Genomic DNA, 115,343 nt, shown 5'->3' with positions numbered 1-115,343 from the left:
ACGCACCTTCGAAGATCTGCCCGTATCTGTCGACCAGCACGTTGTAGCCGATGTCGCACCAGTTGAGCGATTGTGCGTGGTAGGCGTAGATGCCGCGCACGATCTCGGCCGACTGCTGGGGGGAGTAGTCGTTGGATCCGGCGGTGTGGTGCACCACCGCCCCCTTGATCCGCGGGATGTAGTGCGGCTGCGAGCAGCGGATGCCTTCGTCGGCACCCCATTGCGCCCGCGATATCACCTGTGGACCGCCCGACAGCGATGTCAGTATCGACGATCCGAGCGACAGCAGGCTCTGCGGCGAGATCACGGTGGCCTGCATCGTCGACAGTGCCGTGCGCAGCAGCGTCGAGACGATCGAATCGGATGATCCGATACCCAGCTGGGTGAGCAGCCCGTTCTGGGTTACGGCGGCGGGGATGGCCTTGCCGCCCTGGGTCAGCAGGATCTCGGCCGCCGTCGCCGCACCCACCCAGATCGGTTCGGTGCCGCTCACATATCTGCGACGGTCCCCATCGCCCGGCCCAGGGATGCCGGCCGTGTCGACGGTGTCCAGCGCCGTCCACGCGCCCCAGCCGCCGTCCTCGTCCCGCACGCGCAGGTAGGCAGTGGCCTCGACGGGTTTGTTCCAGGTCAGGGCCACCATCTTGAGGGCTTTGCCCTTGTTGGTGATGCGCTGCACGGCGGGGCCGACGAGCCTGCCGTCGGCCATCCGCGGTGACACCGCAGGCTTCTTCTTCGGTGTCGTCTTCTTCGGTGTCGTCGGCTCGCGCGGGCTGGGCTTGTCCGTGGTCGCGTGTTCGTGGATGCCCGTTCGCGGCGTGCTCGTGGTGGATGTGCCGGGGACCGTGGCCTTGGTGCGTACGGTGCCGGGCGTTCGGGTGCCGGACGTTCGGGTGCCGGGGGTGTGGGCCTCGCGCAGCGCCGGGGCGGTGTGCCCGATGTCGGGATCGGGGAACAGTGCCGGGTCGATCGTCGGGAGGGTGATGCCGATGTCCGAGAGCCGCGCCGTCGCCATGTCGAGGGCATAGGTGGGGAGCTTGTCCAGGGAGAGCTGTTCGATCGTCGTCTTGGCGTGGGTCTTCGTGCGGTCGACCGGCACGGGGTCGGCACCGAAGAGAATGGCCGCGAAGGGGCTCGTGACGGCGAGCGCTGCGACGACCGCGAGCACGATCGGCGGCTTGGTTCTGGGGTATCGCATGGTGGTGTCTCTCCTGGGTTGTCTTCCCCGGACGGATCGCGGCGGCAGCTGCCATCGTGTGCGCTGAATATGCGCTGCGGTGTGACCGACGCACACTGTCGATACAACTCGTGATGCTGTTGTTATCTAGTGAGATTGGTGTTGTCGCTACGAATTCACTATGGTCACTAGAGTCCCATTCGCAACACTAACCACATGAGTCACGGTTGGCTACCCACTGCAACGGCTTCGCAGCTGGGCGTTCACCCGTGTACACATCCACTGCACACGGCCGACGCGGGGGACACCGAGGGGAGTCCGACGGTTATGCCACGTCTGAGAATGTTCACGACCGGCGCCCGGTCACGGGATGCGCGCAAGCGAAAACTGTCGTTGACGGCGCTGGGCCTGACACCCGCGCTGATCGCCGGCGGTCTGGTCCTCGGCACCACGCTCAACGGCGCCGACGACGTCGACCTGGCGGTCTCCGGTTCGGTGACCATGCACGGTCACGGTCACGGTCACGGTCGTGGCCTGGGGCAGTGGGGTGCCTACGGCTATGCGAAGAAGGGCTGGTCTGCCGGCAGGATCCTGCGTCATTACTATGGCGGCACCACCGCGGGGAAGGCGGACAGGTCCGAGGTCGACGTCACACTGACGAATCAGAGCTCGGTTTCTGTGCGCGCGGTCGCCGGGATGCGGGTAGGCGGGCAGGTCGTCGCCCCCGGGCAAGCGGTCAGTTTGTCCGGGGGAACAGCAAACATCACCAACGGCTGCGGCGGATCGGTCGTGCGCTCGGTGCCCGCGACCTTCGTCGAACCACTGACCGCGGGCCCGACCAGACCCGCCGGTGAGCTGCTCACCTTCTGCGGGTCGGGCGCCACGTATCGCGGCGCGCTCGGCTACTCCGGCGGACGCGTCGTCAACCGGGTCCACATCGATGACTACGTCAAGGGTGTCCTGCCCAAGGAGATCTCGCCCGGCTGGGCCGACGGCGGTGGAGCCGAGGCCATCAAGGCGCAGGCCGTGGCCGCGCGCACCTACGCACTGGCCGCGCTCGCCGGCGGCAAACAGATCGACGATACCCAGAACTCGCAGGTCTACGGCGGTGCGTCCGTAGAGGACCCACGCACGAACTCCGCCGCCGACGCCACCGCCGGACAGGTCCGCCTGGTGAACGGGAAACCGGCGTTCACCGAGTTCTCGGCATCGACCGGCGGTTTCACCGCGGGCGGGCCGTTCCCCGCCGTCGAGGACGAGGGCGACACCATTTCGCCGTCACACAACTGGACGATGACGCTGAGCCCGGACACCGTGGGCAGCGCCTTCGGCGTCGGCGCGCTGCGCGACTTCGAGGTGATCGAGGCCAACGGTCTCGGCCCGCAGTGGGGCCGCGCCGTCAAGGTCCGCGTGGTCGGAACCGGTGGCACCGTCGAGGTGAGCGGCGAGGACGCCCGCACCACCCTCGGGCTCAAATCCTCCTACTTCGCCATCAAGGGCCAGACGAACAAGCCCGCGATCGTCGCCCCGGCACGCGGCACCGGTCCGGCCGGTGGCATCCTGGAGACGATCTTCGACGAGGTGATGCCGGGTGCGTCACAGTTGCTCGAGGTGGGCACCCAGGTGCTCAACGGCAAGTTCGACGATCTCGGCGGTATCACCGGCGTCCTCGGTCAGGCGATCGGCATTCCCGCACTCACCCCCGACGGCAAGGGCGTCGTGCAGCTGTTCCAGCGTGGCATGATGTTCTTCTCCGCCGACACCGGTGCGCACGCTCTCGCCGGGCGGTCCCTCGCCGACTACCTCAGCAAGGGCGGACAGCCGGTCGTCGGCTTCCCGAAGCGGGATGCGCTGAAATAGCGGGTGTGAGGTGATCGGACTGTGAGTTTGTCGGGCCACGGAGGTCGTGCTCGGCTGATCCTCAGGTTCGGTCCGATAGGCTGAGCACTCGTGGCATCGAGTAATGAGTACGACCTGTTCGTGGTGGGATCCGGGTTTTTCGGGCTGACGATCGCGGAACGGGCGGCAACCCAGCTCGGTAAGCGGGTCCTCGTCGTCGAACGTCGGCACCACCTCGGCGGCAATGCCTACTCCGAGGCCGAACCGGAAACCGGAATCGAGATCCACAAGTACGGTGCACACCTGTTTCACACCTCCAACAAGCGGGTGTGGGACTACGTGCGGCAGTTCACCGACTTCACCGGCTACCAGCATCGGGTGTTCGGGCTCTACCAGGGGCAGGCGTATCCGCTGCCGGTGGGTCTGGGCCTGATCAGCCAGTTCTTCGACAAGTACTACAGCCCCGACGAGGCGCGTGCGCTGATCGCCGAACAGGCCGGTGAGATCGATTCGAAGGACGCCCAGAACTTCGAGGAGAAGGCGATCAGCCTGATCGGGCGTCCGCTGTACGAGGCGTTCTTCAAGCACTACACTGCCAAGCAGTGGCAGACCGACCCCACCGAGCTGCCCGCGGGCAACATCACCCGGCTGCCGGTGCGCTACAACTTCGACAACCGCTACTTCAACGACACCTACGAGGGGTTACCCGTCGACGGGTACACCGCGTGGCTGGAGAAGATGGCCGCCGACGAGCGCATCGAGGTGCGCACCGACACCGACTGGTTCGACGTGCGTGACGGGCTGCGCGCCGCCAATCCGGACGCCCCCGTGGTCTACACCGGTCCGCTGGACCGCTACTTCGACTACTCAGCCGGCCGACTAGGGTGGCGCACACTCGATTTCGAGACCGAGGTGCTGCCCACCGGCGATTTCCAGGGCACTCCGGTGATGAACTACAACGACGCCGACGTTCCGTACACCCGCATCCACGAGTTCCGGCATTTTCATCCCGAACGCACCGGCTATCCATCGGACAAGACGGTGATCATGCGTGAGTACAGCCGCTTCGCCGGCGAGTCCGACGAGCCGTACTATCCGATCAACACCCCCGACGACCGCGCGATGGTGGCCGCGTACCGAGAGCTGGCCAAGGCCGAAACCCGCGACGGCAAGGTGCTTTTCGGTGGCCGCCTGGGCACCTACCAGTATCTCGACATGCATATGGCGATCGCCAGTGCGCTCACCATGTTCGACAACACGCTCGCACCGCACCTACGCGACGGTGCGGCGCTGACCGGGGGAGAAGAATGAGCAAAGCCACCAGCCTTCTGCAGCGGGTCATCTTCCCGCGTCCGGGTGAGCCCGTCGACGTGCGGTCGCTGTACCTCGTCGAGGATGAGCGGAACTCGCGCCGCGCGCATTCACCGAGCCGCACTTCGGTTGTGCTGAGCCCGGATTCGCAGGTCAGCTTCGAGTCGTACTTCAACGCCTTCGCCGCCGCGTACTGGCGGCGGTGGTCGATCCTGACCTCGGTGGTACTGCGGGTCGAGGTGATCGGCACCTGCCGGATCGACTTGTACCGCTCCAAGTTCGACGGCGCGCGTATCGGCATTGGCGGCGAACTGATCCCCGTCGACGAGTCCGGTCGCGGCAGTATCGAACTGGAGGTGGATCTGGGCCCGTTCGAGGACGGTGGCTGGATCTGGTTCGACCTCACCACCGATACCGACACCGAGATCGTCTCCGCCGGTTGGTATTCAGCGGTGGACTCGCCCACGCCCGACGAGGAGACCAAGCGGGTCACCGTCGGTATCCCCACATTCAACCGGCCCACCGACGCCGTCGCCGCGCTCGCCGCGCTCACCTCCGACCCGCTTGTCGACGCCGTCGTCGATGCGGTGTTGATGCCCGACCAGGGCACCCGCAAGGTGGTTGACGAACCCGGCTACACCGAGGCCGCCGCGGCACTCGGTGACCGGCTGCACATCTTCGACCAGGGAAACCTCGGCGGCTCGGGCGGATACGCGCGCATCATGTACGAGGCGCTGCGGCTGACCGACAGCCCGTATGTGCTGTACATGGACGACGACATCGCGATCGAACCCGACTCGATCCTGCGGGCGCTCGCGTTGTCCCGGTTCGCCAAGTCGCCCATGCTGGTCGGCGGTCAGATGCTCAATCTGCAGGACCGCAGCCACCTGCACTGCATGGGTGAGGCCATCAACCGGCACACCTTCATGTGGACGGCGGCACCGTTCGTCGAGTACGACCATGACTTCGCGAAGTATCCACTGCGCGACCGGGACAACTCGAAGAACCTGCACCGGCGCATCGACGTCGAGGGCAACGGCTGGTGGATGTGCATGATCCCGCGCGAATGCGCGGAGAAGATCGGCCTGCCGATGCCGCTGTTCATCAAGTGGGACGACTGGGAATTCGCTTTGCGCGCAGCGAAAGCGGGCTACCCGACGGCGACGGTGCCGGGTATCGCGATCTGGCACATGGCGTGGAGCGACAAGGACGACGCCATCGACTGGCAGGCCTACTTTCATCTGCGCAACCGGCTGGTCGTCGCCTCGATCCATCACGACGGCCCGATCGGTGGCATTGTGCAGTCGATGGCCAAGGCCACCGCGAAACATCTGCTGTGCCTGGAGTATTCGACGGTTGCCATCCAGAACGAGGCGATCCGTGACTTTCTCGCCGGTCCCGACCACATCCGCAGCCTGCTGCCCACCGCGCTGCCGAAGGTGGCGGCGATGCGCAAGGAGTTCCCCGATGCTGTCGTGTTGCCGTCGGCGCAGGCACTGCCGCGCACCAGCGGTGAGGCCACGCACCTCGGCGTCAACGAGCCGAAGAACCCGATCACCAAGGTGCGCGCGCTCGCCGGGGCGGTGCGCAACAATCTTCGACCGGCCGACCCGCGGCACCACGAGGTGCCCCAGGCCAACTATCCGCCGATCGAGGCCCGCTGGTTCAGTCTCGGCCGTGTCGACGGGGTGACCGTGACCACCGCCGACGGCCGTGGCGTGGTCTACCGGCAGCGTGACCGTGACAAGATGATCGCGCTGGCGCGCGAGTCGGCCGCGCTGGTGAAAGAGGTCTACGATCGCTTCCCCGAGATGCGCGAGGCCTACCGCGGCGCGCATGCGGACCTGACGAGCAAGGAGAGCTGGGCTGATGTCTTCGGAATCGACTGAACAGGACACGACGCCGGCGACGGGGGAGGCCGGGGCGAGCGCAGCGACGGGGGAGGCCGGGGCGAGCGCAGCGACGGGGGAGGCCGGGGCGAGCGCAGCGACGGGGGAGGCCGGGGCGAGCGCAGCGACGGGGGAGGCAGCAGCACTGGTCGCGATCCAGGCGGCGATCGGGCGTCGGCCGGGTGTCCGGGAGGCCGCGCGCGGGCTGTCACACTTCGGTGAGCATTCGCTCGGCTGGCTGGCGATCGCCGGGGCCGGTGCGGCCGTCGCACAGGTGAGAGGTGACCGGGCCGCCCGCCGTCGCTGGATCGAGGCGGGTGTGGGTGCCTTCGGCGCGCATGCGGCGTCGGTGATCATCAAGCGGGTGGTGCGCAGGCCCCGCCCCCACCATCCGGACATCGAGATCGGTGTGAGCACCCCGTCGAAGCTGAGCTTCCCGTCCTCGCATGCCACCTCGACCACGGCCGCGGCGATTCTGATCGGCCGTGCGGCGGGCCTGCCGCCCGCCGCGGTGCCGGCGGTGCTGGTGCCGCCGATGTTGCTGTCGCGGCTGGTGCTGGGCGTGCACTATCCGACGGATGTGCTGGCCGGAGCCGGAATCGGTGCGGTCGGTGCCGCGGCCGTGGTCGCGGGTGACAGACTGTTTCCCGACCGTCGCGTTCGTGACCGTTCCGGCGCCGCCGACAGCTGACCGCGGCCGGGGACGACCCGAGACAGCCCGCGCGAGGACAGACCAAGCAGTGAATCGCCCGCACAGCCGCGGGCAAGAGTGAGATGAGCCGAGGATCCAGATGAGTGAGGAACCGATCGAGCACGGCCCCCAGCTCGGTCCGCCGAAGAATCTGGCGACCGGACTGGTGAAGGCATTGCGGCCCCGGCAGTGGGTGAAGAACGTCCTGGTCCTGGCCGCGCCGATGGCGGCGGGCACCGACGTGCTCACCGACGGCGCGACCATGTTGCGGGTGCTGGTGGCGTTCGTCGCGTTCTGCCTGATCGCGTCGGCCACCTACCTGATCAACGACGCCCTCGACGTCGAGGCCGACCGCAACCATCCCACCAAGCGTTTCCGGCCGATCGCGGCCGGTGTGGTGCCGCAGAGCCTGGCGTTCGTACTGGCCACCGTACTGGCGATCGCGGCGATCGGTATCTCGTTCCTGGCGAACTGGCAGACGGCGGTCACCATCGCGGTGTACTTCGCCATCCAGCTCGGCTACTGTTTCGGCCTCAAACACCAGGCCGTCATCGACATCTGCATCGTGTCGTCGGGCTTCCTGATCCGGGCTATCGCCGGTGGTGTGGCCGCCCAATTGCCCGACGGGCTGTCGCGGTGGTTCCTGCTGGTCATGGCGTTCGGTTCGCTGTTCATGGCGGCCGGCAAACGCTACGCCGAACTGGTGTACGCCGAACGGACCGGCGCCAAGATCCGCAAGTCGTTGCAGTACTACACCGCCACCTACCTGAGATTCGTGTGGACGTTGTCGGCGACATCGGTGGTGCTCTGCTATGGCCTGTGGGCGCTGGATACCGGTCCCGGCGGCAGCCACGGCGACAATGTCTTCTACTCGATCTCGATCGTCCCGTTCACCGTCGCGATTCTGCGGTACGCCGTAGACGTCGACGGCGGCGCCGCGGGCGAACCGGAAGAGATCGCCCTGGGCGACCGCATCCTGCAGTTCTTGGCGGTCGCCTGGATCATCTGCGTGGGTGTGGCCGTCTATGCCTTCTGACAAACACCCGGGGCCCGCCGAGACACAACCCGGTTCGGGTACGAGCCTGGCCGACCTGTTCGGCGCCGACGACGAATCGGGCGCGGCGGGCCGAACCAGGCGCTCCCGCGGCGACGGTACCGGGATCGGGGGTGCCCGGATCGCACGTCTGGGCGCACGGGGCTGGGTCACCTACGGCAGCTTCGCCGTCGGCGCGATCCTGGTCACCACATTCTTCGCCATCGGCGCCTGGCAGCGGCGGTGGATCGCCGACGACGGCCTGATCGTCCTGCGCACCCTGCGCAACCTGTTCGCCGGCAATGGACCTGTGTTCAACGCGGGGGAGCGCGTGGAGGCCAACACCTCCACCGCCTGGACTTACCTGCTGTGGTTCTGGGCCTGGGTCACCGACGGCCGACTCGAGTACGTCGCGCTGTGGGTGGCGCTGGTGCTGTCGGTGGCGGCGATCCCGCTGGCCATGTACGGCACCGCCCGGCTCTACGCCGACCGGATCGGGCGCACCTCCCTGTCCACCACCACCCTGTCTGCCGGATCGGGCTGGACGCTGCTGCTGCCGCTCGGCGCGATCGTCTACATCGCGTTGCCACCCGCCCGTGACTTCGCCACCAGCGGCCTGGAGAACGGGCTGTGCATCTTCTGGATCGCCGCGCTGTGGTGTCAGTTCGTCGCCTGGGGCAGGCGGGGCCGGGTGATCGGGCCTGTGGGGTCGGGCACCGCGACGGGGCACACCCCCGGCCGGATCAACAACCCGGCCACGCTGGCGCTGGCGTTCACCGCGGGTCTGGCGCCGCTGATCCGTCCGGAACTGACCGTGCTCGGTGGCCTGATCCTGCTGGTGATGGTGGCCGCGCCCGCGTCGTGGAAGATGCGCGCCGGGATCGCCGTGGTAGCCGGTGTGCTTCCGGTGAGCTATCAGATCTTCCGGATGGGCTACTACGCCCTGCTGGTGCCCAACCCGGCCGTCGCCAAGGACGCCAGCGGTTCCAAGTGGGCGCAGGGCTTCGACTACGTGGGCAATCTGTTCTCGCCGTACCTGCTGGTGTTGCCGCTGATCCTGCTGATCGTGGTCGCGGTGATCCTGGGGGTGGACGGATGGCTGTCCCGTTCCACCGGTGAGACGTCTACCGGGCAAACTTCTCCGGGGCAGGCCGTCGCGAACGGGGATGTCACCGACCCGGGCGAGTCCGGTCTCCGCGACCGACGCCCCACCCTGCGGGAGCGGATGGCCGGCTGGTCGGCCCGGCTGCAATCGACGACCGGGGTCACCGTCACCGTCGCGGTGGCGGGCGCGATCGGTGCTGTCTACTGGATGCGTCAGGGCGGCGACTTCATGCACGGCCGGGTGCTGCTGAACCCGCTGTTCACGCTGCTGCTGCCGCTGATGACCATCCCGGTGGCGATTCCGGCGGGCCGGGCGCAACTGCGCGGCGCAACCGGTGTCGTCCCGGCGCGCCGGGCGCGGGTCCGGCTCGGCGGTGCGGTGGCACTGGTGGCGATCTGGATCACCATGCTGGTGTGGGGCAGTACCTACCAGTCGACCGTCTTGCCGAACGCGGGCACCAGCATCGGCCGCAGCGGCATTGTCGATGAACGCCGCTTCTACGTCACCAACATGGGCAACCAGAATCCGGTGACGGCCGAGGACTACCTGGACTATCCGCGGATGCGCGCGATGGCCCAGCGGATCGAGGAGTACCGCGGCCGGGGCGGCGTCATCCTGCCGTCCGCCGACTATGACGAGTGGTACGTCGCGCCGCTGCCCGAATCGACGCCGCAGGACAAGCGCAAGGTCACCGTCTACTTCCTGAACCTGGGTATGACGAGCATGAACGCGCCGCTCGACGTGCGTGTCGTCGACCAGATGGGGCTGGCCTACCCGCTCGCCGCACACACCGAACGGCTCGTCGACGGCCGGATCGGCCACGACAAGAACCTGCGGTCGGAGTGGGTGGTCGCCGAGGCCAGGGCGGTCTCGAGTAAGCCGGACCTGCCCAGCTACCTCGACGAGGACACGGTTGCCGAGGCCAAGGTCGCGTTGACCTGCCCGGAGACGCGGGAGCGCTACCGCTCCTACGAGGGTGTGTGGTCGTGGCATCGGTTTGTCGACAACCTGAAGAACGCGGCCCGGTTCAACAGCTACCGGATCGAGCGTGAGCCGAAGTACGAAATCCTGCGGTGCGGTCTGACGCCACCGGACGAGCGCGGCAACTAGGGCATTCGGGTACCCGCCGGTCGAAGTTCGTGGACGTGGACGGATCTTTTGCCACAGTAACGGTTGTGCATTCGTATCTCGAATCGGTAACGTTCGCGATGAAATCGACGACAGGGTTACTGAGAGTCGGCTGATCGACATATGTGATCTCGATTGGATAGCGATACAGATCACACCGTTTGTCAGCCTGCCCGGCTTGCAATAGGCTCGCCACACGAAACGCGTGCGGATGTGCTGCGTCCGGACGGTCCGCGTCCACACCGGTGGCGGGGCCCGCGTGTAGGTGAGACTGCGGGTGCGGTCGGGCCACTGTCGCCAGAAGCACAGTGGCAGATGAGCGGTGCGAATCGCTCATCCGCCACACAACGAGGAGTTAGGTAGTCGATGCGCGAAGGTGCCAAACAGCACAGGGGGTGCCGTAAAGGCCGGTCCCGTTTTCTTGCAGGCATGCTGTCGCTGGCCACAGCGATAGGCATGGTAGGCGTCACTGCAGGTGAGGCGAGTGCCAGGGTCAACGACACAGCCCTGTTCAAGGAATACCGCATCGACAGCTGCGGAATGCCCAACTACACCAGCGGCCCATGGAAGAACAAGTCGGCCAACGAAGCCAACGGCGTCAAGGTGCGGACCTGGAAGAAGGCGGGCAACTACAAGACCGTCATCCTCCTCGACGGCATGCGCGCCGAATACGGCTACAGCGGCTGGGAGATCAACACCAACGTCCAGAAGCTGGTGAACTCGGGCGTCAACGTCGTCCAGCCCATCGGTGGGCCGGCCAGCTTCTACGCCGACTGGGACTCGCCCTCCAACTTCAACGGACAGCCGTTCACTTACAAGTGGCGCTGCGTCATCACCAAGAGTCTCATCCGCACCCTGGACGCCAACGGCTTCCGCGTCGGTAACGGCAAGTACGCCATCATGGGTCTGTCCTCCGGTGGCGGTGCCGCGCTCACCATCGCGGCCCAGAACCGCCAGAACTTCGACCGCGCGGCCTCGCTGTCGGGCTACAACTGGATGACCGCGCCCGGAATGCGCACCGCCATCCGCCTGTCGATGCTCGACATCGCGCCCGCGCCGTTCAACGTCGACTCCATGTACGGGCCGCCGTGGAGCCCGCGCTGGCGCACCAACGACGCCGCCTGGAACATCCAGGGTCTCAAGGGCATGAAGGTCTACGTCGGGTCCGGCAACGGCATCGTCGGCCAGCACAGCTTCGACAACGGCAGCAGTGCGGTCAGCCTGTTCAACGACTTCTTCAAGGGCTCCCCGCTCGAACTGCTCTCCTTCACCCAGACCAAGGCGTTCGAGCTCTTCGCCGCGATCAACGGTGTGCCGGTGATGAGCAGCTACTCCATGGGCACCCACTCGTGGGGCTACTGGCAGGATATGGTCTGGGACGCCAAGAACCGAGGATTCTTTAGGTGATGCGGCGGGGCTGAGTTTGTGAGCCCTTAGCCCTCTGTCTTCCTCCCTTGAATCCCCCGATCCGCTGTGTGCGGGTCGGGGGATTTTCTGTGGGCTGGACAACTTCGTCCGATATGGGGTCTGGCTCGGACATATGTCCGAGCTGGGTTCCATATCGGACGAAGTTGGCGGGCCGTGGGCGTGGCGATGATGCGGCCGGGACTTCTGTGGTGTATGAAACTCCTGAGACATTTGTGGTTTGTGGTGCGAATGTGGCAGTTGCGTTCGTATCCGACGGAGGAGTTCAGCGATGTGGCCTACAACGCGAGGTGCCGGCAACGACAGTGCTCCCAGCGATGGCAACCGGGCGATTCGGCGTAGTGCCGGGCGAACCAGGGCTGCCGCATCGACGGCCGTCGGCGCGGGTGCGATGGTGCTGAGCTTGGTCGTCGGCGGTGTGCCCGCGGGCGCCGAACCCGCACCGGCGACGCCGACGACGCACAAGCCCGCACCGGCGACCACCGGCAAACCCGCGCCGGAGACGACGAACAAGCCGACACCCAAGCCCGCGCCGGAGACGACCCGCAAACCGGCGCCGGCGGCGGACCAGGCCAAGGTCACCAATATCTACTGGTACACCAGCCGCCGGGTGGCGCTGTGGGTGTACTCGCCGGCGATGAAGACCAACATCCAGGTGCAACTGCTGCTGGCCCGCGACTGGTACGCCAAGCCGAAGGACAGGTTCCCCCAACTCACGATGCTCGATGGGCTCCGCGCCCAGGAGAACCAGAGCGGCTGGATCCTGAACACCAACATCATCGATTTCTACAAGGACAAGAACGTCAATGTGGTCCTGCCGATCGGCGGCGAGTCCAGCTTCTACACCGACTGGAAGGAGCCGGACCGCGGCAAACACTACATGTGGGAGACCTTCCTGATTAAGGAACTGCCACCGATCCTGGAGTCGGACGACTGGCGCTCGACCGACGTTCGCGGTGTCGAAGGTCTGTCGATGGGTGGTTCGGCGGCGATGATGCTCGCCGCGCGCAACCCCGGCTTCTACAAGTTCGTGGCGTCGTTCTCGGGCATCCTGCAACTCAGCTCGCCGGGCATGGCGCAGGCCATCCAATTCGCCCAGCGCGACGGCGGCGCCTACGACTCGGAGAAGATGTTCGGCAAGCCGAGCGACCCCGCGTGGCGGGAACACGATCCGTACGTGCTCGCCGACAAACTGCAGGGAACCAGCATCTACATCTCCTCCGGCAACGGCGTGATCGGTCCGCACGACCAGGCCTCGGACATTCCGCTGCTGGCCACCAACTACTCCGGCGTCGGCCTCGAGGTGCTCTCGCGCGTCACCACCCAGCAGTTCGCCGTCAAACTCAACGAGGTGGGTGTGCCCGCCCGTTCGGCCTACCGGCCGTCGGGCACGCACACCTGGCCGTACTGGCAGTTCGAGATGGCCCAGGCGTGGCCGCAGGCGGCGTCGGCGCTGGGACTGAGCGGCGACAAGGTCAATTGCGGCGTCTACTCCAAGTTCAAGAAGGTTGCCGCGAAGAACAAGAAGGTGCTCGGCGAGTGCCTCACGCCCGACTACACGGTTCCGGGAGGCCGCGCCCAGGACTTCGCGGGCGGCCGGATCATCACCGGGCCGAAGGGTCCGAAGGTGGTCACCGGTGCCATCGGCGGCGCGTACAGCGGGACCGGAGGACCCGGGGGCAAGCTCGGCCTGCCCATCAGTGACGAGTTGTCCACCCGCGACGGCAAGGGCCGCTTCAACAGGTTCGAACACGGCAGGATCACCTGGGATTCGAAGAACGGCACCAAGGTTCTGATGTAGGTTCTCGCGGAAGCCGATGCAGTGGCGCGGGCCGTAGTCTGGGTGCCCGACATCCAAAACCCTAAATCTTCGCTGAGGAATTGCGGTGTTTTGGCTGGTGAAGTCCCACCACGGCCAGATGTGCCGCCGCGCGGTTGTAGCCTTGCCTCTGGCGGGGTGCAAGCGTGTGATGCAGAGGAAGTGACGATGACGACGATGAGGACGATCATCCGGTCGGCGATGCTGGCGACGGGTCTGGCACTGGTGGCCGCGGGAATGACCGCCTGTTCGGATGACTCGACGGCATCGGCGCCACTGACCAGCAACCAGATCACCACCACCTCGATGAAATCGAGTGCGAACGCCGAAAGCACCGCCACCGAGGTCTCACCGTCCGAGTCGGTCGAGGCGTTGGCATCCGAGAGTCCGGACGCCTCCCGGGGTGCCCGGGACACGGAGGTGTCCGCGACCACGTCGAGCGCTTCGACCACCACGACCACCACGACCACCACGACCACCGCGCCCCGCAGCGACACCGTCGAGGAGAGCGTTGTCGCCCCGCAGAACGTCAAGCTGACGGAGAAGCAGGAAGACTACCTGCGTGCTCTCAAACGCCAGAACGTGACCTTCATGGGTGACACCGACAACAACGTGGCGCTGACCATGGGTGCCTACATCTGCAGTGAGAAGAAGAAGGGCACCGATCCGGTGACCGTCAAGGCCTATGTGACCGCGTCCGTGGGTCCGGGCACAGATTCGGTCGCGGAGGCGAGCGCCAAGGCCGACAAGGTTATCCGGGCCGCGCACGCCGAATTCTGCTGAGCGGACGGTCGATGGCCCGCTCGCGTCCGGGGCGCAGCCCGAAACGGCGTGTTCCCAAGTTCCTGCTGTTCCTGGGATTCCTCGCGGTCCTGGCGTTGGCGCTGGTGATCGTTCTGGTCGTCGTACTGTTGCAACCGGGTCCGGGGCGGGTCCCCAAGGGCCCGACCACCTCGCCGCCCACGTCGCGGCCGATGGCACAACCTGCCGACTGCCCCGATGTCCTGACCCTCGTGGTGCCGGGCACCTGGGAGTCCTCGGCCGACGACGACCCGCTCAATCCGACGGCCAACCCCAAGTCGTTGATGCTCAAGGTGTCCGGGCCCTTGCGCGAGAGGTTCTCCGGCGCGCGCACCGAGGTCTACACGGTTCCCTATACCGCGCAGTTCCGGAATCCGACCAATCTCACCGATCGGCAGATGGATTACAACGCCTCCCGCAAGCAGGGCTACCAGCGGGCGGCGGCCAAGATGGCCAAGACCAACCGCGCCTGCCCGCTGACCGGCTACATGCTCATGGGCTTCTCGCAGGGCGCGGTCATCGTCGGTGATCTCGCGCAGAGCATCGCCGACGGCCGCGGGCCGATCGCAGACACCGATCAGGACCTGATCCTCGGGGTGGGTCTCATCGCCGACGGCCGGCGTCAGTCCGGTAAGCAGCACGATGTGGGGCCGAGCCCGAGTGGTGTCGGCGCGGAGGTGTCGCTCGGTGGCTTCGGCAGCATGGTCCCCGGTATCACGATGACCGGTGGCCGCGGTGGGTTCGGTGCGCTCGAGGACCGGGTGTATTCGATCTGCGCGTCGGGCGACTTGATCTGTGACGCACCGACGGTCACCAATCCGGTCAAGGCGATCTCGCAGTTGTCGGGGGCGTTGAACAGTCCGGTGCACGCGATGTACGGGACCACCCGGTACTGGTCGGCGGGCGGTGTGAGCGCCACTCGCTGGATGTACGGCTGGGCCGTCACGCGTATCGACGGGGCGCCGTCGCCGGAGCACTACTGAGCATTCGGCCACACCCTCCCGTACTGGTGAGTAGGGTCACGTGTGACAATGATTGCGAGATGCGACACCGGATGCGTGTAGCCGTCCAGACCGACGCCCGTCCAGTCCCGAATCGGGTGACTCCCGGGATGGGCGGCCGAGGCGCGTGCGAAGATTACCAACGTCGCGCCCGGCCGGGGTCTGCGGCGATTCCGGGTCGCACGCCCGGCACACATTTCTAAGGAGTCTTCTTGAGCGAGGTCACCACGCCTGACGGCCTGCGCAAATTCCGCTTCGGCGCGGGTGGCGAGGGCAATAAAGAGGAGGGTGGCGCGCGCAAGTTCGTCCAGCTCGCCCAAGCTGCCGAGGAGTACGGGTACGACACTTTCGCGGTGCCCGACCACCTGGGCAATCAGGTTGGCCCGCTGGCCGCCCTCGGCGCGTTGTCACAGGCCACCGAGCGGATCCGTCTCGGTACCTCGGTGCTGGCCAACGGCTGGCGCCATCCGGCGCTGCTGGCCAAGGAGGCCAACACCATCGATGTCCTGTCCAAGGGACGTCTGGAGCTGGGCATCGGCGCGGGCTGGATGAAAGAGGAATTCGACAAGGCCGGAATCGAGTTCGAGAAGCCGGGTGTGCGCATCCGCCGGCTCGACGAGGCGCTGACCATCCTCGACGGCCTGATGCGGGGCCAGACGGTCGATTTCGAGGGCGAGTTCTACACCATCAGTTCATTGCAGGGCACCCCGCGGCCGCGGCAGGGTCCGCGTCCGCCGATCGCGGTGGGTGGCGGCGGTCCCCGGATGCTGGCGCTGGCGGCCAAACACGCCGACATCATCTCGGTGGCCACCGGCACCACCGCCGAGGGCAAGCTGCGCCTGTCGGACATGACGATGGAGAAGACGATCGAACGGGTCGACCGGATCCGCGAGGCCGCCGGCGACCGGTTCAGCGAGATCGAGCTGAACTGGACTATCGCGACCATCGTGATCACCGACGACCGTGAGGCGACCGCGGAGATGGCCCTGCAGGCGATCGACCAGGGCTATCCGCCCAACATCGCCAAGGACGTCGACCTGACCGTCGAGGATGTGTTGCGCTCGCCATATCTGGCGTTCGGCACGTTCGAGGAGATCGCCGACCAGATTCGTGAGGTTCGTCGATGTACGACGATGTCGTACGTCGGTGTGTTTCCCACGCAGATGGATGCATTCGCGCCGGTTCTGGCCTTGTTGAAGGGCGAGTGAGAGTTCTCGGATATCGGGCGGACTCCAGTACGATGGCCGACTGTCGCGAGTAACCTCTGGGGCAGCTCCGACGAAATAGGGCCTGGTCAGAACGAAAACCTCAGTTCAGGCTGCTGAAATGGCAATTGATGGTAGGGAGTTCGTTTCCACGGAGATAACGGTTGCGCTACGGTTGCGTCACTACCCGGCCACGATTGCTGGGGGCGCAGAGAAGCAGGGTTTGTGCCGACGCCGGTGGGGGCCGACAGGCACAGCAGACGGGTGGAGACAACAGGTCCACCAGGACCACAGGAGAAGTGATGTTGAACACCGAACTCGCGGAGTTCGTCGACGAGGATGGGCACCTCAGGCTGCAAGAGAATGTCACGCTCGTCGACTATGTCGAACGTAACGTGCACGAGCAGGCGGACACGCTCGCGTACCGGTTCATCGACTACAGCAGAGAACGCGACGGAGAACCCCAGGATCTGACCTGGGCCCAGTTCGGCAAACGTCTACGGGCCGTGGCCACCCGCCTCCAGCAGGTCACCTCGCGTGGAGACCGGGTCGCGATCCTCGCGCCGCAGGGGCTCGAGTACGTCATCGGTTTCTTCGCCGCCCTGTACGCGAGCAACGTCGCCGTCCCGCTGTTCTCCCCCGACGAACCCGGCCACACCGACCGGCTCGACGCGGTCCTGACCGACTGCCAACCCGCCGCGATCCTCACCTCGACCAAGGCGGCCGGGGCGGTGCGCGACTACTTCGCCCATCTGCCGGCCAAGCAGCGCCCGCGCGTCATCGCGGTCGACGCGGTGCCAGACTCGGTCGGTTCGGGCTGGACTCCGCCGGTCATCGGCCCCGACCACAACCTCGACACCATCGCCTACCTGCAGTACACCTCCGGCTCGACCCGGACCCCGGCGGGCGTGGAGATCACCCACCGTGCCGTGGCCACCAACGTGCTGCAGATCTGCGACACCATCGAGATCAACAAGACCGCACGCGGTGTCACCTGGCTGCCGCTGTTCCACGACATGGGCCTGCTCACCGTCATCCTCCCGGCGCTCGGCGGCAGCTACATCACCATCATGAGCCCGCAGGCGTTCGTGCGCCGCCCGGGCCGGTGGATCAAGGAACTCGCCGCCTCCGACGGCGCCGAGACCTACGCCGCCGCCCCCAACTTCGCCTTCGAACATGCCGCGCTGCGCGGACTGCCGCGGCCGGGCGAGGATCTCGACCTGTCGAACGTGATCGGTCTGATCAACGGTTCCGAACCCGTCACCGTCAGCTCGATGAAGAAGTTCAACGACGCATTCGGCCCGTACGGACTGTCCAAGACCGCCATCAAACCGTGCTACGGCATGGCCGAGGCCACCCTGTTCGTGTCGGCGACCAAGCGTGACAACGAGGCCAGGATCGTGCACGTCGACCGCGACCGGCTCAACGCCGGCCACTTCACCTTCGTCGACGCCGACGCGCCCAACGCTGTCACCCAGGTCTCGTGCGGTCAGGTCGCCCGGGATCAGTGGGCCACGATCGTCGACGTCGACACCGCGAGCGAACTGCCCGACGCCCAGATCGGCGAGATCTGGCTGCACGGGGCCAACATCGGCGCCGGTTACTGGGAGAAGGACGGTGAAACCCGGGAAACCTTCGACAACCGTCTGGTCACCCGGCTGCCGCAGGACAGCCACGCCGACGGCGTCGCCGACGACGCCAAGTGGATGCGCACCGGCGACTACGGCGTGTGGGTCGATGGCGAGCTGTACATAACCGGTCGCGTCAAGGACCTGGTCATCGTCGACGGCCGCAACCATTACCCGCAGGACCTCGAATACACCGCGCAAGAGGCCGGCCCCGCACTGCGACCCGGGTTCGTCGCGGCGTTCGCCGTGCCCGCCAACCAGTTGCCGGCCGAGGTGTTCGAGTTCGCCGGCAGCGGCCTCACCTTCGATCCCGACGATGCCTCCGAACAGTTGGTGATCGTCGCCGAACGCGGCCCCGGCAAACGGACCGACCCGCAGGACGTGGCGGACACGGTCCGTGCCGCCGTCGCCTCCCGGCACGGTGTGATGGTCCGTGACGTGCTGATGGTCCCGGCGGGTTCCATTCCGCGCACCTCCAGCGGAAAGATCGCACGCCGGGCGGCCCGCGCCGCCTACATCGACGGCACGCTGCGCGGCGGGTACCAGCAGACCGCCTTTCCCGACGCCCGAGATTGACACCCGCGAGTGCGTGCGACCACGTCGACCGATCGGCATGCCCCCGGCCACCGGTGGGATCCCGACCGTCCCGGTACGGGCCGCACGCGCCCGCCGATCACCTTCTGTCCTCCACCCGCTTCCGGACCATCGTCACCCGACGTGCCGGTACGTGAGGCGATCGCGCCTTACAGGCCATCGCGGGGGCCTCGAACAGTAATCTGGAAGCGATGTCTGAACTGAATACCGACCAGCCGGTAACCCCCACCGACGACGACCGCATCGAGCAGGTCGGCGACGCACCCGCGTCGGACACCGGAGACGCGGGCACCCATGACACCGAGACCGCCGGCGGGATGACCGTCGCCGAACTGCGCGACTGGTTGCGCGGCTGGGTCTCGGGGGTCACCGGCCTGCCCGTCGACCAGATCGCCGACGACCGGCCGATGGAGGAGTTCGGGCTCGCCTCCCGCGACGCGGTGACCCTGGCCGCCGACATCGAGGACCGCACCGGTGTGGTGCTCACCGCGACCGTCGCGTACAACCATCCGACCATCGCGATGCTGGCCAAGCGCATCATCGAAGGCGACCCCGACGAGGGCAGGGCCGACGACGACCGCTTCTGGGATCGTGACCGCGCCGACGCCGACGACATCGCGATCGTCGGTTTCGCCACCCGGTTCCCGGGTGCCGGTCACACCCCCGAATCCACGTGGGAGGGGCTGATCGCGGGCACGTCGGGCATCACCGATCTGCCCGAGGACCGGTGGACCGAGTTCAGGCAGGACCCCGCGTTGGCAGAGGCCATCGCCGGGGCCAATGTGCAGGGCGGCTACCTCGACGACGTGAAGGCGTTCGACGCCGACTTCTTCCAGATGAGCCCGCGCGAGGTCGAGATGGTCGACCCGCAGCAGCGGCTGGCGCTCGAACTGAGCTGGGAGGCGCTCGAGCACGCGCACATCCCGCCGAGTGACCTCAAGGGCGCCGACGTGGGCGTGTTCCTGGGAACCTCCACCAACGACTACCAGATGCTCGCCACGATGGGGCTCGGTGACGGCGCCTCCGACACGGCGGCGTACGCGCTGACCGGTACGTCCACGTCGATCGTGGCCAACCGTGTCTCGTACTACTTCGACTTCCGTGGGCCGTCGGTCGCGCTCGACACCGCGTGCTCGTCGTCGCTGGTGGCGGTGCATCAGGCGGTGCGCAGCCTGCGTACCGGTGAGTCGTCGGTCGCGCTCGCCGGTGGCGTCAACATGATCCTCACCCCGGCTGCCAGCCTCGGCTTCGACAGCATCGGAATGATCGCCGCCGACGGTAAGATCAAGACCTTCTCCGCCGACGCCGACGGTATCGGCCGCGCCGAGGGCGGCGGTGTGTTCGTCCTCAAGCGGGTCGCCGATGCCCGCCGCGACGGCGACGCGATCCTCGCGGTGATCGCCGGTTCGGCGGTCAACTCCGACGGCCGCTCCAACGGTCTGCCCGCCCCCAACCCGGAGGCGCAGGTCGACGTGTTGCGGTCGGCGTACGCCGACGCGGCGCTCGACCCGTCGACGGTGGACTACGTGGAGGCGCACGGCACCGGCACGGTGCTCGGTGACCCGATCGAGGCCGACGCACTCGGCCGGGTCGTGGGCCGAGGCCGCCTGCCCGGCAAGCCGCTGCTGATGGGTTCGGTCAAGACCAACTACGGCCACATGGAATCGGCCGCCGGTGCCGGTGCGCTTGCCAAGGTGGTGCTGTCGTTGCAGCACAATCGGATTCCGGCGTCGCTGAACTTCACCGAACCCAATCCGTACATCCAGTTCGCCGCCAACAGCCTCGCGGTCACCTCGGAGGCCACCGACTGGCCCCGCTACAGCGGGCACGCCATCGCCGGAGTCTCCGGCTTCGGGTTCGGCGGCACGAACGCACACATCGTGGTCCGCGAAACCCTCCCCACCGACCTGGCCCCCTTGCCCATTTCGCCGGTTGAGGTGCCCCTCTCGTCGGTTGAGGTGCCCCCCTCGTCGGTTGAGGTGCGAGGAGCGCAAGCGACGAGCCTCGAAACCTCCCCCGCCGACGATGTCAGCGACGACGATGACGAGTACCTGACCGAGGCCGAGCGCGCGATCCTCGCCGCCGAGGCACGCAAGGCCGACACCGCCGCCGAGACAACCGACACCGACCCCGCCGACGGCTTCGCCCCGTGCGCGGCCGAGGGCGCCGTGGTACCGCTGGTGGTCTCGGGCTTCCTGCCCTCGCGCCGGCGCAAGTCGGCCGCCGACATCGCGGATTGGCTGGAAACCGAAGCGGGACAGTCGGCGTCGCTGGTGAGCGTGGGCCGTACCCTGGCCTCGCGCAACCACGGCCGCTCGCGCGCGGTGGTGATGGCCCGCTCGCACGAGGACGCGATCAAGGGGCTGCGCGCCATCGCCGACGGCAAGTCCAACCCGATCGTGTACTCGGCCGACGCACCCGATGCGGCGTCGGCGGTGTGGCTGCTGTCCGGTTACGGATCGCAGCACCGCAAGATGGCCAAGCAGCTGTACACCGAGAATCCGGTGTTCGCCAGGTATCTCGACCGTGTGGACGAGTTCATCGACAACGAGCTCGGCTACAAGATCGCCGATCTGGTGCTCGACGACGAGGAAACCTACAACAGCGAATCGGCGCAGGTCGGCATCTACGCCATCCAGGTCTCGCTCGCCGATACGTTGCGCCACTTCGGTGCCGAACCAGGTGTCCTGGTGCCGCATTCGATGGGTGAGGCCTCGGCCGCATACATTTCGGGCGGTCTGTCGCTGGAGGACGCCACCCGGGTGATCTGTCAGCGCTCGCGGCTGATGGCCGAGGGTGAGGCGTCGCTGTCCGAGGACGAGGTGCGCAACATGGCGCTCGTCGAGTACTCGGCCGACGACATCCGGAACGTGCTGGTGGACTTCCCGGATCTGGAGATCTGCGTGTACGCCGCCCCGACCCACACTGTGATCGGTGGGCCACCGGCACAGGTGGATGCGATCGTCGCACGGTGCGAGGCCGAGGGCAAACTCGGCCGCAAGCTGCTCACGAAGGGTGCCAGCCACACCTCGCAGGTCGAGCCGATTCTCGGTGAACTGGCCTACGAGATCGCCGGAATCACCCCGCTGCCACTGGAATACGGTATCTACAGCTCCATCGACCGGGAGGAGTTCTACCGTCCCGGCGGCAAGGCGATTCACGAGGTCGAGTACTTCCTCAAGGGTCTGCGGTATTCGGTGTGGTTCGCCCAGGCCGTCGCCAAGACCGTCGAGTCGGGCCACCGTACGTTCCTGGAGCTCTCACCCAACCCGGCCGTGCTCATCTCGGTGGCCGGTACCACCTTCGGCGCCGGCGTGCACAACGCCGAACTCATCGAGACCTTGCGCCGCAAGGAGGACGAAAGCCTCGGCTTGATCAACGCGTTGATGAAGCTGTATGTGCACGGTCACCCGGTCGACGTGTCGTCGCTGTTCGGTGTCGATGCCGCCGACCGTTCGGCGGGCTACGCCGATGTGCCGCGCACCCGATTCGAACGTAAGCAGTTCTGGCTCACCGCAAGCTATTCGGCGAGCGGTACCGGCTCGGTGCCGGGTGCGCACGTGGCCCTGCCCGACGGCAGGCACGCCTGGGAGGTCAGCGCCTCGGTGGTGACCGATCCGCGGGCGCTCGTGGCCGCCGCGGCCGGGCAGGTTCTCACCGGAGTCGCCGTGGGCGCCGTCGAGACGCATGCGCCGATCCCGGCGTCGGGCACCGTCACCACCACGCTCAGCCCGCATCCGGGCGGGGCTTCGGTGGCGCTGTACGCCAAGGACGGCAAGAACTTCCGGCTGCTGTTCGAGGCCGCCGTCACCGCCGCCGCCCCGGAGGGATCTTCGGCCGACGCGGCCGAGACCTCGCCCGCCGCGGTGTTCGCTGATAACACACTGGTCGTCGAGGAGGAGGTCGTCGAGAACGCGGGCGACCGGTGGACCGCCGAATCCGGTGAGTCCGTACATGATCGGCTGGCCACCATCGTCGGTGAGTCGATGGGCTACGACCCGCAGGATCTGCCGTTCGAGGTGCCGTTGATCGACCTGGGCCTGGATTCGCTGATGGCGGTGCGCATCAAGAACCGCGTCGAGTACGAATTCGACATCCCGCAGCTCCAATTGCAGGCGATGCGTTCGGCGTGCCTGGCCGACGTCGAGAAGTTCACCGCGTTCGCCGTCACTCATCGCGACCAGCTCGACAACCTCGCCGAAGATGCCGCCGCCGGAGGCGAACTCAACACCGAGGCGATCAACGCCTACATCGACGAGCAACTCGCCAGGGACGCCGCCGGCATCCCCACACCGGCCGAGGTCACCCCTTCCCCGGCCGAAGCGACCCCTTCCCCGGTCGAGGCCACCCCCTCGCCGGTTGAGGTGCGAGGAGCGCAGGCGACGAGCCTCGAAACCCCGCAACCCGAGAGTGTTCCCGGCGGCGACGCAACCCCCGCCGCCGACTCCCTCTCCTCCCGGGAGGCAGCGGCGGCCGCGGCAGGCTCCGATGTCCCGCCCCGCGACGCCGCCGAACGGCTGACCTTCGGCGTCTACGCGGTGGTCACCAAGAAGTCGGCCGGCGGCATCTTCAACAAGTTGCCCGTCCTGAACGAGGATGCGGCACAGGCACTCACCGACCGGCTCAACGAGCGCACCGGCGGCGACATCGACATCGAGGACATCCTCGATTCCGAGTCCATCGAGGAGATGGCGAATTACGTCCGCGAATACCTCGATGCGGCAGCTGATGTCGACGGATTCGTGCGTTACCTGCGCCTGGTGCCGGACGGGAAGAAGTCCTACGACACCACCGCGGGAGATCCGGTGCCGGTGCTGCTGTTCCATCCGGCCGGTGGCAACACCTCCGCCTACGAGCCCCTGCTCAAGCGCCTGCCCGCCGACCGGCCCGTCATCGGCTTCGACCGCGTCGAAGGGACGATGGAAGAGCGGGTGCGTCAGTACCTTCCGCGGATCCGCGAGGTGCAGCCGCACGGGCCGTACGTGTTCGTCGGCTGGTCGCTCGGCGGTGGCCTGGCCTACGGCGCGGCACAACTGATGCGTGAGCAGGGCGAGGAGGTCGCGTTCGTCGGTCTCATCGACACCGTGATGCCGGCCGAACGCGAGATCGAGACCGCCGACACGAAACGGGCCCGTCTGGAACGGTGGCGGGACTTCGCGGTCAAGACCTATGACCTCGACCCCGACGTCCCCATCCCCATGGACCGGCTCGTCGAGGCCGACGACGAAGGTCAGTTCCGGATCATCATGGAGATGGTGTCGATGTCGGGGGCCAAGATCCCCGGCGGCATCATCGAGCACCAGCGCACCTCGTTCATCGACAACCGCGCCCTGACCAACATCGAGCCGTCCCCGTTCGACGGCAAGGTGGTGCTGTACCGGGCCGACCGTATGCATGACGGCGCCATCGAACTCGACCCGCAATGGGCCACAATCGACCCCGACGGCGGCTGGGGGCCGATAGTGTCCGACCTCGAAGTGGTGCATATCGGCGGCGACCACCTGTCGATGGTCGACGAACCGTACATCTCGTCGATCGGGGCGGACCTGACCGCACGGCTGCACGGTCTTGGTAACTCCTGAGCGGGTTGGTAAGAACAATGCAGAGATCGGGGGACGCTTACCGGCGTCCCCCTGCCACAAAGCCCCGATGACGATGTCGGTGGGCTGAAGGGAAGTGAAGCGCGAATGAACACGACAGCCGAGAAGCTGGCCGACCTGCGGGCCAAGCTAGAGGCGTCACGGGAGCCCGGCGGCGCGAAGGCCGTCGCCAAACGTGCCAAGAAGGGCATTCCGTCACCGCGTGAACGGCTCGACATGCTTTTCGACCCGGGCACCTTCGTCGAGTTCGGAGCGCTCGTCAAAACCCCCGGCGCCGCCGAGTCCGGCTACGGTGACGGCGTCGTCACCGGCCACGGACTCGTCCACGGCCGGCCGGTGGCCGCGTTCTCCCACGATCAGACCGTGTACGGCGGTTCCGTCGGCGAGATGTTCGGCCGCAAGGTCTGCTACCTGATGGAATGGGCCGGAAAGCTCGGCTGCCCCATCGTCGGCATCAACGACTCCGGCGGCGCCCGCATCCAGGACGCCGTCGTGTCGCTCGCCTGGTACGGCGAAATGGCCAAACACGGAGAACTACTGTCCGGCCTGACCCCGCAGGTCTCGGTGATCCTCGGCAAATGCGCCGGTGGCGCCGTGTACTGCCCCGCCAACACCGACGTCCTGGTGGGTGTCGAGAACAACAGCTACATGTTCCTCACCGGCCCCGACGTCATCAAACAGGTCTCCGGCGAAGACGTGTCACCCGAGGATCTCGGCAGCGCCCACAACCAGGCCCGCTGGGGCAACCTGCACCATGTCGCGCCCGATGAGAAATCGGTGTTCGAATGGGTCCGCGAGTACCTGGAGTACATGCCGTCGAGCTGTCACGAACAGGCGCCGATCATCAACCCCGGTCTCGAACCGGAGATCACCGATTCGGATCTGTCGCTGAACCACTACATGCCCGACAGCGACAACGCGCCGTACGACATGCACGAGATCATCATGCGGGTGTTCGACGACGGTGCGTTCCACGAGATCGGTGAACTGTACGCGCCCAGCATCATCACCGGCTTCGCCCGTGTCGACGGCCGTTCCGTCGGCGTCGTCGCCAACCAGCCGGCCGTCATGGGCGGCGTGCTCGACACCGACAGTTCCGAGAAGGCGACCCGCTTCATCCGGTTGTGCGATGCCTACAACATCCCGCTGGTCTTCCTCGTCGACACCCCCGGTGTCCTGCCCGGCCTTGCCGAGGAACAGAAGGGCACCATCCGCCGCTCCGGCCGTCTGGGCTTCGCCTACGTCGAGGCCTGTGTCCCCAAGGTGACGGTGGTCCTGCGCAAGGCATACGGCGGCGCCTACGCCGTCATGGGCTCCAAGCACCTCGGCGCCGACGTCAACTTCGCCTGGCCCACCGCCAAGATCGCCGTCATGGGTGCCGAATCGGCCGCCGCCATCCTCACCCGCAGGCAAACCGAGAACATGTCCGCCGCCGACGCCGACCGCGTCCGCCGGGACTTCATCGAGTTCTACAACATGACCATGGCCACCCCCTTCCAGGCGGCCGAACGCGGCTACATCGACGCCGTCATCGAACCCGCTCAGACCCGTCTCGAAATCCGCAAGGCGCTGGCCCAGATCCGCGACAAGCGGCACCACATCATCGAACGTAAACACCTGCTGATGCCGATTTGATGCGGAGCTGAATGCGGCGGGCCTGAGTGCGTGAGCCTTGGACCCCCGTTCTTCCTCCCTCCTTCGCGCGGGCTCGTACCTCGCCCGGCTCAGTCGGTCGTCCGGAACGGGGCGGTCTCACACACTCAACCCGCCTGGGCGGGTTGATAATCCGGTCGTCTTGGTATCGGCCCGTTGCGGTATTCATGCGGTGAGTTGGTCTTTGGCCACTCGCCTCGACGCCGCCCGTCACCTTGATCCGCCCGTCACCTTGATCCCTGGGGCCGGAGCGGCGAAGGAGCGACGGTCTCGAAGGGCCCGGTGAGGTGAACACATGACGACACCACCCCAATGCCCTTGGGTATTGTCTCCGTGGGCGGTAGCGTCGAGCGGGTGCAGAACAGCGACGCCGTAACTGCTTCACCGGGGGATGAGACGGCGGCCCGCGCGTACCGCAGAATGCGCATGGTGGTCTCCCTGGTGGAGGTCCCGTTCGGAGCTGCGTACGGATTCAAGGGTACGACGCTCGGTGAGTATCTCGCCGACGGCTACACCATCACCACCGACGACCCGTTCGGTGGCTACCACGAGGTGTCCCTCGAAGCGTTCGCCGACGCCGACCGCAACCTCTTCCTCGACTTCCGGTTCGAGGAGGAGAAAACCCCGGGCGAACAGTGGCCCGAACTCGGCGACAACGAGGTAGCCCTCAAGGTATGGGAACTCGTCGATCAACCGGCAGAGGCGCCCGACTACGCGTCCGGGGGCGACGTGACTCCGCTGCTGCCGGAACCATCGGCAGGGCCCGCTATCGGCGAGAAGCGGCGATTCGCCGACCATGCCGACATCGCAACCCCACCGAACCCCGGCGGTTCGGCACCCCAGTAGCCGGCAAAAAGGGAACTCACAGGCTGGCAGTTCCTACCTTCAAGGGGTGGCAAAAAGGGAAATCAGGTACGGCCCGGTCCTTCTCCTGGAGGGGCCACGCACGGTGGGCAAGTCAACGCTGCTGCGAGCACTGACAGACCGGCTCGGCGGTGACATCCTGGACCTCGATGACCTCGATGACCTCGATGACCTCGATGACCTCGATGACCTCGATGACCTCGGTACCTGTGCGGCCGTAGCGCGTGACCCGGCGATGATGATTGACGTGCCGGGCCCGGTTCTTAGCCTCGATCCACCGATCGGTTTGTGGGCTGCTGTGAAAGGTGTTGAGCGTGTGCGGGGCGCTGGTGGGCGTGGATGAGTTGCCGATCTCTGATTTCGGCTTGTTTCACTGGGTTTTCGGTTCAGGGCTGGTGGGCCGGTCGGGTTAGGGTTCAGGATGCGTGTTTTCGCCTGATTGTGTTGTTGAACAACATGTCCCACTCCTGCTCCCAGGGCCATCGGGTGGGTAGGTGCAGTGTGGTGCGGCGGGCTGAGGAGGCGATACAGGCGGGTATGCAGATCAGGGTGCGCCGGATCGTGGGAGTGGTTGCTTTCGCCAAGCGTGGCCCGCCCAGGGTCGCCGCGGCGCGGGCGAGGTTGAATGCGATGACCGCACACACCAGCCACGCGGCATTCGCGCAGAACTTCCCCGACGGCAGATGCGCCAACGCCGAGGATTTCTGGTCGGCGTGAACCTGCTCGATGATCGCGTGGTCGCGGTGGGTTTTGTCGGCGGTGACGGTGTCGAGGTCGCTGGTGGTGAAGAACGCGTGAAAGCGCCACACATCAAACAGTCCACCGCGCCGCCGGTCGCGCAGATTCGAGTAGTCGACTACCCGTTGCATCGGCACCGACTCGCAGTAGCGTTTCCGAACACGAGTCCCACAATATTCAAGGAGTGCAGATCAGATGGGCGGACGATACATCACCACAGTTCTGTTGCTGTTCGGTGGTCTAAGCATATTCGGGGTGCCTGCCGCGAATGCCACAAATTTTGAATTCACCGAGCCGTTCGGGAACGGCAAGGTGTTCATGAGCGTTGGCGCCAACGCTGACCGGACAGTGTCCTATTACATAGTCAATCAAAGCGTCACGGGCACCGATCACTTTACATGCAATATGTATGTGACAAGCGTCGGTGCAAACAAGACAACGCGTATAGTGGCAGCACGCGAGATCGGAAACTATCCGAGTCCCCCTGTGGGAGGACGGAGTGCGATCGCTTTCAGTCCAGGTGAATACACCGCCAGTGGCGATTGCTATGGGTACAAAAATCCGGGTAAAATATTCATCGGAGATACGAGTTTGATATCCATCAAAAAGCAGCACTCATCAAAGTTTTGGATCGGGAGTTCCACCACTTCTAATCCACCGAAAAAGGAGCCCGAGAACAACACACAGAAGCTCATCGATCTCAAGGTCAAACCGATTAAGCCCGGCATTCGGATACCCAAGGATGTCATTGACGGTAAACCGAAGGGCACACCCAAGGAAGCGCCGAAGGAGCAGCCGAAGGCAGACGCCTGGGGCAGTCTCGAGGGCATCTTCGGCAGTTGATGTCACGCCCCACGAACCCGTTACAGGATGGTGCAATCGAGAAGGCGTCCGGGTGTCCCACGAACACTCGGACGTCTTGTCGGGAGTAGGAAGCGAAACCCCTCGGCGCGCCACCGGGCTCTCCCGGATTCGAGTAGTCGACTACTGGTGCCATCGGTGGAGGTGGCCGGGATGATGAGAATCACGAGTACAGCTCGACTTGGAGGAGTTCTGATGATTCGACTATGGACATCACTGTTGGCTGGTGTACTGCTACTGCTCGCGGGCGGGGTCACCGCTCTGGCCGGCGACGCCGGTGCAGCACCGCTCAAGCCCGAATCGAAGGTGCGGCCGGTCACCCCGAAGCTCGGCGACGGCATCAACGTTGTTGGTCGCTATTCCGCCGAGATCACGGTGCAGAGCATCGCGGGGAGAGGTGTGCCAGTTGCGCAGTTGTGGCGCGTTGACAAGGTCGACCAGCAGATTGAATCCCCCTTCGGGGGTACAACTGACTACAAGATCACCAAGGTCGGCGGGGTGCTGACCTCGGTATACGTCGGTGGCCAGGGGCGGCAGGTCTCCTACAAGTTCACCATCACCGGGTTGAAGGCATATCAACGCTATTCCGTCAACGCATGGGCAAGTGGCTCAATTGGGCCCGGCAAATGGTCGGCGATCAGTGACGTGTTCACGGTGTCGGCCGTGAACCCGGTTTTCAGGCAGACACTCCGACTCACGTACAACACGCCCGACGTCGGGTAAACGTGACTGATGATCGGCGGATCAATCTCCTGAAGACGTATTGAACGCAGTCTCGTTCTGTCCCGGGTATTTTCAGTCGGGATGTTTGCCGCCGGTTGTTGACAGGTTCGGCAACTGAGTTTGCTGTTGGTCCCGGAATCCGGGACCAACAGCAAACTCAACTCAGTTGTTGCGGACCGCCCGCATCGAACCCGGTGACCACAACCCGTGATGGGTGTCGGTGCTGATGGTCAGGTCGGCGGTGCGCTGCGGCACAAGCGGTTCCAGGCTCATGATCGAACCCCAGTCACGGGCCCAGTCGTTGCGCAGGTACGACGGCAGGACCGTCGGCGACAGTTCGTTCTCGATGATGCCGAGCGGACCGCCGTAGTCGCCGGCCATCCAGCGCTGCGAGTTGATCTCCTCGCCGATCCGGTCGGGGGCGATGCGCCACAGCGGGGTTTCCAGGACCCCGTACCGGGCGCGGGCCGGTCGCTGGCACGGGAACGCCAATGCCACCGACCAGTCCAGGAGCACCGGATCGGTCTTGCCGACCAGGTCGGTGAGGACCACCATCGTCGACATGCGCGGCGGTGTGATCGCCAACCACTGATCGGGCACCGCGGAGGTGTCGTCGGCGACCACCCGCAGCACGGTCGCACGCGGCGGTGCCTGCTCGAGCGGGAAGCGCAGGTTTCGCCATTCGGGGGCGTAGTCGGTGTCCAGCGGCACCTGCCGGCCCACCGGTGTCACCGATCCGTCGGATTCGACCCGGCCGTATTCGAGCCGCACGGTCTGTCCCTTGTGGGTCACCGACAGGTCGTCGACGTACTCCACCTGACCGGCCACCGACATCGTGATCAGCGGACGATCGGCGGTACGTTCGGGCATCTGATACCACGCCGACACCAGATGACCGGCGCCGCCGGGGGTTCCGTACGTGCCGAGGATCGGGGTCGTGGTGGGGGACAACCCGAACGGCAGCTGCTGCCGGGATCCGTTGACGCCGACCCGCTCTCCGGTGCCGCCCGCGGTGTCTGTGGAGCTGCCGGTGTTCTCGCCGGTGCCCGTGCCATCGGTATCGGTGTCGGTGCCGTCGGCGTCCTGGCCGGTCGCGTCCGGGTCCGCCGAGTCGGATTGGGTGGACGGGTCGGACTGCGAGCGGTCGACCTCGGTCCGTGCCGCATTCGACTCGTCGGCGGCGAGATCGGTGCCCACCCCGTTCGGGTCGAAGCCGGTCATCTCGTCGCCCGCCAGCGCCGCGCCGGGAGTCAGGTTGCGTTGTCCGGCAACCGTGGCCGGGGTGAGCAGGCCGTCGTTCGGCTTGTTCTCGACCAGCACGGCCTCGGCCAGCGCGCACGGCCTGCCGCGCAGCGCATCCACGTTCGACTTGCCCCATGACCATGAATGACGCTGTGTCAGATCGGCCTTGGCGAAGCTGACCAGGGTAAAGGCCAGCATCACCGCGGATACCGCGATCAGGGACGGACTGCGCAGCCGCGAGAAGACCCCGGTGGGCTTTCCCCCGCGCCGGTCGGCAGGCACGTAGTCGTCCCGGAAGTGCTGCCACACACCGAGAGCGGTCAGGCCGGCCGCCACGACCAGCATCACCGAGGCGAAGGTGATGCCCTTGATCTCGGGGGTGCTGTCGCGCCACGGCATACCGTAGTTGCCCACGTACCACCACTGGTTGCGGCCCGAGAACGCCACGGCCAGAACGTACACGCACGCCGCGGCGAACAGGGTCCGGTTGCGTCGGCGCCGCATGATGGCGCGGTCGGCGCACGCGGTGGCCACGGCGGCCAGCGCACCGGCGATCGCCGCGTAGATGCCCATCTGGTGGGTCCACTTGGTGGGCTGGAAGGCGAGCAGCGCGGTGCAACCGATCGCCATCGCCACCAGCCGCCACGTCGGCGCGGTCGCAATTCCGCTGAGCCGCCTGCGGTTGAGCAGCATGATCACCACGAGGATCACGCAGACGAAGGTGATCAGTATCCCGAATCGCCGGGCGATCGAACCGTCGGCGGTCGGGTTCATCAGCATGTAGTAGCGCAGCGGCTCCTCCCACCACTTGTTGGTGGGGCCGACCTCGCCGTTCACCCCGACACCTTCGAGGATCGGTGCGAGCGCCTGATCGGCGAAGATCAGGTACAGGATCGCCAGACCAGAGGCGAGGATCGGCATCAGCAGCGGCAGGACGCCGTCACGTTCGCGCCGGGCCATGAAGCGGCGCAGCGACGGGCGCAGCCCGGCGAGCAGTGCCACCGCGGCCATCACACCGGTCGGGTGCGCGGTCAACGTCAGCGCGGCCGCCATGATGCCGATCGTCAGCGGCAGGAACCGGCCGGTGGCGATGGAGCGTTCCACGCACACCCAGGTGAACAGGGCGCCGAGTGCGATCAGCGGCTCCACGCGCAGGCCGTTGTTGTACGGCATCCACACCGCCAGGAACACCAGCGCCGCTGCCCACAGCGCGGGTGTCGACTGCCGCACCGCCCGGCCCAGACGCGGAATCGCGAAGCGCGAGATGAGCACCCACGAGGCCAGCGCGAAGATGAACGGCAACAGCCGCAGCCACGGGGTCGCGGTGCTGACCTGCATCCACAACGACAGATAGTGGTAGTGCCAGCCGAACGGATCCTGCGGCGCGCCGAAGTACCGGTAGTAGTTGTCGAGGTAGCCCGCGTCCTTCGCGATGCGGCCCACGGTCACCTGGTAGCCGTCGTCGGCGGTGTTGGCACCGACGAACAGCCACACCAGCAGGATGCCGGCGACGAAGCCGTCGACCCAGCGGGGGCGCCACCTGCCGGTGGGCAGGCGCAGCGGCCCGGGCCTCCGGAACGCGAACCGCCGACCGTCACGGGCATCGAGGACGGCCAACGCCAGGATCGACAGGATCGTGGCGGCGATACCGAGAACCAGCACCCAGAACTTGAGCGAGGTGGGGGTGGAGATGAAGCGGGTGTCGAGGGTCGCGTGGAACGACAGCCCGTCGGTGGGGGTGTCGGCCGGCAGCGAGGTGTACACACCGATCAGCTGCGGCCGCTTGTTGGGGTCGTCGATGTCGAAGGCGTGCGGCGAACCATCCTCGGTGGGAGGAAGATTCGAGATACTGCCGTGTACGCCGTCCTCGCCGCCACGGATGTTGACCGCGCAGCCCGGCGTCGACTGCGCCTGTGCGCGTGGCGCATCGAGGAGCACCATGTTGCGCGAGGTGACCTGGAGGGAGTCGGCGGTGACGCGAACGAACAGGCCCACCTTGGCCGCTTCGGCCCCGTTCTCGGGCACCGTCGACAGCAGTACCCCGCCGGTTGCGGGCAGCATGGCTCCGAGCGAACACGGTACCGACAGATCCATCGTGACCGGAACGAAGGACACCGTCGGTGCCGCCACATTGAGGGTTCCCGCCGCCCCGGACTCGACCGAACTGCTCTGGGGCCACGACAGCTCGGCCTTGGTGTAGTCGACGGGCAGGATCGGGCTCAGCACCGCCGCCAGCACGCCCACGATCCCGGCGACGACCGCGACGATGCGGGCCCTGGGTGCCAGCCGTTCCCAGCGGTCGGCAGCCGCTCCCGAACCCACCGCTCCCGAACCCACCGCTTTCGAACCCACCGCTTTCGAACCCACCGGGGCTGTTTTCTCGCTCACCGGCGAAGTCCTCTCGTCGTTCGCATCCGCATCGCGTGCGCCTGAATCGCCTGTTTTGGGTGAATCACTCATCGTCGGCCACCACCCGGATCGGTCCCGGGCGCGACCAGCCCCACGTCGACTCGGTACCGGAGGTCACCGCGGCGGGCACGGCGGCGTCGTCGAGCGGGTGGAGACGCTGCAGGTCACCCCAGTCCTGGTACCAGTCGTTGCGCAGGTACGTCGCCAGCGACATCGGCGTGGTCAACGCCTCCACCACGGCGAGCGGACCGCCCCCGTTGACCGACATCCAGGTCCGCGATTGCAGGCCGGCGGTGGTGGTGTCGGGCAGGATCCGCCACCGGGGGATCTCACTCACACCGTCGGTCGAGGACATCGGCCGCTGGCAGGCGAACACCGCACCCACCATGAAGTCGATCAGGGCCGGATCGGACGATCCGACCACCTCGTGCAGGGTTTTGAGCTGTGCGAGTCGCGGCGGCGTCACGGCCAGCCACTGGGCGGGATCGAGGTTGTTGTCCTTGGCCACCAATCGCAGCACGGTCGCATCGCGCGGCACCCGGTCCATCGGCAGTCGCAGGTTGCGCCACGGCCCCTTGCTGCGCAACACGTCGATCAACTGTGCGGGACGACCGACCTGCACGAACCTGCCGTTCTCGGCGTTGCCGAACTCGACGGTCAGCGACTGCCCGGAGCTGACCACGCCGTCGCGGTCCGGGGTGGCGATGGCACCGGCGGCGGAGATCACGATCAGCGGCTCGTCACCCGAACGCCGTTCGGGCAGCCGGTACATGCCGGTGGTCAGCCGGGCCGTACCGGTCGCATCGGCCGAACCGAGGACCGGGGTGCTCGCCGGGTCCAGACCGAACGGCAGTGCGGCGGTGCTGCCGTTGATGCCGCGCGGCCCGGTGCCGCCGGTGGTGCCCGGGTTGACCGAGTACGAGACCAGGCCCGTCGTCAGGTCGCCGGAGGCGTGCATCGCGCCCTGGCGCTGGATCTCGCCCTTCGCGGTGAGTTCGTCGGCGACACCGTTCGGGTCGAAGCCGACCGATTCGGTTCCGCGCAGCGCGGCGGAGATGTCGCGGGTGCCGACGGGCGTCAGCATGCCCTTGTTCGGGTCGGGTTCGACGAGCACGTCGTCGGCCATGCCACAGGTGTCGCCGCGCAGCGCCGACACGTTGGTGCCGAAGATGCTGAACGTGTCCTGCCGGTCGACCGCGGCCTTGGCGAACACCGCCAGCTGGGCCAGCACCACGACGACGGCGATCAGCGCGATCGGCGACGAGGCGATCGCCACCTTCCACCACGCGGGCCGGTGCTCCTTGTCGTGGCCGAACCCGGCGTCGTCGACGTAGTCGATGCGCAGGTGCTGCCACAGCGCCACCAGCAGCGCGATCACGGCCAGCACCAACACCACGGTGGAGACCTGCTTGCCGGCCAGCACCGGCGCCTTGTCGAACCAGGGGATCCCGAAGTAATACGGCCACGGCCACGCGTTGCGGCCCGCGCTGACGATCGCGCACACGACCAGCAGGGCGGCGGCAAACAGCGAGAAGTTGCGCAGCGTGCGCCGCGCCGCCTGTTCGACCGCCACACAGGCGAGCGCGGCCAGCGCGGTGCCGAACCCGGCGAACACCCCGAACTGGATCGTCCACTTGGTCGGTACGAACGAGAGCAGCAGGACCGTGATGAGGGTGGCCCCCACCAGCCGCCACACCACCGCCGAGTCGACACCGGTGATGCGTTTGCGGCGCAACATGATCGCCAGGATCACCAGCAGTGCCGCCACCAGCAGCAGCACCGGCGCGCGGCGGACCAGCGAGCCGTCGGGGGAGGGCACCAGCAGGAAGTAGTAGCGCAGGAACTCCTGATACCAGGCGAGGGTGGGTCCGACGGCGTACCGGATGCGGACCGCTTCGGCGACCGTCGCCAGCGTCTGGTCGCGGAACACCACGATGACGACGGCGGCGAGCGATCCGGCGATCGGCGCCAGCAACGGCAGCAGGCCCACCTCACCGCGTCTGCGGACCAGGGCGCGGATCATCGGCCGCGCGCCGGTGAACAGCACGGCCAGGGCGATGATGCCCTGCGGTGCGGCGGCGAGCGTGGCGAGTGCGGTCACACCGGCCAGCGCCGCGGGCAGCACCCGTCTGCTCACCACGCTCACCTCGACCGCCCACCAGGTCAGCAGGGTGCCGGCGACGATGATCGGTTCGGCGCGCAGACCCGAACACATCGGCAGCCAGAACGCGAGGAACACCGCCGCGCCGGTGAGCATCGCCCACCGTGAGTGCCGGACGGTGCGGCCCAGTCGCGGCAGCAGCACCCGGCTCAGCAGCAGCCAGCTCAGCAGTCCGGCCACCAGTGCGGGCAGCCGCATCCAGACGCCCGCCGTCGAGATCTGCGCCCAGTGCGAGAGGAAGCTGTAGTACCAGTCGAACGGCGCCTCGGGGCTGCCGTAGTAGCGGTAGTAGTTGGCCAGCACACCGGTGTGTTCGGCGTCGCGGCCCATGTTGAGGATGTATCCGTCGTCGGCGGTGCCGCCGCCGAGGAAGTGCCATCCCACCAGCGCAAGGCCCACCGCAGCATCGACCGGGGTGGGAATCAGCGCCCGGGTCCGGCTCACCGACCGGGCAAACCTGCGGTGGTAGCCGTGGATGCGGTCGAGCATCCACACGGCAATCAGTGCGATGATCGCGGCGAGGATACCGACGATCATCACCAGCGATTTGATCGCCGTCGGCGACGAATCGAACCGGTTGTCGATGACGATCCGCGCGGACAGCCCCGCGATGGCTCGCACCTGTTCGGTGGTCAGTTGGGAGAAGATCCCGGCGATCTGCGGCTGCGAATCGGGGTCGGTCGTTCCGCCGGTCAGTCCGGCGCCGTCCTGTGCGGTGAATTCGGCGCCGGAGCCGGACGAGTCGGCCCAGATGTGCAGTTCGGTGCAGCGGCCCAGGTCCTCGCGTGCCAGCCGGGCGGGGATCTGGTTGCGGATCGACACGTCGACCCGTTCGGCACCGGCCGTCACGACCAGCCCGAGCGGTTTCGCGCGCGGTGCGGTCGGCGGCATCGTCGACAGCACCGCCGTCGAGGCGTCGGCGCGGGTCTGTGCCAGTAACGTGCACGGAATGCGGATGTCGAGGTCACGGGCGGTCTGGGCGACCAGCGGCGAGGTGACCGACGGCGTCGCGTCGGAGAGCTGCTGACCCTGCGGCCAGGTGATCGTCGCGGTCACCGTGGACACCGGCAGCAGTGGGGTCAGTACCCCGGCGGCCACCGCCACCAGCCCGGCGACGGTTGCGATGAGCGCGTACAACCGCGGGCGGGAAATACCGGTGTCAGTGCCTTCGGGGTCTGCTCTTCCTGCGGAAACGTCGTCCGATGGTGTCACTTCCGGCGATTTTGGCACAACGCGCATCGTAGTCAGCCAAGTCGTGTGATTCGCAACTCCACCCGATCTCGGACGCAGCTGGTATGCAACTGAAATGTGCGGCGACGTGCGGGATGGGCCGCCCGGCCGCATCGGGGTGTGGATCCTCACACCCCGATGCGGCCGGGCGGTCAGTAGCCCACCGACCGCATCGGGGCCGGATTCCAGAGGCCCGAACGCCGTGCGGTGCCGATGGTGAGGTCGGCCGGCGGCGCGGGCACGATCTCGGTGAACCGTTGCAGCCCGCCCCAGTCGCGGCCCCAGTCGTTGCGCAGGTAGGACGGCACCAGGGTCGCGGTGAGCATGCCGGTGCTGATGCCCAGCGGGCCGCCCGACTTGCCCGACATCCAGGTCTGGCTGTTCTTCTTGGTGGCCTCGGCGTCGGGCATGATCCGCCACCTGGGCACCTCGAGAACGCCGTGCTGGACGCGCATCGGACGCTGGCACGGGAACACCAGCCCGACCACCCAGTCGATGAACACCGGATCGGTGTCGCCGACCACCTCGTTGAGGGTGGCCAGGCGGGGCACCCGTGGCGGGGTGAGCGCCACCCACTGACCGGGTGCGGCCTTCTCGTCGACGACGATGCGCACCACGGTGGCGCGCGGCGGTGCGTCGGCGAGCGGGAACCGCAGGTTGCGCCAGGTCGGCGGGTCGATGACGTCCAGGGGAGCCAGCCGGGCCACGGGGATCACGGCCCCGTCCTTGCCGATGCGGCCGAATTCGGCGACCACCGCGCGGCCGGGCACGGCCGCGCCGACCGGATCGGTGGCGGCGACGAATCCGGCGACCGCGACCGTGAGCAGCGGTGTGTCGGCGGAACGGGTGGGCAGCGTGTACCAGGAGGTCGTCAGTGACGAGGTGCCCGATGCGGCGGCGTTGCCCAGGACGGGGGTGCGGGCGGGGTCGAGGCCGAACGGCAGCCGGGCCGTCGAACCGTTGATGCCGGGTGCCCGGCCCGTGGTCGAGGTGACGGGTGTGCTCGTCCCGGTTCCGGAACCGGCGCCGCTCTCGGGGTTCTCGCTTCCCGGGTCACCGCTCTCGGGGTCACCGCTCTCGGGGTTGTCGCTGTCGGGGTTGTCGCTGTCGGAATCGGCGGTGCCGCCGGAGTCGGTGGCTCCGCCCGACTCGTCGGTGTCCTCCTCCGTGGTTTCCTCCTCGGTGGCGTCGATCATCACCGAGTCGGGTACCCCGTTCGGGGTGAAACCGGTCGACCGGCCGGCCAGCGCGGCCGCCGCGCCGGGTGCCGGTTCACCGCCTGTCGCGGCGGGTGTGAGCACGGCCGCGTTCGGATCGGCCTCCACCAGCACGTCCTCGGCCAGTGCGCATGGATCACCGCGCAGCGCGCTGATGTTCGACTTGGCCCAGGACCACGAATCACGTTGCCCGTAAGCGCCTTTGGCAAGCGATGCCACCATGAACAACACCATCAACATGGAGATCACCGGCAGCGGAGAGAATTTCAGCTTCGACCACCAGTGGTTTCCACCACGGGTGCGGGTCTGTTCGTCGACGAAGTCGTCGCGGAAATGGAACCACAGTCCGGCCAGGGCGGTGATGATGGCCGCGGCCAGGATGACCCAGTACAGGTCGATACCGGCCAGCCGCGGTGCCCGATCCCACCACGGCACACCGTAACTGCCGACGAACCACCAGCCATTGGGCCCGGCGAACGAGATTCCGGTGATCACCAGCACCGCCGAGGCGAAGAACGTCCGGTTGCGCCGCGACCGCAGGATCGCCGGTGACATCATCGCGCCGGCCGCTGCGGCGAGCGCACCTGCGATACCCGCGTACACGCCGAAGTGGTGCGTCCATTTGGTGGGGGTGAACGAGATCAGGAACATGGTGCCCAGGGTGACCGCGACCAGTCGCCAGATCGGCGCGCGTGCAATACCGCTGGGGTGTTCGCGCCGCAGCAGCCGAAGCATCACCACCACCAGGCACAGGAGCATCGCCAGCACCCCGAACCGGCGGGCCAGGGTGCCGTCGGCGGTGGGCAGGTCGAGCCAGTAGTAGCGCACCGGCTCCTGCCACCACTCCATCGTCGGCCCCACATCGGTGGCCACCCGGTTGCCCTCCAGCAGCACCCCGAGCGGTTGGTCGGCGAAGATCTGGAACAGCACCGCCGTCCCGGCCGCGAGGATCGGCGCGAGCATCGCCGCCAGGCTGAGCCACCTGTCGTTCCGGTCGCGGCGGGTCACGACGGTCTTCACGATGGGCCGGATACCGGCGAGGAGCGCGGCCACCGCCATCAGCCCGCCCGGTGCCAGTGCCAGCGTGAACGCGGCGGTCACCACACCCAGCGCGTACGGCAGCAATCGACGGGTGGCGATGGCCCGTTCCACACAGCACCAGGTGAGTAGGGCGCCGACCGCCTCGGCGGGTTCGGGACGCAGACCGTTGTTGTATGGCAACCACATCGCCAGGAACACGAACGCCGCCGACCACACCGCGGGCGAGGAATGCCGAACGGTGCGGCCCAGCCGCCCGATCACCTCACGGCTGATCAGCCACCAGCCGAGCAGCCCGAGGGCGAATGCGGGCAGACGCATCCACGGCCCGGCCACCGATATCTGCGACATCCACGAGATCACCTGGAAATGCCAGCCGAACGGGTCCTGTGGTACCCCGAAGTACCGGAAGTAGTTGTCGGCGTAGCCGGCGTCGGCGGTGATGCGGCCGACGACGAAGTTGTAGCCGTCGTCGGAGGTGTTGGCGCCGGCGATCCACCAGAAGGTCAGGATAGCGGCGACCACCACGTCGGGCGGGCGGATGGTGAACCAGCCCGCCGGGGCGAGCGAAGCGACGGGAGATGTGACAGGCAGGAATCGGCGATGGCGGCGGCCGTCGCGTTTGTCGAGCATGTGCAGCGCCACCAGCGAGGCCAGCGTCATGGCCACGCCCAGGACGATGGCGATCAGCTTGATCGCGGTGGGGGAGGAGACGTATCGGGTGTCGATGGTGGCGTGCAGCGACAACCCGTCGCGGGGGGCGTCGGCGGGCAGTGCGGTGTAGATGCCGACGATCTGCGGACGCATCTGCTGGTCACCGAGGGTGAACTCGGTGCGCGGACCCGAATCGTCGGCGTTGTCCTGTGCGTCGGGATCCTCACGTGAGGCGGGCAGGCCGGCGAAGCGCGCCGTGGTGCCGGTGCCGTCGGCGGCGAACTCGATACGGCAGTCCGGATGTGTCTGCGCGGACCGGCGGTCGGTGCTCAGTAACACCAGATCGCGGTCGGTGACGGTGATCGAGTCGGCGGTTGCCCGGATGAAAAGCCCACGCGCCGAAGCAGATTGACCTTTCGAAGGCATGGTGGACACGAGCACCCCGCCGTCCCGGGGCAGCCGGGCGGCCAGCGTGCACGGCACCGACAGGTCCATGTCGATGGGTACGAACGAGGCCAGCGGTGCCGACACATTGCCGAGCTTGTCATTCTGCGGCCAGTTCAGTTCGGCCGTCGTCTGTGTGACCGGCAGCAGCGGCATCGCGATCGCCAGCAGTGCGCCGATCAGACCGCAGACCACGGCGACGATCCGCCACAGCCGTGTCCGGTCGGCGGCGCCCGCCGGGTCCGTGAGGGGGGACGGGTCAGTCGTCGTCATCGGTGTCCGGCTCCAGCCTGATCGAGCTGGTCCGCGACCAGCCCCACTGTGTGATGTCGGTGGCCCCGACCTTCGCCGCGGGCGGTGCGGGCGCGAACGGGACAAGCCGTTCCAGCGCGCCCCAGTCGCGTACCCAGTCGTCCTTCAGATAGGTCGGCACCGCCTGCGCCGTGGTGTTGGCCTGCGATATTCCGAGCAGACCACCGTCGGTGCCGCGCTGCCACGTCTTGGACTGGGAATTGGCGACGATGTAGTCGGGCAGGATGCGCCAGCGCGGCACCTCCGCCACCCCGTGGCGCACCTGCAACGGCCGCTGGCACGGGAAGTGCGCCGCCGCGCTGAAATCGATGAGGGTGGGTGTGTCCTCGCCGACCACCTGCTGCAGGGTCCGCAGGCGCGGCGCGCGCGGCGGGGTGATCGCGATGAACTGTGCCGATCCGAGGTTGTTGTCCAGCAACGACAATCGCATCGCCGTGGCCTCGGTGGGGACCGCCGACATCGGGACCCGCAGATTGCGCCACGGCCGGTTCATGATGTGCGGGCCCGGATCGATCGGCAGCATGTCGTCGCCGATCTTCTCGAATCCCCCCGTGACTCCGGTGGAATTCCCCACCTGGACCGATTTCCCGAACTGGACGACGAGCTTCTGGCCGAAGGTGCGCACCCCGTAGGCATCGACGGTCGACACCGCACCGGCGGTGGCGAACACCAGCAGCGGCGACACCGATCGGTCGGCCGGCAGCTCGTACCAGCCGGTGGTCAGCCTCGCCTCGCCCCGATATCCCGAGCTGCCGAGCACCGGGGTACGGGCCGGGTCGAGGCCGAACGGCAGGGCGGCCGTCGAACCGTTGACGGTGGTCGGCCCGGTGCCGCCGGTGGTACCCGCGCCCAGTCCGCCGGTGACGATGAACGCCTTGGCGACGGTGTGGTCGACGTTCATCCGGCCCGGCCGGCGCACCTCGCCCTTGGGATACAGGTCGGTGGGGATCCCGTCGGGGGTGAAACCGACCGGCCGTGTCCCCGACAGTGCCTGCGTCGCCGACAGCCCATCCGCGGGCGTCAGCATCCCGGCGTTCGGGTCGGTCTCCACCAACACATCGTCGGCGAGGCCGCACTTGTTGCCGCCCAACGCGTTCAGATGTTCGGACAGTACGGAGGGGGCGGGATACCGGGTGATCGCGGCCTTGGCGAACACCACCACATTGACGAGCACGATGAGCGCGGCGATCACCGCGATCGGTGTCGACGCGGCGAGCAGACGCCGACGATCGCCCGCGTCCTGTGCGGAGCTCCGGCCGGACCGGTCGTCGCGGTGCGTGATGCCGCGATGGCGCACGTAGTCCTGGCGCAGATGTTGCCAGGCGGCGAGGGCGGCCACGAGCACCGCCAGTACCAGCGCGATCGCCGACAGGTCGACGCCCAGGATCCGTGGGGCCCGGTCGAACCAGGCGATGTCGAAATCGTAGACGTACGACCACGCGTTGTAGCCGGCCAGCGCGGCGGCCATCGCGAACAGCAGCCCGGAGCTGAACACCGTCAGATTGCGGGTGGAGCTGCGCGCCGCGGCCACCACCGCGACGGTGGCGGTCGCGGCGAGCGCGGTACCGAGACCGGCGAGCACGCCGAACTGGATGGTCCATTTGGTAGGGGTGAACGCGAACAGGATCAGCGTCACCCCGACGCCGCCGATCGCCCGCCACACCGGACCGCTCGCCAATCCCTGAATACTGGTGCGGCGCAACAGAACCGCAACTGTCACCACCAGGCAGGCGAGGAGTAGCAGCAGCGGCACCCGGCGAGCCAGCGCGCCGTCGTCGGTGGCGACCGAGACGAAGTAATACCGCACGAACTCCTGATACCAGGGGATGACCGGCCCGACGGACCACCGGATCTTGATCGTCTCGTAGACGGTGGCCAGGGTCTGCTCCCGGAACATCACCACCAGCACCAGCATGCCCGCAGCGGCCGGCGGCGCGGCCAGACTCAGCGCCGGCAGAATCTGACGGTCGGGTCCCGGTCGACCCTCCCGCCGAACCTGCCCCCGTTCCAACAGAACGTGCAGCATCGGGCGGGCGGCGACCAGCAGGATCGCCACCCCGACCACCCCCTGTGGTGCCACGCCCAGCGTCAACCCGGCCGTCAGTGCGGCGAGCGCGGCCGGGAACAACCGTCCGGTGGCGATCGCCGACTCGGCCGCCCACCAGACGAGTAACGAACCCAGCACGATGACGGTTTCGCTGCGCAGCCCGGACGCGAACGGCAGCCAGAACGCGGTGAATGTGAGTGCCGCCGCCCACACCGCCCAGCCGCCGCCGGCGACCGCGCTCCCCAGCCGGGGCAGCAGTGCCCGGGACAGCACGAACCACGACACCAGCCCGGCCACCAACTGCGGCACATGCATCCACAACAGCGACGTCGACACCGACGACCAGTGCCCCAGGAAGGCGTAGTACCAGTCGAATGGCGCTTCGGGGATGCCGTAGAAGCGGTAATAGTTGGCCAGATAGCCGAAGTTGTCGGCGGTACGGCCCATGTTGAGGATGTAGCCGTCGTCGGGAGATCCGGCGCCCAGGAACGTCCACACCACCAGCGTTCCGGTGACCAACACGTCGGTCGGGCGCATCGCCACCAGACGGCGAACCGATAGCGCGCGAGACCGGAGACGGGGGAACGAGAGCCGCGAACCGGCGCCCGGTTCGGCTCCGGCGGCCCGGTCGAGCGCCCACAGCGCCCACAACGCGACCAGCACCGCGAGCACCGCCACCGCCATCACCAGCAGCTTGATCGCCGACGGCGAGTTCTCGTACCGGTTGTCGACGGCGACCCTCACCCGCAGACCCTCGGCGGCGGTGATCCGCCGCGTCGGCAGGTCGCTGTAGATCCCCGTCACCTTGGGCCGTTTGTCCGGTTCGAGGGTGGCCGCCGGGCCCGCGCCGACGAACTGCGCACCCGGCCCGGTGGGTGCCGACCAGATCCGCAGCACCGAGCATCGGGCCAGGTCGGCGCGTGTGGCGCGGGCGGCGACATTGTTGCGGAAGGTGACGGTCACCGTATCCTTCGCTGCGACCACGAACAGGCCCGCGGACTTGGCGCCGGGGGCGTCGGCGGGCATCGTCGAGAGCACGATGGTGGGCCGGGTGACCGTGGTTCCGGCGGCCTCCCGGATACCGGGGGCCGCGGTGGTGGCAGGTGCCGCCGCCAGCAGCGAACACGGGATACGTGCGTCGAGGGTGCGTGGTGTCTGCGCGATCAGCGGCGCCGACACCGACGCGTTGCCGGTGCCCAGCCGCTGGCCCTGGGGCCAGGTCACCGTCGCCTCGGTGTTGGTGACCGGCAGCAGCGGCGTCAGCGCACACGCCAGGATGCCGACCAGGCCCGCCACCAGGGCGATCAGCCGCAACCGGGGTACGGCGGGATCGTCGGTGGGCGCAGTGCTTATGGACACGATGATCGATCGTATGCCACGTACCTGTGGGCCAGTACCGCCATGTCGGTGCCGCGGTTCCGGTACCCGCCGTCAGTACCGCATGGGGGCCGGACTCCACAGCCCGCCGCGGGTGACGGTCCGCTTGGTGATCTCGGCCCGCTGTGTCACCCCGTTGTACGGCGTGTAGCGCTCGAGGGCGCCCCAGTCGCGGCCGATGTCACCGGGCAGGTAGGTGGCCATGGCCATGGGCTCCTGCGATACCTCCAGCCACCCGAGCGGGCCGCCGCCGAACGCGTTCTGCCACGCCGACACCGCGGCCGCCAGATCGGCACCCGGCCTGATCCGCCACTGCGGGATCTCGGCGACACCCGCGTGATGGGTGAACGGGCGCTGACACGGGAACGCCAACCCCGATGTCCAGTCCAGATGCACCGGATCGTCGTTGCCGACGACCTCCTGCAGCGTCGACACCCGCGGCACCCGGGGCGGGGTGAGTGCGACGAACCGACCGTCGGACAGGTTGTCGTCGACGATGCGTACCCGCACCGCGGTGATGTCGGCGGGCAGGTCGTCGGTCTCGTAGCGCAGGTTGCGCCACGACGGCCGTGGTCCCGGATCGATCAGGGTGGTCTCGCCTGTCGTGGTCAGGTCCTCGTCACCGATGCCCGGGGTGATGGGGGTGGTGCTGTATTCGAGGGTCACCTCGGGGGTGTCGAACACGCCGGCCACCGACATCGTGAGCAACGGCCGATCCCGCCAGTCCTGCGGCAGCCGGTACCAGCCGGTGGTGAGCCGGGCCGGTACCTGATCGGTCTCGGAGTAACTGCCCAGGACCGGGGTCGTCGCCGGGTCCAGGCCGAATGGGAGCGCGGCGTGGCTGCCGTTGACGCCCGGAGTGTCCAGGGTGCCGCCACCGGTACCGCCCGGGTTGGAACGCAACACGTCCGGGGACGCCTGCGCGTTGCCGGCGAGCACACCGAGCGAACCGGACGAGGCCACCGAGTACAACTCGTCGGGTATGCCGTCGGGTGTGAAGCCGTAGCTCGCGTCGGCGCCGGGGCGCGCCGGTGGCCCGGCCAGCGGATTGTCGAGCGTGGTGTCGACGGGGGTGAGCATGTCACGGTTGGGGTCGGTCTCCACCCAGATCTTGTCGGCCATCGCGCACTGTTTGCCGGCGAACGCGGCCAGATTGGATTGCGGGACCGAGAACGAGCGGCTCTGGTTGACGCCCGCGAACACGGCGGTGAGCAGTTCGAACACGACCACGGCCAGCGCCAGGTAGGCGAGTGGGGCACCGGCCACCGAACGCCACGCCCGGCGCAGCGCGAGGGCGAGGCGGCCGGGTTCGGGGGCGTCGGTGTGCGGTCGCCCGGTGGGGTCCGCCCCGACGAACGGTTCACGGAAGTGAAACCACAGCGCCACCAGCAGCAGGGCGAGCGAGGCGTACAGGAACGCCTCGTGCAGCACGATCGGCCCCAGTGTGGTCTGCGCCCAGCCCCACGGCATACCCCACGACGAGTAGTAATAGAACGAGTTGGGCGAGGCGAACGAGAAACCGCCGATGAACAGCACCAACGCAGCGAACAGGGTCCGGTTGCGGCGCGAGTGCATCGATGAGTTGCTCGTGGCGATGGCCGCGAGCGCGGCCAGGGCGGCCGCGAGCCCGGCGAACACCCCGAAGTGGTGTGTCCACTTGGTGGGGGTGAACATCAGGAACACCAGCGAGGCGAACATGATCCCGACGATCCGGCGCGACGGTCCCAGCGCGGTGCCGGGGATGCGGTTCTTACGGATCAGCACCGACGCCGAGACGACCAGCCCCAGCAGCATCGTCAGCACCGCGAACCGCCGCGCCAGCGAGCCGTCCGCCGAATAGGAGAACAGCGACGTGTACCGGCCGATCTCGTCGTACCAGTGCATCGACGGCCCCAGCGCGGACTTCATCGTCGACGAGTCGATAAACGAGCGCAGCGTCAGATCGGCGAACACCACGAACAGCACGAATGTGCCCGCCGCGAGGATCGGCGCGATCAGCGCCGCGTACGACCACAGATCAGCCGACCGCGGGGCACTGATGCGGGTCTTGCGCGGCTTGTCGCGTTCGGTATCGGACCGGCCGGGTTCCGGTGTGTCGGGGACTCCGGCGATCTCGGCGCTTTCAGGGGCGTCGGGCGTTTCGGTGATCGTTCGCACCCGTTTGACCAGCGCGGTGATCATCGGCCGGGCACCGGCGATCAACGCCGCCACCGCGAGCAGCCCGGTGGGACCGGCGGCCAGGCTGAACGCGCCGAACGTACAGGCCAGCGCGGCCGGCAAGAGCCGTCCGGTGGCGATGGCCCGCTCCACCGAACACCAGGTCAGCAGCGCGCCGAGGCAGATGATCGGTTCGGGGCGCAGCCCGTTGTTGAACGGGAACCAGGAGGCCAGGAACACGAACGCCGCCGTCCAGCCGACCATCGGCCGGGTCAGCGCCGCCCGGCCCAGCCGGGGCAGGATCTCGTGGCTGACGATCAGCCACACCATGATCCCGCACACCAGGGCGGGCAACCGCATCCACGGGCTGGCCACCGATACATGGCTGAGCCAGCCGAACACCTCGTAGTACCAGCCGAACGGCGCCTCGGGCGCACCGAACCAGCGGAAGTAGTTGGCGGTGTAGTCGCTGTCCTGCGCCACCCGCGACATGGTGAGCAGGTAGCCGTCGTCGGAGGTGTTGGGGCCGACGATGTGCCACACCAGCAGCGCCCCGATTACCACGAAGTCGCGCGGGTGCAGCCGCCACCAGCGGGCGGGAAGGATCCGCCGGTGCCCGCGCCCGTCGGTCGCATCCAGGACGGCCAGCGCCGCCAGCGAGATGAGTGTGCACGCGATGCCGATGAGCAGCACCAGCAGCTTCAGCAGGGTGGGTGAGGTGGAGTACCGGGAGTCGATGACGACGTGCGCGCTGAGCCTGGTCAGGTCGTCGCGGTCGGATGGTGCCGCCTCGCCCTGTGCGCCGGTCGTCGTGACCCCGTCGAGGGGGCGGTGGGCCAGGGCGGCCACATCGCCGGTCAGATCGGTGAACAGGCCCGTCAGCTGTGGCCGCTCGTCGGCCGGATAGGTCGCCGAGACGCGGGTGGCGGTGGTGCCCGCCAGCGGCTTGCCGTCGGCGTCGTTCATGCCGACGAACTCGGCACTCACCTCGTCGGCGGTGGCCCGCACGGTGATGGCGCGGCAGTCCTGGGTGCGCATATCCGCCACCGTGGCCGCGACGATCGGCACGTTGCGGATCACGACCTCGACGGCCGCCCCGTTGTTGCCGCCGGTCTTGCGGACGGTCAGGCCCCGCTGGGCCGACTTCTCGGCATCCTTGGGTGTGGTGGACAGCAGCACCGTGCCGTCGGGCCCGAGGTGCTCGATCGCCGCGCACGGGATGGTCGCCGACATCGTGATCGGCACATACGCGGTCAGCGGTGCCGACACCGATGTCACCGGACCGGTCGAGGAGGGCCAGTTGATCTCGGCGCTGGTCTGCTTCACCGGCATCAGGGGGGTGGCCAGGGCGAGAACCAGACCGAGCAGTCCGGTGACGACAGCGAGAATTTTTGCTCGTCGAACGGTCGGCACTGGCACAATCAGTGATCGTAGTCGCTGACGTCCGCCGCCCGGTCATCCCCGCTGAACAGGCGGTTCGCCCGGCCGATGGTCGCTCAACCTACTGGGCCACCAGCTCGGCCAGACGACGAACAGCGAATTCGTAGCCGCGGATGCCGTACCCGGCGACGATGCCCGAGGCGAGCGGCGACACATAGGAGTGCTGCCGGAACTTCTCCCGCTTGTGCACATTGCTGATGTGCACCTCCATGATCGGTACGTCGGGGATCACCAGCGCGTCGGCCAGGGCCACCGACGTGTGCGTCCAGCCCGCCGGGTTGATGACGATGCCGCTGATCTTGCCGACCGCCTCGTGGATCGTGTCGATCATCTCGCCCTCGTGGTTGGTCTGCAGTGCCCGTACACCGAAGCCGAGTTCGGCGGCGGTGCGCTCGACGAGGTCGACGACGTCGGCGAGAGTGTCGGTGCCGTACACCTCCGGCTGCCGCGTCCCGAGCGTATTCAGGTTGGGCCCGTTGAGCAGCAGGATCGGCAGGTGGGGTGAGTCGGTGGTCTCAGTCATGTTCGCCATTATGCGATGTGATCGGCCTCGCGACAGACCTCGGTACCATTTCAATGGCATCATCGATGCCATGAGAACTACCATTGATCGTTCTGGTCGCATCGTCGTCCCCAAGGAACTGCGCGCGCGCATCGGACTCGTGCCAGGTGAGATCGAGATCAGGGTGTCGGGTAGTTCGCTGGTGATCGAACCGGTGGCCGGTGATGACCTGGTGGCCAAGGACGGCCTGCTCGTGCTTCCCGATGGCGGGCCGGAGTTGTCGGCCGACGATATCCGGGAGCTGCGCCTTGGCGACCAGCGGTGAGATCGTTCTGCTGGACACGAGTGCCGCGATCGCCTTGGTTCGGCCGGGCCAGGAAGGCCACGATGTGGCCGCCGCAGCGGTCGGTGGCCGAGCACTCGGGTTGAGCGGGCACGCGGTATTCGAAACGTTCTCGGTACTCACCCGGCTGCCGCCACCGCAACGGCTGTCTGCGGCGGCCGCGGCACACCTCATCACGGTCAATTTTCCGCACAGCCGGTTCCTCTCAGCTGAACGGTGCGCAGACCTGGTCGCTTCGTTCGCGGCGCTGGGAATATCCGGTGGAGCCGTCTACGACGCACTCGTCGGTGCTGCGGCCGTCGAGCATGACCTGCCGTTGCTCACCTTCGATCGTCGCGCCGAACCGACCTATCGGGCACTGGGCGTGAACCTGCTCGCCGGTTGACCCGGTCGCATTGGCGTGAGTGGCCGATGCCACACCGGCAACCTGTTCGGTTGCGCGCCGAGTCAGGGTTGAGCGTCCCGGTCCGGAGCGACGACACGCGAGCGAGCGGAGCGAGCCGCGCGTCTCGGAGTGAAGACCGGGGTCAAGCGGAGTCCGAACTCAGCGCTGATGCTGCCGCGTCGGCGACGCTGCCCCGGTAGAACGGCCCGTGGCCGGGGAGCAGGGTATCGGCGGACAGGGTGGTGAAGTGTTCGACGGCGCGCCGGTTGGCGGCGGCGTCGTGATTGAACGCGCCGTGCGCACATTGGGGTCCGCTGATGCGGGACACGTCGTGACCGCTGATGAGGGCGTCACCGGAGACGAGTGCCTGACCTGCCGCGACCAGGTAGGCGCTATGTCCGTCGGTATGTCCGTGCGCGGCTATCGGTTCAGGACTTCCGGGCAGGTCGAGCGGTCCGGACTGGCCGAAGGCCAGACCGTCGAGACCCTTGCGGCTGAGTACGCCCAGTGGCAGCACCCGGCTGATCCAGCGCAGCACCAGCGGCATGTTGCGCAGCGGGATGCGCGCAAGGGTGAATGCGTTGGCCTGCTGCAGGTAGTCGCGGCGGGCGTGCGCCACCTCGATCGGGTCCATGAAGACGTCGAATCCGTAGCGCTGCTGTAGTCTCACCAGCCCGCCGAGGTGATCGACGTGTGCGTGGGTGAGCAGTGCGCCGCGGATGTCCTCGGGCCGGCGCCCGATCCGCTCGATTGACTCGACCACCTTGTCGGCCTGGCGCGGATATCCGCCGTCGATCAGGGTCAGGTCGGTACCCTCTTGCAGCAGAACCCAATTGACCACCCCGCTGTCGACGAGGTAGGCGGTCGACGACCCTGCGTCGACCCGCGAAATGGTCATCTCACCCACGGCTTCTCCTCACCGATTGTTGCCGACCGACGGGGTGGCCGGTTTCGGGGCGGGGACGGTGATCACTGTCGGACGACGAGCACGAAGGGCCCGACGGTGGTGATCTGGAAACGGTTGTCGGCGAAGGCCGCCGGATCGAACGTCACCGTGTAGCGTTCGACGTTCGGATCGTTCGGGTAGACGTCGCGGGCCAGGCGCAGCGTGTAACCGTCGTCGCTGTGCCGGAACAGGAACACAGTGGGAGGGGGCCACGGCGACGTGTCGAGGTGGCCGATCAACTCGTCGGGCGTCGACGATTCGGCCCAGGTGGCGATTGTTGCGGCGCGTTTGTCGAACTCGGCCAACGGATTCGCGTAGTGCGACGTCAGTCCCTGGAATCCCCGATAGGGGAACACCGACAGGAATCCGTAGTCGGCGGTCAGCACGATGGTCTCGCGGGCGGGTGTGCCGGTCTGTTCGGCGATGAGTTCGTTGATCCGCGGGAAGTACGATTCGGCACCGGCCGGCCGCTTGTCGGCGCGTTGCCCGGTGCCGTCGGTGTCGGTGTAGGCGATGGTGATGTCGGTGGACAGATGTCCCGGAATCCCCTGCGCCACGGTGACGGCGGCGGCGACGGCGAGGGCTCCGATGACGGTCCGCACGTCACCGAACCGCCGCACCGCCTGTGCGGCCAGCTCGGCCGCGGCGAAAACGCCCGCGGCCGAGAGGATCGCCACCAGCATCGGTTCGAGCCGGAAGGCCAGCAGGGTGGTGCCCGCCGCGGTGGCGGCCATCGACAGCAGGCAGAACAGGTAGACCGCGACCACGGCGATACCCAGCGCCATTGCCGTGGTCCGCGTACGGAAGCGCAGTACCAGCCACACGAAACCGGCCATGGTGAGCGCCCCGAGCAGCGACCACTCGAACATCGGCATCGGCAACCACGAACCACGCTCGGGCAGGTAGTGGGTCGCCGTGCCCGAGCCGGCCGCGTCGCCGGACAGCCGGTCGAGCAGGTACGGGGTCCACACGGTCAGCGCCGTGATCCCGGACACGGCCGCCATCGCGAGCAGCCGCACGCCCACGGTCACCACGACGTTCCGCCGGGCGGCCCGGACCTCGGCGTCGGGCCGCGACACGTTCTTGGCGGCCACCCATCCGGACACCACCAGATACAGCGCCATCAGGCATGCGACGAGCGCGAACAGACCCGCGTACAGCGTGTAGAAGGCGGCGCACAGACCCAGGAACAGTCCCGAGGCCGCCACCGCCGCCCAACTGGTGCCGCGCAGGTCGCCGACCACCCCGCCCGCCAGCCGCGACCGGCCGCGCAGGGCGTACAGCATCGTGATGAGCAACGGCACACCCAGCAGGATCAGCACCGCCGAATACGGTTCGGGGGAGGCGTACATGAGCGTGGCCACCGTCACCGCCAGCGCGAGTGCCGAACCCTTGTCGGTGCCCACCATCCGGTTCCACAACACCACCGCGACCGCCGCCGCGACGGCCATCGAGATGATCGCCCACGGCTTGTAGGCCTCCCAGCCGTCCAGGCCGCGGGCGGCGGCGAACCGTCCACCCCACCAGAACCAGCCCGCCGGATAGTAGGGCGGCAGATCGGCGTACGTCATGTCCGACAGTCGTGGGCTGTCGGTCAGGCGTGTCAGGTATTCGGTGCGGAACTGCTGGTCGACGCTGAGTCCGAACAGGTACAGCCGGGTGGCGCCCAGCGGCATCCCGAGGGTGACGGTGACCAGCCCGGAGATACCGATCGTCGACGCCAGCAACTGCCCGAACGATGATCGTCCGTACCGGTACAGCAGCGCCGCCACCACCAGGAAGGCGATCGAGACGACCTGTCCGAGCGTGGTCAGCGACCGTGCCACATTCGACGAGTTGTACGCCGGCCAGTCGACCGCCCCGATCACCTCCAGCCCCACCAGCGAGACGAGACCACCGACGACGGCCGCCACCGGCAGCGCCCCTACGGCGGACACCGATGCCCACCGGCCGGCATCGTCAGGTGCGGAAGCGGTGTCGGTCGCTGTTGCGGTCACGCCCTACTTTGTATCAGGCGCCCCATCGCCCGGCGGCTCCTCGCCGGACCACCCCGCCGGTCGAGGTGCGAGCCTCGCATCACCCCGCCGGTTACACCGGCAGCTTGCGGAAGATGGGCCGCGGCACGTGCCGCAGCACCGACATGATGATCCGGAATGGGGCGGGCGCCCACACGATTTCCTTGCCCTTGTCGGCGGCGGCCACCACCAGCTTGCCCACCTCGTCCTTGTTCAGGGTGAGCGGCGCCTCGGCGACGTGCGCCGACAGCCGGGTGCGCACCATGCCCGGACGCACCACGAGAACCCGGATGCCGAACTCGCGCAGTGCCTCGCCCAGGCCCAGGTAGAAACCGTCGAGGCCGGCTTTGGTGGAGCCGTACACGAAGTTGGAGCGACGTACTCGCTCACCGGCCACCGAACTCATCGCGATGATCTGCCCGAATCCCTGCGCGCGCAGCTTCTGGCCCAGCAGCACACCCACCGAGACGGCGGCGGTGTAGTTGATGTCGGCTTCGGCGACGGCCAGCTTGTGGTCCTGCCAGGCCTGCTCGTCGTCGCCCTGGATGCCGAAGGCGACGATCGACACGTCGATGTCACCGCCGGCGAAGGCCTTGTCGATGACGTCGGGGTGGGTTTCGGGCGCACGGGCGTCGAAGTCGATGCACTCGACGGACGACGCGCCCGCCGCCTTGAGCTGTTCGGTGGCCGCTGCCGCGGCGGGGTCACCGGGAACGACGGCCAGCACGACCCGCATCGGGCCCTTCTTCAGGTATTCCTCGGTGATGGCCAGCCCGATCTCCGAGCTTCCGCCCAGGACCAGGATCGATTGGGGAACGCCGACGGCGTTGAACATCTGTTTCTCTCTTTCGGTTTGCCTTGAGCCGGTTGACCCCTGGTCGTTCCACTTCGCCGGTTGAGGTGTGAGGAGCGCTGGCGACGAGCCTCGAAACCCGGTGAGGCGACAGTGTCATCTCACACCTCAACCGGCGGAGGGGCGGGGTTGTCATGGCTGTCAGGCCAGTTCGAGGCGGCGGCCCATGTCGGACATGAACACGCGGTTGGGGTCGATGCTCCGGCGCACCGAGATCCACTCGTCGATGCGCGGGTACATCTGGTGGAAGTTCTCCGCCGACGTGCGCGAATCCTTTGCCGTGTACAGCCGTCCGCCCATCGCCATCACGCGCCGGTCGAGGTCGGTGAGGAATTCGGCCAGGCCCCGCTTCACGGGGAAGTCCAGGCACACGTTCCAGCCCTTGAACGGGAAGCTCAGTGGCGCCTTGTTGCCGTCGCCGAACAGTTTGATCACGTTGAGGAAACTGACGTGGCCCGAGGCTTGGATGTGTTCGATCGTGCGGGTGAACTCTTCCTCGTTGCCGGTGGGAACGATGAACTGGTACTGGCAGAATCCGCCGCCACGGCCATAGGCGTTGTTCCAATCACCGAACACGTCGAGCATGTGATAGAACTGCGCGAGATTCTTGACCTTGCCCTCGCTGGGCGGCCCGACCCGGTAGTACGCCTCGCCCACCGCGGAGAAGCTCAGCTTGTTGGCCAGGCCGCGCGGGAAGATGTCGGGGAACGTGATCAGCGGCTTGTTGTTGAAGCTCAGCGGATCTTTCCGATATTTGGCGGGAAGTTCGTCGACACGGGCGAGGTTGCCCCGGCTGAACGTGCCGCGCCCCAGCTTCGGTGGTGCGCTGATCGTGTCGAACCAGCCGGACGCGTACTCATAGCCGTCCTCGAAGCCGTCGGACAGGTGCAGGTCGATGGTTTCCTGCAGTGAACTCGTGCGTGCCGTGTCGGCGATGAAGTACGCGCTCTCGGTGCGCTTCATCTGAATCTTGGCGCGCAACACGATGCCGGTCAGTCCGATGCCGCCGACGGTGGCCCAGAAGATCGACGCGTCGGGGTCGTCGCCGGAGCCGTCGGGGGTGAGGGTGAGGATGCGGCCGTCGGCCACCAGCAGCTGCATCTCGACGATGTGGTTGCCGAAGCTGCCCTGGCTGTGGTGGTTCTTGCCGTGGATATCGTGGGCGATCGCACCGCCGACGGTGACCTGGCGGGTGCCCGGGAGCACCGGAACCCACAGCCCGTACGGCAGCGCCGCCTGCATGAGGTTGTCGAGGCTGACACCGGCGTCGAGGTCGACGGTGGCCGTGTCGGGGTCGATGGCGTAGATCCGCCGCAGCGGAGTCATGTCGATGGTCAGGCCGCCGCTGTTCTGGCCCGACTCGTTGTACGAGCGGCCCAGTCCGCGGGCGATGACTCCACGCTTGAGGTAGTCGGGCTTGTCGGCGTTGTCGTCGGCGACTCGGGCGACGGCCTCGGCGATGACCTCGGGATACGGCGTGGACAGGACGTGCCCGGTGATCGGTGTGGTGCGCGACCATCCCGTCAGCTTCCGGGTTTCGATCGGCAGGAGCTCTTCTGTAGACATCGGGGCACAGGATACTCCGGAGACCCTGATCGCCGACACCCGTCAAACATCTGCCGATATAGGGCCTGGCTCGGGCATATGCCCGAGCCAGGCCCTATATCGGCAGATGTTTCAGCGCATGATCCGGGAGACGAACGGGGTCGAGTCCTTCAGTGAGGCCAGGACGGTGTCCGAGTGGTCCATGCTCGGGTAGACGTGCAGTTCGACGGGCTGGTTGTTGGCCTTCATCTGCGCGTACAGCGACAGCGCCGACGGGGCGGGGACGTCGACGTCGCGCAGTCCCTGCCCGAGGAAGATCGGCCGGTCGTAACCGGTGTACGGGGTGCCCATGTACTCGGTGAGTGCGGCCTGGGCGTTCGGCAGGCTCGACACCGGCTTACGGAACATGGTGCTGATGTCGACGCCATCGACGGCGTCGGCCATCTCGCCGTAGCAGAGTTCGGCGGCCTGTGTGAGGACCTTCTTGCCCAGGGGGGTGAGCAGCCCCTCGACGTCGAGGTCGGGCCGGGCGTCGGTGAATCCGGCGAGGATGTACGCGACGTAGGCGTTGAGGGCCGCGGGGAGGGTGACCGGCGGGAAACCCGGTCCCCCCAGGCCGATGATCAGTTCGATGTTGGCGGGGGTGCCGGTGGCGACCACGCCGCGATAGTCGAGGCCGCTGCCGGCGGACAGGCTCGTCGCGTGGCGTGCCCCGGCAAGGGCGGCGCCCGCCCCCTGGGACTGGCCGACGATCGCCCATGTACGGCCCAGCGAAAGGTCGAGATGCTGCGCCGCCTTCACCGAGTCGACGATGGAGCGCGCCTCGGTGGGGCCGTTGAGGTAACTCATCAGCCCGGGCGTGCCGAGTCCGACGTAGTCGGTGGCGACGATGGCGTAACCCTGCTGGAGCCAGTGCGCCAGGTACGCCGAGTCGCGCGGGTTGCGGGTGTGGGTGGACGGGGAGCAGTCGTCGCCGAGACCGGTGGTGCCGTGCGCCCACGCGATGACCGGCCAGCCGCCCTTCGGTGCGGTGCCGCCCGGTACGAACACCGCGGCGGTGCTGACGGCCTTTTTGCCGTGCACGTTCTGCGTCGAGTACAGGTACCGCTGGGCGCGTGCGGTATTGGGCACCCATAGTCGTCTGTCGAGATCGACGCTGCTGATCACGGTGCCGGCCTTCGCCGGGATGGGTCCGGCGTAGTTGCGTGTGTCCATGCCCGACCAACTGCGGTACCGCGGGCCGTCGGCGGCGGCCGGACCGCCCCCCAGACCCAGGGTCAGTGCCGCAACCACCGCGCATGCCCCCGCCGCGAGCCCGGTTCGTCGTCGGGTGGCGATCGTCGATCGGTGCGGGACGGACATGCGCCTGTGGTTCATCCGATCGAGCGTATAGGGCGCATTGCGCCCCGCATGCACCGCTCTGCCCGTATCGTTATCGCGGTGGACATGCCGACAGTTGCACTCAACAACGGGTATTCGATCCCACTGGTCGGGCTCGGGACCTCTCCCATGTTGGGGCGTCCCTGTATCCGGGCGGTGTCGACGGCGCTGCGTAACGGCTATCGCCTCATCGACACGGCCACCAAGTACAGCAACGAGCTCAGCGTCGGGATGGGGATCACGGCATCGGCCGTCCCCCGCAACGACATCGTGATCCAGACCAAGTTGGCCGGCGGTGATCAGGGTTTCGACGAGGCCATCAACGCGGCCAAGGACAGTGGGCGCCGGCTCGGCATAGACCACCTCGACATCTATCTGATCCATTGGCCGTGTCCGTCGCTGGGCAAGACCGTCGAGTCGTGGAAGGCATTGCTCACGCTGGTCGACGAGGGCTATGTGCGGGTCGCCGGGGTGTCCAACTTCAAACGTCACCATCTGCAGTTGCTCTACGACGAGACAGGACGCTGGCCGGCGCTCAACCAGATCCAGTGCTCTCCCGCCCTGCAGCGCACCGAGCTGCGGGAGTTCATGGCGGAGAAGGGCATCCACACGCAGGCATGGCACCCCACGGGTAGCAAGGAAGGGTTGCTGGGTGATCCGTCGATCATCCGGCTGGCCCGCAAGTACGGTAAGTCGCCCACCCAGATCGCCCTCAAATGGGCTGTCACGCACGGCATCAGTGTGGTGCCCAAGTCGTCGCACGAGGGTAGGCAGATCGAGAACGCCGACCTGTTCGACTTCGAGTACGACTCCGATGACCTGGCCGCGCTGGCCGCCCTCGACCGGGGGGAGCCGGCGGCCCGCGACTCCGACATCGACGAGGAGTTCTGACCGGGTGACATGATGGGGGCGTGTCTGAACCCGAGAAGAGTCACCACGAGGACTTCGCCACCCGGCATGCCCCGATGCCGATAGAGTTGCCCGTCGACGACGAGGAGGCGTCGACCGATGCGGACCTCAAGACGCAGCTGATCCGCTTCGTGCTCACGGGTGCGGGCTGCGGTGTTCTCGACTTCGGCCTCACCTACCTGCTGCAGGAGGCGGTGGGGTGGGCTCCCTGGCTGGCGAAGGCGTTCGGGTTCGTCCTGGGCACCACCACCGCCTACCTGATCAACCGGCGCTGGACCTTCCGCGCCGAGCCGAGCACCGCCCGGTTCATCGCGGTGATGTGCCTGTATCTGGTGACATTCCTGGTCCAGGTGGGCCTGTACGCGCTGTTGGTGCATCTGTGGCCCGACGGCTTCATCTACTCCCTGCTCGCCTACGGCATAGCGCAGGGCACCGCGACGGTCATCAACTTCGTGGTGCAGCGGGCGGTGATCTTCAAGATCCGCTGATCGGTGCCGGGTCTGTCGCCGGGACCTTCGCCGCCGTTCGGCGTAGGCCCGGGAAGTAGCGGGCGAAGCCGCCGACCAGCCGGTCTCTCGGACGGAAGCGAGATGGTGATGCCAGTCAACGGCAGGCGCGGTGTGGCTCCGGAGCGGCCGACCGACCGCGTCCGGCACGACACGGCGATCCCGCTGTGCAAGCGGCACGCCCCCGGGCGCGGATGAACAGCCGCTCGCCGTCGACCGCCGTCGTCGTGGGTTCGGGGCCCAACGGATTGGCCGGGGCGGTGGTTCTGGCCCGCGCCGGCCTCGATGTGACGGTGGTGGAATCGGCAGCCGAGATCGGCGGCGGTACCAGGAGTTTCGTCCGCGACGGACTGCTGCACGATCATTGTTCCTCCGTGCATCCGCTCGGGGCCGGGTCGCCCGCATTTGCCGGACTGGAGCGGCACGGACTGCGGTGGGCGTGGCCCGACATCGACTGCGCGCACCCGTTCGATGATGGCTCGGCCGCGGCGCTGTTCCGTGACATCGACCGGACTGCATCCGGATTCGGCGGCGACGGGCGACGGTGGCGGCGGTTTTTCGGGCCGTTCGCCGACGACGGTGACGACGCACCCCGTGATCGCGTCGGCGGCGAGCAGAACCACGGTGTCCTCTACGACGACGTGTTCGGGCCGATGCTGCGCGTTCCCGACCATCCGCTGGCGCTGGCCCGCTTCGCGATGCGTGCGGGCCTCCCGGCGATGCTGCTGGCCAGGACATTTCGCGATGAGCACACGCGCGGGATGTTCGCCGGGATCGCCGCACACGCCGCCACCTCGCTCACCGGTACCGGTTCGTCCGCGCCCGGGGTGGCGTTGATCGCCGCCGGTCACCGTAACGGCTGGCCGGTCGCGGTCGGCGGATCGCGGGCCATCTCCGACGCGCTGGTGGCTGAACTGTCCGCACACGGTGGCCGCGTCGAAACAGGTGTGACCATCACCGATTTCAGCCGGATCGACGCCGACGTGACCTTGCTGGACGTGGCGCCGCGCGCCGCGCTCGGCATCCTCGGTGATCGGGTGCCGCCCCGGGTCCGGCGCTCCTGGTCGCGATCGCGCCGTGGTCCCGCCGCCTTCGCGGTGCGGTTGGTCATCGACGGCGACATTCCCTGGCGGGCGGACGAATGCCGACGCGCCGGAACGATCCACCTCGGTGGGAGCGCTGCGCAGATCGCCGCCGCAGAGGCGGACTGTGCCGCGGGTGTGCTGCCCGCCCGGCCCTTCACGATCCTCACGCAGCAGTACCTCGCCGATCCCACCAGACTGCGCAACCCGCCCGATCAGGTGCGGCATGCGCTGGCCTATGCCCATGTACCGCACGGCTGTTCACTCGACGGCACCGAGATCGTCCTCGGACAGATCGAACGCTTCGCCCCCGGTGTCCGTGACCGGATCATCGACGTCGAATCCGTGGGACCGGCCGCCCTGGAGCGGTTCAATCCCAACAACGTGGGCGGTGACATCGGCGGCGGCGCGAACGACCTGCGCGGGCTCCTGGCCCGGCCGCGCCTGTCGCCCGACCCCTATGCGACGGGGGTACCGGGCGTCTACCTGTGCTCGTCATCGACGGCGCCGGGCGGGGGAGTACACGGCATGTGCGGCTATCGCGCCGCACATGCGGCTCTGCGCGCCCGCCGACGATGATCCGGACCGGTCACGGGGCCGAACATTTGGCGATCACGTTGTCGGCGTACCAGTTCAGATGATCGATCTTCTTCTGCAACGGTTCGGTGTCGGGGCCCTTGATGTAGGGGACCCGGAATCCGACGATGACGTCGGTGATGCCCTTGTCCTCCAGTCGTTTCACGCCGTCGACGGTGTAGGCGTCGAGGGAGATGACGTGAATCTCGAACGGGTCGTTCAGCTTCCCCTCCGCTGTGCGGATGTCGGTGATCTTCGCCAGCAGGGCGTCGAGTTCCTCGCCCGGGCCACCGCCGTGCATCCAGCCGTCACCCCGGATCACGGCTCTGCGCAACGCGGCGTCGGCGTGGCCGCCGACCAGCAGCGGGATCGGTTCGGTGGGCGCGGGCGTCATCTTGACCTTCGGAATGTCGTAGAACTCGCCGTGGAACTCGAAGTACTCACCACCGGTGAGACCGCGGATGATGTCCATGCATTCGTCCATCCGCCTGCCCCGTCGGCGGAAGTCGACTCCCATGACGTCGTAGTCCTCCGGCCACGGGCTGGTGCCCACACCGAGCGCGAGGCGATTGCCGGTCAGGTAGGCCACCGATGCCGCCTGCTTGGCCACCAGCGCCGGCGGGCGGACGGGCAGTTTCAGTACGAACGGGGTGAACCGGATCGTGGAGGTGACCGCGCCCAGCGATGCGGCCGAGATGAACGTCTCGATGAACGCCTTGTCCTCGAGGAACTCGCGGTTGCCGTCGGGGGTGTACGGGTACTTCGCGTCGGATACCTCGGGGTAGGCAAGGGAGTCGGGGATGGTGAATCCGGCGAATCCGGCCTGCTCGGCGGCCTGCGCGAGCGGTGCGTAGTAGGCGGGATCGGTCATCGCTTCGGCGAACGTGAATCGCATACCCAATATTAGAACACGTTCTAATTTTGTGGCTAGGACTCAAGAATTCTCGGGCTATCGCAGCTGTGGCATACATCACCCGATGGCTCTTGGTTGGTAACGACCAGGTATCGCCGGATAGATTAGCCAGTCGAACCTAACTTTCCCGCGCGCCGATCGGCGTTCGAAGACTCACCGCGAAAGGGACCGGGTTGTTGAAGAAGTCGATCGTTGCCGTGTCCATGCTGGCCGCTCTGGTGGTGCCCACCGCCGGAACAGCGGCAGCCGCCCCCACCGGCTCCAGCGATGTCGTGTCGACCGGCTCCAGCGATGCGCTCGTCACCGGCTCCAGCGAACTCGGCTCCTCCAACGCCGGCTCGAGCACCGGATCGCTCGGTTCCACCGGATTCGGTGCACCCCGCACCCTCAACGACTGCCGCAAAGTCGGCCTCGTCGGAGCCAGCCTGAGTGCCGGCGGCGGCAGCCTGGAACGGCTCAAAGCCAACCTGCGTACGACGGGCAAACCGTTCCTGTACAGCGCCGCATCCGGACGCTCGGTCACCCAGGCCGGCAAGAACACCACCGGCTACCACGGCAACGCCCTCCACGTGATCCGCTGGATGCGCGGGCAGGGCGTCAACTGCTACATCGTGCAGATCGGCACCAACGATGCCGCCGCCACCAAAGGCGACGCCGCCCAGCTGAGCAGCCGCATCGAACAGGTCATGAGCGCCGTCGGCTCGCGTTCCCGCGTCGACTGGATCACCCCCCGCACCATCGTCCAATCCTCGTCGCCGCGCTACATGAACCACGCCTACCTCGACAGGTACATGGCCGTCATGCGTCAACAGCTCACCGCAGCCGACGTCCGCTACGCCAACCTCGACGTCAACCACTGGGACCGCGCCTTCACCTTCTACCCCGGATTCTGGGCCCGTGACGGCGTGCACCTGCGTCTGGGTCGCACGGTCTTCGCCGACTACGTGGTCCGCTCGCTGTACATCGCCGGTACCAGATAGACCGTGGCATACGTTCGGACGGTCAAGACGGCCTCGGGGGCCACCGCTGTGCAGATCGTGTACGCCAACCGGCGCGGGTCACGGCAGATCGAGCACCTCGGATCGGCGCACACCGACAAGGAACTCGACATCCTCAAGCGGGTCGCCGCGCAACGGCTCAGCGAGGGACAGGGCCAACTCGACCTCGGGCTGCCCGAGGAAGAGCCGGCGATGACGCTATTCGGGCCGGATGAACCGTTCCCGTCGGCCGAGCCGACGTAGCCGCACCCATTCGGCGAAACCCTTCGGGTCGTGCTGCTGCACCAGGAAATACCATCCGAACCGGGCATACTCCTGCGGCAGCAGCTTGCGCATCCCCGGCTGGCTCATCAGATAGCCGCGGTTGCGGTAGGTGAAGAACCGTTTGATCTCGTTGTCGGGGTACTGGGTGTGCATCCGGCCACCCAAGATCGGCCGAAACTCGTCGGCGCCGTCGGGATGCAGGTACCCGGTGGTCAGGCAGGTGCCGAAACTCAGGCCCGAACGCCGCAGCCTGCGGTGGATCTCCACCTCGTCGCCGCGGAAGAACAGCCGTAGATCGGGCACCCCGACCACTTCCAGCGCGTGCGCCGAGAACAGCGCCCCGTTGAACAGCGAGGCGATCCCGGGCAGCAGATCGTCGTCCTGGGTCTCGCCGTCGGCGAACAAGTCCGAGCGTCTGCGCCGCCACACCAGCCCTCGGCGCAGCGGGAAGGCGAGGGTGTCGGGGTCGTCGATACGCGCGACCACCGGTGACACCTCGTCGAGGCCGTGGCGCCGCGCGCAGGCAAGCAGCGTCGACAGGACCGCCGGGCCGTCCGGACGCCCGTCGTCGTCGGCACACCACACCCAGTCGGCTCCCAGAGCGAGCGCCTGCAACATGCCGAGCGCGAAACCGCCCGCCCCGCCCAGATTGCGCTTGGACCCGATGTAGGTGGTCGGAATCGGCTGCCCGGCGACAAGATCGGCGACAACCGCCTCGTCGGCGTTGTCGACCACCACCAGGTGATCGACCGGACGATCCTGGGCCGCGACGGCCTTCAGGGATTCGGCCAGCAGCCCGGCGCGCCTGTGCGTGACGACGACCGCGACGATACGTTCGTTCACTCGGCATCCTCGCCGTCGGTGGAGTCGGCGTCCTTGTCCATGTCGGCCAGCACCCGGCGCACATTCGCCGCCGCCTCCGGACCCTCGTACGCCTCGACGACCTCCTCGATACCGCCCTCCTGACGGATCCGGCCGTGATCGATCCACAGCGCACGATCGCACAACTGCGCCAGGAACTCGTTGGAATGGCTCGCGAACACCAGGATGCCCGAACGTTCCACCAGTTCCTGCAGCCGTTTGCGCGACTTCTTCATGAACGCGGCGTCGACATTGCCGATGCCCTCGTCGAGGATCAGGATCTCCGGGTCGGTGCTGGTGACCACGCCCAGCGCCACCCGCACCCGCATACCCGCCGAATAGGTGCGCAGCGGCATTTCCAGGTAGTCGCCGAGTTCGGTGAATTCGGCGATGTCGTCGACCTTGCGCAGCATCTCCTTGCGGCTCATCCCCAGGAACATGCCGCGGACCAGGATGTTCTCGTACCCGGAGATCTCCGGGTCCATGCCGACGCCGAGGTCGAACACGGGCGCCACCCGGCCCCGCACCCGGCACGAACCGCTCGTCGGCTCGTAGATACCGGCCAGCAGCCGCAGCAGCGTCGACTTGCCGGCGCCGTTGTGGCCCACCAGACCGACCCTGTCGCCGTGGCGCAGATGCAGGTTGATGTCCTTGAGTGCCTCGACGACCATCACATTCGATCCGGTCGCCCCGATCACCCCGCCCGCGGCGCCGATCACCGACTTCTTGATCGACCGCGTCTTGGCATCGAAAATCGGGAAATCGACACCCGCGTTCCAGGTATCCACCCGCACATCAGAGGTTGCCAACTCGTGTCTCTCCTACACCCAGTAGGGCACGCGGGCCCGATAGTTACGCATCACGAACAGGGCCAGCAGCCAGCCGACGGCGGTACAACCCAACACCACCGCCCAGTGGTAGAACTCGATGTCATTACCCAGCAACGGACCACGGGCCACCTCAAGGTAGTGGAACATCGGGTTGATCTCGACGATCTTGAGCCTGCTCGACGACTCGTGCGTGGTGCTGCTCAGACTGTCCGCGGACCAGATGATCGGCGTCATGAAGAACACCAACTGCACGGTCGTGGTCAGCAACTGGCCGATGTCGCGGAACCGGGTCGACAGGATGCCGAACACGATGGCCACCCACACCGAGTTGAGGATGTACAGCGCGAACGCCGGAATCACCAGCAGCGCGCCCCACCCCGGATCCTGCGGGAACACGATCAGCACGATCACGAAGATCACCAGATTGTGGGCGAAGATGATCAGCTGCCGCCACACCACCCGGTAGACGTGCACACTCACCGGCGCCGGGATCTGCTTGATCAACCCCTCGTTCTTGCTGAATACCTCGGCGCCGTCGAGGATCGACATCTGGATGAAGTTCCAGAAGATGAAACCCAGCGTCACATACGGCAGGAACGTCTTGATGTCCTGATCGAACAGCTCGCCGTACAGCAGCCCCATCGCCACCGCGGTCACACCCGTGGCGATGGTGATCCACAGCGGTCCGAGCACCGAACGCCGGTACCGTTGCCGGATGTCCTGCCAACCCAGATGCAGCCACAGCTCGTGATTGCGCAATCCCGAGACGAGATCGGCCACACCTCGCCGTAGCGTGCGTGAATCCGACACCTCGGGGGCAGGGGGTACGTCGTCGCCGACTACTACTGACACGGAGACCCAGCATACAAGCGGACCGCGCCGTCCCGGCGCCGCCGCACGGCGCTACAGATACTGCCCTGTGCTGTCGTGGCCGTGGCCCGTACCGCTCGGACCGCCCAGGCCCGGCGGCAACGCGCCCTGGCGCATCTGCTCCAACTGGGCCCGCGCCGCCATCTGCTGAGCGAACAGCGCGGTCTGGATCCCGTGGAACAGACCTTCGAGCCAGCCGACGAGTTGGGCCTGCGCGATCCGCAGTTCCGCATCCGAGGGCGTCGCGTCATCGGAGAACGGCAGCGCCAGCCGCTCCAACTCTTCGCGCAGTTCCGGCGCCAGCCCACCTTCCAGCTCCCGGATCGACGTCTGGTGGATGTCGCGCAGCCGGTTGCGGGAGGCCTCGTCGAGAGGTGCGGCGCGCACCTCCTCCAGCAGTTGCTTGATCATCGTGCCGATCCGCATCACCTTGGCCGGCTGCTCCACCATCTCCGCGACGCTCTGCGCCTCGCCGTCGGTGTTGACGACCACGATCTGCTCATCGTCGCCGGATCCGGCGGCCGCTGACGGGTCGTTGCTGAACGGGTTGGGGATACCTCCTGAGGTCATGGTCAGAAGTTTATGCGGCCACCGCGAGCGCGGGCCCCGTTCCCCCCGCCTTCCTCCCGGTGGTGCTGTGGGCGGCATTGCATGGGTTCGGCCAGGGCCGGGCGTTAGGGTGGTGGCCATGGCGTTCGATGTCGCGTATGTGCGTGGACTGTTCCCCTCACTCGGCGACGGCTGGATCCATTTCGATCCGCAGGCGGGGATGATGATCCCCAACTCGGTGTCCACGGCCGTGTCGACAGGTTTCCGGCAGTTCGCGGCTCCCCCCGATCCGCTGTACCCGTCGGGGCGGGCGACCGCCGACGTCACCGATCGGGCCCGCCGTGCCATCGCCGACCTGGTGGGCGGGGATCCGGCCGGAGTGGTGCTCGGCAACTCACGGTTCTCGCTGCTGTCGGCGCTCGGTGAATCCTTGCTCGCCTCCCGTAAGGCGGTCGGAGACGTCGTGGTCAGCCGCACCGACGACGAGGAGAACATCGTCCCGTGGCTGCGGCTGGCCAAACGCAGTGGCTGGAATGTCCGGTGGGGTGAGATCGCCGTCGAGACCGGCGAGCTGCCCTCCTGGCAGTACGAGCGGTTGTTGTCCGGCCCGGTGTCGGTGGTGACGGTGGCGATGGCGTCGTCGGTGACCGGGGTGGTCACCGACCTGGCGCCCATCGCCGACGGTGCCGGTCACGCGCGGGCCCTGTTCGTCGTCGACGCCACCAGCGCCGCACCGTTCCGCACTCTCGACATCCGGAAACTGGGCGCCGACGTGATGGTCGTGTCGGCGCAGCGGTGGGGCGGCCCACCCGTGGCGGCGATGGTGTTCGCCGACCCCGGCCGTATCGCCTCACTCGAGTCGGTCAGTCTCGATCCGCGGGCCACCGGTCCCTCCCGGCTCGAACCGGAACGGGTCAGCGGCGCACTGCTCGCCGGCACTGTGGCATCCGTGGAATATCTGGCAAACCTCGACGAGGACGCCATCGGCAAACGTAGGCACCGGCTGACCGCCGCCATCAGCGGCCAGGGCGAATACCTCGACCGGCTGATGACCTACCTGCGCTCGACGCTGGAAAATCTCAACCAGGTGCATGTGATCGGTGAATCGGCCAACCGGGTGCCGCTGCTCAGCTTCACCGTCGCCGGCATCAGTGCCGACAAGGTGGTCCGGCGTCTGGCCGACAACGGCATCCGTGCCCTCACCGGCATCCCGAGCCGTGCCCTCGATGTGATGGGCGTCAACGACTTCGGCGGTGCGATCACCATCGGTCTCGGCCCGTACTCGACCCCCGTCGAGGTCGACCATCTCGTCCGCACCCTCGCCTCCCTCGGCTGAGCACCATATCCGCTCCGCGCGCCGCGGATAGATACCGGACGGTCCCGGGGCCACCGGTGGTGGATGTCCGGGCCTTGTGCCGGGTCGTCCGACGACCTAAAGTGAACGTCGTTCATAAATAACTGTGGCTACCCTGATTCCAGGAAGGCTCATGACGACAACCACGACCGTAGGCGTCAGTGACACCGCACCTTTCGGAGCCGACCCGGATTCGGCGGAACCCAGTGCGGCGCAGCAGAAGGCGGGTGCCCGGGCACTCAAGGATCTGATGAAGCCGGTGGCGGTACCCCTCGCCGTCGGGCGCGTTCTCGCGATAGTCTCCGGCATCCTCGCGGTGTTTCCCTATATCGCACTGGTGCAGATCGGTGGGGTCCTGCTCGACGCCTACAACTCGGGTGTCGCCGTGGACGGCGATGAGGTGAACCGCTGGATCCGGGTCCTGGTGATCACCTTTGCCCTACGCCTGTTCATCTACTTCATCGCACTGGCCATCACCCATGTCGCCGACATCAAGCTCGGCCACGTCATCCAGCTGCGGCTGGTGCGGCGATTCGCCCGCGTACCGCTCGGCTGGTTCACCTCCACCAACTCCGGCCGGGTTCGAAAGGGCCTCCAGGACGACATCGGGGCGATCCACCAACTCATCGCCCATCAGCCGGTCGACGGGACCATGGCCACGGCGATGCCGCTGGCACTGATGGTCTACGCCTTCGTCATCGACTGGCGACTGGGCCTGCTGGCGATTGCCACGCTCCCGCTCTACATCCTGGCGATGGCGACGCAGATGCGCGGGATGGGAGTCAAGACCGCGGAGATGGACCACCGGCTGTCGGCGGTCTCGGCGCGCATGGTCGAGTTCGTGACCGGCATCACGGTGGTGAAGGCATTCGGCCGGGTCGGGCATTCGCACCACAACTACCAGCGGGCCGCCGACGAGTTCTACGAGTTCTACGCGGACTGGGTGAAGCCGCTGATCCGGGTCGGTGCCCTCGGAAATTCTCTCCTCGCGGTGCCGCTCATCCTCGTGATCAACATCGGAGTCGGTTCGATCCTCGTCCACAACGACGTCGTCAGCGCCGCGGACGTCCTCGCCACCTCGCTTATCGCCCTGCTCATCCCGTTCGCGATCGAGACGCTGATGAACTCCATGTGGGCCACACAGATTGCCGGGGCCTCCGCCCTGCGACTGGTTGGGTTGGTGAACACGCCGGTCCTTCCTCGGGCCGACCAGGGCGGTGGCCGGACGCCGACGGCGGGGGACGTGACATTCGACGGCGTGAGCTACTCCTACGGAAGCGAACCCGATGCCACACTCGCCGTCGACGACGTGAGCTTCACTCTGCGGGAGGGGACCGTGACCGCCCTCATCGGACCGTCCGGCTCGGGCAAGTCCACCATCGCCACCTTGCTCGCCCGATTCGACGATCCGCGGTCGGGGACGATCAGCATCGGCGATATCCCCATCCAGGAGATGTCCGATCTGTACTCCCGGGTCGGATTCGTGCTGCAGGACCCGCAGCTCCTCGGCATCAGCATTCGCGACAATATCGCGCTCGGCCGGCCGGAGGCGACCGACGAGCAGGTGCGGCAGGCGGCGAGCGCGGCGCGCATCCTCGACGAGATCGAGTCACTCCCAGCGGGATTCGACACCGTCTACGGCGCGGACGCCGGTCTGTCCGGCGGGCAGGCTCAGCGTATCGCCATCGCCAGGGCCCTGATTGTGGATGCTCCCATCCTGATCCTCGATGAGGCCACCGCGCTGACCGATCCGGAGTCCGAGCACCAGATCCAGAAGGCGCTCTCGTCCCTCGCGCACGGGCGGACGGTCCTCGTGATCGCGCATCGGCCCGAGGTTGTCAAGGGTGTCGACCAGATCATCGTGGTCAACGCGGGCCGGGTGACCGCGATCGGAACCCACGAGGAGTTGCTCGACAACCGCGACTACGCGCGGCTGTGGCAGGCGACCGGTGCGGCGGGCCGGCTCGCGGCCGCGTCGGCGGATGACATGCCGGCCGCGTCGGCCCGTGACAACGACGGAGGTCGGCGATGACCACGCTGCCGCTGATCGACATCATCCCCCGGATGAAGCGGATGGTGTCCCGCCCCGAGAACATGCGCCCGGCCATCGTCGGCAGCATGATCGTGGGCCTCGTGGAGGGCTGTGCTCTCGCGGCATTGCTCCCCACGGTCACCGCACTGGCGGAGGACGGCCCGGTGTGGGGTCTGGGGCTGGCCGGGTGGTTGTGGATCCTCGGTATCCTCGCAGTGCTCAGCTTCGGGCTGAACTATCTGTCGGAACGGACGAACTACGCCGTCGCACTGGACTTCCTGCGAAGCCTGCACCGATTGGTCGGCGATCAGGTGGCGAAGCAGCCGCTCGGCTGGTTCGCCCGCCCCATCGCCGGTGCGCTCTCGCGGATGGTGTCTTCGGAGCTGATGTCGGCCGGCGAGATCTTCGCGCACATGTTCGGGCCGCTCGTCTCGCGCTCGACCGCGGCGTTCGTGATCATCGTCGCGGCCTGGTTCTGGGACCCGGCCCTCGGCGCGATCCTCACCGTTGCGGTCCCCGTGTTCGTGTTCATCACGCTCGCGTCGACGGCGCTGTTGCGCAGGGGGCGGGCGATCCACGAACCGCCGGAGGTGACGCTGGCCAACCGGATAGTCGAGTACGCCCAGTGTCAGGGTGCCATCCGGTCCTGCGATCGCAGCGACGACTACCGGCCGTTGAGCCAGGCACTGGACGAGGCCCGCGCGGCCAAGACGAAGGGGCTGTGGCTCGAGTCGGTGGGGATGCTGCTCAGCGGCATGGTGACCCAGGGTGTCGTCGTGGTGCTCATCACGGTGACCGGAACTCTCGCCGTCGACGGTGCGCTCGAACCGATTCCGGCGATGGCCTTCATCGGCCTGGCGCTGCGGTTCACCTCGACGCTCTCCGCGATCACCTCCAGCGCGATGGCTCTCGAGTCGCGGCGGCCGCTCCTCGACGGACTGGACGACGTGCTGACCGCGACACCGCTCCCGGAGCCGGGCGCGCCCGCCACGCTCACCGCACCCGGCGCGGTGGAGCTGGAGAACGTCACCTTCACCTACCCGGGTAAGCCCGCGCCCGCACTGCAGAACGTGTCGATGACGGTTCCGGCCGGATCCATGGTGGCCTTGGTCGGTCCGTCGGGCGGTGGCAAGACCACGGTCGCACGCGTCATCAGCCGCTTCTACGACGTCGACAGCGGCCGGGTGCTCGTCGGCGGCGTGCCGGTCACCGAGCAGACCACCGAGCAGCTGATGGGCCAGCTGTCGATGGTGTTCCAGGACGTCTACCTGTTCGACGACACCCTCGAGGCCAATGTCCGGGTGGGCCGGGCCGACGCCACCGACGAGGAGGTCCGTGAGGCGGCCGATCTCGCCGGTGTCCGCGAGATCGCCGAACGGCTGCCCGAGGGCTGGGGAACGCAGGTGGGTGAAGGCGGCAGGGGGCTCTCCGGTGGCGAGCGCCAACGCGTGGCGATTGCGCGGGCTCTGCTGAAGAAGGCGCCGATCGTTCTTCTCGACGAGGCGACCTCGGCGCTGGACATCGAGAACGAGTCGAACATCATCGCGGCGGTCGAGAGGTTGCGCGAGCAGGCGACGGTGATCATCATCGCCCACCGTCTGGCGACGATCGCCGGTGCCGACAAGATTGTCGCGATTGATGCCGACGGCCGGGTCGAGGCGCAGGGAACGCATGAGGAGCTTCTCGCCGTCGACGGAACCTACGCGCGGTTCTGGCACCGGCTCGAGAGCGCGCAGGGGTGGCAGCTGACTAATTAGACTGGCCGCATGAGTCAGGTCAATGTCGATGCCGCCGCGCGGGCGCCGGGCAAGAAGGCGGGCCGCAAGCCGGCCTTCACCGAGGACGACGTCCTCGCGGCGGTGTTCGACGAACGACTGGACCGCTTCACCATGGCCGCGATCGCGCGGCGGCTCGGCGTGGTCACCCCGGCGATCTATCGGCTGTTCCCCTCACGAGAGGAGATCGTCGTCGCGTGCCTGGACCGCATCGCCGGCGGAATCCGCCTGCCCGAGAACGAGACCGACTGGGGGGCGGTGCTGCGACTGTGGGCCGACGAGTGCTGGCGGGTGTGCGAGGACTTTCCCGGGTTGAGCCGCGTCGTGTACGACTACGCGCCGGCCTTCACCCGGATCGAAGGCATCATCGCCGAGTACGCGCGAGCGCTCGCCGTGCACGGAAAGACCGCTGGGCAGGCGATGTTCGCGCTCGACTTCATCGGGGATACGGTGTTCGCCTGCCACCTCGGTGTGGAGTCCTTGCGGGAAGTGGACGGCCGCGGCGTCAGCGGATTCGATCGCGTGAAAGACGCCGTCGCGAGCTCGTCGATCATCGAGCCCAGGGAGTCGTGGCGCGAACGCGGCGTGGTGGACGCCAAGATCGAGTTTATCCTCGTCGGCCTCGAGCATCATTGGCCGGAGATCTGAACCCCGACGGCGACAACACCGTGCCGTTCCCACGAGCACGGTGCTCGGCGGGCCGACTCCGGCGACATCCCGGTGAGTGCGCTCATCGGCCGAGCATGGCGTTGATGACAACGGTTCTCGACAGCGTGGCTTCAGTACGGTGACTACGCGCACAGTAGCACCTTCCCGATCGCTTCGCCGCTGTCGAGCCGTGCATGCGCGGCTGCGGCGTCGTCGACACCGAACACCGAGTCGATGATCGGCACCACTCGCCCGGCCTCGATGAGCGGCCACGTGACCTCCCGGGTCCGGGCCACCACCTCACCTTTTCCGCCGGGACCGTCGACGGGCCGCGACCGCAGCGTGGTACCGAACACCGACAGCCGTTTGGCCAGCAGCACACCCATGTTCAGCTCGCCTTTCACCCCGCCCTGCAGGCCGATGGTGACCAGTCGCCCACCGGTGCGCAGCGCCGCGATATTGCCGGGCAGATATTTGGCCCCCATGATGTCGAGGATGACGTCGGCACCGCCGTTGTCCTTCATGACCTGTGCGAAGTCGTCGACGGTGTAGTCGATGAGGATGTCGGCGCCGAGTTCGGCGCACCGGTCGAGTTTGGCCCTATTGCGGGCGGTGACCGCGATGCGAGCACCGAGGGCGGCGGCCAGCTGGATGGCGTGGGTGCCGATGCCGCTGGACCCGCCGTGGATCAGCAGCAGCTCACCGGCCCGCAGGTTCGCGGTCAGGATCAGATTCGACACCACGGTGCACGCCACCTCGGGCAACGCCGCGGCCGACACCAGGTCGACGCCCGCCGGAACGGGAAGCACCTGCGCGGCGGGCACCGCCACCTTCTCGGCGTACCCGCCGCCGGCCAGCAACGCACACACCTCGTCACCGACCCGCCAACCGCCGGAATCGGCGCCGACCGCGCTGATCCGCCCGGACACCTCCAGTCCCAGAATCTCCGACGCCCCCTTCGGCGGCGGATACGCCCCGCGTCGTTGCAGCAGGTCCGCCCGGTTGACTCCGGCGGCGGCCACGTCGATCACCACCTGGCCCGGGTCGGCAGCCGGATCGGGAACGTCGGACAGGGACAGGGATTCGGTATCGGTTACGGCGCGCACGCCCTCCACTGTGACAGAACCGGTATTCATTTTGTGGGCCGACACCGGTGTCGAGTAGCCTCGTGATCGAAGGAAGCGTGGCAGAGCGGCCGAATGCACTCGCCTTGAAAGCGAGCGTGCCTAAACAGCACCGGGGGTTCAAATCCCTCCGCTTCCGCAGAATGAAGGCCCCTATCGTGCTGGTAGGGGCCCTTTCTGTACCTGTCAGGCGCTCATGTGTTCGGTTTGTGGGCACGTTTTGGGCACACGTGCGGCCGACCGCGCGTGATCCAGAGCGACGCCGACGGCGTCGAGGTCATCGTCGAACAGGTCCGAGTACACGTCCGACGCCATCCTCATCCCCGCATAGCCCGCTCAACAGTGCATCGAGAAACATTTAAGCCCCTGCCACGCAACACTACCTGCCACGCAACACTATCCGGGTCTGACGTGAACCCAGGATATGTGCCGGCTGAGTACCGCATCGATCCCGCTGCCATAGGTTTCATTCTCCCTGTGAGACGAACCTCCGGAAACACCGGGACGGATCAGCCGGGTCACCCGAGTGGAGTGTAGTTACCGTGCCCTGGCGTGTGGGTTGGTTGCCTCAACCGCATCGATGAGCGGGGCGGTCGATGCGCAGAAACTGTGGCACACCCGGTCAGCGATGATCTGATCGGGGCACTCGGGATCGAACCATCGGTCCACCAGGCCCCAGTGGATGGGATGGAACATGTAGGCGCAGTGGAGGTCCGCCAGGTCGGAGAACTCCTGCTCCCACACGTGCGTGTAGCGTGATCCGCCCTCGACGTGGACGACCCGGCTCAGCTGCCAGGCGCCGATTGCCTGGATGTGCTGCGGCATTGCGAGGGTCGCGCGCTCGAAATGGTGGAGCTGTTCGGGACTGGCCGAATCCTCAACATTCAGCAGCAGTGTGCGATACACCTGCGGTGACCACGACCGTCTGCCGGCTCTGTCGCCGGTGGCGCCGATGTATTCGACTGAACGCAGCGATCTGACCGAACTGTCCGATGTCGCTTCGTCGATGGCCGACCGACTGCGAAGCCAATCGTCGTGCTCGCGGAACTGCAGGTGCACCAGGAGATCTCCTCCGTTACGGACGCCGGGGAGTGTGGGTGCCACGAGCGTGGCAATCGCCGGCGATGCGTCGGCGGCCGAACGGAGCCGCTTGACCGCCATCGCCGTGGTCAGCTCGTCGTCGGGATCGTGCAGATCGAGCACGCGGGTGACCTTATACACGCGACATCCTTTCTACCGCAGCTGGTTCGGCTTCCGTAGTCCGAGTGCGTTCGATGACCATGGGCTCCATTGACCTCCACCAGTCCGATGCGGTGGGGTCGTGCCGTGCGGCCACCGCCGCCGCCCACCACTCCTTGGGGCCCTCGACGGTCCAGGTCGCGGTGACGACGTGCTCTTCGTCGTCGTCCCAGACCGGCGGGGTCATCAGGAGGCGATCCAACACGAGGCCGCGAGCGGTTGCCCGGGGGACGTACTGGTCGAGATAGGCGTCGATGAACTCACGTGCGTGGCCAGACCTCACCAGCACTCTGTCGACGACATAGATTGTGTCCGTGGTCATGTCAGTCAACGTATCGGCCGTACTCTGAGGCCTTGTCGTTGTTTCCCAGTGGCCGGGAGACAGTGCTGGCCATTGCTCCAGGTGAGCGGAGTAGTGTGATGCCTCGTGGAATCCGATGCAGATTCATACCCGAACCTGCCAGCCACGAGCTGGGCGGTTCTCGGCATGCTCGCCTTCGGCGAGGAGTTGACCGGCAACGACCTCAAGAAGTGGGCGGACTGGAGCATCGGGTTCTTCTATTGGAGCCCGTCGATCAGCCAGGTCTATGGTGAGCTCAAGAAGCTCGAGGAACTCGATCTGGTGACGTCCCGTGTTGTCTCCGACGAGGGCGTTCGCGGCCGTAGGCTGTATGGCATCACATCTGAAGGTGTACGCGCACTGCGCAATTGGTCGCGTGACGCCGACGTCGACATGCCGGTGCTCAAACACGGTGTGATGCTTCGGATGTGGATGGGGCACCTGCAGGAACCAGAGCAGCTCAAACGCGTCGTGCGCGAGCACATCGACAACCTTCGCGACCGTGCCGAGCAGGCCGGCCTGCGTGCCGCGCACTCGGATACCGAACCGGGGTGGGCGTTCTCGCAGATGAGTCTGCGCTGGTCGGAGCGGTACTTCCGGGCAGAGATCGAGCTAGCCGAGCAACTGCTGGTCGATATCGACGAAGCGGCAACGAGATACCGTGAGCTGGCGGTTCGAGACGCCCAGGACCTGCCGCAGCCCCGGCATCCGGGTAATTGGCGTTCGGTTTCTGCAGAAGCGAACGTGGAGGCGTGAGTGCAGAGGGGTGTACGACGGCGCCGGCCTCATCCCTCGGCCAGCACGCTGGGCGCGGTGGGCATGCGGCGGAGCATGTTTCGCCGAGCGAGTGTCGGAGTGACCCGAACTCCCTCGGACATGCTGCGCCAGGCGGCCTGTGCCGTCAGCAAGACCGGTGAGGTCATCCGGCTGTCGAATGCCATGTGGCGTAGCGGTCCACAGATCGAGACCGCGGTGGTGGCCTCGCCGATCGGGCCGATCGGCGCAGCTATGCACCCGAATCCGCGCAGCGCTCCGTTGCGCTCGATCGCGTAGCCGTGGTCGCGGATGTGGTCGTAACGTGCTCCCGTGGTCCCGTTGAACGCGAGAAGTGCGGCCCCGAGCGCCGACGTGTGAGCCGGTCTGCGACCGCCGACTCGAGTCGGTACGTGGGCAGCGAATCGGCCGCCGATCTTTTCCAGATACACCACGTCGTCGCCGTCGAGGACCGCGAGGTGAACCACCATGCCGGTGGTCCGATAGAGCTGATGCAGGTGTTCCATGGCGGCGGAGTGCACCTTGTCCTGGTGGACTGCGAGCGAACCGAGTTCGACCAGCCGGATACCGAGACTGTATGAGCGGCCCTCTCGCCGCAGCCAACGAAGCGCGACCAGCCGGTCGAGCATGCGGTGAGCCGACGAGCGGGGGAGGCCGGTGCGTAGGACCACCTCGGCCAGGCTGAGACTGTCGCGGCCATCGAACGCGTCGAGCACCAGCGACAGGCGGTCCAGGGTTGCGCTGGGCGACGCGGCGGTGACATCGAGGTCCTGGGTGACGGTCATGATGACTCCTTGCTGCGAAGCTGTGCGGGCAGGGTGGGCTTGAACTGGCTATTTCGATTAGAAATAGCCTTCATGAGGAATATTGCACATTTCGGCGCATTTGTGAAGTGGGCCACGTGCACGGGGTGCCCGGGGACAGGGGCGTCCGCAGGTCGTCGAGGCGTCGCCACCGCCGGGCGACCGGGTTCGAACCCGAGGAGCGAGTCTCCCGGTGACCGGGAATCGTCGGAGCTGACCGCGACATCGTCGAGTTCATAATGGCGCGCCGGCTTCGGAACCGACGCTCGTCAACGCAACCCAAGCCCGTTCCGGCCGATCAGAGCGAGACATCGGTCGTCGCTCACCGACAAGGAGTACGAAATCATGAAGGTTGGTGGAAGGGGCGGTCATCGCCGTGCCCTCGCAGTGGCTGGCAGTCTTGTGCTGCTCGCTGGACTAGGTGCGACCGCGTGTAGCAACGACTCGGACAGCAGCAACAAGTCAATCGGTTCGACGACGGCCCTGCCGGACAAGCCCGCCACAGGCACGCCGGTGACGATCGGCTTCGTGTCCACCGAAGGCGGTGCCGCGGTCTCGATGCCGGAGATGCGGGAGGGCGCAGAGGCCGCTGTGCAGTACGTGAACAAGAACGGGGGCGGCCTCGCGGGCCATCCGATCAACCTCGTGGTGTGTAAGCAGCAGGAGGAGCCGACGTCGGCGACCAAGTGCGCCAACCAATTCGTCGAGCAGAAGGTCAGCGCGGTGCTGTCGCCGGGAACATCCATGGGCGCGGTGATCTTGCCGATCGTGTCGGGTGCGGGCATCCCGTTCGTCACCCTCAACGGGGTTTCGCAGGCTGAGCTCACCTCACCGGGCTCGTCCTCGCTGTCGGCGGGCCTGCCCGGGACGATGACGGCTATGGCGACTGCTGCCAAGGACCAGAACATGAAGTCCTTCACCATCTTTGCCAGCGATGGCGGGGGAATCTCGGCGATCGTTCGCGCCACGGGCGAACCGGTATTTTCCGGCATGGGTGTGAAGCTGAACGTGGTCCCGATCCCGCTCGGCGTGCCGGACGCGTCGCCGCTGGTCAACTCGGGCCTGTCGAGCAAGCCGGACGGCATGAGCGTGATGGCCGATGCGGCAACCTGCGCGTCGGTGTACAAGTCGGCCCTGACCATCGACCCGTCGGTCAAGAAGGTGTTCATCCCGGCATGTCTTGATCCGTCCGTCACCGACGTCATCGGACTCGACACGATCGAGGGCAGCACCGGTATCACCGCGACCGACTACCTGTCGGATCAGCCGAGTTCGGTTCTCTACCGATCGGTGCTGACCACTTATGCGCCCGACACCAATGTCACCGGCGCGGCATCGTCGGGTTATCAGGTCGTGATGGCACTGGTCGGTGCAACCAGTGGGATCACCGGCGACGTCACGCCTGCTGCGATCAAGAACTCATTGAAGACCACCACGAATGTGGAGATGCCTGCCGGCGGAGGCATCACGTTCTCCTGCAACGGAACGGCAGTCCCGCAGATGCCGGCGATCTGCTCGGATCAGATGCTCATCGGCACGCTCAATGACCAGGCGGTTCCGGTCGATCTGAAGATCGCGGGCTGAGTTACAGACGGCTGGAGGGTCGCCATGACAGATCACCTTTCCTATCTCGTGCTGGGCCTCGGTAACGGTGCGGTGTATGCCGCGCTGGGGCTCGCACTCGTGATGACATTCAAGAGTTCGGGAGTCGTCAACTTCGCAACCGGAGCGGTTGCGCTGTACGCGGCCTATACCTTCGCGCTGCTACGCAAAGGTGAACTCCTGGTGCCTATCCCGGGTCTGCCGGGAACGATCGAACTCGGCGGGTCGCTCGACGTCCTACCGGCCATGGCGGTTTCTCTGGCCGTTTCCGCGCTCCTGGGCGTGGTGTGTTATCTGCTCATCTTCCGGCCGATGCGGTCGGCGTCCGTGGTGGCCAAGGCCGTGGCATCTATCGGCCTGATGGTGCTGCTGCAGGCGCTGATCGCGCAACGGGTTGGGACGCAGGTCGTCTCGGTCGAGCCGATCTTCCCGCTCAAGACGATCTCGATGGGAGACGCGGTCGCTCCCACCGACCGCATCTGGCTGACCGTGGTGATCCTCGTACTGGCGGTTGTCACCACACTCACCTTCCGGTTCACGCGGTTCGGGGTGGCCACCGAGGCTGCGGCCGAGTCGGAGAAGGGTGCGTTCCTCACCGGCCTGTCGCCGGATCGGATCGCGGTGTGCAACTGGGGCCTGTCGTCGGCGGTCGCCGGCTTCGGTGGCATCATGATAGCGCCGCTGGTCACCCTGAATCCCATCGCATACTCGCTGTTCATCGTGCCCGCCCTCGCCGCGACGCTGGTGGGCAACTTCTCCTCGATCTGGCTCACGGTGGTGGCCGGTATCCTGATCGGCTCACTGCAGGCCGAGGTGACCAATCTGCAGGGGTCCGTCGACTGGTTCCCCAAATCTGGTATGGCCGAGTCTATTCCGCTGCTCCTGATCCTCGTCTACCTGGTCGTCCGTGGCCGTCCGCTTCCGGACCGGGGTAGCGTGATCCGCCAGACGCTGGGCCGCGCACCGCGACCCGAGCGCATCGCGGTTCCCGCGGTACTCGCCACCGGCCTCGCCGTCGTCGCACTCGTCGCGACGGCGGGCAGCTGGCGGGCAGCGGTGATCACGTCCATCATCTTCGGTGTGATCGCGCTGTCGCAGGTGGTGATCACCGGTTATGCCGGCCAGGTCTCGCTGGCACAGCTCACCCTCGCGGGTGTGTCCGCATATGCCCTGAGCGTGGTGAACGAGCACCTCGGCGTGCCGTTCCCGTTGGCGCCGATACTCGCCGCGATGTTCGCGACCGTGGTGGGTGTGGTCGTCGGCTTGCCCGCGCTACGTGTGCGCGGACTGCCCCTCACCGTCGTCACCCTCGCCCTCGCGGTGTTCGTGGAGGCGTTCTGGTTCCGCAATCCCGACCTCAACGGAGGCGTGGACGGATCGCCCATCGAGTCTCCCCGCATCTTCGGCATCGATCTCGGGATCGGTGCGGGAGAGAACTATCCGCGCGTCGCCTTCGGGATCATGTGCCTGACGGTGCTGGTCGCGGCGGGTCTCGGGCTGGCCTGGCTGCGGCGCAGCCGACCGGGAACCGACATGCTCGCCGTGCGCGCCAACGAGCGCTCCGCCGCAGCGAGCGGTATCGATGTGTCCCGCACCAAGTTGCTGGCCTTCGCTATCGGCGCCTTCATCGCCGGGCTCGGCGGTGCCCTGCTCGGATATCAGCAGATGCTCGCCACACCCGAACCGTTCGGGGTGTTCCTGGGTATCTCGCTGTTCGCGGTCATCTACCTCGCCGGCATCACCTCCATCACCGGTGGCATCCTCGCCGGGATCATGGCACCCGGTGGCCTTCTCTACCTGTTCATGGACCGCGTCGTGCACGTCGGCGACTACTACGCCGTGCTCAGTGGCCTGCTCCTGATCATCACCGTCATGTTCAATCCGGACGGTGTGGCCGGACGTCTGCCGCGCATCCCGTGGCCCGCGATCCGCCGGACACGCGGCAAGCTCTCCACCGATGTCGCCGAGCCGCCGCCGGTGACCCCTGCAACCGGTGACAAGCCGCTGTTGCAGGCCGACGGCGTGAGCGTCTCCTACGGTGCTGTCAAAGCGGCCTGCGACGTCGGGTTCGAGGTGCGGCCGGGCGAGATCGTCGGCCTCATCGGGCCCAACGGTGCAGGTAAGACGACGGTCATCGACGCGCTCACCGGTTTCGCGAGATCGACCGGCACGGTGACCCTCGACGGCCGCGACATCTCGGGGAAGACCCCTCACGCGCGCAGCCGCCTGGGTCTGCGGCGCAGCTTCCAGGACGTGGAACTCTACGACGACCTGACCGTCGCGGAGAACGTGGCGGTCGGTGCGGCACGATCGCGATCCCAGATCTCCGCGGGCGACCGGATCGCGCGCACTCTGTCGATGCTGGGTCTGGCCGAGATGGCCGAGGCCGAGGTGGCCTCGCTGTCTCAAGGCCAACGACAGCTGGTTTCCGTGGCGCGGCTGCTTGTCTCCGAGCCGTTGGTGGCACTTCTCGACGAGCCCGCCGCGGGCCTCGACAGCACCGAGAGCCGATGGCTCGGTGTGAAGTTGCGGGCGGTCCGGGACGCGGGCACGGCGATCCTGCTCGTCGACCACGACATGGAACTTGTGCTGACCGTGTGTGACCGCGTGGTCGTCCTCGACCTCGGCACGGTCATCGCCAGTGGCACACCCGAAGAGGTCCGCTCACATCCGGAGGTCCTGCGCGCCTATCTCGGCGTGCCCGCGGATGCGGTGGCGGATCCGGCAGAGGCGATCCCCGAGCTGCACGCACCCACACTCACTCCGCAGGAGGCATAGCGATGTCGGTCTTGGAATGCGTCAAACTCGACGCCGGCTACAGCAAGGGTATCCCGTGTCTGCGAGGCATCGATCTGACATTGGACCCGGGGCAGATCACTTGTCTGCTCGGACCGAACGGTGCGGGCAAGACCACACTGCTGATGGCCTTGTCCGGACTGCTTCCCCGCGCAGCGGGTGAGGTGAGGGTCGACGGCCATGCTGTGGCCAGTGGGAATCCGCGTCAGGCGGTGCGGTCCGGGATGGTGCTGGTACCCGACGATCGGGCGCTGTTCCGCCTGCTCTCGACCGAGCAGAACCTGAAACTCGCTGTCCGCGAACGTGCCGGCCGACGCGCCGCGCTCGACACCGTCCTCGATCGCTTCCCCTCGCTGCGGCGGCGATTGAAGGTCGACGCCGGGCGCCTCTCCGGTGGTGAGCAACAGATGCTCGCCATCGGCCGTGCCATTCTGCAGCACCCCAAAGTGCTGCTCATCGACGAGCTGAGCATGGGTCTGGCGCCCGTCATCGTCGACGAGATCCTCGAGGTTCTCGTCGCGCTGGCGCGGGACGAGGGCATGGCGGTGGTATTGGTGGAGCAGCATGTCCACCTCGCGCTGGCAGCTGCCGACCGCGCAAGCGTCCTGGTCCACGGCCGCGTCGTGGACCAGGACGACGCATCGGCCTTCCGGGCCGATCCACAACGTATCGAGCGCGCATATCTGGGCGGTGGACAGACGACCGAAACCACCGGCGAGGACGCTGCACGCAGGCATGACGCCGATCGCTCCGAACAGAGTGCCCACTGGGTGGGAGATGCCGATTTGCGCCTCGAATGAGCGCCTAGGGTCACGGTGACAAGGCGATGTGACCCAGTTCACGAGTCGCTCGACCGCTCAATTACGTTGTTGTTCAACATCATCACCGGAGGACCCAGTACATGTCCGAGAATGCACTCGACTATCCCGATCCCGCTGACATCGCCAAGGCCATCGAGGCCGCAGTCGCCGACGCCGACCCCCACCCCGCGCGTGAGCTGGCCAAGGGCTTCTCGTGGCCGGAATGCCCACGCTGGCACGACGACCTGTTCTGGTTCTCCGACATGTACACCTCGACCCTGAAGACCGTCGACGCCGACGGCAACGTCGCGGTCGTCGTCGACGCGACCGCCCGCGCCGAGGGCTCGGATGCCCCGATCGTCCTCGGTGGATTCGGTTGGCTGCCCGACGGCCGGCTGATCGTCAACTCCATGCACGAGAAGGTCGTGCTGGTCCACGATGGCAACGGAGTCGACGACCTCAGCGTCTACGCGGATGTCTCCGAGTTCGCACCCGGCCCGATCAACGACATGGTCGTCGACGCGCAGGGCCGCGCCTATGTCACCCAACTCGGATTCGACATGTTCAACGGCGCAGCGCCGGCCGCTTCGCCGATCATCGTGGTGGCACCCGACGGTTCGGCCTCCACCGCCGACAAGGCGGGTCCTCTGATGGGCGCGAACGGGATCGCGATCACCGCCGATGGCAGCAAGGTGATCACGGCGGAGGCCTTCGCCAACCGGATCATCACCTTGGACCGCTCCGACGACGGCACCCTGTCGAACCCGCGCGAGTTCGCGCAGTGCCCGTTCCTTCCCGACGGCATCGGTCTCGACGACGAAGGTGGAGTGTGGGCCTCGATGCCCGGCTGCGGCTATGTCGCTCGATTCACCGAGAACGGCGTCACCGACAAGATCGCGGTCCCGCTCGAGAGCGGCCTGGCGTCGGCATGCGTGCTCGGCGGCACCGACCGCAAGACCCTCTACATGACCGTGGGTGTCGAGGTCTTCGACTTCGAGAAGTCGGCGCGCGAGGCGCTCGGCGCACTGTGGGTCGCCGACGTCGCCCATAGCGGCGGCGCGACGCGTCCCTGACGCCATCTCAGTCCCCCGGCTCATCCCTCCGGAAACAGGAGAAGAACATGGCAACACTGGATTTCACTGATCGCGTCGTGATCGTCACGGGTGCGGGACGCGGCATCGGCCGCGCCCATGCTCGGCTGCTGGCCTCGCGTGGCGCGTCCGTCGTCGTCGGTGACCTCGGATCGAGCATCGACGGCGCGGGTGTCGTCGGCGACGATCCCGCCGGCGCGGTCGTCGCCGAGATCACGGCCGCGGGCGGAAAGGCGGTGGCGTGCAACGCCAACGTCGCAACCGAAGAAGGTGCCCACGCTCTCGTCGACGCCGCTCTCTCCGCATTCGGCGGCCTCAGCGCCGTTATCAACAACGCGGGCATTGTGCGCACCGCGCCGTTCGCCGAGGTTCCCGACGAGGAGTACCAGCGCCACCTCGACGTGCACTACTTCGGAGCGCTGCGCGTGTGCCGCGCGGCGTGGCCGCATCTGCTGAACGCGGATGCCCCCCGCATCGTCAACACGATTTCGGCTGCCATGCTGGGTAACCCGGGAATGGCCCACTACGGCGGCTCGAAGGGCGCACTGTTCGGTCTGACCCGAAACCTTGCCCTCGAAGGGCTCGAAGCCGGCATCAAGGTCAACGCGATCGCGCCGGGCGCGGGCACCCGGATGGCCGAAGCGGCCGCCGAGACGCTTTCCCCCGAGATCATGGAGTACATGCGGACCTCGTTGCTTCCCGAACATGTCGCTCCGGTGGCCGCCTACCTCGTCCACCCCGAATGCACGGTCACCGGTGAGGTCTTCAACGTCGCCGGTGGCATCGTGAACCGTCTCGCCCTCGTCAACACGGTGGGGATCCACGATCCCGGATTGACCATCGAGTCGATCGCGGAGAGCTTTGACCAGATCATGGCGATCACCCCCGAGGCCATTCCGCAGGTCGTCGCGCCGGCGCAAATGCCGGTTTCTTCCTGACCCGTCACACCCAGCCCACCCGGAGTCACCAGTGAGTACAACCGAAATGCCCCATCCGACCACGACGGACGCGCCCGCCGAATATCCCTTCGGTGCCGTCACGCCGACCGAGGCGGGCCAACGTTATCGGGCGATCGCCGTCGACCGCCCGATGACCAAGGTCACCATGCCTTTCGGCGGCGACGTATGGGTCATCCACCGCAACAGCGCCGCCCGCCAGATGCTCGCTGACAGCCGTTTCGTGCGCGAGCCCTTCCGGACCGGTGAGCGCGTGGTGCCCTATTTCGTGGAGTTCCCCGACTTCCTGAAGACCACCATCCAGTTCGAGGATCCGCCGCACCACACCAAGCTCCGCAAACTCGTGCAGCGCTCGATCTCGCCCAAACGTGTGAAGGCGATGCGGGATTCGGCGATCGAGTTCGCGAACCACCTCATCGACGAGATGGTGGCCAAGGGCGGTCCGGTCAACCTGGTCGAGGAGTACACGGTCGCGCTTCCCATCCAGATGCTCGCGAATCTGCTCGGCGTGCCGCCGGAGGATCGGCCGAAGTTCCAGAAGTGGAGTTCCTCGACCCTCGCGGTGGCCAACATGCCCGAGGAAGAGGTCGTGGCGAACATGACCGAGCTGGTTGTGTACATGATGGCGCTCATCGAGGAGCGTCGGCGTGAGCCGCGCGAGGACCTGCTCAGCGATCTCGCCAACGCGCGCGACAAGGACGACTCACTCACCGACGGTGAGATCCTGCCCATCGCACTGGTCCTCATCATCGGCGGATTCGACAACACCGCGAACTTCATCGGTGCCGGCGTGCTCTCCCTGTTGCGCAATCCCGACCAGCTCGAGGTGTTCCTCTCCGATCCCGACGGGGTCGCGCCGACCGCGGTCGAGGAGATCCTGCGGCACGGTCGCATGGCCATCGGCGACAAGGTCACCGGTGGGGGTGGAATGGTGCCGTTCGTGGCCACCGAGGATGTGACGATCGAAGGCCAGTTCATCGCGAAAGGTGAGGCCGCGCTGTTCGATCCGATGTGCTGCGGGCATGACGGCGTCGCGCTCGAGCACGACGATGTCTTCGACATCCGTCGCGAGAACAATCCGCACCTCACGTTGAGCTACGGAATGCACCACTGTCTGGGCGCGCCGCTCGCGCGGATGGAGATGCAGGTCGGTCTGGCCGAACTGTACAAGCGCATCCCCGAGCTCACACTGGCGGGCGAAGCAATCGTGGACAAGGACAATCTGACGCAGGCGATCACGGATCTGCCTGTCACCTGGTAGGAGAACCCAAGTGCCCAAGGTGTTCTACACCCAGCCGGACGGAGTCGAGAGAGTCATCGACGGTACGGTCGGGGATTCGGTCATGTCCACGGCGGTGCAGAACGGCGTGAACGGCATCGTCGGCCAGTGCGGCGGCGCGCTGTCCTGCGCGACCTGCCACGTGTACCTCGACCCCACAGAGATGAAACTGTTCGATGATCCCTCCGAGGACGAGGACGACATGCTCGAGTGCACCGCGTCCGATCGTGAGGACAACTCGCGGTTGTCGTGTCAGCTGGTTCTCAGCGAGGGAACCGATCTGCATGTGACCATCCCCGACGAACAGGCGTGAGGCGATGAGTTCACACGCCGACCAGGATGCCCCGGTCGCCGAGAGCATCGCGGTCGTCGGCGCGTCGCACGCAGCGGTGCACCTTGCCGATCGACTACGCGCCGAGGGCTTCTCGGGGACGATCACGTTGTACTCACAGGAGCGGCACCTGCCGTACCAGCGGCCGCCGCTGTCCAAGGCCTGGCTGAAAGGGGCCGCGACGGCGGAGTCGTTGTTGTTGCGGCGGCCGGATCAGTACGACGAGAAGGCGATCGAGCTCTGCACCGGTACCAGGGTGACCGAGGTCCGGCACACCGAGGATGGCGTTGCGCTGGCGGTCACCGACGACGCGGGCACCCGTGAACGGAGGTTCGACCGACTGGTGCTCGCGACTGGGGCTCGGGCCAGACAACTGTCTCTGCCCGGCGCCGACCACCCCGACGTGTTGGTGCTGCGCGACATGGATCACGCGCAGCGCATCGCCGAACGAGTGTCGAAGGGACCGATCGTCGTCATCGGCGGCGGCTTCATCGGACTCGAGGTGGCGGCTACCGCACGTCTGCTCGGCGCGGACGTGACGGTCGTGGAAGCGGGCTCGCAGCTCATGGGGCGCGCGGTGGGTGTGACGACCGCCGACGAACTGATGACCGCTCATCGCGCCGGCGCCATCGACATCGTGTTAGGCACCCGCCCGGAGGAGATCACGCACGACCACAACGGGATCCGGTCCGTACGGCTGGCCGACGGTCGCGAGATCGCGGCATCCACGGTTGTCGTTGGTGTCGGTGCCGAACCGCGGACCGAACTCGCCGAGCAACTCGGGCTCGCCTGTGACGGCGGAATCGTCGTCGACGATCGCTGCGTCGCGTCGGACGGGACCACCTTGGCCATCGGAGACTGCACGGTCCACGTCAGGCCGGACGGCACCCGGCTGCGGCTGGAGTCGGTGGACAATGCGATCGAGCAGGCCAACATCGCGGCCTGTGTTCTGCTGGGGCTGCCGATACAGTCCCGGCCGGCCCCGTGGTTCTGGTCGGATCAGGGCGATCAGAAACTACAGATCGTCGGCAGGATCGGTGGGCACACCTCGGTGCTGGTTCGGACCGACCAGGACAAGCCCAACCGGCGGGTGGCACTGTACTTCGCCGACGACACCCTGGTCGCTGCCGAGTGCCTCAACTCGCCCGCCGATTTCGTCGCCCTTCGCAATGCACTCGCCAAGGGCGTGTCTCTGAGCCCGGAGCTCTTCTCCGACAACGACATCCCGATGCGTCGCCTCCTCAAGGGCGCCTCGGGCGTCTGACCCGGCAGTACCGAATTAAACATCCCGCTCAGCGGGCGATGCTCTCACCGGCTCGGTCCCCCGATCGATATGGTCGAGCCATGAACGAGAATAGTTGGAGCAGAGACGAATTGGAGTCGGCGTTTCAGAACTGGCTGACGACCGTCAACCAGGCCGGGGCGGGTGAGCGCAGCTGGCGCGACTACCTCGAGCTGTACACCGACGACGTGGTGTATCACGAGCAGATGGCCGGCACCCTGAAGGGACGCGAGGGGATCTGGGCGTGGGCGGAACCGAGTCTCGCCCAGTTCCCGGGTTCGCATACCGTTGCGTTCCACGAACACTGGCATGTCATCGACGAGGTGGCCGGGAAGATCGTGGTCAAGTGCGACAACGTGATGAGTGATCCCGGCGACGGCACCACCTACAGCGCACCGCACGTCAGTATCCTCACCTATGCCGGAGACGGGCGCTTCCGCGGGCAGGAAGACGTCTACGATGTCACGACCTTCCTCGACGTCATCAAGGCGTGGGGTCGGCACGCGATGAAACTCGGTACCTTCGACGCCACGCAGCGGGGCTGGTTCGAGCAGGTCTATCCCGAGACGGTCGAATCCGCCTGACCGGCACTGAACCGCGCCGCAGCCAGCGCGCCGACCTCGGCCATCGCCGTACGTGCCCGTGCGACCGTTGATGTCTGCATGGCAAAGCCATGTCCCACACCGGGATAGCGCAGAATTGCGGTCGGTACACCGGCGTCCTGCAGACGGCGGCCGTACTCCTCGACGCCGTCGCGCAGCGGATCGGCGAATCCGGTCACGACGATCGCCGGTGGGAGCCCGGCGAGGTCGGTCGCCAGTGCCGGGCTCCCGTACTCGTCGTCGAGGGCCGGATCGTCGCCGAGGTAGAGGTTCTTCATCCAGGTGATGTCGTCGACGGTGAGGAATGCGCTGTTGCCGAATCGCCTCATCGACGGCCGGTCGACCGGGCGCTCCAGCCCAGGGTAGAACATGATCTGCTGGCAGATGTTCGGGCCGTGTTCGTCGCGTGACCGCAGGGCCGTCGCCGCGGCCAGGCCGCCGCCGGCGCTGTCCCCGCCGACACCGATCCGCGCGCGGTCGACCCCGATCTGGTCGGCGTGCCGATTCACCCAGCACAGCGCGGCGTACGCATCGTCGTGCCCGGCCGGATACCGATGCTCGGGTGCCAGCCGGTAATCGACGTTGACCACGACCGCCCCGGTGGCTGCCGCGACGTCGCGGGCGAGGCGGTCGAACGAGTCGAGAGAGCCCATGATCATGCCGCCACCGTGGAACCAGACGAGTGCGGGAGCGCCGGACCCGGGCGCGGTGGGCGGGCGATAGATGCGCAGTGGGATCGGCCCGCCGGGTCCCTCGCAATCGGCGTCATGCACGGACGCCATCGCGGGTCCGGTGGGCCGGACGATGGATTCGAGATTGTTCCGGACGCCCTGGACGCCGACCGTCCGGAACGAAGTCGCCCCCGACTGCCGCATTCTCTCGACCATGGGTGCGACGTCGGGATCCCAGACATCGAGTGGGACATCGCTTTCGACGTGCGTGATATCGGTCATGGCGTTCTCCTCGAGGTTTGCAGGACCACCGTGGCCCCGCTTTCGCCACCCTGCCGATGCTGTGCCATCAACGCGACGACTCTGTCGTTGTCGCCGTCGGTCAGGGCGTCGACCATCGCGTCGTGTTCGGCGAGCACTCGTGCCCTCGCCTCGGGGTCGTAGAGGTAGACCGCGTGATACGGCATCGCGAGCGTCCACAGCCTGCGCAGCTCGGACACGACCAGCTGCAGCGGTGACCTGTCGAACATGGCGAAGTGGAACGTCCGGTTCTCCAGACGCATCTCGAGGAGATCACCCCGCTCGGCCGCCGACCGCACTCGCGCCGCTGCATCTGACACCTCGCGCATCGCGGTGCCGGCGAGTCGAGGCAGGGACCGCAGAACCTCGGGTTCGAGCGCGGCGCGCATGAGATAGATCTGTTCGATCTCGTCCTGGTCCAGACGGGCCACCACATAGCCGACGTTCGGTGTGTGGGCCACCAGGCCTTCGGCGGTGAGCTGCCGCAATGCCTCGCGGATCGGGAGTCGGCTGACGCCGAGCTGTTCGGCCATCAACTCCTGGCGAATCGGCTGTCCGGGCAACAGTTCTCCGGTCACGATGCGTCGTTCCAGTTCGTTCGCCACACGCCCGGCGGCACGTCCGACACCTGCGCGGTCCACCCCGATGCTCATCCGAGGACGCCCTCGTTGAGCAACGCGTCGATGTGTGCGGGCGCGTATCCCATGGCCTCGAGGACCGCGACAGTGTGTTCACCACGCGCGGCTGCCGGCCTAGGGGGACGAGATCTGGAGCGGCTCAACGACAGTGGCACACCTACGCCCCGGTAGTCCTCGGTATCCAGGAAGAGCCCGCGGTGACGGACCTGAGGTTCGCGCAGCGCCTGGTCGATCGTGTTAACCGGACTCGACGCTACGCCGGCCGCATCGAGCAGGTCGGCGAGTTCGACGCGCGGGCGCGCCGACACGACCTCCGAGAGGATGCCGATCAGTTCCGCGCGGTGGGCATGCCGCTGGCCGTTGGTGGTGAATCGCGGATCGGAAGCCAACTCGGGCATACCGAGAATCTGAGTGAGAGAGGCGAATTGGCGATCGTTCGCCGCGCTGATGAAGATCTGCCCGTCGGCCGCGTCGAACACCTGGTAGGGGACCACCGTGGGATGGACGTCGCCGGTGCGCTGCGGAACCGCGCCGCTGGCGGTCCAGTTCGCCGAGTGCGGATGCAGAATCGACACCACCGCATCGAGCAGGGTGATGTCCACGAGTTGTCCGAGACCGCTGCGCTCGCGTTCGAGAAGCGCGAGCAGCGTTCCAGAGAACGCCATGTTGGCCGCGACGATGTCGACGATGGGCACCCCCACGCGGAGCGGGTTCCCGTCGGGGTATCCGTTGATGCTCATCAGGCCACCGAAGCTCTGCAGCACCGCGTCGTATCCCGGCGCACCGGCCATTGGACCGTCGACCCCGAACCCGGTGATTCGGGTATACACGAGGGTGGGATTGCGTTCGGCGAGAACCGATTCGTAGTCGAAACCCCATCTCGACAGTGTGCCAGCCTTGAAGTTCTCGATCACCACGTCGGCGGCATCGAGGAGATGTCCCAGGACATCCCGCCCGGCCTCGGTCCGCAGATCCAGGCACAGGTTGTCTTTGCTGTGATTCATGCCGGTGTAGTAGGCGCTGCTGTCCTCGCTGACGAAAGGTGGTCCCCAGCCGCGTGTCTCGTCACCCGAGGGCGCCTCCACCTTGAGTACCTCGGCACCCTGATCGGCCAGCATCTGGGCCGCGAGCGGCCCGGCCAGCACCCGGCTCAGATCCAGCACCCGCAGGCCCGCGAGGGCACCGCGGTTTTCGGGATCGGATGCGGACCGCCAGGCGGCACGCGCATCGATCGCAGAGTCCTGCGGCTGGGTGTCGCTCGGTGCGGTCGTCATGCGTGGGTTCCTTCCTGGTGCCGTGCGTCCGACCCGGATCGGGACGGCGATGTCGCGCCGACGTCCCCGGATGATCCGGAGTCGCCGACGATGATGTCCCACACGTCGACGCCATCGTCGAGAATGTGCCGGGCGAGTACCCGCGCCCAGTCCTGTTCGTTTCCGAAGCGGTCGCGCCAGGACCAGAGCGAGGTCGTCGATCGGCCCAGGCTGTGCTCTGCGGTGAATCCGATCGCCCCGTGGATCTGATGACCCGCCGAGGCGATGTCCCGGGCCGATGCCGAGGTGACGGTCTTCGCGGCCGCGACCACCCGTTCGTCACCCGAGGCGTCGAACTCCCGGGTCGCGGCATCGGCCGCCGCCGTCATCAGGGCCGTCGTCCCGGCGAGCTGAGCCAAACGTTGCTGGATCGCCTGAAACTTGGTGAGCGGACGCCCGAACTGGACGCGCTGACCCGCGTAGGCGACGGTGATGTCGCGAACCCGTTGGGCGGCCGCGGCCAGGGCCACCGCGTACGCGAGTGCCCCGCGAGTGCGGACCTCGTCGATGCTCACCGGTGCACGTCCGGTCTGGATCGCGGCGGCGTCGGCGAAGTCGACGTCGGCCAGGGCAGTCCCCACCAGGTCGGTTCCGCCGCTCACCGTCACGCCATCGGCACCGAGATCGACCAGGGCGAGGGTGGTCGCGTCCGCGGTATCGGGCACCGCCACGAGCACGAATCGCGCACCGCCCGAGACGACCTCGTGTGCGGTGCCGTGCACGGTAGTGATGCCGTCCGTCGCCTCGATGCGGAGATCGTCGCCGATCGCCACCGTCACGGTTGATGTCGGCCCGCCCGCGTCGGTGACGTCGAGCGCGATCCCCGCCCGGGCGGCCAGCCACTTGGCAAGGGCCGTGTGCTCGATCAGCGGAATCGTCGCACCCGCACCCGCGACGGCGGCCACGACAGCGAGCACATCGGCGAGTGTGCCGCCGGCGTCACCGTCCTGCTCGTCGACACCGATCTCGGTGAAACCGGCGTCCACCAGTGCTTCCCAGAGGGCGGTGTCGGTGCCCGCGGGTGTCTCCAGGCGGGTGCCGAGGCGATTGATGATGTCGGTGGTGGTCCGGCGCAGCTCGGCGCGTATGTCGGTCATCGAATTCCCAATCCGCGTGCCACGATCCCGCGCAGGATCTCGTTGGTGCCGCCGCGCAAGGTGAATGCGGGCGTGTGTAGAACCGCGCCGGCGAGCAGCGTGGCGAAAGGGTCCTGTTCGTCGCGCCGGGCCGTCACGCCGCTCGACGATCGGATCGCCTCCACGAGTTCGCCTTCGAAGGACGAGCCGGCGTCCTTGACCATTGCGGCCAGGACGTCGGGTTTGCGCCCTGCGGCGAGCTCTTGGGCAACGGACCACGACATGTGGCGTAACGCCCAGGCGTGCGCGGTGAGGTTGCCCAGCGTGACCCGCTGGGCGTCGGTGGTCTCGCCGCGACGCAACCGGTCGGCCCACGCGCGCAAGAGCGGCATCGTGGACAGGTAACGCTCGGGGCCGGACCGCTCGTAGGCGAGTTCACCCATCACCTGGGCCCATCCGGCGCCCCGGACGCCGAGCAGGGCGTCTGCGGGGAGGACAGCGTCGTGGAAGATCACCTCGTTGAAATGCGCCTCGCCGTCGATGCTGCGGATCGGACGGATCTCGACATCGGGATGCGGGAGGTCGACGATGAACTGCGACAGTCCCTGCTGGCGATCCTCGGGCCGCCCGTCTGTGCGTGCGAGGACCACCATGGCGTGCGAGTTGTGTGCCTGAGTGGTCCAGACCTTGGTTCCCGATAGACGCCAGGAGTCTCCCAGATCTTTTGCACAAGTGCGTATTCCGGCAAGATCGGAGCCGGAGTCGGGTTCGCTCATACCGATGGCGAAGAACGCTTCGCCTGCTGCGATGGCAGGTAGATAGCGCGACTTCTGCGCCTGTGTCCCGTGCGCGAGGATGCCGGGAGCCATCTGGCGGTCGGCGATCCAATGCGCCGCGACAGGAGCTCCCGCAGCCAGCATCTCCTCACTCACCACGAACCGTTCGAGTGGACTGCGCGCGTGCCCGCCGTATTCGAGTGGCATGGTCATGCCCAGCCACCCGTGCAGGGCGACCCGCTTGCTGAACTCGGGATCGCAACCCGACATCCAACTGTCGCAGGAGGGGGTGAACCGGCCCTGCGCGAGCTCATCGCGCAGGAAGGCCCGCACCTCGCCGCGCAGCTCGGTCAGAGTGCGGTCGTTCACCGCGGCCGCGGCCGACGGTGCGGAGGCAGTCATGAGCGCTGCGGTCCGCGAGAGGACCACGCCTGCTTGCCCTTACGGGACATCGACCACATCTGGACACCACGCTCGATCTCCAGGGCCGACGGCAGGCTGACCGCGGGCGGGCCGAGTTCGAGGCGGGCGCTCCGCAGGATCCGGCGGGTGAGTTCGGGATCCTCGGCCGCCGGAGCCACGAGCTGCTCGGCGTAGGAGGCGATCTCCTCCGCCGCAACCGCGGCATGGGCCAGTCCGCGCTCGACCGCCTCCGATCCGGTCATCGACGCACCGCAGGTGGCCATCGCGATCGTGGTCGACCAGCCCACCTTGCGCCCGAGCAGCGCGAGGTGGCCACCGCCCGGATGGATACGCCGTGCGAGAAAGCCGCTCTCCAGCAACGACTCCGGAGTCGTGATCAGCATATCGGTGGCGAGCGCGAGGTTGAGTCCGGCCCCGACCGCTCCGCCGACGACCACCGACACGGTCGGTACCGGCAGCTCGCCGACTCGCACGAACGACCCGTAGACCGCCGACGTGCGCCGGACGGCCTCCGGAGACGCCGGGTCGGCAGAGGAGGCCGCCAGGTCACGTGTGTCGGCGCCGCTGCAGAAGTAGGGCCCGGCCGCATCCACGATCACGGCGCCGATGCTGAGGTCGTCGGTGACGCGGTCGCAGAACTCGACGACGGCGGCCGCCATGTCGAGGTTGATCGCGTTCTTGCGGCGTGGATTGTTCAGCGTCAGGCGGGCGATGCCGTCGATGAAGGTGGTCCCGATGGTGCCGGCCTCACTGGTGCCCGATGACGATGCCGGCGGAGATGTCGGTGCGTTCATGTCGACACAGTAGCCGATTGGATACAAAATGTGTATCCAAAATCATTGACAGATTCTGCCGGGATGAAGTGGACTGGCAGAACACAGCGTCGGCCCGCGGATCTCGTGGCCGCGAGAGGAGTTCGAAATGTTCAGTCTGCAAGGAAGAATCGCCTTGGTATCCGGGGCGGGTCAGAGTGTGGGGGCCGGGATCGCCACCGTGCTGGCCCGGCAGGGCGCCGCCGTCATCGTCAACGATCTACACGCCGACCGCGCCGAAAAGGTTGCTGCCGGCATCGTCGCGGAGGGCAATCGCGCGGCACCGGCCGTCTTCGACGTCACCGACCTCGACGCGACGATCTCGGCAGTTCGGTCGGCTGAGACCGAGCTCGGCGGGCCGGTCGACATTCTCGTGAACAATGCGGGGATCGCCGATAGTCGGGTCAACAAGCGATTTCTGGAGCTCACCCCGGACCAATGGCGAGGCCCGATCGACCTCAATATCTACGGCGCGATGAACTGTGTCTACGCGGTGATTTTCGGCATGCGGGACCGCGGTTGGGGTCGGATCGTGCAGATCTCTTCGGGCTCGGCGCGTACGGGCCAGAACATCGGGGTGTCGATGTACGCGACGGGCAAGAGCGGTATCGAGGGCTTCATCCGGCATCTCGCCGCCGAAACGGGACAGTTCGGCATTACCGCCAACGTGGTGGCCCTCGGACAGCAGAAGAACCTCGAACACATCTATTCCGCCGAGATGCTCGAGAAGGCGCTCGCGAGCATTCCGATCGGACGACTCGGGGACCCGATCGAGGCAGGTGCCTTCTGCGCCTATCTGGCCTCCGATGAGGCCGGCGGGATGACCGGTCAGACAATTGATTTCAACGGCGGTTCGCAGACCCGATGACCAGCGACGAAGGATCCGGACAGAGTGTCGGGCACGCCTGGCTCTCGCTGAGTGCGATCACGGTCGCCGACCTGGATCGCTCCTGCCGCTTCTACACCGCATGCGGATTCGGCCGCGAGAGGGACCTGTTCACCGCGGAGTTCGATGCGGTGATCCTGCGTCTCGGACAGGCGGGTGTGGAACTTCTCAAGCCACATGCCAACACCACCGTCGACCACCGCGGCGGTTTGGTGAAGTTCGTCGTGAACACCCCCGATGCGCGCGCGGTGATGGAGTCAGCACGCTCGCACGGGGGAGTGATCGAGAAACCGGCGACCACGTATGAAGCCCACGGTGGGCTGGTGATCGGGGTCGTGCGCGATCCCGACGGCTATCTGATCGAGTTCGTCCAGCGTCCGGTCAGCTGAGGCCGACCGGGACGTCGGGCCCAGTCGACCGCTGAGCGGGAACGGGTCGTCCTCGCTGTGCTGGTGCGATTAGCGTCAGCGCCGACATCACTGTGAATGCGATAGAAGGTTGGGTGCACGATGGCGTGGGACAAGAGCTATGACGTGGTGGTGATCGGTTCCGGCGGGGCGGCGTTGGCAGGTGCGGTCGCCGCGGCCACGCGGGGGCTGTCCACGTGTGTGATCGAGAAGACCGAGTACTTCGGCGGTACATCGGCGTACTCCGGTGGGAGCGTCTGGCTCCCGGGTAATCACGTCCTCGCGCGCGACGGCGTCGACGACTCGGTGGCCAAGGGACTGGAGTACTTCCACACCGTGGTCGGCGATCGCACTCCCGAAGATGTGCAGCGAGCCTTCCTGGAGACCGGCCCCGAGGTCGCCGGCTTCCTGGAGAACAGCGCCGGAATCCCGCTCATGCACCAGCCGTTCCCGGACTACTTCGCAGCACCCGGGCGAAGTGCCAACGGCCGCAGCATCTTCGCGCGTGAGATCACGGCCGAGGAAGTCGGCAGTCGATTGTCGGACATCCGGCCGATGGTGTCGGCCGACCAGTTCGACGTTCCTGTCGACCGGTCGGTATTGATCGGTGGGCAGGCATGGATCGCCCGCCTCGTGCTGGCCCTCGACCAGTCCGAGAATGCGGATCTCCGGCTGCGTACCCGGGCATTGAGCCTCGTACAGGAGGCCGGCCGGGTCGTCGGAGTGATCGTGGACGGTGACGACGGCCCCCAGAACCTCGAGGCCAGGGGCGGGGTGCTCGTCGCCGCGGGAGGCTACGAGGCCGATGCGGCCTTGCGTCGCGAGTGGACACAGATGCCCACGGCAGACTGGACGTCGTCGAGCCCGGACACCGGAACCGGCGACGCGGTCAGGATGTTGCAGGAAGCGGGAGCGAAACTCGACCTGCTCGATCAGTGCTGGTGGGCTCCCGCGACCCTGTTCCCCAACGGTCGGGCCGTCTTCACCCTCGGACTGCGAGCGGGCATCGTCGTGGACGGAAGCGGGCAGCGCTTCGCCAACGAACTGCTTCCCTATGATCAGATGGGTCGCGCGATGCGTGAAAGGATGCTTTCAGAACCGGGTACCGAGTTCTGGTTCGTCTTCGACGACACCGCCGGCGATCAGATGCCGGCGATCGCCTCTCCCGCACCGATTATCGGTGAGATGACGGCGGCCGGTCTATGGCATACCGCGGACAGCGCCGCCGAACTGGCCGAGAGCATCGGCGTCGACGGCGAACGACTCACTGCGACCATCGACCGTTTCAACGGATTCGCGCGACAGGGTCACGACGACGACTTCGCGCGCGGCGAGGATCCATACGGGCGGTTCTTCGTGGGCGGCACGGTGGCGGCCGACTGTCTGCTCCCCATCGGCGGCAAGCGACTCCATGCGGTTCGCCTGGTCCTTGGCGACCTCGGGACGAAGGGCGGCGCGGTGATCGACCGTAACGGTGCGGTCCAGGGTGTCGGCGGCCGCTCGATTGACGGGTTGTACGCCGCGGGCAACTCGTCGGCGTCGATCTCGGGCAGTGCCTATCCGGGACCGGGTACCCCGCTCGGTTCCGGGATGGTGATGGCCTATCGGGCCGTGACCGACATGATCGCGCGCATGCCCTCGGCGGCAAAGGTTCTCGCCTGAGCGAGAAACACCAGACCGGCGGGCCGCGGTGGTAGGGGTAAGCCCACCGCGGCCTGTCCCTCCATCGACCGAGGCGATCGGTGGAGGGACGGCAGATCTCACATGTGCGCGCCGCCGTCGATCCGGATCTCGGTTCCGGTGATGAATGCGCCGTCATCGGAGGCGAGCATGGCGATGACTCCGGCCACCGCCTCGGGCCCGGCCATCCCGGGGATCGAGAGGTCGGCGTCGGAGGGCAACGCCTCGATCACCGGCTGTACCCGCGCGTAGTGGCTGAGGTCGGCGTCGGAGGGAAGTCCGGGCGCCGCGGTCATCCCGGACGAGATGCTCCCGGGCGCAACCGATACGGCACGGATACCGTCCTTGGCGTACTCCGCGGCGACGGTGTGGGTCAGCGACCATATCCCACCCTTGCTCGCCGCATACGCGGCCATGTACGGGTGCGCGAACGTCGCCGACGTGGAACTGAAGTTGACGATGACACCGCGGCCGGACACCTTCAACGCCGGAATCGCATCGCGGATCATCAGGAACGTGCCGGTGAGGTTGACACCGATGATGCGGTTCCATTCCTTGAGCGAGAGTTCATGGGTGTGCGCACTTCGGAGGATGCCCGCGGCATTCACCAGAATGTCTATGCCACCCAGTTCTTCGGTCGCCGCACCGACGCATTCGGTTACCGACGATTCGTCGGAGACGTCCACGACATGCGTCGACAGGCTGCCGGGTCCGGTGGTCCGCGCGCGTTCGGCGGTGCGGTCGAGACCCTCTTGGTGCACGTCGCATGCGACCACAGCCGCGCCCTCGGCGACCAGACGCAGCGAGGTGGCCTGACCGATTCCCGACCCCGCTCCGGTGATGATCACCCTACGGTTTTCGAATCTGTTGTCCACGTTGACTTCCCTTCAGTTCGGTCGGCGTGACGACCCGCCCACATCCGGCTGGTCGTCGATGCCCGTCGATCATCACCGACAGGAGGGGTGTGAATCCGGCTCGATTCCCATTGTGCGGACGGTGCCGATGACGAATCCTCAGTGCTTGGCGAGGTCCGCCGAGACGCAGCGATCCCAGATCTCGCGCGCTGCGACCCGAACCGGACCCACCATCTGCCGCAGATCCATCGAGCTGACGGGTGCGCACACGGCGACCGCCGCGGTGTTTCCGTAATGGTGGTCGGGCGGACCGATCGAGGTCGCGACGCAGGCGATGCCTGGGAAGAGTTCTCCGCGATCGAAGGCGGCACCCCGATCGAGTGTCAGTTGCAGGTCGGCGCGAAGTCGATCGACTGAGGTGATGCTGAGCGATGTCCGCGCAACGAGGGCCCCGGTGTCGGTTCGCCTCAGTTCGGACAGATCGATCTCCTCGATCGAGGGTGCCGAGTTGGCGAGGATGGCCTTGCCTGTCGCGGTGAGGTGGGCCGGCACTCTCAGGCCGACGCGCGTGGGTGTGGGGCCGGATATCCGACCGTTAACCTTCGCCAGGTAGACGGTGTCGCCGTGATCTACGACGCCCACCTGGACCGTAAAACCGGTTCGTTGGGCAAAGGCACGCATCGTCGGAATGGCTCCGTGCAGAAGCCGATTCTGATTGAGGGCTGCCTGCCCGGCCTCGTAAGCCTTGACACCGTATTCGTAGGTCTGATCGGCGCGGGCGAGCCAGCCCGCGTTCGCGAGTTGGTCGAGGAGGCGGTGAACAGACGATCGCGGAAGCCCGGTACGGGCCGTCACCTGCGCCAGCGTGAGCGGCCCGGCCCCGTTGAAGGTGTCGAGCACGAGCGATACCCGGTCGACGACTGATACCGGAACCCCGTCGGTGCGCGACCTTCTCACCGAACCTCCCGAGCAACCTTCAACAACGCTATGATGTGTGTCACGTTACCCGCGCGCGGCGACGGTACCAAACCCGGTCCTGAATCCACAGCCATGAGAACACACCCCCGCCGCGGTCTTGAATATTCTGGCCTCCCGTTCAGCGAGACACCCGTCTCCACCGCTGCTCGAGGCCACCTACCTTCGGACTGCCCACGATCGGGCCTCTGAGTGGACCCTCAATCGAGAAGTGTCTTCGTTCGGATGCGTCACGAGGAGATGTGATGACCAGTCAAACGCTTACAGCGAGTGTCGGGGCCGACGCGCCCTCCGAGCCCCTCGCGCCCGGAGTCCGGACCGTTACCGTCGCGGCCATCGTGGATGAGGCCTCTGATGCGCGTTCGTTCGTGGTCCGTCCCGAGCCCGAGGATGCCGGCCGGTTCACTTACCGCGCAGGGCAGTTCATCACGATCCGTGTTCCCGACCGCGGGCGGGGGACCGCCCGCTGCTATTCGCTGTCGAGTTCACCGCACACCGAGGGCGTCGACGATCTCACGTTCACGGTGAAGCGGGTGCAGGGCGGGACGGGTTCGAATTGGATCTGCGACGAGGTGGCGCCAGGTGATCGTCTCCAGGTGCTGCCACCGACCGGGGTGTTCACCCCCGCATCACTGGACGAGTCGGTGGTTCTGGTGGCCGGTGGCAGCGGTATCACGCCGGTGATGTCGATTGCCAAGTCCATCCTGTACGGCGGCACAGGCAACGTGCTACTGATCTACGCGAACCGCGACGAGCGCTCGATCATCTTCGGTGAGCGGCTTCGCCGCATGACCGAGGAGTTCCCCGATCGGCTCACCGTGGTCCATGTCCTCGAATCCGTGCAGGGGTATCTGACACCGGGACATCTCACCGCGCTGGCCGGGCCGATCGCCGACCGGGCGGTCTTCGTCTGCGGTCCGGAACCGCTGATGGACCTGGTGACCGGCGTGTGCCGCAGTCTCGGCGTCCCGACCGAACGCATCCACTCCGAACGCTTTCTCTCGCTGAGCGGTGACCCGTTCGCATTGCCTGACACGCCCGCGACCGCGGGCGATGACGCGGACACCGATTCGGTGGAAGTGACGGTCGAGTTGGACGGGGAGAGCCGGACGGTGGCCTGGAAGCGCGACCGCAAGCTCCTCGACGCCCTCCTCGAGGATGGCCTCGACGCGCCGTTCTCGTGCCGCGAAGGCGCGTGCAGTGCGTGCGTCTGCACGCTGAAGTCGGGCGAGGTGCGCATGGCGCGCAACGAGGTTCTCACCGATGACGACATCGCCGAAGGCTACATCCTGGCCTGTCAGGCCGAGCCGGTCTCCGGCGAGATCGACATCGAGTACTGATCCTCCAATTGGCCTCCCATTGTGTGGGAGACCTGCATCACAGGAGTCGGTCGAATTGCCAAGCTGATCACACGGCCCACGAGTGAGGTAGGTCTGCCGTGACAATCCGATCAGGGAGGCACAATGAGTTCCACGTCTGACACCGAAGCCAAGGTGCGGATCATCGACACCGGTGTCCCCCCGGAGCGATTCGCCCGCGGGTGGCACTGCCTCGGACTGGTCCGCGATTTCAATGATGGTCAGCCACATCAGGTTCAGGCCTTCGGCACCGACCTCGTGGTCTTCGCGGGCGAGGACGGCAAGGTGAACATCCTCAACGGCTACTGCCCGCATATGGGCGGTAATCTCGCGCACGGCAGCGTCAAAGGCAATTCGATCGCATGCCCGTTCCACGACTGGCGCTGGCGAGGCGACGGAAAGTGCTCGGGGATCCCCTACGCACGCCGTGTTCCGCCACTGGCCCGGACGCGTGCGTGGCCCTCGATGGAGGTCAGTGGACAGTTGTTCGTCTGGAACGACCCGGAGGGCGGTAAACCCCTGGAGGAGTTGACGATCCCGGAGATCCCGATCTACGGCGATGCCGGCTGGACCGACTGGGTGTGGAACTACGTCGACGTCGAGGGCTCGCATTGCCGCGAGATCGTCGACAACGTGGTCGATATGGCGCACTTCTTTTACGTGCACTACGGCATGCCGACCTACTTCGTGAACATCTTCGAGGGCCACACAGCGACGCAGATGATGCGTTCACGTCCGCGCGCGGATGCTGCCGGGGTGAGTCAGAGCACCAACTACAGCTCCGAGAATCAGTCTCATGCAACCTATTTCGGCCCGTCCTACATGATCGACAAATTGTGGAGTGCGGGTCGGACCGGGGAGGGTGAACCCAATATCTACCTGATCAACTGCCACTATCCGGTGACGCCTACGTCGTTCCGGCTGCAGTACGGGGTGATGGTGGAGAAGCCCGCCGGCATGGACGACGCCGCGGCCGAACAGATCGCCCAGGCCGTCGCGAAGGGGATATCCATCGGCTTCGAGCAGGATGTCGCGATCTGGAAGAACAAGTCGCGCATTGACAACCCGCTGCTGTCCGAGGAAGACGGACCCGTCTATCAGCTCCGCCGCTGGTACGAACAGTTCTACGTCGATGTCGACGACATCGAACCGGAGATGGTGAACCGGTTCGAGTTCGAGATCGACACCGAACGCGCACTGAAGAACTGGCAGGCCGAGGTCGACGAGAACCTCGCCGCCGGACGTACTGCGTTCGCGCCCAACCTCACCCACGCACAAGACGCCGTATCTGCGGGCTGACAGGCTCCCACTGCCATCCAGCCCACCCAAGCCCTGCCGATACATCAGGAGAAGAACATGTCCTACCAGGTTCTAGACAACATCGAGGCGATCGCCGACGAACTGCGAGCGGGCGCCGACGAGGGTGACAAGCTCGGCCGCCTGCCCGACGGCATGGCCAAGAGCCTCAAGCACACCGGCATCATCCGGCTGCTGCAGCGCAAGAAGTACGACGGCTTCGAGGCGCACCCGCGTGAGTTCGCGGAGACCGTCATGCGCACCGCGAGTCTGTACGGCTCGGCCGGATGGATCGGCGGCATCGTCGGAGTTCACCCGTGGCAGTTGGCATTCGCCGATCCCAAGGTGCAGGAGGAGATTCTCGGGGACAACTCCGATACCTGGCAGGCCTCGCCGTACATGCCCGGCGGCATCGCGGTACCCACCGAGGGCGGCTTCGTGATGAACGGCCGCTGGCAGTTCTCCTCGGGCACCGACCACTGCGACTGGATCTTTCTGGGCGCCATGATCGGTGGCGCCGACGGCAAGCCGCTGATGCCGCCTCAGGGACTGCATGTCATCCTGCCGCGCAAGGACTATGAGATCGTTCAGGACTCCTGGGACGTCGTCGGGCTGCGCGGCACCGGCAGCAAGGACATCATCGTCAAGGACGCCTTCATTCCGGATTATCGCGTGATGCGTTCGGCCGAGGTCATCGACGGCACCGCTGCTCGCGAGTACGGTGTCACCGAAACCCTGTACAAGATGCCGTGGTCGACGATGTTCCCGCTGGGCATCACCTCGGCCACCATCGGTATCTGCGAGGGCGTGCTGGCCGAGGGCATCAAGTATCAGCGCAGCCGGGTGGGTGCCAACGGTACCGCGATCAAGGACGATCCTTACGTATTGCACGCGCTCGGCGAAGCGGCCGCCGAGATCGATGCCGCACGGGCACAATTGCTGTCCAACGTGAGCCGTATCTACGACCTCGTCGACGCCGGCAAGGAGATCGACTTCGAGACGCGGGCGACATCACGCCGCAACCAGGTGCGCTCGGCGTGGCGGGCGGTTCGCGCCGCGGACGAGGTCTTCGACCGGTCCGGTGGCAACGCACTGCGCATGGACAATCCGCTGCAACGCTTCTGGCGTGACGCGCACGCCGGTCTGCACCACGCGATCCACGTATCGAGCACGACCTACCACGCGGCCGCGATGGCATCTCTCGGGATCGTCGTCCCGCCCGGACCGCTGCAGGTGATGATCTGATCCGACGCCGAACCGAGAGGAGTCAAACCATGACCGAAATCAAGGGGCTCGGCTATGTCCGCGTCCAAGCCACCGATATAGACCGTTGGCGCACATTGGGTTTCGATGTTCTCGGCTTTGCGTCGGGATCGGGTGTCGAGGGTGATGCTCTGCACTTCCGGATGGATGAACGGCAGTGCCGCTTCACCGTCGAACGCGGCGACGTCGACCGTGTCACCGCGGTCGGCTGGGAGGTGCGCGATGTCCAGGCGCTGCGGCAGGTGGCGGCCGTGCTCGACGCCGAGGCGCACCCATACGAGCCGATGTCACAGGAACTCGCCGACGATCGCCGGGTCGAGGGGGGCCTGTGTCTGAAGGATCCGGGTGGCACCCCGCTCGAGATATTCTTTGGTCCGGTGCTCGACCACAGTCCGGTGCTCACCAAGTACGGCCAGCGGTTCATCACCGGAGGCCAGGGTATGGGGCACGTGGTGATGCCCACCACAAACTTCGACGAATCCTTCCGGTTCTACACCGAGACACTGGGTTTCCTGTCCCGTGGGGCGTTCCGGATGTCACCGGTCGGCGTCAACCCGCCTCTGCGCATTCGGTTCCTCGGCGTCAACCAGCGACACCACAGCCTTGCGTTGATGCCCACCACCGAGGGGCGTGACCCGGGCGTCATCCATGTCATGGTCGAGGTCGACTCGCTCGACGCGGTAGGGCGGGCCTACGACCAGGTGAACGCGCACGACTTCCCGGTGTCCTCGACACTCGGCCGGCACACCAACGACAAGATGATCTCCTTCTACGTCCGCGTCCCGGGCGGCTGGGACATCGAGTTCGGCACCGAGGGAAAGCTCGTCGACGAGTCGTACTACACGGCCGAGGAAATCACCAAGGACAGCTATTGGGGACATGAATGGCTGTGGGCCAAGGAAGTTGCGGCGATACGCGAGGCAGCGGGCGTCGGCGACAACGAGGCCGCCGTCACAAGCTCGTCCGCCACCGCCTGATCTACTCAGCAAGCATCTGAAACCCAAGCCGCCCGATTACCTAAGGACACCTCTCATGTTTAAGCTGCCGCGTACCGATGTCGACGTCATCGTCGTCGGCGCCGGGATATCCGGCTTGTATGCCGTCTACAAGCTGCGCGCGCAGGGGCGCAGCATCGCCGGGTTCGAGAGTGCCGCCGACGTCGGCGGCACGTGGTACCACAACCGATATCCCGGCGCGCGATGCGACGTGGAGAGCATCGACTACTCCTACTCCTTCGACTCCGAACTGCAGCAGGAATGGACCTGGACGGAACGATTCGCCACGCAGGAGGAAATCCTGCGGTATCTCGAGCACGTCGCCGACCGTCACGACCTGCGGAGCGCCTACTCGTTCGAGACCAAGGTGGTGAGCGCGGTCTGGGACGACACCGACTCGACGTGGACCGTCACCACCGACACGGGCGTCGTGAAGACCGCTCGGTTCGTCATCTTCGCCACCGGCGTGTTGTCCACCGCCAACCGCCCCGACATCGCGGGTGCGGAGTCCTTCGCCGGCGAGAGCTATCACACCGGTGAGTGGCCACACGATCCGGTCGACTTCAGCGGCAAGCGCGTCGGGGTGATCGGTACGGGATCGTCCGGGATTCAATCGATTCCGGTGATCGCGGAGTCCGCCGAGCGGGTGGTGGTCTTCCAGCGCACGCCCAACTACTCCATCCCAGCCGGCAACCGGCCGTTGTCCGAGGAATTCATCGCCGAGGTCAAGGCCGACTACGACGAACGGCGGCGGCTCTCGCGGGCGAGCGGCGGCGGCACCCCGAACTCCGCATATCCCAAGGGCGCCTTGGAGGTCAGTGCGCAGGAGCGGACCCGGGTCTATGACGAGTGGTGGAATCGCGGGGGCTATCTGTTCGCGAAGGCCTTCCCCGATCAGACGATCTCCAAGGAGGCCAACGACACCGCACGCGAGTATGTGGAGGCCAAGATCCGCGACATGGTGAACGATCCGGCCCTGGCCGACGAGCTGATCCCCACCGACCATCCCATCGGGACCAAGCGCATCGTCACCGATTCCGGGTACTTCACCACCTTCAATCGTGACAACGTCACGCTCGTCAACCTCCGTAAGACACCGATCGAGACCATCGTGCCGACCGGCATCGACACCAGCGGAGAACACTTCGATCTCGATGTCATCGTCTACGCCACCGGATTCGATGCGATGACGGGAACCCTGTCGCGCATCGACATCCGCGGCCGGGCCGGTCGCACGCTCCTCGATGAGTGGTCGGCGGGTCCGCGGACCTACCTCGGACTGACCGCCAACGGTTTCCCGAACCTGTTCATGACCACCGGTGCCGGCAGCCCCAGTGTCCTCGCGAACATGGTTCTCGGTGCCGAGCAGCACGTCGACTGGATCTCCGCGTGCATCGGGTACGTGGACGCGCACGGCGGTTCGGCGATCGAGGCAACCGAGCAGTCGGTCGACGACTGGGTCGCCGAATGCAACGAGAAGGCCGCGGGTACGCTGTTCCCAACCGCCAACTCCTGGTACATGGGCGCGAACATTCCGGGTAAGCCCAGGGTGTTCATGCCCTACATCGGGGGATTCGCCAACTACGGTGCGATCCTCGACGACGTGGCCGCCGCGGGCTACAAGGGATTCGACATCCGATGACCGCTTCTCGCCGCGATGACCTCCATCCGGACGTGGAGATGATGCTCGCCGCCCTGGAGGCGGGATTCCCGGACGTGACGGAGTTCTCCGCTCCCGAGCTACGGGACATCATCACATCCCGGCGCGCGCCCTTGGCCCACGAGCCGGACATGCGGATCGCCCGTGACGTGACGATCGAGGGCGAGGGTGGCGATCTCGCACTGCGAATCTTCGTGCCCCACAACGTCGATGAGTCGCAGTTGGGGGATGCGCCGGCGTTGCTGCCGGTGATCGTGTTCGCTCACGGCGGAGGATTCGTCTTTTGCGATCTGGACAGCCACGACGAGTTCTGTCGGTCGATGGCCGAGTGCGTCGCCGCGATCGTCGTGGCCGTGGACTACCGGCTGGCCCCGGAGCATCGGTCCCCGGACGCGATGCGTGACGTGTACTCCGCGCTGCGTTGGGCGGCGGGCAACATCGAGGACTACGGCGGTGACCGGTCGCGTATCGCGTTGGCCGGCGACAGCGCCGGAGGCAACTTGGCTGCGGCGACGGCGCTGTACGCGCGGGATCACGGGGGGCCGTCGATCGCGGCGCAGATACTGCTGTATCCGGTCATCGACGACGACTTCGAGACCGAGTCCTATCGGCTCTACGGTGTCGGCTACTACAACAGCACGAAGGCGATGCGATGGTACTGGGAGCAGTACGCACCCGGCGGTTCGCAAGACCCCTACGTGATCCCGATGCGAGCGACATCGCTTGCGGGACTACCGCCCGCGCTGGTGGCCACCGCCGAATTGGATCCACCCTGCAGCGCGGGTGAGGAGTACGCGCGTCGCCTGGCCGCCGCCGGTGTGCCGGTCCGCGCACACCGGTTCGACGGACTGTTCCACGGTTTCCTCACCTTCCCGTCGCTCTCGCTGACCCCACCCGCCCGCGAGCGGCTGTGGGCGATGATGCGCGACGCACTCGCGCCGTCGGCACCCGCGGATCCCGCCTCCCATTGAGTGGTCCACCACCGACTCGGGCGGCAGTCAAGCCCTCAGTATGGTCAAGACAAGTGTGAACCAGCGCACAGTATTTGGAGTTGATGCAACATGACACAGCGGTTGGTCGGGCGCACGGCCCTGGTGACCGGGAGCAGCCGAGGAATCGGCCGGGGTATCGCCACCCGGTTGGCCGCGGAGGGTGCGACCGTCGTCGTCACCGCACGCGCAGCCCGGCCCAGCCCGTCCGTGCGCAGCGGCAGTGTGCAGACGATCGAAGGGTCCCTGGACGAGACCGTGGCCCTGATCGAGGAGATGGGTGGCACCGCGATCGCCATGCCGGCAGATCTCGAGAATGCCGAGCAGCGAGACGTTCTCGTGGACTCGGTGGTCCAGGCGGTCGGCGGGATCGACATCCTGGTCAACAACGCGGGCTTCGCCGACTACAGTTCGATCGAGGACATGACGTTGGCGACCTTTGATCGTACTCTCGACCACTACCTGCGTATTCCCTTCCGGCTCAGTCAGTCCGCGCTCGGACACATGCGCAAACAGGGTGCCGGATGGATCGTCAACATCGGATCGTCCACCGGACTGAGCCCGATCCGTCCGTACCGCGACTACAACAAGACCTCCGGTGACGTCATCTATGCCGCCGCGAAAGCCGCGCAACACCGATTCACGCAGGGTCTCGCCGCCGAGGTTCTCGATGCCGGGATTGCGGTCAACGCCGTCGGGCCGTCCACCGCGATCATGACTCCCGGCGCGGCCGCTCTGCTTCCCGAGGGATACGAGACCGAACCCGTCGAGTACCTGGCGCAGACGGTTCTGGAGATGTGTACCGCACCGGCAGCCGAGCGAACCGGACTCGTCACGTTCAGCCTCCACTACCCGTGGGCCGCGGGCATTCCCGTGATGACGCTGGACGGCACGAGTGAACTTCCCCGGCGCGAGCCGCCGGCGTGGTCCAATCCGAACATCAAGCCGCTGGGCGTCTAGCGACATGACCGATATCACTGCAGCACAGCGATTCTCCTCGGGTACCGCCGTCGTCACCGGCGCGGCCGCGGGGATCGGCGAAGGACTCGCACGCCACCTGGCTCGTCTGGGCATGACCGTCGTCGTCGCGGACCTCGACGCAGCGCGGGCATCCGATGTCGCACGGAGCATAGAATCCCAAGGGGGCCAGTCGATTGCCCGTCGCGTCGACGTCGCAGATGCCGCGGACGTCGAGGAGATGGCCGCCGAGGTCTTCGATCGGTTCGGGAGCGTGGAGTTGCTCATCAACAACGCAGGCATCGAATCGTCCGGATTCCTCTGGGAGATCGACATCCCGCGGTGGGAGCGGCTGATGCGGATCAACGTCGACGGGGTCTTCCACTGTGTGCGGTCCTTCGTGCCGCGCATTCTTGACTCGGGCACACCGAGCTGTATCGCGAACCTCTCGTCGGTGGGTGGGGTAACCACGGTCGCCGTTCAATCGCCCTACATCGTCAGCAAACACGCCGTTCTCGCCATGACGGAGTGCCTGTATCAGGATCTCGCGATCCTCGACGCCCCGATCCAGGTGAGCGCGGTCATCCCGCACTCGATCCGCAGCGATATCTTCCTCGCGGCCCGGCGCGAATCGCCCACCACCAACCCGGTGGCCAATGCCGTCTTCGACGCCATGCAACGCGACAACGTCGAGAAGGGACTCGATCCCCTCGCCGCTGCCGAGCACATGATCGCCCAGATCGCTCGCGGCGACTTCTGGATTCTCTCCGACGATGAGATGTGCACCTCGACCACCACTCGGCGAGCACACCAACTCCTCGACCTCAGCCCACCAGCCCACCCGCGCGCCATGCTCGAACGCATGGGCGTCGCGCTCACGGAAGGCCAACGATGACCGACACCATCACCACGGATGTCACATCCGACGAAGCGACACGGTTGCGCGATGCGATCGAGACCTGCGATCCGGCGCCCCTGTTGATGTCGCTCGTGCATGTCACCGGCGATCTGGGTCTGCTCGATGAATTCGGCGCACGTCTGGAGATCACCGAACCGGGCAATCACTATGCCAAGGGGATCACCCCGACCTCGCCGCCCGGCACGTTTCCGGCCGACGTGGTGGCCGACATCCGGGCGCGTGCCGCTGCGATCCTGACCACCGAATCGGTGGCCGCTCTGGGGGTACCAGACGATGCGCTGTTCGAGCGGATGGCAACGGTGGCCACCAGCGAGCGGGTGGACCCCGAGTTCGTGCCGCTGCTGCTCGAACAGGCGGGGTTCGTCGCCTCGCGACGGGTGGTACCGGTGACGGTGTCACCGCCGGCCGACTTCGACGTGATCGTGATCGGCGCAGGAATCGTCGGCATCAACGCCGCCATCAAGCTCGGCGACGCCGGATTCGACTACACGGTGTTCGAGGCGGACGACGAGATCGGCGGAACCTGGTGGCGTAACACCTATCCCGGCGCCGCGGTCGATACACCCAGTCACTACTACTCGTACTCGTTCGAGCTGAATCCCGACTGGTCGAAGTATTACCCGACCGGCACCGAGTACCAGGAATACCTTCTGCGCGTCGTCGACAAATACCGTCTGCGGGACAACATCCGGTTCCGCACCCGGGTGCTGTCGGCGACATGGAACGTCGCGAGCCGGCAGTGGGATGTCTTGACGCAGAACGCCGATGGCCAGACCGAGAAGCACCACGCGCGTGCCGTGATCACCGCCCTGGGCATGCTGAACGAGGCGAACATCCCGGATGTTCCGGGACTGGACTCGTTCGCCGGGACGATGGTGCACACCGCCTCCTGGGACGCCGACCTCGACCTCACCGGAAAGCGCGTCGTGGTCCTCGGGACCGGGTGCACCTCGGTCCAGGTGGTCGCCGGCATCGTCGACAAGGTCGAATCCCTCGACGTGGTGGTGCGGTCCCCGCACTGGCTTGTCCCGGAGAAGGCAGTCGTCAACAACGTGCCCGATGGCGAGAAGTGGGCGCTGGCGCACATCCCGTTCTATCAGGAGTGGTTCCGGCTGCGGTCGTATTGGTTCGCTTCGGACAACCTGTACTCCCTCCCGCGTATCGAGGACGACTGGGCGGCCGAGCACTTCTCCGCATCGCCGGCCAACGACATGGTGCTGCGTAACGCACAGGCCTACCTGCAGAAGAGCTTCCCGAACCGGCCGGATCTGATCGAGAAGCTGACGCCGACCTTCCGGCCCTACGCCAAACGAATCGTGAAGGACCCAGGATTCTTTCGTGCACTGACCCGGGACCACGTGACTCTGCACCGGGCATCCTTCGAACGTGTCACCCCCGACGGCGTCTACACCACCGACGGACAGTTCATCGCCGCTGACGTGATCATCCTGGCCACCGGCTTCCAACTGCAGTTCACCACGACGATCGACATCGTCGGCTCCGAAGGCCGTACGCTGGCCGAGGTCTGGAAGGGTGGCGACGACCCGCGGGCCTACCTCGGCGTGCAGGTTTCCGGGTTCCCCAACCTGTTCGTCACCGCCGGTCCGAACTCGGCCCCGAATCACGGTGCGGGACATAATATCCTCAGCGAGGAGCAGGTCCACTACATCGTCGAGTGCCTGCAGTATCTGCTCGAGAACGATCTCGATGCGATGGATGTGAGGCAAGAGGTGCTCGACGAGTACAACGAGAAGGTCGACGCCGCGCTCGACAAGACGGTGTGGGTCCATCCGGGAGCCCAGGTGAACGGCTATTACCGCAACAGCGCCGGTCGGGCGATTGTTCCGTGTCCGTGGCGGCTCGTCGACTACTGGACGATGCTGCGCGCACCCCACCCCGAGGACCTGGTGCTGACGCCGGCCGCCGACAACCGGCAGGACAGTGAGTGATGGCCCCCGACATCGACGGGGAGCTTCGTGTCGACCTCGTTGTGGTGGGGTCCGGGACAGGCCTGGCCGCAGCGCTCTCGGCGCACGAGAGCGGGTTGTCGGTCCTCGTTGTGGAGAAGTCCGGCTACGTGGGCGGCTCGACGGCGAGATCGGGTGGTGCGTTCTGGGTGCCCGGCAATCCGGTTCTCGCACGGCAGCAACCGGACGACACCGCGGAACAGGCGCTGCAATACCTCGATTCGGTGGTCGGTGACAGCGCGCCGTCTTCGCGCCGCGCCGCATTTGTCGAGCACGGCTCCGCCACGATCGAGATGCTCTCGCGCACCACACCGATGACGTTCTTCTGGGCCGAGGGCTACTCCGACTATCACCCGGAGCAACCCGGTGGCTCGGCTGTCGGTCGTACCTGTGAGTGCAAGCCTTTCGATCTGAACAGCCTGGGTGCCGAGCGGGCCAGGCTTCGGCCGGGGCTGCTTGAATCGCCTCTCCCGATGCCGGTGACCGGCGCGGACTACAAGTGGCTGAACCTGATCACGAGTACGCCGGCAAGGTCGATGCGTCGCGTCGCCAAGGCGCTGGGGATCGGGCTGGGCGGTCTGGCGCTCAAGCGCCATTACGCCGCCGGCGGGCAGGCGTTGGCGGCGGGTCTGTTCGCCGGTGCCGTCCGCGCGGGTTTCCCGATCTGGACGCGAACCGCATTGACCCGGTTGATCGTCGACGACGGTGAGGTCACCGGCGTGGTCGTCGACCGCGACGGGGTGCCGACCACTGTTCGCGCGGCCAAAGGCGTCGTCCTCGCGGCCGGAGGTTTCGACCACGACATGGCCATGCGCCGGACGTACCAGTCGGAGAGTCTGGTCGAACATGCGAGTCTCGGGTGTGAGACCAACACCGGCGACGCCATCACGCTGGCGGTCGAGGCGGGTGCCGCGGTCGGTCAGATGGAGCAGGCGTGGTGGTTCCCGGCGGTCGCCGCTGTCGAGGGCGGTGAACCCTCGGTGCTGCTGGCCGACCGTTCGTTGCCGGGCTCGTTCATCGTCGATGCGACCGGCCGTCGCTTCGTCAACGAGGCGCTCGACTACATGAGTTTCGGCCAGCAGGTGTTGCGGCGCGAGCGTGACGGCGACCCGGTCGGGGAGATGTGGATCGTGTTCGACCAGCGCTATCGCAACAGCTACGTCTTCGCCGGCGGTCTGTTCCCGCGTCAGCCGCTTCCGGAGTCGTGGTTCCACGAAGGGATCGCGCACACCGCCGACAACCCGCGCGACCTCGCTCTGTCCATGGGAGTCGACGAGCTGGCGTTGTCCGAGACGTTCAAGTCATTCAACGCGTCGGCCGATCTGGGGATCGATCATGCCTTCTCGCGGGGGCGAGTGCCTACGATCGCTACTACGGCGATCCGACGATCACCCCGAATCCGAACCTGCGTGCCGTGCGCGACGGTGCGTTGTACGCGGTGCGCATGGTCCTCAGCGACCTCGGCACGTGCGGCGGACTGGTTGCCGACGACCACGCGCGCGTGCTGCGCGAGGACGGTTCGTCCATTGCCGGGCTGTACGCCATCGGCAACACGGCGGCGAACGCCTTCGGCACGACCTATCCCGGGGCGGGGGCGACCATCGGCCAGGGACTGGTGTTCGGATACATCGCCGCCCGAGATGCAGTGACACGCAACTGATCCGACACCCATCGGCCGGCCCGACCTGACCGGTCGGAGCCAGCCGATGTAGTCGACGGCAGGGTGGTGTCAGTCGTTGGTGCTGCCGGTGCCGGCGAGGACGCATCGAGTCCCGGAGAAGATCGTCGGCATGCACTTATTGCAATGGATGCACAGCGATCTGGCGTGGTGGTCCTTGGCGATCCGGTTGATCAGGTCCGGTTCCCGAAGCAGAGCGCGTGCCATCGCCACGTACTCGAATCCCTCCGCCATCGCCCGATCCATATCCTCTTTGTCGGTCACCCCGCCGAGAAGGATCAGCGGCATCTCTACGGCGTCGCGGATCTGTCGCGCCTGCTCGAGCATGAAGAGGTCCTGGTACGGGTACTCGCGGATGAAGTACTTGCCGAACATCTTTATGCCGGCCCGCATGACCGGAGGCATGATCGCGCCGAACTCCGCGAGCGGCGCCTCACCCTTGAACAGGTACATCGGATTGAGAAGTGAACTGCCGATGGTCAACTCGATCGCGTCGAGATTGCCGTCCTCTTCGAGCCAGCGTGCCACCGTGATCGCCTCGTCGAGCCAGAACCCGCCGGGGACACCGTCGTCCATGTTCAGTTTGGCGAGGACGGCGATGTTGTTGCCGGCTGCACGACGAACCTCGGCCGCGGTCTCGCGGAGCAGACGCGCGCGATTCTCGAGGCTGCCGCCGTAGCGGTCGTCGCGGTGGTTGAGGTTCGGGCTGAGGAACGAACTGGCGAAGTAGTTATGCCCGAAGTGAATCTCGACCGCGTCGAATCCCGATTCGATCGCGAGACTCGTGGCGTCACCGTGGGCGAGACGAATGCGTTCGATGTCGGCGAGGGTGGCCGCCTGCACCATCCGAGCGCCCATCGGGCTGAAACGACGCGAGGAGGAGAGCGCGGGATGGCCGGTCGACTTCGAGTTGGCGACCGGTCCGGCATGCCCGATCTGGGCGGAGGCCGCCGCGCCATGCGAATGGACCGCGTCTGTCAGCGCGCGCAGACCGGGCACCGCCTCCGGGCGCATCCACAATTGGTCGGCCTCGGTTCGACCTTCCGGTGCGACCGCGCAATACGCGACCGTGGTCATACCGACGCCGCCGGCGGCAACCGCCCGGTGGAATTCGATCAGGTCGTCACTCACGAGCGCACCGGGCGACATGTGCTCGAAAGTCGCGGATTTGATGATTCTGTTGCGCATGTTGATCGGTCCGAGTCGGGCTGGTGCCAGTACGTCCGGCGGGAGGGAGATGGTCATGGGGCAGACGCTATGAGCAGCGAATCCTGTTGACCAGGGGCATCTCCTGCTGAGTGGTCATGTGGTCCGGCCGCCGTCCGAACAACCCTCCCGTCCATCGGGAAGGAGACATCGCCCGCACACCCTGAGCACCTATGGTCGTCGTCACAACAATCTCCATCGAGGAGGCGAGATGGCAGCGACAACAACAACGACGGCGTCGTCCGGGGCGAGCATGCCCGTCGTCGATCCGGCACAGATGCGCGATGTCCTCGGGCACTTCGCAACCGGGGTGGTGGCCATCACCGGCCTCGATGCCGATTCGGGAGCCCCGACGGGTCTGGCCGCCAACTCGTTCACCTCGGTCTCCCTCGACCCTCCGCTGGTTGCCTTCTGCGTGGCGCGGACGAGTACCTCGTGGCCTCGCCTGCGGGCGGTGGGCGAGTACACGGTCAACATCCTCTCCGGTGGGCAGGAGCATGTCTGTCGGCAGCTGTCGGCTCGCGGCGATGAGAAGTTCCGGGGTCTGAGCTGGAACCCGTCGCCCTGCGGCGCACCCGTCCTCGACGAGTGTCTCGCCTGGATGGAAGCAGAACTCGAGGTCGAACACCCTGCCGGAGACCATACGATCGTCGTTTCCCGGCTACGTCACCTGCACGCATCCGACCTGGCGCCCCTGGTCTTCTTCCGAGGCGCCTACGGCGGCGTGGCACATTCGACGATCCAGGAGTGATCCGATGGCGATGCAGCAGCTGAACTGCCATGCGTGCGGGCGCGGAGTTCTGGTCGAGAAGTATAGCGCCGCACACACATCCATCCAGTGGATGTCGAATGCCGAAGAGTGCCCGTTGATCGCGGCCGGTCACCACGGCTTCGGCAGTCTGGCGCGGCGATGCGAGGAGTTGCGCCGAACCATCGACGATGCGGTCGCATCGCACAAACTCTGTGAGTCGCAGATCGAACTGCCGGTCGGCGCGGCGATCCCGCGCCTGCACTGAGAGTTGAACCGAACAGTTTCAACCCCGAACAGTTTCAACCCCGAACAGTTTCAACCCCGAACAGTTTCAACCCCGAACAGTTTCAACCCCGAACAGTTTCACCGAGGAGACATGAGCACATCCGTGGCCACCGCACCCGCCCTGCGCGAATTGCAGACCGAGCACGGTGTGCTCCGGTACCGGGAGGCCGGCGACGGACCTCCGTTGCTGTTGCTGCACGGTTCGGGCCCCGGCGTCACCGGATGGCGCAATTTCGGCGGAAACCTGTCCAGGTTCGCCCGGCACTTCCGGACCTTCATCCTGGAGTTCCCCGGGTTCGGTGTCAGTGACGAGTTCGACGACCCGCATCCGATGCTGTCGGCCCGCAAGGCCGTCCCGCTGTTCCTCGACGGGCTGGGGCTCGACCGGGTGTCGATCGTCGGGAATTCCATGGGTGGGGGCGTAGCGATCGACGTGGCGATCAATCACCCACAACGGGTGGATCGGCTGGTGACCATCGGCGGCATCGGTGGCAACCTGTACAGCCCGTTCCCCGGCGAGGGCATCAAGTTGCTCAGCGAGTTCACCGACAATCCGACGCGCGAGCGGCTTGTCGCGTGGCTGCATTCGATGGTCTACGACCCGTCGCTGGTCACCGACGAGTTGATCGAGGAACGCTGGGCGCAGGCCACCGACCCGGCGACCCTGGCCGGCGCCCGCCGCATGTACGGTGGGGCCGCACTCGAGCGGATGGTTGCTGCGCAGCGCGCCTCGACCGAACCTCCGCAGTGGGCGCACATGCGCAAGGTGCAGGTGCCGACGCTGGTCACCTGGGGTCGCGACGACCGGGTCAGTCCGGTCGACATGTCCATCATCCCGATGCGCATGCTGCCGCGCGGTGAGGTCCACATCTTCCCCGACTGCGGCCACTGGGTGATGATCGAGCAGCGCGAGGCTTTCGAGTCGGCGGTCCTGGCATTCCTGACGCGCTGATCACCGCCCGCGCCGGACGGTCGTCTCGTCGACCTGGCCGATGACCTCGGCCGAGAACCACTCCAAGTAGTCCAGATACTCCGCGACGGAGCCGATCTCGCGTGGCCGGCGAATCGTGGTGCGGGTGACTCCGGCGTCGGCGTAGGCGCCACAGTAGTCGGTGATCCTACGGCGCTTGGTGAAAGGCACTCCCAGTGCGGCGAACTCGGCGTCGGCATGTCCGACCCCGACGGAGAGGTTGACCCGACCGCCGGACAGTACGTCGATGGTCAGACTGATCGGCTCCTGCCAGCTCGCCGTTCCACGCGATCGATGTATCTGAATCCCGACGTGTAATCCAATTCGGCATCGCTGTCGGGTCCGGTCCAATGGGTGGCCTGCCCATAGGTCTCACAGCGGGCGACGTCCCCGCCGATCTCGATGAGTTGCTGGCCGATCAGATGCTGGGTCAGCGGATAGACGGACAGGACGCGTTCCAACCACGCGATGTAGTCCTCGACATAGCCGTCGAATCCGGTGTGACGTCCACCGCACCGGGGTGGTAGCAGGTGCGCAGCAGATCGAAGTCGCGTCGATCGATCGCACGGCAGTATCGGGCGACGACGTCGCAGATCGCCTGCCGGTCCAGCAGGTCGCGGAGCTGTTCGTTCATGACTCCGACGCCGATCAGGAAGGAGTCATGGTCATGTCGGCGGGAGACCAGATCGCCCTCATCGAGGTGATGTGGCCGGTCTGGTCAAAGGTCATCACATCGATGGGCTCCACCACGACGGTGGCCTGCGGCAGGTTGGTGGTCACCCGAAAATGGAAGGCCGCGGTGGTTCCGGATATGCGCAACGTCAGCAGTTCGGCGTGCGCGTCGACGTTGTCGAGACCGCGGTAGAAGTCGGTGATCTCGGCCCGGCCGGTTCGCGTGGGCGACCCGGCCGGGTCCTCGAGCGTGGCGTCGATCGCATAGAGCTCGGCGATCTGCGACGAGGACGCCGTACCGATTCGGTCGAGATAGGTGATCACGGCGGCCCGGATCCGGTCGCTCAAGTCGGGTGTGGCAGTCATGGTCAGGATTCCACCAGGCACCGACCGTTTCGGGTCCGCCGGTGGCCACTGGGAGGGAGGTCCACCTCCCCGGGTGCTACACCTGGCGTTCGACCAGTGGCAGCGAAATCGGAACGGCCGCCGGTGTGGCCAGCGGGCAGCGGGTGCCGGTGAAGATGCTTGCGGCGCACTGGTTGCAGTGAATGCACAGCGAGCGGGTGGCCGAGTCCTTCTCGATACGGTGGATCAGGTCCGGCTCGCGCAGGAGTGCCCGCGCCATCGCGACGAAGTCGAAGCCGTCGCTCATGGCCGACGTCATCCCGTCGAGGTCGGTGATCCCGCCGAGCAGAACCAGCGGCATCGACAGTGTGTCGCGGAACTGTCGGGCGTAGTCGCGGAAGTAGAGCGGTTCGTACGGATACTTCTTGAACACCGCGCTGCCGAACAGTTTCATGCCGAGTTTGACGATCCCGGTCTGTGTCTGCGCCATCTCCCGCACCGGCACATCCCCGCGGAACAGGTACATGGGGTTCGAGAGCGACGAACCTCCGGTGAGTTCGAGGGCGTCGAGATGCCCGTCGCTCTCGATCATCTGGCCGACCTGGAGCGATTCGTCGAGCCAGAGGCCACCGGGAACACCGTCGGCCATGTTCAGTTTGGCGAGCACGGCGATCTCGCCGTCGGCCGCCTCCGCGACCGCGGAGAGGATGCGGCGAGGGAACTCGGCGCGGTTGGCCAGGGAGCCGCCCCAGCGGTCGCGACGCCTGTTGATCGACGGGCTCAGGAACGAACTCGCCAGATAGTTGTGCCCCATATGCACTTCGACGGCGTCGAACCCCACCTCTTTGGCGTATCGGACGGCCTGGCCGTGAGCATCGATGATCCGTGCGATGTCGTCGTCGGTGGCGGCCCGGTCGAAGCTCATCGACAGCGGGTTCGGGCGCGACGACGGGGACAGCGAGGGCAGCCCGGTCGAACGCGAGTTGGCTACCGGGCCGGCATGCCCGATCTGGGCGGACACCTTGGCGCCGGTAGCGTGCACGGCGTCGGTCAGGTCGCGCAGGCCGGGCAATGCCTCACGCCGCCAATAGATCTGATCGCGTTCGGTGCGGCCCTCCGGGGCGACTGCGAGGTAGGCGACGGTGGTCATCCCGACGCCGCCGGCACCCACCGCGACGTGGAAGTCGATCAGTTTCCGGCTGACGAGTGCGCCGGGTGTCGCACCCTCGAAGGTGGCCGACTTGATCACCCGGTTGCGGAGTTCGATGGGCCCGAGGCGGGCGGGTGCGAGGGGATCGGTGGTCGGTGAGGGGGGACGCGGATCTGTTGTGCGAGTGGACATCGACTTTCTTCTCCCGGGCTGTGGATGGAATAGGTCTGGGGGATAGGGCAGGTCTGGGGGATAGATCAGGCCCGGGGCGGGTGGGGGAGGTGTATGTCGATCCAGCGCAACACCTCGTCGACGGCGTCGGCCGGATCGCCCACGTCGGTTTCGGCCCACTCGCGCAGGGCGGCGAACGCGGCGGCCTCGTAGGTTGCTCCGAGAGCACGGCACACGCCGGCAGGGGCATCGAGGCGTGCGGAGATGAACGCGGCGATCTCCTCGATCCAGGGCAAGTGCGCGCGAGGGGCCATCGCGGCCAGTTCCGGTTCACTCAGCATCAATCGCAACCACGACCTGCTCAGGCCCGGCATGAACGGACGATGGGTCACCGACTCGACCACCGCGGTGCGGATCGCGTCGGCGACGGAGGCAGACGCGGGTGCCGCAGCGAGTGACGCGCGGAGCCGTTCGGTGGCCGGGGCCACGCCGTGCCAGGCGATCGCGTGCTTCGACGGGTAGTGCCGCATCAGGGTACGGGCGCTGATTCCGGTGGCCTCGGCCAGGTCTGCCCAACTGGTGGCGGCGAAGCCCTTCTCGTTCCAGAGTTCGAACGCCGCACCGACCACCGCCTCGGCGTCGAGGACGCTGGGCCGCCCGCGCCCACGTCGCACCACCGGCGCCGGGCCGTCGGCGTCGTGTCGCGTGGATGCAGCGAACATGAATCAAGCTGACCATTTTTGTCGTAGTGTGTCAAATATCGACGGAAAGTTGCATCGCCGAACGACGGTTGAGATAGGAGTGTCTGGAGATGGGTGTGTACGCGGTTACCGGGTCGGCCTCGGGAATGGGTCTGGAGGTGGTGGAAAAGCTTAGAGCACAGGGCAATACGGTGATCGGTGTGGATATCAGGGAAGCCGATGTCGTCGCGGATCTCTCCACCTCGACCGGCCGGGCGTCGGCGATCTCAGCTGTGCTGGACGCATGCGGCGGCCGGCTCGACGGTGCAGTCCTGGCGGCGGGCCTCGGTCCGTCGCCAGGAAAGGATCGTCTGCAGATGATCGCCGAGGTCAACTACCTGGGCGTGGTCGAGCTACTCGAAGGATGGCAGCCCGCTCTGGCGGCGGCGGAGTCGGCAAAGGTGGTCGTCTTCTCCAGCAACTCGACCACCACCGTGCCGGCCGTACCCGCTCGTACCTTGAAGGCCTACCGCGACCGTGACATCGAGAAGGTTCTCAAGTCGATCCGCATCTTCGGAAAGAGCGCGCCTGCCATCGCCTACGCGGGATCCAAGATCGCGGTCAGCCGATGGGTGCGCCGAACGGCGGTGACCGCAAACTGGGCGGGCCGCGGCATCCGGCTCAATGCCATCGCGCCGGGAGCGATCCTCACCCCGTTGCTCGAAGAGCAGCTGTCCACGCCTGCGGAAGCCAAGGCGATCCGCAGCTTCCCGGTGCCGATCGGCGGCTTCGGCGATGCCGGACAGCTGGCGGATTGGGTGATCTTCATGCTGTCCGACGCGGCGAGCTTCCTGTGCGGGAGTGTCGTCTTCGTCGACGGCGGTTCCGATGCCTACTTCCGCGCCGACGACTGGCCGAGCGCGGTCAAGCTCCGGCACATCGTCGGCTATCTCCGGAGGTTCCGGGGCTTTACGCCGTATCGGTAGTGGTCGCCACCTGCGCCTGACACCGTCATCGCGGTCATGCGTCCGGTTGTCGCGCATGACCGCTGGGTGGGACGAGAGACCTGCCCGGCCTGCTCCCGGCCCTAATCTGAGTTCAGCGGATCCGGGTGCGGCAGTCCGCACAGCTTGGGCGCCGAACATTCGTACGGGTCATCGGCTGCGGTGCCAACTTCTGTCGTCGTTCCCCAAACTAGAACAAGTTCCTATGACGTGATCTTGCCCGGCGCCGCGACCCGCGCCATCGACAT

General features: G+C 66.8%; 88 protein-coding genes, 1 tRNA gene and 5 pseudogenes (2 of these 94 cut by a window edge). 58 read left to right on the top strand and 36 right to left on the bottom strand.

The annotated features are described in order from the left end of the window. Positions 1–1,198, bottom strand: partial view of a peptidoglycan recognition protein family protein gene (locus GII31_RS21870; protein WP_213245471.1) — the 5' portion only. 419 nt of this gene lie to the left of the window's left edge; only the first 1,198 of its 1,617 coding nucleotides appear in the window; its start codon is at positions 1,196–1,198; its stop codon lies off the left edge, out of view. A 306-nt stretch (positions 1,199–1,504) separates the two neighbouring features. On the opposite strand from GII31_RS21870, the gene GII31_RS21865 reads away from it, so the two are divergent. The 16 genes from GII31_RS21865 (at position 1,505) to GII31_RS21790 (ending at position 27,106) form a co-directional block, all read left to right on the top strand. After that, the gene (locus tag GII31_RS21865) at positions 1,505–3,037 is read left to right on the top strand and encodes a SpoIID/LytB domain-containing protein (RefSeq protein ID WP_213245469.1); all 1,533 of its coding nucleotides are present in this window, start codon (positions 1,505–1,507) and stop codon (positions 3,035–3,037) included. Positions 3,038–3,127: 90 nt separating this feature from the next. Further along, complete coding sequence (glf, locus tag GII31_RS21860; RefSeq protein ID WP_213245467.1) at positions 3,128–4,327, top strand: UDP-galactopyranose mutase; 1,200 nt, start codon at positions 3,128–3,130, stop codon at positions 4,325–4,327. Then, on the top strand, positions 4,324–6,216 hold the full coding sequence (locus tag GII31_RS21855; RefSeq protein WP_213245465.1) for a glycosyltransferase: 1,893 nt from the start codon (positions 4,324–4,326) through the stop codon (positions 6,214–6,216). Before glf ends, GII31_RS21855 begins: the two co-directional genes overlap by 4 nt. Beyond that, positions 6,197–6,907 carry a phosphatase PAP2 family protein gene (locus tag GII31_RS21850; protein WP_260840187.1) on the top strand — a complete coding sequence of 237 codons (711 nt, stop codon included), beginning with the start codon at positions 6,197–6,199 and terminating at the stop codon, positions 6,905–6,907. The genes GII31_RS21855 and GII31_RS21850 overlap by 20 nt, the downstream gene beginning before the upstream one ends. A gap of 100 nt (positions 6,908–7,007) precedes the next feature. Continuing rightward, positions 7,008–7,943 (top strand): decaprenyl-phosphate phosphoribosyltransferase, encoded by a 936-nt coding sequence (locus GII31_RS21845; protein ID WP_213245463.1) that lies wholly within the window; start codon positions 7,008–7,010, stop codon positions 7,941–7,943. After that, entirely contained in the window at positions 7,933–10,155 is a 2,223-nt protein-coding gene (locus GII31_RS21840; RefSeq protein WP_213245462.1) for a hypothetical protein, read from the top strand. Before GII31_RS21845 ends, GII31_RS21840 begins: the two co-directional genes overlap by 11 nt. A gap of 384 nt (positions 10,156–10,539) precedes the next feature. After that, entirely contained in the window at positions 10,540–11,580 is a 1,041-nt protein-coding gene (locus tag GII31_RS21835; RefSeq protein WP_213245460.1) for an alpha/beta hydrolase, read from the top strand. Between the two features lie 289 nt (positions 11,581–11,869). Further along, positions 11,870–13,399, top strand: coding sequence for an alpha/beta hydrolase-fold protein (locus GII31_RS21830; protein ID WP_213245458.1), 1,530 nt, complete (start codon positions 11,870–11,872; stop codon positions 13,397–13,399). 186 nt (positions 13,400–13,585) lie between these two features. Beyond that, positions 13,586–14,200: a DUF732 domain-containing protein gene (locus GII31_RS21825; protein WP_213245455.1), complete on the top strand. Its 615-nt coding sequence runs from the start codon at positions 13,586–13,588 to the stop codon at positions 14,198–14,200. 11 nt (positions 14,201–14,211) lie between these two features. Next, positions 14,212–15,201 carry a cutinase family protein gene (locus GII31_RS21820; protein WP_213245453.1) on the top strand — a complete coding sequence of 330 codons (990 nt, stop codon included), beginning with the start codon at positions 14,212–14,214 and terminating at the stop codon, positions 15,199–15,201. A 230-nt stretch (positions 15,202–15,431) separates the two neighbouring features. After that, positions 15,432–16,427, top strand: a complete 996-nt coding sequence (locus GII31_RS21815; RefSeq protein WP_213245451.1) for an LLM class F420-dependent oxidoreductase — start codon at positions 15,432–15,434, stop codon at positions 16,425–16,427. Between the two features lie 299 nt (positions 16,428–16,726). Next, positions 16,727–18,628 (top strand): long-chain-fatty-acid--AMP ligase FadD32, encoded by a 1,902-nt coding sequence (gene fadD32 / locus GII31_RS21810; protein WP_213245449.1) that lies wholly within the window; start codon positions 16,727–16,729, stop codon positions 18,626–18,628. Positions 18,629–18,837: 209 nt separating this feature from the next. Further along, positions 18,838–24,228, top strand: coding sequence for a polyketide synthase Pks13 (gene pks13, locus GII31_RS21805; RefSeq protein ID WP_246222001.1), 5,391 nt, complete (start codon positions 18,838–18,840; stop codon positions 24,226–24,228). A 105-nt stretch (positions 24,229–24,333) separates the two neighbouring features. Next, positions 24,334–25,881, top strand: coding sequence for an acyl-CoA carboxylase subunit beta (locus GII31_RS21800; RefSeq protein ID WP_213245447.1), 1,548 nt, complete (start codon positions 24,334–24,336; stop codon positions 25,879–25,881). A 372-nt stretch (positions 25,882–26,253) separates the two neighbouring features. Further along, on the top strand, positions 26,254–26,745 hold the full coding sequence (locus GII31_RS21795; RefSeq protein WP_213245445.1) for a hypothetical protein: 492 nt from the start codon (positions 26,254–26,256) through the stop codon (positions 26,743–26,745). Between the two features lie 103 nt (positions 26,746–26,848). After that, the gene (locus tag GII31_RS21790) at positions 26,849–27,106 is read left to right on the top strand and encodes a hypothetical protein (RefSeq protein ID WP_260840186.1); all 258 of its coding nucleotides are present in this window, start codon (positions 26,849–26,851) and stop codon (positions 27,104–27,106) included. A gap of 73 nt (positions 27,107–27,179) precedes the next feature. On the opposite strand, the pseudogene GII31_RS21785 reads toward GII31_RS21790, so the two are convergent. Further along, a pseudogene (locus GII31_RS21785) lies at positions 27,180–27,590 on the bottom strand (transposase); the annotation flags it as partial. 106 nt (positions 27,591–27,696) lie between these two features. On the opposite strand from GII31_RS21785, the gene GII31_RS21780 reads away from it, so the two are divergent. Both GII31_RS21780 and GII31_RS21775 read left to right on the top strand, forming a co-directional pair. Beyond that, entirely contained in the window at positions 27,697–28,344 is a 648-nt protein-coding gene (locus GII31_RS21780) for a hypothetical protein (protein ID WP_213245441.1), read from the top strand. 171 nt (positions 28,345–28,515) lie between these two features. Further along, on the top strand, positions 28,516–29,085 hold the full coding sequence (locus GII31_RS21775) for a hypothetical protein (protein WP_213245439.1): 570 nt from the start codon (positions 28,516–28,518) through the stop codon (positions 29,083–29,085). A 162-nt stretch (positions 29,086–29,247) separates the two neighbouring features. Here the strand turns inward: GII31_RS21775 and GII31_RS21770 are convergent, their stop codons facing one another. The 6 genes from GII31_RS21770 to aroQ all read right to left on the bottom strand — a co-directional run bounded on the left by GII31_RS21770 (position 29,248) and on the right by aroQ (position 47,336). Then, entirely contained in the window at positions 29,248–32,787 is a 3,540-nt protein-coding gene (locus GII31_RS21770; RefSeq protein WP_456071411.1) for an arabinosyltransferase domain-containing protein, read from the bottom strand. Further along, positions 32,780–36,136, bottom strand: a complete 3,357-nt coding sequence (locus tag GII31_RS21765) for an arabinosyltransferase domain-containing protein (protein ID WP_213245437.1) — start codon at positions 36,134–36,136, stop codon at positions 32,780–32,782. The genes GII31_RS21770 and GII31_RS21765 overlap by 8 nt, the downstream gene beginning before the upstream one ends. 143 nt (positions 36,137–36,279) lie before the next feature. After that, entirely contained in the window at positions 36,280–39,636 is a 3,357-nt protein-coding gene (locus tag GII31_RS21760) for an arabinosyltransferase domain-containing protein (protein WP_407649999.1), read from the bottom strand. A gap of 103 nt (positions 39,637–39,739) precedes the next feature. After that, positions 39,740–43,192 carry an arabinosyltransferase domain-containing protein gene (locus tag GII31_RS21755; protein WP_213250871.1) on the bottom strand — a complete coding sequence of 1,151 codons (3,453 nt, stop codon included), beginning with the start codon at positions 43,190–43,192 and terminating at the stop codon, positions 39,740–39,742. A 78-nt stretch (positions 43,193–43,270) separates the two neighbouring features. Further along, positions 43,271–46,792 (bottom strand): arabinosyltransferase domain-containing protein, encoded by a 3,522-nt coding sequence (locus GII31_RS21750; protein WP_213245433.1) that lies wholly within the window; start codon positions 46,790–46,792, stop codon positions 43,271–43,273. 82 nt (positions 46,793–46,874) lie between these two features. Beyond that, positions 46,875–47,336 carry a type II 3-dehydroquinate dehydratase gene (gene aroQ / locus GII31_RS21745; RefSeq protein ID WP_213245431.1) on the bottom strand — a complete coding sequence of 154 codons (462 nt, stop codon included), beginning with the start codon at positions 47,334–47,336 and terminating at the stop codon, positions 46,875–46,877. Positions 47,337–47,406: 70 nt separating this feature from the next. On the opposite strand from aroQ, the gene GII31_RS21740 reads away from it, so the two are divergent. Both GII31_RS21740 and GII31_RS21735 read left to right on the top strand, forming a co-directional pair. Beyond that, complete coding sequence (locus tag GII31_RS21740; protein ID WP_213245429.1) at positions 47,407–47,640, top strand: AbrB/MazE/SpoVT family DNA-binding domain-containing protein; 234 nt, start codon at positions 47,407–47,409, stop codon at positions 47,638–47,640. Next, positions 47,624–48,043 carry a type II toxin-antitoxin system VapC family toxin gene (locus GII31_RS21735; protein ID WP_213245427.1) on the top strand — a complete coding sequence of 140 codons (420 nt, stop codon included), beginning with the start codon at positions 47,624–47,626 and terminating at the stop codon, positions 48,041–48,043. The genes GII31_RS21740 and GII31_RS21735 overlap by 17 nt, the downstream gene beginning before the upstream one ends. 142 nt (positions 48,044–48,185) lie before the next feature. Here the strand turns inward: GII31_RS21735 and GII31_RS21730 are convergent, their stop codons facing one another. From GII31_RS21730 to GII31_RS21710, 5 genes are all read right to left on the bottom strand, one after another. After that, entirely contained in the window at positions 48,186–48,941 is a 756-nt protein-coding gene (locus tag GII31_RS21730; protein WP_213250868.1) for an MBL fold metallo-hydrolase, read from the bottom strand. A gap of 71 nt (positions 48,942–49,012) precedes the next feature. Further along, entirely contained in the window at positions 49,013–50,986 is a 1,974-nt protein-coding gene (locus tag GII31_RS21725) for a galactan 5-O-arabinofuranosyltransferase (RefSeq protein ID WP_213245425.1), read from the bottom strand. 91 nt (positions 50,987–51,077) lie between these two features. After that, positions 51,078–51,839 (bottom strand): decaprenylphospho-beta-D-erythro-pentofuranosid-2-ulose 2-reductase, encoded by a 762-nt coding sequence (locus GII31_RS21720; RefSeq protein WP_260840185.1) that lies wholly within the window; start codon positions 51,837–51,839, stop codon positions 51,078–51,080. A 159-nt stretch (positions 51,840–51,998) separates the two neighbouring features. Then, positions 51,999–53,423: an FAD-binding oxidoreductase gene (locus GII31_RS21715; protein ID WP_213245421.1), complete on the bottom strand. Its 1,425-nt coding sequence runs from the start codon at positions 53,421–53,423 to the stop codon at positions 51,999–52,001. Between the two features lie 111 nt (positions 53,424–53,534). Further along, positions 53,535–54,764, bottom strand: coding sequence for an alpha/beta hydrolase family protein (locus GII31_RS21710; RefSeq protein WP_213250865.1), 1,230 nt, complete (start codon positions 54,762–54,764; stop codon positions 53,535–53,537). Positions 54,765–54,842: 78 nt separating this feature from the next. Between GII31_RS21710 and GII31_RS21705 the strand changes: the two genes are divergently transcribed. From GII31_RS21705 to GII31_RS21695, 3 genes are all read left to right on the top strand, one after another. After that, the gene (locus GII31_RS21705; RefSeq protein ID WP_260840184.1) at positions 54,843–55,673 is read left to right on the top strand and encodes an aldo/keto reductase; all 831 of its coding nucleotides are present in this window, start codon (positions 54,843–54,845) and stop codon (positions 55,671–55,673) included. Between the two features lie 74 nt (positions 55,674–55,747). Next, positions 55,748–56,179, top strand: a complete 432-nt coding sequence (locus GII31_RS21700; RefSeq protein ID WP_246222365.1) for a GtrA family protein — start codon at positions 55,748–55,750, stop codon at positions 56,177–56,179. A 212-nt stretch (positions 56,180–56,391) separates the two neighbouring features. Beyond that, on the top strand, positions 56,392–57,858 hold the full coding sequence (locus tag GII31_RS21695) for a phytoene desaturase family protein (protein WP_213245416.1): 1,467 nt from the start codon (positions 56,392–56,394) through the stop codon (positions 57,856–57,858). 10 nt (positions 57,859–57,868) lie between these two features. On the opposite strand, the gene GII31_RS21690 is transcribed toward GII31_RS21695, so the two are convergent. After that, positions 57,869–58,750: a TIGR03619 family F420-dependent LLM class oxidoreductase gene (locus GII31_RS21690; RefSeq protein WP_213245415.1), complete on the bottom strand. Its 882-nt coding sequence runs from the start codon at positions 58,748–58,750 to the stop codon at positions 57,869–57,871. A gap of 194 nt (positions 58,751–58,944) precedes the next feature. Between GII31_RS21690 and GII31_RS21685 the strand changes: the two genes are divergently transcribed. Both GII31_RS21685 and GII31_RS21680 read left to right on the top strand, forming a co-directional pair. Then, complete coding sequence (locus tag GII31_RS21685) at positions 58,945–59,748, top strand: SGNH/GDSL hydrolase family protein (protein WP_213245412.1); 804 nt, start codon at positions 58,945–58,947, stop codon at positions 59,746–59,748. Positions 59,749–59,751: 3 nt separating this feature from the next. Next, positions 59,752–59,940: pseudogene (locus GII31_RS21680) on the top strand (IS1634 family transposase); the annotation flags it as partial. A gap of 24 nt (positions 59,941–59,964) precedes the next feature. Here GII31_RS21680 and glfT1 read toward each other — a convergent pair. Genes glfT1 through GII31_RS21660 form a run of 4 tightly spaced genes read right to left on the bottom strand, consistent with a single transcriptional unit; the run spans position 59,965 to position 63,161 of the window. Next, positions 59,965–60,873, bottom strand: a complete 909-nt coding sequence (gene glfT1 / locus GII31_RS21675; protein WP_213245410.1) for a galactofuranosyltransferase GlfT1 — start codon at positions 60,871–60,873, stop codon at positions 59,965–59,967. Further along, positions 60,870–61,700: a galactan export ABC transporter ATP-binding subunit Wzt/RfbE gene (gene wzt, locus GII31_RS21670; RefSeq protein ID WP_213245408.1), complete on the bottom strand. Its 831-nt coding sequence runs from the start codon at positions 61,698–61,700 to the stop codon at positions 60,870–60,872. The genes glfT1 and wzt overlap by 4 nt, the downstream gene beginning before the upstream one ends. Positions 61,701–61,712: 12 nt before the next feature. Continuing rightward, positions 61,713–62,573: a galactan export ABC transporter permease subunit Wzm/RfbD gene (gene wzm / locus GII31_RS21665; RefSeq protein ID WP_213245406.1), complete on the bottom strand. Its 861-nt coding sequence runs from the start codon at positions 62,571–62,573 to the stop codon at positions 61,713–61,715. 51 nt (positions 62,574–62,624) lie between these two features. Then, on the bottom strand, positions 62,625–63,161 hold the full coding sequence (locus GII31_RS21660) for a bacterial proteasome activator family protein (protein ID WP_213245404.1): 537 nt from the start codon (positions 63,159–63,161) through the stop codon (positions 62,625–62,627). Positions 63,162–63,279: 118 nt separating this feature from the next. Here GII31_RS21660 and GII31_RS21655 point away from each other — a divergent pair, with 118 nt between their 5' ends. From GII31_RS21655 to GII31_RS21640, 4 genes are all read left to right on the top strand, one after another. Further along, the gene (locus GII31_RS21655; protein WP_213245402.1) at positions 63,280–64,476 is read left to right on the top strand and encodes an aminotransferase class V-fold PLP-dependent enzyme; all 1,197 of its coding nucleotides are present in this window, start codon (positions 63,280–63,282) and stop codon (positions 64,474–64,476) included. Between the two features lie 151 nt (positions 64,477–64,627). Next, complete coding sequence (locus tag GII31_RS21650; RefSeq protein ID WP_260840183.1) at positions 64,628–66,526, top strand: ABC transporter ATP-binding protein; 1,899 nt, start codon at positions 64,628–64,630, stop codon at positions 66,524–66,526. After that, positions 66,523–68,283 carry an ABC transporter ATP-binding protein gene (locus tag GII31_RS21645; protein WP_246221998.1) on the top strand — a complete coding sequence of 587 codons (1,761 nt, stop codon included), beginning with the start codon at positions 66,523–66,525 and terminating at the stop codon, positions 68,281–68,283. Before GII31_RS21650 ends, GII31_RS21645 begins: the two co-directional genes overlap by 4 nt. A 9-nt stretch (positions 68,284–68,292) precedes the next feature. Further along, positions 68,293–68,949: a TetR/AcrR family transcriptional regulator gene (locus tag GII31_RS21640; protein WP_213245391.1), complete on the top strand. Its 657-nt coding sequence runs from the start codon at positions 68,293–68,295 to the stop codon at positions 68,947–68,949. 143 nt (positions 68,950–69,092) lie between these two features. Here GII31_RS21640 and GII31_RS21635 read toward each other — a convergent pair whose 3' ends face one another. Continuing rightward, positions 69,093–70,055, bottom strand: coding sequence for an NAD(P)H-quinone oxidoreductase (locus GII31_RS21635; RefSeq protein ID WP_213245389.1), 963 nt, complete (start codon positions 70,053–70,055; stop codon positions 69,093–69,095). A gap of 71 nt (positions 70,056–70,126) precedes the next feature. On the opposite strand from GII31_RS21635, the gene GII31_RS21630 reads away from it, so the two are divergent. Further along, positions 70,127–70,212: transfer RNA gene (locus GII31_RS21630), tRNA-Ser, on the top strand. A 398-nt stretch (positions 70,213–70,610) separates the two neighbouring features. On the opposite strand, the gene GII31_RS21625 is transcribed toward GII31_RS21630, so the two are convergent. Next, positions 70,611–71,294, bottom strand: coding sequence for a Dabb family protein (locus tag GII31_RS21625; RefSeq protein WP_213245387.1), 684 nt, complete (start codon positions 71,292–71,294; stop codon positions 70,611–70,613). Continuing rightward, positions 71,287–71,634 (bottom strand): hypothetical protein, encoded by a 348-nt coding sequence (locus GII31_RS21620; protein ID WP_213245385.1) that lies wholly within the window; start codon positions 71,632–71,634, stop codon positions 71,287–71,289. The genes GII31_RS21625 and GII31_RS21620 overlap by 8 nt, the downstream gene beginning before the upstream one ends. A 165-nt stretch (positions 71,635–71,799) precedes the next feature. Between GII31_RS21620 and GII31_RS21615 the strand changes: the two genes are divergently transcribed. Further along, the gene (locus tag GII31_RS21615) at positions 71,800–72,408 is read left to right on the top strand and encodes a PadR family transcriptional regulator (RefSeq protein WP_213250859.1); all 609 of its coding nucleotides are present in this window, start codon (positions 71,800–71,802) and stop codon (positions 72,406–72,408) included. A gap of 29 nt (positions 72,409–72,437) precedes the next feature. Here GII31_RS21615 and GII31_RS21610 read toward each other — a convergent pair whose 3' ends face one another. Then, positions 72,438–73,211, bottom strand: coding sequence for an IclR family transcriptional regulator (locus tag GII31_RS21610; protein WP_213245383.1), 774 nt, complete (start codon positions 73,209–73,211; stop codon positions 72,438–72,440). Between the two features lie 363 nt (positions 73,212–73,574). On the opposite strand from GII31_RS21610, the gene GII31_RS21605 reads away from it, so the two are divergent. The 9 genes from GII31_RS21605 (at position 73,575) to GII31_RS21565 (ending at position 83,950) form a co-directional block, all read left to right on the top strand. Next, on the top strand, positions 73,575–74,813 hold the full coding sequence (locus tag GII31_RS21605) for an ABC transporter substrate-binding protein (RefSeq protein ID WP_213245381.1): 1,239 nt from the start codon (positions 73,575–73,577) through the stop codon (positions 74,811–74,813). A gap of 24 nt (positions 74,814–74,837) precedes the next feature. After that, the gene (locus GII31_RS21600) at positions 74,838–77,609 is read left to right on the top strand and encodes a branched-chain amino acid ABC transporter permease/ATP-binding protein (RefSeq protein WP_213245379.1); all 2,772 of its coding nucleotides are present in this window, start codon (positions 74,838–74,840) and stop codon (positions 77,607–77,609) included. A 2-nt stretch (positions 77,610–77,611) separates the two neighbouring features. Beyond that, the gene (locus GII31_RS21595) at positions 77,612–78,427 is read left to right on the top strand and encodes an ABC transporter ATP-binding protein (protein WP_260840182.1); all 816 of its coding nucleotides are present in this window, start codon (positions 77,612–77,614) and stop codon (positions 78,425–78,427) included. Between the two features lie 101 nt (positions 78,428–78,528). Continuing rightward, complete coding sequence (locus tag GII31_RS21590; protein ID WP_213245374.1) at positions 78,529–79,500, top strand: SMP-30/gluconolactonase/LRE family protein; 972 nt, start codon at positions 78,529–78,531, stop codon at positions 79,498–79,500. A gap of 47 nt (positions 79,501–79,547) precedes the next feature. After that, entirely contained in the window at positions 79,548–80,456 is a 909-nt protein-coding gene (locus GII31_RS21585; protein WP_213245372.1) for an SDR family NAD(P)-dependent oxidoreductase, read from the top strand. A gap of 31 nt (positions 80,457–80,487) precedes the next feature. After that, the gene (locus tag GII31_RS21580; protein ID WP_246221997.1) at positions 80,488–81,735 is read left to right on the top strand and encodes a cytochrome P450; all 1,248 of its coding nucleotides are present in this window, start codon (positions 80,488–80,490) and stop codon (positions 81,733–81,735) included. Between the two features lie 10 nt (positions 81,736–81,745). After that, entirely contained in the window at positions 81,746–82,066 is a 321-nt protein-coding gene (locus tag GII31_RS21575) for a 2Fe-2S iron-sulfur cluster-binding protein (RefSeq protein ID WP_213245370.1), read from the top strand. 4 nt (positions 82,067–82,070) lie between these two features. Beyond that, on the top strand, positions 82,071–83,348 hold the full coding sequence (locus GII31_RS21570; RefSeq protein ID WP_213245368.1) for an NAD(P)/FAD-dependent oxidoreductase: 1,278 nt from the start codon (positions 82,071–82,073) through the stop codon (positions 83,346–83,348). Between the two features lie 80 nt (positions 83,349–83,428). Further along, on the top strand, positions 83,429–83,950 hold the full coding sequence (locus GII31_RS21565; RefSeq protein WP_213245366.1) for a nuclear transport factor 2 family protein: 522 nt from the start codon (positions 83,429–83,431) through the stop codon (positions 83,948–83,950). Here GII31_RS21565 and GII31_RS21560 read toward each other — a convergent pair. From GII31_RS21560 to GII31_RS21535, 6 genes are read right to left on the bottom strand one after another with little or no spacing between them, the layout of a single operon-like run. Continuing rightward, entirely contained in the window at positions 83,923–84,921 is a 999-nt protein-coding gene (locus tag GII31_RS21560; protein ID WP_213245364.1) for an alpha/beta hydrolase, read from the bottom strand. The two genes, GII31_RS21565 and GII31_RS21560, sit on opposite strands and share 28 nt — an antisense overlap. Then, the gene (locus GII31_RS21555; protein WP_213245362.1) at positions 84,918–85,592 is read right to left on the bottom strand and encodes a GntR family transcriptional regulator; all 675 of its coding nucleotides are present in this window, start codon (positions 85,590–85,592) and stop codon (positions 84,918–84,920) included. The genes GII31_RS21560 and GII31_RS21555 overlap by 4 nt, the downstream gene beginning before the upstream one ends. Further along, positions 85,589–86,851 (bottom strand): CaiB/BaiF CoA transferase family protein, encoded by a 1,263-nt coding sequence (locus tag GII31_RS21550; RefSeq protein ID WP_213245360.1) that lies wholly within the window; start codon positions 86,849–86,851, stop codon positions 85,589–85,591. Before GII31_RS21550 ends, GII31_RS21555 begins: the two co-directional genes overlap by 4 nt. Beyond that, positions 86,848–87,987, bottom strand: a complete 1,140-nt coding sequence (locus tag GII31_RS21545) for an acyl-CoA dehydrogenase family protein (protein ID WP_213245358.1) — start codon at positions 87,985–87,987, stop codon at positions 86,848–86,850. The genes GII31_RS21550 and GII31_RS21545 overlap by 4 nt, the downstream gene beginning before the upstream one ends. After that, positions 87,984–89,144, bottom strand: coding sequence for an acyl-CoA dehydrogenase family protein (locus GII31_RS21540; RefSeq protein WP_213245356.1), 1,161 nt, complete (start codon positions 89,142–89,144; stop codon positions 87,984–87,986). The genes GII31_RS21545 and GII31_RS21540 overlap by 4 nt, the downstream gene beginning before the upstream one ends. Continuing rightward, positions 89,141–89,959, bottom strand: a complete 819-nt coding sequence (locus GII31_RS21535; protein WP_213245349.1) for an enoyl-CoA hydratase-related protein — start codon at positions 89,957–89,959, stop codon at positions 89,141–89,143. Before GII31_RS21535 ends, GII31_RS21540 begins: the two co-directional genes overlap by 4 nt. A gap of 127 nt (positions 89,960–90,086) precedes the next feature. Here GII31_RS21535 and GII31_RS21530 point away from each other — a divergent pair, with 127 nt between their 5' ends. From GII31_RS21530 to GII31_RS21520, 3 genes are all read left to right on the top strand, one after another. After that, a complete protein-coding gene (locus GII31_RS21530) occupies positions 90,087–90,845 on the top strand; it encodes an SDR family NAD(P)-dependent oxidoreductase (RefSeq protein ID WP_213245348.1) in 759 nt (252 codons plus the stop codon). After that, entirely contained in the window at positions 90,842–91,252 is a 411-nt protein-coding gene (locus tag GII31_RS21525; RefSeq protein WP_213245347.1) for a VOC family protein, read from the top strand. The genes GII31_RS21530 and GII31_RS21525 overlap by 4 nt, the downstream gene beginning before the upstream one ends. 120 nt (positions 91,253–91,372) lie before the next feature. Then, the gene (locus tag GII31_RS21520; RefSeq protein WP_260840181.1) at positions 91,373–92,932 is read left to right on the top strand and encodes an FAD-dependent oxidoreductase; all 1,560 of its coding nucleotides are present in this window, start codon (positions 91,373–91,375) and stop codon (positions 92,930–92,932) included. A 98-nt stretch (positions 92,933–93,030) separates the two neighbouring features. Here the strand turns inward: GII31_RS21520 and GII31_RS21515 are convergent, their stop codons facing one another. Then, positions 93,031–93,825 (bottom strand): SDR family NAD(P)-dependent oxidoreductase, encoded by a 795-nt coding sequence (locus GII31_RS21515; RefSeq protein WP_213245345.1) that lies wholly within the window; start codon positions 93,823–93,825, stop codon positions 93,031–93,033. A gap of 138 nt (positions 93,826–93,963) precedes the next feature. Next, positions 93,964–94,761, bottom strand: a complete 798-nt coding sequence (locus tag GII31_RS21510; RefSeq protein WP_213245344.1) for an IclR family transcriptional regulator — start codon at positions 94,759–94,761, stop codon at positions 93,964–93,966. A 263-nt stretch (positions 94,762–95,024) separates the two neighbouring features. Here GII31_RS21510 and GII31_RS21505 point away from each other — a divergent pair, with 263 nt between their 5' ends. From GII31_RS21505 to GII31_RS21460, 10 genes and pseudogenes are all read left to right on the top strand, one after another. Next, complete coding sequence (locus GII31_RS21505; protein ID WP_260840180.1) at positions 95,025–96,119, top strand: ferredoxin--NADP reductase; 1,095 nt, start codon at positions 95,025–95,027, stop codon at positions 96,117–96,119. A gap of 123 nt (positions 96,120–96,242) precedes the next feature. Then, the gene (locus GII31_RS21500) at positions 96,243–97,436 is read left to right on the top strand and encodes a Rieske 2Fe-2S domain-containing protein (protein WP_213245342.1); all 1,194 of its coding nucleotides are present in this window, start codon (positions 96,243–96,245) and stop codon (positions 97,434–97,436) included. 57 nt (positions 97,437–97,493) lie between these two features. After that, positions 97,494–98,678 carry an acyl-CoA dehydrogenase family protein gene (locus GII31_RS21495; RefSeq protein ID WP_213245341.1) on the top strand — a complete coding sequence of 395 codons (1,185 nt, stop codon included), beginning with the start codon at positions 97,494–97,496 and terminating at the stop codon, positions 98,676–98,678. Positions 98,679–98,707: 29 nt separating this feature from the next. Continuing rightward, positions 98,708–99,673: a VOC family protein gene (locus tag GII31_RS21490; RefSeq protein WP_213245340.1), complete on the top strand. Its 966-nt coding sequence runs from the start codon at positions 98,708–98,710 to the stop codon at positions 99,671–99,673. 55 nt (positions 99,674–99,728) lie between these two features. Further along, entirely contained in the window at positions 99,729–101,333 is a 1,605-nt protein-coding gene (locus GII31_RS21485) for a flavin-containing monooxygenase (RefSeq protein WP_213245339.1), read from the top strand. After that, positions 101,330–102,322, top strand: a complete 993-nt coding sequence (locus tag GII31_RS21480) for an alpha/beta hydrolase (protein WP_213245338.1) — start codon at positions 101,330–101,332, stop codon at positions 102,320–102,322. Before GII31_RS21485 ends, GII31_RS21480 begins: the two co-directional genes overlap by 4 nt. Before the next feature lie 90 nt (positions 102,323–102,412). After that, complete coding sequence (locus tag GII31_RS21475; protein WP_213245337.1) at positions 102,413–103,300, top strand: SDR family NAD(P)-dependent oxidoreductase; 888 nt, start codon at positions 102,413–102,415, stop codon at positions 103,298–103,300. Positions 103,301–103,304: 4 nt separating this feature from the next. Beyond that, positions 103,305–104,192 carry an SDR family NAD(P)-dependent oxidoreductase gene (locus GII31_RS21470; protein WP_260840179.1) on the top strand — a complete coding sequence of 296 codons (888 nt, stop codon included), beginning with the start codon at positions 103,305–103,307 and terminating at the stop codon, positions 104,190–104,192. Next, positions 104,189–106,165 carry a flavin-containing monooxygenase gene (locus GII31_RS21465; RefSeq protein ID WP_213245335.1) on the top strand — a complete coding sequence of 659 codons (1,977 nt, stop codon included), beginning with the start codon at positions 104,189–104,191 and terminating at the stop codon, positions 106,163–106,165. The genes GII31_RS21470 and GII31_RS21465 overlap by 4 nt, the downstream gene beginning before the upstream one ends. Beyond that, positions 106,165–107,843 (top strand): annotated as a pseudogene (locus tag GII31_RS21460) (3-ketosteroid-delta-1-dehydrogenase). The gene GII31_RS21465 and the pseudogene GII31_RS21460 overlap by 1 nt, the downstream one beginning before the upstream one ends. Before the next feature lie 69 nt (positions 107,844–107,912). Here GII31_RS21460 and GII31_RS21455 read toward each other — a convergent pair. Beyond that, a complete protein-coding gene (locus tag GII31_RS21455; RefSeq protein ID WP_287383629.1) occupies positions 107,913–109,100 on the bottom strand; it encodes an NADH:flavin oxidoreductase in 1,188 nt (395 codons plus the stop codon). Between the two features lie 178 nt (positions 109,101–109,278). On the opposite strand from GII31_RS21455, the gene GII31_RS21450 reads away from it, so the two are divergent. The 3 genes from GII31_RS21450 (at position 109,279) to GII31_RS21440 (ending at position 111,055) form a co-directional block, all read left to right on the top strand. Beyond that, positions 109,279–109,818, top strand: coding sequence for a flavin reductase family protein (locus tag GII31_RS21450; protein WP_213245332.1), 540 nt, complete (start codon positions 109,279–109,281; stop codon positions 109,816–109,818). Positions 109,819–109,822: 4 nt separating this feature from the next. Next, entirely contained in the window at positions 109,823–110,083 is a 261-nt protein-coding gene (locus GII31_RS21445; protein ID WP_213245331.1) for a hypothetical protein, read from the top strand. A gap of 111 nt (positions 110,084–110,194) precedes the next feature. After that, on the top strand, positions 110,195–111,055 hold the full coding sequence (locus tag GII31_RS21440) for an alpha/beta fold hydrolase (protein ID WP_213245330.1): 861 nt from the start codon (positions 110,195–110,197) through the stop codon (positions 111,053–111,055). On the opposite strand, the gene GII31_RS21435 is transcribed toward GII31_RS21440, so the two are convergent. The 5 genes and pseudogenes from GII31_RS21435 to GII31_RS21415 form a co-directional block, all read right to left on the bottom strand. Next, the gene (locus GII31_RS21435) at positions 111,056–111,244 is read right to left on the bottom strand and encodes a hypothetical protein (RefSeq protein ID WP_246221996.1); all 189 of its coding nucleotides are present in this window, start codon (positions 111,242–111,244) and stop codon (positions 111,056–111,058) included. 80 nt (positions 111,245–111,324) lie between these two features. After that, positions 111,325–111,707, bottom strand: a pseudogene (locus tag GII31_RS22705) (nuclear transport factor 2 family protein). 14 nt (positions 111,708–111,721) lie between these two features. Then, positions 111,722–112,111, bottom strand: a complete 390-nt coding sequence (locus GII31_RS21425) for a nuclear transport factor 2 family protein (protein WP_213245327.1) — start codon at positions 112,109–112,111, stop codon at positions 111,722–111,724. Between the two features lie 76 nt (positions 112,112–112,187). After that, positions 112,188–113,432, bottom strand: coding sequence for an NADH:flavin oxidoreductase (locus GII31_RS21420; RefSeq protein ID WP_213245326.1), 1,245 nt, complete (start codon positions 113,430–113,432; stop codon positions 112,188–112,190). A 65-nt stretch (positions 113,433–113,497) separates the two neighbouring features. Continuing rightward, entirely contained in the window at positions 113,498–114,133 is a 636-nt protein-coding gene (locus GII31_RS21415; protein ID WP_213245325.1) for a TetR/AcrR family transcriptional regulator, read from the bottom strand. A gap of 89 nt (positions 114,134–114,222) precedes the next feature. On the opposite strand from GII31_RS21415, the gene GII31_RS21410 reads away from it, so the two are divergent. Together GII31_RS21410 and GII31_RS21405 are read left to right on the top strand one after the other, a co-directional pair. Further along, positions 114,223–115,077, top strand: a complete 855-nt coding sequence (locus GII31_RS21410) for an SDR family oxidoreductase (RefSeq protein WP_213245324.1) — start codon at positions 114,223–114,225, stop codon at positions 115,075–115,077. 225 nt (positions 115,078–115,302) lie between these two features. Further along, positions 115,303–115,343, top strand: a pseudogene (locus tag GII31_RS21405) (2-keto-4-pentenoate hydratase); its annotated part runs 67 nt beyond the window's last position; the annotation flags it as partial.

It is taken from the genome of Gordonia pseudamarae (genome assembly GCF_025273675.1).
GTDB classification, from domain to species: Bacteria; Actinomycetota; Actinomycetes; order Mycobacteriales; family Mycobacteriaceae; genus Gordonia; species Gordonia pseudamarae.
This window is presented reverse-complemented; position numbering and strand designations above follow the sequence as displayed.

Bases quoted from the DNA above. Each gene is read 5' to 3' on its own strand.
- GII31_RS21865 (WP_213245469.1), top strand. From the start codon at position 1,505: ATGCCACGTCTGAGAATGTTCACGACCGGCGCCCGGTCACGGGATGCG.
- GII31_RS21855 (WP_213245465.1), top strand. From the start codon at position 4,324: ATGAGCAAAGCCACCAGCCTTCTGCAGCGGGTCATCTTCCCGCGTCCG.
- GII31_RS21850 (WP_260840187.1), top strand. From the start codon at position 6,197: ATGTCTTCGGAATCGACTGAACAGGACACGACGCCGGCGACGGGGGAG.
- GII31_RS21845 (WP_213245463.1), top strand. From the start codon at position 7,008: ATGAGTGAGGAACCGATCGAGCACGGCCCCCAGCTCGGTCCGCCGAAG.
- GII31_RS21840 (WP_213245462.1), top strand. From the start codon at position 7,933: ATGCCTTCTGACAAACACCCGGGGCCCGCCGAGACACAACCCGGTTCG.
- GII31_RS21835 (WP_213245460.1), top strand. From the start codon at position 10,540: ATGCGCGAAGGTGCCAAACAGCACAGGGGGTGCCGTAAAGGCCGGTCC.
- GII31_RS21830 (WP_213245458.1), top strand. From the start codon at position 11,870: ATGTGGCCTACAACGCGAGGTGCCGGCAACGACAGTGCTCCCAGCGAT.
- GII31_RS21825 (WP_213245455.1), top strand. From the start codon at position 13,586: ATGACGACGATGAGGACGATCATCCGGTCGGCGATGCTGGCGACGGGT.
- GII31_RS21820 (WP_213245453.1), top strand. From the start codon at position 14,212: ATGGCCCGCTCGCGTCCGGGGCGCAGCCCGAAACGGCGTGTTCCCAAG.
- fadD32 (WP_213245449.1), top strand. From the start codon at position 16,727: ATGTTGAACACCGAACTCGCGGAGTTCGTCGACGAGGATGGGCACCTC.
- pks13 (WP_246222001.1), top strand. From the start codon at position 18,838: ATGTCTGAACTGAATACCGACCAGCCGGTAACCCCCACCGACGACGAC.
- GII31_RS21800 (WP_213245447.1), top strand. From the start codon at position 24,334: ATGAACACGACAGCCGAGAAGCTGGCCGACCTGCGGGCCAAGCTAGAG.
- GII31_RS21780 (WP_213245441.1), top strand. From the start codon at position 27,697: ATGGGCGGACGATACATCACCACAGTTCTGTTGCTGTTCGGTGGTCTA.
- GII31_RS21775 (WP_213245439.1), top strand. From the start codon at position 28,516: ATGATGAGAATCACGAGTACAGCTCGACTTGGAGGAGTTCTGATGATT.
- GII31_RS21770 (WP_456071411.1), bottom strand. From the start codon at position 32,787: ATGAGTGATTCACCCAAAACAGGCGATTCAGGCGCACGCGATGCGGAT.
- GII31_RS21765 (WP_213245437.1), bottom strand. From the start codon at position 36,136: ATGCGCGTTGTGCCAAAATCGCCGGAAGTGACACCATCGGACGACGTT.
- GII31_RS21760 (WP_407649999.1), bottom strand. From the start codon at position 39,636: ATGCCGCTGCTGCCGGTCACACAGACGACGGCCGAACTGAACTGGCCG.
- aroQ (WP_213245431.1), bottom strand. From the start codon at position 47,336: ATGACTGAGACCACCGACTCACCCCACCTGCCGATCCTGCTGCTCAAC.
- GII31_RS21740 (WP_213245429.1), top strand. From the start codon at position 47,407: ATGAGAACTACCATTGATCGTTCTGGTCGCATCGTCGTCCCCAAGGAA.
- GII31_RS21730 (WP_213250868.1), bottom strand. From the start codon at position 48,941: ATGACCATTTCGCGGGTCGACGCAGGGTCGTCGACCGCCTACCTCGTC.
- GII31_RS21720 (WP_260840185.1), bottom strand. From the start codon at position 51,839: ATGTTCAACGCCGTCGGCGTTCCCCAATCGATCCTGGTCCTGGGCGGA.
- GII31_RS21715 (WP_213245421.1), bottom strand. From the start codon at position 53,423: ATGTCTACAGAAGAGCTCCTGCCGATCGAAACCCGGAAGCTGACGGGA.
- GII31_RS21710 (WP_213250865.1), bottom strand. From the start codon at position 54,764: ATGTCCGTCCCGCACCGATCGACGATCGCCACCCGACGACGAACCGGG.
- GII31_RS21700 (WP_246222365.1), top strand. From the start codon at position 55,748: ATGCCGATAGAGTTGCCCGTCGACGACGAGGAGGCGTCGACCGATGCG.
- GII31_RS21695 (WP_213245416.1), top strand. From the start codon at position 56,392: ATGAACAGCCGCTCGCCGTCGACCGCCGTCGTCGTGGGTTCGGGGCCC.
- GII31_RS21690 (WP_213245415.1), bottom strand. From the start codon at position 58,750: ATGCGATTCACGTTCGCCGAAGCGATGACCGATCCCGCCTACTACGCA.
- GII31_RS21660 (WP_213245404.1), bottom strand. From the start codon at position 63,161: ATGACCTCAGGAGGTATCCCCAACCCGTTCAGCAACGACCCGTCAGCG.
- GII31_RS21655 (WP_213245402.1), top strand. From the start codon at position 63,280: ATGGCGTTCGATGTCGCGTATGTGCGTGGACTGTTCCCCTCACTCGGC.
- GII31_RS21650 (WP_260840183.1), top strand. From the start codon at position 64,628: ATGACGACAACCACGACCGTAGGCGTCAGTGACACCGCACCTTTCGGA.
- GII31_RS21645 (WP_246221998.1), top strand. From the start codon at position 66,523: ATGACCACGCTGCCGCTGATCGACATCATCCCCCGGATGAAGCGGATG.
- GII31_RS21640 (WP_213245391.1), top strand. From the start codon at position 68,293: ATGAGTCAGGTCAATGTCGATGCCGCCGCGCGGGCGCCGGGCAAGAAG.
- GII31_RS21620 (WP_213245385.1), bottom strand. From the start codon at position 71,634: ATGACCACGGACACAATCTATGTCGTCGACAGAGTGCTGGTGAGGTCT.
- GII31_RS21615 (WP_213250859.1), top strand. From the start codon at position 71,800: ATGCTCGCCTTCGGCGAGGAGTTGACCGGCAACGACCTCAAGAAGTGG.
- GII31_RS21610 (WP_213245383.1), bottom strand. From the start codon at position 73,211: ATGACCGTCACCCAGGACCTCGATGTCACCGCCGCGTCGCCCAGCGCA.
- GII31_RS21605 (WP_213245381.1), top strand. From the start codon at position 73,575: ATGAAGGTTGGTGGAAGGGGCGGTCATCGCCGTGCCCTCGCAGTGGCT.
- GII31_RS21600 (WP_213245379.1), top strand. From the start codon at position 74,838: ATGACAGATCACCTTTCCTATCTCGTGCTGGGCCTCGGTAACGGTGCG.
- GII31_RS21595 (WP_260840182.1), top strand. From the start codon at position 77,612: ATGTCGGTCTTGGAATGCGTCAAACTCGACGCCGGCTACAGCAAGGGT.
- GII31_RS21590 (WP_213245374.1), top strand. From the start codon at position 78,529: ATGTCCGAGAATGCACTCGACTATCCCGATCCCGCTGACATCGCCAAG.
- GII31_RS21585 (WP_213245372.1), top strand. From the start codon at position 79,548: ATGGCAACACTGGATTTCACTGATCGCGTCGTGATCGTCACGGGTGCG.
- GII31_RS21570 (WP_213245368.1), top strand. From the start codon at position 82,071: ATGAGTTCACACGCCGACCAGGATGCCCCGGTCGCCGAGAGCATCGCG.
- GII31_RS21565 (WP_213245366.1), top strand. From the start codon at position 83,429: ATGAACGAGAATAGTTGGAGCAGAGACGAATTGGAGTCGGCGTTTCAG.
- GII31_RS21560 (WP_213245364.1), bottom strand. From the start codon at position 84,921: ATGACCGATATCACGCACGTCGAAAGCGATGTCCCACTCGATGTCTGG.
- GII31_RS21555 (WP_213245362.1), bottom strand. From the start codon at position 85,592: ATGAGCATCGGGGTGGACCGCGCAGGTGTCGGACGTGCCGCCGGGCGT.
- GII31_RS21550 (WP_213245360.1), bottom strand. From the start codon at position 86,851: ATGACGACCGCACCGAGCGACACCCAGCCGCAGGACTCTGCGATCGAT.
- GII31_RS21545 (WP_213245358.1), bottom strand. From the start codon at position 87,987: ATGACCGACATACGCGCCGAGCTGCGCCGGACCACCACCGACATCATC.
- GII31_RS21540 (WP_213245356.1), bottom strand. From the start codon at position 89,144: ATGACTGCCTCCGCACCGTCGGCCGCGGCCGCGGTGAACGACCGCACT.
- GII31_RS21535 (WP_213245349.1), bottom strand. From the start codon at position 89,959: ATGAACGCACCGACATCTCCGCCGGCATCGTCATCGGGCACCAGTGAG.
- GII31_RS21530 (WP_213245348.1), top strand. From the start codon at position 90,087: ATGTTCAGTCTGCAAGGAAGAATCGCCTTGGTATCCGGGGCGGGTCAG.
- GII31_RS21525 (WP_213245347.1), top strand. From the start codon at position 90,842: ATGACCAGCGACGAAGGATCCGGACAGAGTGTCGGGCACGCCTGGCTC.
- GII31_RS21520 (WP_260840181.1), top strand. From the start codon at position 91,373: ATGGCGTGGGACAAGAGCTATGACGTGGTGGTGATCGGTTCCGGCGGG.
- GII31_RS21505 (WP_260840180.1), top strand. From the start codon at position 95,025: ATGACCAGTCAAACGCTTACAGCGAGTGTCGGGGCCGACGCGCCCTCC.
- GII31_RS21500 (WP_213245342.1), top strand. From the start codon at position 96,243: ATGAGTTCCACGTCTGACACCGAAGCCAAGGTGCGGATCATCGACACC.
- GII31_RS21495 (WP_213245341.1), top strand. From the start codon at position 97,494: ATGTCCTACCAGGTTCTAGACAACATCGAGGCGATCGCCGACGAACTG.
- GII31_RS21490 (WP_213245340.1), top strand. From the start codon at position 98,708: ATGACCGAAATCAAGGGGCTCGGCTATGTCCGCGTCCAAGCCACCGAT.
- GII31_RS21485 (WP_213245339.1), top strand. From the start codon at position 99,729: ATGTTTAAGCTGCCGCGTACCGATGTCGACGTCATCGTCGTCGGCGCC.
- GII31_RS21480 (WP_213245338.1), top strand. From the start codon at position 101,330: ATGACCGCTTCTCGCCGCGATGACCTCCATCCGGACGTGGAGATGATG.
- GII31_RS21475 (WP_213245337.1), top strand. From the start codon at position 102,413: ATGACACAGCGGTTGGTCGGGCGCACGGCCCTGGTGACCGGGAGCAGC.
- GII31_RS21470 (WP_260840179.1), top strand. From the start codon at position 103,305: ATGACCGATATCACTGCAGCACAGCGATTCTCCTCGGGTACCGCCGTC.
- GII31_RS21465 (WP_213245335.1), top strand. From the start codon at position 104,189: ATGACCGACACCATCACCACGGATGTCACATCCGACGAAGCGACACGG.
- GII31_RS21450 (WP_213245332.1), top strand. From the start codon at position 109,279: ATGGCAGCGACAACAACAACGACGGCGTCGTCCGGGGCGAGCATGCCC.
- GII31_RS21445 (WP_213245331.1), top strand. From the start codon at position 109,823: ATGGCGATGCAGCAGCTGAACTGCCATGCGTGCGGGCGCGGAGTTCTG.
- GII31_RS21440 (WP_213245330.1), top strand. From the start codon at position 110,195: ATGAGCACATCCGTGGCCACCGCACCCGCCCTGCGCGAATTGCAGACC.
- GII31_RS21425 (WP_213245327.1), bottom strand. From the start codon at position 112,111: ATGACTGCCACACCCGACTTGAGCGACCGGATCCGGGCCGCCGTGATC.
- GII31_RS21420 (WP_213245326.1), bottom strand. From the start codon at position 113,432: ATGTCCACTCGCACAACAGATCCGCGTCCCCCCTCACCGACCACCGAT.
- GII31_RS21415 (WP_213245325.1), bottom strand. From the start codon at position 114,133: ATGTTCGCTGCATCCACGCGACACGACGCCGACGGCCCGGCGCCGGTG.
- GII31_RS21410 (WP_213245324.1), top strand. From the start codon at position 114,223: ATGGGTGTGTACGCGGTTACCGGGTCGGCCTCGGGAATGGGTCTGGAG.